The 111,349-nt window shown below is 63.3% G+C and carries 109 protein-coding genes and 5 pseudogenes (1 of these 114 cut by a window edge); 51 read left to right on the top strand and 63 right to left on the bottom strand.

Annotated features, from left to right (window positions below):
* The 7 genes and pseudogenes from copD to WBR68_RS14565 all read left to right on the top strand — a co-directional run.
* On the top strand, nt 1–834 hold the 3' portion of the coding sequence (copD, locus tag WBR68_RS14595) for a copper homeostasis membrane protein CopD (protein ID WP_050450193.1). It extends 87 nt beyond the left edge of the window; the window shows 834 of its 921 coding nt (coding positions 88–921); its start codon lies off the left edge, out of view; the stop codon is at nt 832–834.
* A gap of 51 nt (nt 835–885) precedes the next feature.
* Nucleotides 886–1,359 (top strand): DUF411 domain-containing protein, encoded by a 474-nt coding sequence (locus WBR68_RS14590; RefSeq protein WP_175236335.1) that lies wholly within the window; start codon nt 886–888, stop codon nt 1,357–1,359.
* A 139-nt stretch (nt 1,360–1,498) separates the two neighbouring features.
* The gene (locus tag WBR68_RS14585; RefSeq protein ID WP_083447581.1) at nt 1,499–3,832 is read left to right on the top strand and encodes a copper-transporting P-type ATPase; all 2,334 of its coding nucleotides are present in this window, start codon (nt 1,499–1,501) and stop codon (nt 3,830–3,832) included.
* 279 nt (nt 3,833–4,111) lie between these two features.
* Complete coding sequence (locus WBR68_RS14580; protein WP_083447582.1) at nt 4,112–4,438, top strand: four-helix bundle copper-binding protein; 327 nt, start codon at nt 4,112–4,114, stop codon at nt 4,436–4,438.
* Between the two features lie 266 nt (nt 4,439–4,704).
* The gene (locus tag WBR68_RS14575) at nt 4,705–4,977 is read left to right on the top strand and encodes a cation transporter (protein ID WP_050450196.1); all 273 of its coding nucleotides are present in this window, start codon (nt 4,705–4,707) and stop codon (nt 4,975–4,977) included.
* The gene (locus tag WBR68_RS14570) at nt 4,919–5,494 is read left to right on the top strand and encodes a cation diffusion facilitator family transporter (protein ID WP_342490504.1); all 576 of its coding nucleotides are present in this window, start codon (nt 4,919–4,921) and stop codon (nt 5,492–5,494) included. The genes WBR68_RS14575 and WBR68_RS14570 overlap by 59 nt, the downstream gene beginning before the upstream one ends.
* A gap of 1,049 nt (nt 5,495–6,543) precedes the next feature.
* A pseudogene (locus WBR68_RS14565) lies at nt 6,544–6,965 on the top strand (transposase); the annotation flags it as partial.
* Between the two features lie 136 nt (nt 6,966–7,101).
* On the opposite strand, the gene WBR68_RS14560 reads toward WBR68_RS14565, so the two are convergent.
* Nucleotides 7,102–9,582, bottom strand: a complete 2,481-nt coding sequence (locus tag WBR68_RS14560; RefSeq protein WP_175179080.1) for a heavy metal translocating P-type ATPase — start codon at nt 9,580–9,582, stop codon at nt 7,102–7,104.
* A gap of 86 nt (nt 9,583–9,668) precedes the next feature.
* Nucleotides 9,669–10,103, bottom strand: a complete 435-nt coding sequence (locus WBR68_RS14555; RefSeq protein ID WP_000414383.1) for a mercury resistance transcriptional regulator MerR — start codon at nt 10,101–10,103, stop codon at nt 9,669–9,671.
* 71 nt (nt 10,104–10,174) lie between these two features.
* Between WBR68_RS14555 and WBR68_RS14550 the strand changes: the two genes are divergently transcribed.
* The 8 genes from WBR68_RS14550 to WBR68_RS14510 all read left to right on the top strand — a co-directional run bounded on the left by WBR68_RS14550 (nt 10,175) and on the right by WBR68_RS14510 (nt 17,837).
* Nucleotides 10,175–10,525: a mercuric transport protein MerT gene (locus tag WBR68_RS14550; protein WP_001294666.1), complete on the top strand. Its 351-nt coding sequence runs from the start codon at nt 10,175–10,177 to the stop codon at nt 10,523–10,525.
* A gap of 15 nt (nt 10,526–10,540) precedes the next feature.
* Nucleotides 10,541–10,816 carry a mercury resistance system periplasmic binding protein MerP gene (gene merP, locus WBR68_RS14545; protein ID WP_000732290.1) on the top strand — a complete coding sequence of 92 codons (276 nt, stop codon included), beginning with the start codon at nt 10,541–10,543 and terminating at the stop codon, nt 10,814–10,816.
* 71 nt (nt 10,817–10,887) lie between these two features.
* Nucleotides 10,888–12,573: a mercury(II) reductase gene (merA, locus tag WBR68_RS14540; protein WP_003090700.1), complete on the top strand. Its 1,686-nt coding sequence runs from the start codon at nt 10,888–10,890 to the stop codon at nt 12,571–12,573.
* Nucleotides 12,574–12,590: 17 nt separating this feature from the next.
* Nucleotides 12,591–12,956: a mercury resistance co-regulator MerD gene (gene merD / locus WBR68_RS14535; RefSeq protein ID WP_003090698.1), complete on the top strand. Its 366-nt coding sequence runs from the start codon at nt 12,591–12,593 to the stop codon at nt 12,954–12,956.
* On the top strand, nt 12,953–13,189 hold the full coding sequence (gene merE, locus WBR68_RS14530; protein ID WP_003090697.1) for a broad-spectrum mercury transporter MerE: 237 nt from the start codon (nt 12,953–12,955) through the stop codon (nt 13,187–13,189). Before merD ends, merE begins: the two co-directional genes overlap by 4 nt.
* Nucleotides 13,186–14,175, top strand: coding sequence for a DUF3330 domain-containing protein (locus WBR68_RS14525; protein ID WP_001276635.1), 990 nt, complete (start codon nt 13,186–13,188; stop codon nt 14,173–14,175). The genes merE and WBR68_RS14525 overlap by 4 nt, the downstream gene beginning before the upstream one ends.
* A 129-nt stretch (nt 14,176–14,304) precedes the next feature.
* Nucleotides 14,305–14,865, top strand: a complete 561-nt coding sequence (locus tag WBR68_RS14515; RefSeq protein WP_003055107.1) for a recombinase family protein — start codon at nt 14,305–14,307, stop codon at nt 14,863–14,865.
* Nucleotides 14,866–14,867: 2 nt separating this feature from the next.
* Nucleotides 14,868–17,837, top strand: coding sequence for a Tn3 family transposase (locus WBR68_RS14510; protein ID WP_230694597.1), 2,970 nt, complete (start codon nt 14,868–14,870; stop codon nt 17,835–17,837).
* 107 nt (nt 17,838–17,944) lie between these two features.
* Here the strand turns inward: WBR68_RS14510 and WBR68_RS14505 are convergent, their stop codons facing one another.
* The 15 genes and pseudogenes from WBR68_RS14505 to WBR68_RS14435 form a co-directional block, all read right to left on the bottom strand.
* The gene (locus WBR68_RS14505; protein ID WP_230694596.1) at nt 17,945–18,679 is read right to left on the bottom strand and encodes a cytochrome c biogenesis CcdA family protein; all 735 of its coding nucleotides are present in this window, start codon (nt 18,677–18,679) and stop codon (nt 17,945–17,947) included.
* Nucleotides 18,680–18,694: 15 nt separating this feature from the next.
* Nucleotides 18,695–19,549 (bottom strand): c-type cytochrome biogenesis protein CcmI, encoded by an 855-nt coding sequence (ccmI, locus tag WBR68_RS14500; RefSeq protein WP_033470870.1) that lies wholly within the window; start codon nt 19,547–19,549, stop codon nt 18,695–18,697.
* Nucleotides 19,550–19,560: 11 nt separating this feature from the next.
* Complete coding sequence (locus WBR68_RS14495; protein WP_033470873.1) at nt 19,561–20,004, bottom strand: cytochrome c-type biogenesis protein; 444 nt, start codon at nt 20,002–20,004, stop codon at nt 19,561–19,563.
* Nucleotides 20,001–20,522: a DsbE family thiol:disulfide interchange protein gene (locus tag WBR68_RS14490; protein WP_033470876.1), complete on the bottom strand. Its 522-nt coding sequence runs from the start codon at nt 20,520–20,522 to the stop codon at nt 20,001–20,003. The genes WBR68_RS14495 and WBR68_RS14490 overlap by 4 nt, the downstream gene beginning before the upstream one ends.
* Entirely contained in the window at nt 20,519–22,492 is a 1,974-nt protein-coding gene (locus WBR68_RS14485) for a heme lyase CcmF/NrfE family subunit (RefSeq protein WP_230694595.1), read from the bottom strand. Before WBR68_RS14485 ends, WBR68_RS14490 begins: the two co-directional genes overlap by 4 nt.
* Nucleotides 22,489–22,944: a cytochrome c maturation protein CcmE gene (gene ccmE / locus WBR68_RS14480; RefSeq protein WP_033470882.1), complete on the bottom strand. Its 456-nt coding sequence runs from the start codon at nt 22,942–22,944 to the stop codon at nt 22,489–22,491. The genes WBR68_RS14485 and ccmE overlap by 4 nt, the downstream gene beginning before the upstream one ends.
* Complete coding sequence (gene ccmD, locus WBR68_RS14475) at nt 22,937–23,122, bottom strand: heme exporter protein CcmD (RefSeq protein WP_033470884.1); 186 nt, start codon at nt 23,120–23,122, stop codon at nt 22,937–22,939. The genes ccmE and ccmD overlap by 8 nt, the downstream gene beginning before the upstream one ends.
* Nucleotides 23,119–23,853, bottom strand: a complete 735-nt coding sequence (gene ccmC, locus WBR68_RS14470) for a heme ABC transporter permease CcmC (protein ID WP_033470886.1) — start codon at nt 23,851–23,853, stop codon at nt 23,119–23,121. Before ccmC ends, ccmD begins: the two co-directional genes overlap by 4 nt.
* Before the next feature lie 7 nt (nt 23,854–23,860).
* Nucleotides 23,861–24,530: pseudogene (gene ccmB, locus WBR68_RS14465) on the bottom strand (heme exporter protein CcmB).
* Between the two features lie 12 nt (nt 24,531–24,542).
* On the bottom strand, nt 24,543–25,157 hold the full coding sequence (ccmA, locus tag WBR68_RS14460) for a cytochrome c biogenesis heme-transporting ATPase CcmA (RefSeq protein WP_230694594.1): 615 nt from the start codon (nt 25,155–25,157) through the stop codon (nt 24,543–24,545).
* A gap of 188 nt (nt 25,158–25,345) precedes the next feature.
* Nucleotides 25,346–26,188 carry a copper resistance protein B gene (locus WBR68_RS14455; RefSeq protein WP_033470892.1) on the bottom strand — a complete coding sequence of 281 codons (843 nt, stop codon included), beginning with the start codon at nt 26,186–26,188 and terminating at the stop codon, nt 25,346–25,348.
* 209 nt (nt 26,189–26,397) lie between these two features.
* Entirely contained in the window at nt 26,398–28,272 is a 1,875-nt protein-coding gene (locus WBR68_RS14450; protein ID WP_033470895.1) for a copper resistance system multicopper oxidase, read from the bottom strand.
* A 42-nt stretch (nt 28,273–28,314) separates the two neighbouring features.
* Nucleotides 28,315–28,794: a cupredoxin domain-containing protein gene (locus WBR68_RS14445; RefSeq protein WP_033470898.1), complete on the bottom strand. Its 480-nt coding sequence runs from the start codon at nt 28,792–28,794 to the stop codon at nt 28,315–28,317.
* A gap of 78 nt (nt 28,795–28,872) precedes the next feature.
* On the bottom strand, nt 28,873–30,255 hold the full coding sequence (locus tag WBR68_RS14440; protein WP_230694593.1) for a heavy metal sensor histidine kinase: 1,383 nt from the start codon (nt 30,253–30,255) through the stop codon (nt 28,873–28,875).
* Nucleotides 30,252–30,926: a heavy metal response regulator transcription factor gene (locus WBR68_RS14435; protein ID WP_050450379.1), complete on the bottom strand. Its 675-nt coding sequence runs from the start codon at nt 30,924–30,926 to the stop codon at nt 30,252–30,254. Before WBR68_RS14435 ends, WBR68_RS14440 begins: the two co-directional genes overlap by 4 nt.
* Nucleotides 30,927–31,212: 286 nt before the next feature.
* Here WBR68_RS14435 and WBR68_RS14430 point away from each other — a divergent pair, with 286 nt between their 5' ends.
* Both WBR68_RS14430 and WBR68_RS31490 read left to right on the top strand, forming a co-directional pair.
* The gene (locus WBR68_RS14430) at nt 31,213–32,355 is read left to right on the top strand and encodes a glycosyltransferase (protein WP_033470904.1); all 1,143 of its coding nucleotides are present in this window, start codon (nt 31,213–31,215) and stop codon (nt 32,353–32,355) included.
* A gap of 154 nt (nt 32,356–32,509) precedes the next feature.
* Nucleotides 32,510–32,803, top strand: a pseudogene (locus tag WBR68_RS31490) (transposase); the annotation flags it as partial.
* 313 nt (nt 32,804–33,116) lie between these two features.
* On the opposite strand, the gene WBR68_RS14420 reads toward WBR68_RS31490, so the two are convergent.
* Complete coding sequence (locus tag WBR68_RS14420; protein ID WP_033470908.1) at nt 33,117–33,719, bottom strand: tyrosine-type recombinase/integrase; 603 nt, start codon at nt 33,717–33,719, stop codon at nt 33,117–33,119.
* Nucleotides 33,720–34,298: 579 nt separating this feature from the next.
* Here WBR68_RS14420 and WBR68_RS14415 point away from each other — a divergent pair.
* Both WBR68_RS14415 and WBR68_RS14410 read left to right on the top strand, forming a co-directional pair.
* Nucleotides 34,299–36,629 (top strand): AAA family ATPase, encoded by a 2,331-nt coding sequence (locus WBR68_RS14415; RefSeq protein WP_370641233.1) that lies wholly within the window; start codon nt 34,299–34,301, stop codon nt 36,627–36,629.
* On the top strand, nt 36,626–38,581 hold the full coding sequence (locus WBR68_RS14410) for a UvrD-helicase domain-containing protein (protein ID WP_033470911.1): 1,956 nt from the start codon (nt 36,626–36,628) through the stop codon (nt 38,579–38,581). The genes WBR68_RS14415 and WBR68_RS14410 overlap by 4 nt, the downstream gene beginning before the upstream one ends.
* Nucleotides 38,582–38,768: 187 nt before the next feature.
* On the opposite strand, the gene WBR68_RS14405 is transcribed toward WBR68_RS14410, so the two are convergent.
* The 3 genes and pseudogenes from WBR68_RS14405 to WBR68_RS14395 form a co-directional block, all read right to left on the bottom strand.
* Nucleotides 38,769–38,990 carry a hypothetical protein gene (locus WBR68_RS14405; RefSeq protein WP_230694592.1) on the bottom strand — a complete coding sequence of 74 codons (222 nt, stop codon included), beginning with the start codon at nt 38,988–38,990 and terminating at the stop codon, nt 38,769–38,771.
* A gap of 203 nt (nt 38,991–39,193) precedes the next feature.
* A pseudogene (ligD, locus tag WBR68_RS14400) lies at nt 39,194–39,412 on the bottom strand (non-homologous end-joining DNA ligase LigD); the annotation flags it as partial.
* Between the two features lie 33 nt (nt 39,413–39,445).
* Nucleotides 39,446–39,631, bottom strand: a complete 186-nt coding sequence (locus tag WBR68_RS14395; protein WP_033470914.1) for a DUF3606 domain-containing protein — start codon at nt 39,629–39,631, stop codon at nt 39,446–39,448.
* 208 nt (nt 39,632–39,839) lie between these two features.
* Between WBR68_RS14395 and WBR68_RS14390 the strand changes: the two genes are divergently transcribed.
* Nucleotides 39,840–40,379 carry a JAB domain-containing protein gene (locus tag WBR68_RS14390; protein ID WP_050448423.1) on the top strand — a complete coding sequence of 180 codons (540 nt, stop codon included), beginning with the start codon at nt 39,840–39,842 and terminating at the stop codon, nt 40,377–40,379.
* A 51-nt stretch (nt 40,380–40,430) separates the two neighbouring features.
* Here WBR68_RS14390 and WBR68_RS14385 read toward each other — a convergent pair whose 3' ends face one another.
* The 7 genes from WBR68_RS14385 to WBR68_RS14355 all read right to left on the bottom strand — a co-directional run bounded on the left by WBR68_RS14385 (nt 40,431) and on the right by WBR68_RS14355 (nt 47,404).
* On the bottom strand, nt 40,431–41,921 hold the full coding sequence (locus WBR68_RS14385; protein ID WP_050485093.1) for a tyrosine-type recombinase/integrase: 1,491 nt from the start codon (nt 41,919–41,921) through the stop codon (nt 40,431–40,433).
* 290 nt (nt 41,922–42,211) lie between these two features.
* The gene (locus tag WBR68_RS14380) at nt 42,212–43,198 is read right to left on the bottom strand and encodes a Bug family tripartite tricarboxylate transporter substrate binding protein (RefSeq protein WP_230694591.1); all 987 of its coding nucleotides are present in this window, start codon (nt 43,196–43,198) and stop codon (nt 42,212–42,214) included.
* An 84-nt stretch (nt 43,199–43,282) separates the two neighbouring features.
* Nucleotides 43,283–44,230: a hydroxymethylglutaryl-CoA lyase gene (locus WBR68_RS14375; protein ID WP_230694590.1), complete on the bottom strand. Its 948-nt coding sequence runs from the start codon at nt 44,228–44,230 to the stop codon at nt 43,283–43,285.
* A complete protein-coding gene (locus WBR68_RS14370; RefSeq protein WP_050448419.1) occupies nt 44,227–45,420 on the bottom strand; it encodes a CaiB/BaiF CoA transferase family protein in 1,194 nt (397 codons plus the stop codon). Before WBR68_RS14370 ends, WBR68_RS14375 begins: the two co-directional genes overlap by 4 nt.
* A 132-nt stretch (nt 45,421–45,552) precedes the next feature.
* A complete protein-coding gene (locus WBR68_RS14365; protein ID WP_050448418.1) occupies nt 45,553–46,449 on the bottom strand; it encodes a LysR family transcriptional regulator in 897 nt (298 codons plus the stop codon).
* 220 nt (nt 46,450–46,669) lie between these two features.
* Nucleotides 46,670–46,891: a hypothetical protein gene (locus tag WBR68_RS14360; RefSeq protein ID WP_230694589.1), complete on the bottom strand. Its 222-nt coding sequence runs from the start codon at nt 46,889–46,891 to the stop codon at nt 46,670–46,672.
* A 21-nt stretch (nt 46,892–46,912) separates the two neighbouring features.
* Entirely contained in the window at nt 46,913–47,404 is a 492-nt protein-coding gene (locus tag WBR68_RS14355; protein WP_157055452.1) for a DUF305 domain-containing protein, read from the bottom strand.
* A 216-nt stretch (nt 47,405–47,620) separates the two neighbouring features.
* On the opposite strand from WBR68_RS14355, the gene WBR68_RS14350 reads away from it, so the two are divergent.
* The 5 genes from WBR68_RS14350 to WBR68_RS14330 all read left to right on the top strand — a co-directional run bounded on the left by WBR68_RS14350 (nt 47,621) and on the right by WBR68_RS14330 (nt 51,799).
* Nucleotides 47,621–48,550, top strand: coding sequence for a LysR family transcriptional regulator (locus tag WBR68_RS14350; RefSeq protein WP_050448410.1), 930 nt, complete (start codon nt 47,621–47,623; stop codon nt 48,548–48,550).
* 122 nt (nt 48,551–48,672) lie between these two features.
* Nucleotides 48,673–49,026 carry a RidA family protein gene (locus WBR68_RS14345; protein ID WP_230694588.1) on the top strand — a complete coding sequence of 118 codons (354 nt, stop codon included), beginning with the start codon at nt 48,673–48,675 and terminating at the stop codon, nt 49,024–49,026.
* Nucleotides 49,027–49,076: 50 nt separating this feature from the next.
* Entirely contained in the window at nt 49,077–49,913 is an 837-nt protein-coding gene (locus WBR68_RS14340; RefSeq protein ID WP_050448408.1) for a PhzF family phenazine biosynthesis protein, read from the top strand.
* Nucleotides 49,914–49,972: 59 nt separating this feature from the next.
* Entirely contained in the window at nt 49,973–50,992 is a 1,020-nt protein-coding gene (locus WBR68_RS14335; protein ID WP_230694587.1) for a zinc-binding alcohol dehydrogenase family protein, read from the top strand.
* 12 nt (nt 50,993–51,004) lie between these two features.
* Complete coding sequence (locus WBR68_RS14330) at nt 51,005–51,799, top strand: 2-keto-4-pentenoate hydratase (protein WP_230694586.1); 795 nt, start codon at nt 51,005–51,007, stop codon at nt 51,797–51,799.
* A gap of 19 nt (nt 51,800–51,818) precedes the next feature.
* Here the strand turns inward: WBR68_RS14330 and WBR68_RS14325 are convergent, their stop codons facing one another.
* Together WBR68_RS14325 and WBR68_RS14320 are read right to left on the bottom strand one after the other, a co-directional pair.
* Nucleotides 51,819–52,868 carry a Bug family tripartite tricarboxylate transporter substrate binding protein gene (locus WBR68_RS14325; protein ID WP_230694585.1) on the bottom strand — a complete coding sequence of 350 codons (1,050 nt, stop codon included), beginning with the start codon at nt 52,866–52,868 and terminating at the stop codon, nt 51,819–51,821.
* Between the two features lie 96 nt (nt 52,869–52,964).
* Nucleotides 52,965–53,858, bottom strand: a complete 894-nt coding sequence (locus tag WBR68_RS14320) for an MBL fold metallo-hydrolase (RefSeq protein ID WP_127185437.1) — start codon at nt 53,856–53,858, stop codon at nt 52,965–52,967.
* Nucleotides 53,859–53,969: 111 nt separating this feature from the next.
* Here WBR68_RS14320 and WBR68_RS14315 point away from each other — a divergent pair, with 111 nt between their 5' ends.
* Nucleotides 53,970–54,941, top strand: a complete 972-nt coding sequence (locus tag WBR68_RS14315; protein WP_127185436.1) for a LysR substrate-binding domain-containing protein — start codon at nt 53,970–53,972, stop codon at nt 54,939–54,941.
* A gap of 53 nt (nt 54,942–54,994) precedes the next feature.
* Here WBR68_RS14315 and WBR68_RS14310 read toward each other — a convergent pair whose 3' ends face one another.
* The 4 genes from WBR68_RS14310 to WBR68_RS14295 form a co-directional block, all read right to left on the bottom strand.
* Nucleotides 54,995–55,564 (bottom strand): DUF4142 domain-containing protein, encoded by a 570-nt coding sequence (locus tag WBR68_RS14310; RefSeq protein WP_230694584.1) that lies wholly within the window; start codon nt 55,562–55,564, stop codon nt 54,995–54,997.
* Nucleotides 55,565–55,701: 137 nt separating this feature from the next.
* A complete protein-coding gene (locus WBR68_RS14305; protein WP_230694583.1) occupies nt 55,702–56,610 on the bottom strand; it encodes a DNA/RNA non-specific endonuclease in 909 nt (302 codons plus the stop codon).
* Nucleotides 56,611–56,714: 104 nt separating this feature from the next.
* Nucleotides 56,715–57,317 carry a LysE/ArgO family amino acid transporter gene (locus tag WBR68_RS14300; RefSeq protein ID WP_230694582.1) on the bottom strand — a complete coding sequence of 201 codons (603 nt, stop codon included), beginning with the start codon at nt 57,315–57,317 and terminating at the stop codon, nt 56,715–56,717.
* A gap of 118 nt (nt 57,318–57,435) precedes the next feature.
* A complete protein-coding gene (locus WBR68_RS14295; protein WP_050448401.1) occupies nt 57,436–58,344 on the bottom strand; it encodes a LysR family transcriptional regulator in 909 nt (302 codons plus the stop codon).
* 130 nt (nt 58,345–58,474) lie between these two features.
* On the opposite strand from WBR68_RS14295, the gene WBR68_RS14290 reads away from it, so the two are divergent.
* The 3 genes from WBR68_RS14290 to WBR68_RS14280 are packed head-to-tail and all read left to right on the top strand — an operon-like array spanning nt 58,475 to nt 61,706.
* Nucleotides 58,475–59,431 (top strand): hydroxymethylglutaryl-CoA lyase, encoded by a 957-nt coding sequence (locus WBR68_RS14290; protein WP_230694581.1) that lies wholly within the window; start codon nt 58,475–58,477, stop codon nt 59,429–59,431.
* Nucleotides 59,432–59,462: 31 nt separating this feature from the next.
* Nucleotides 59,463–60,689 carry a CaiB/BaiF CoA transferase family protein gene (locus tag WBR68_RS14285; protein ID WP_100854979.1) on the top strand — a complete coding sequence of 409 codons (1,227 nt, stop codon included), beginning with the start codon at nt 59,463–59,465 and terminating at the stop codon, nt 60,687–60,689.
* Nucleotides 60,690–60,719: 30 nt separating this feature from the next.
* Nucleotides 60,720–61,706: a Bug family tripartite tricarboxylate transporter substrate binding protein gene (locus WBR68_RS14280; RefSeq protein WP_164741287.1), complete on the top strand. Its 987-nt coding sequence runs from the start codon at nt 60,720–60,722 to the stop codon at nt 61,704–61,706.
* A gap of 27 nt (nt 61,707–61,733) precedes the next feature.
* On the opposite strand, the gene WBR68_RS14275 is transcribed toward WBR68_RS14280, so the two are convergent.
* Nucleotides 61,734–61,958: a YdcH family protein gene (locus WBR68_RS14275; protein WP_230694580.1), complete on the bottom strand. Its 225-nt coding sequence runs from the start codon at nt 61,956–61,958 to the stop codon at nt 61,734–61,736.
* Between the two features lie 252 nt (nt 61,959–62,210).
* Between WBR68_RS14275 and WBR68_RS14270 the strand changes: the two genes are divergently transcribed.
* Complete coding sequence (locus tag WBR68_RS14270; RefSeq protein WP_050448433.1) at nt 62,211–63,359, top strand: sterol desaturase family protein; 1,149 nt, start codon at nt 62,211–62,213, stop codon at nt 63,357–63,359.
* A gap of 13 nt (nt 63,360–63,372) precedes the next feature.
* Here WBR68_RS14270 and WBR68_RS14265 read toward each other — a convergent pair whose 3' ends face one another.
* From WBR68_RS14265 to WBR68_RS14240, 6 genes are all read right to left on the bottom strand, one after another.
* The gene (locus tag WBR68_RS14265) at nt 63,373–64,110 is read right to left on the bottom strand and encodes an anti-sigma factor (RefSeq protein ID WP_230694579.1); all 738 of its coding nucleotides are present in this window, start codon (nt 64,108–64,110) and stop codon (nt 63,373–63,375) included.
* Entirely contained in the window at nt 64,107–64,676 is a 570-nt protein-coding gene (locus WBR68_RS14260; RefSeq protein ID WP_127185430.1) for a sigma-70 family RNA polymerase sigma factor, read from the bottom strand. The genes WBR68_RS14265 and WBR68_RS14260 overlap by 4 nt, the downstream gene beginning before the upstream one ends.
* 119 nt (nt 64,677–64,795) lie before the next feature.
* A complete protein-coding gene (locus tag WBR68_RS14255) occupies nt 64,796–65,359 on the bottom strand; it encodes a DUF3455 domain-containing protein (protein WP_050448394.1) in 564 nt (187 codons plus the stop codon).
* A 140-nt stretch (nt 65,360–65,499) separates the two neighbouring features.
* A complete protein-coding gene (ycaC, locus tag WBR68_RS14250) occupies nt 65,500–66,126 on the bottom strand; it encodes an isochorismate family cysteine hydrolase YcaC (protein ID WP_050448393.1) in 627 nt (208 codons plus the stop codon).
* 117 nt (nt 66,127–66,243) lie between these two features.
* The gene (locus tag WBR68_RS14245; protein WP_230694578.1) at nt 66,244–67,233 is read right to left on the bottom strand and encodes a LysR substrate-binding domain-containing protein; all 990 of its coding nucleotides are present in this window, start codon (nt 67,231–67,233) and stop codon (nt 66,244–66,246) included.
* A 104-nt stretch (nt 67,234–67,337) separates the two neighbouring features.
* Entirely contained in the window at nt 67,338–68,303 is a 966-nt protein-coding gene (locus tag WBR68_RS14240) for an AraC family transcriptional regulator (RefSeq protein ID WP_050448432.1), read from the bottom strand.
* Nucleotides 68,304–68,631: 328 nt separating this feature from the next.
* Here WBR68_RS14240 and WBR68_RS14235 point away from each other — a divergent pair, with 328 nt between their 5' ends.
* From WBR68_RS14235 to WBR68_RS14225, 3 genes and pseudogenes are all read left to right on the top strand, one after another.
* Nucleotides 68,632–69,678, top strand: coding sequence for an aldo/keto reductase (locus tag WBR68_RS14235; RefSeq protein ID WP_127185428.1), 1,047 nt, complete (start codon nt 68,632–68,634; stop codon nt 69,676–69,678).
* Nucleotides 69,679–69,751: 73 nt separating this feature from the next.
* Nucleotides 69,752–70,981, top strand: a complete 1,230-nt coding sequence (locus tag WBR68_RS14230; protein WP_230694577.1) for an SMI1/KNR4 family protein — start codon at nt 69,752–69,754, stop codon at nt 70,979–70,981.
* A gap of 120 nt (nt 70,982–71,101) precedes the next feature.
* Nucleotides 71,102–71,839 (top strand): annotated as a pseudogene (locus WBR68_RS14225) (YoaK family protein); the annotation flags it as partial.
* Between the two features lie 31 nt (nt 71,840–71,870).
* Here WBR68_RS14225 and WBR68_RS14220 read toward each other — a convergent pair.
* The 5 genes from WBR68_RS14220 to WBR68_RS14200 form a co-directional block, all read right to left on the bottom strand.
* Nucleotides 71,871–72,647 (bottom strand): hypothetical protein, encoded by a 777-nt coding sequence (locus WBR68_RS14220; protein WP_230694576.1) that lies wholly within the window; start codon nt 72,645–72,647, stop codon nt 71,871–71,873.
* Between the two features lie 11 nt (nt 72,648–72,658).
* Complete coding sequence (locus WBR68_RS14215; RefSeq protein WP_050448387.1) at nt 72,659–73,393, bottom strand: tetratricopeptide repeat protein; 735 nt, start codon at nt 73,391–73,393, stop codon at nt 72,659–72,661.
* 171 nt (nt 73,394–73,564) lie between these two features.
* A complete protein-coding gene (locus WBR68_RS14210) occupies nt 73,565–74,113 on the bottom strand; it encodes a fasciclin domain-containing protein (protein WP_050448386.1) in 549 nt (182 codons plus the stop codon).
* A gap of 87 nt (nt 74,114–74,200) precedes the next feature.
* Nucleotides 74,201–74,881: an anti-sigma factor gene (locus WBR68_RS14205; protein ID WP_230694575.1), complete on the bottom strand. Its 681-nt coding sequence runs from the start codon at nt 74,879–74,881 to the stop codon at nt 74,201–74,203.
* Complete coding sequence (locus WBR68_RS14200) at nt 74,878–75,423, bottom strand: sigma-70 family RNA polymerase sigma factor (RefSeq protein ID WP_050448384.1); 546 nt, start codon at nt 75,421–75,423, stop codon at nt 74,878–74,880. Before WBR68_RS14200 ends, WBR68_RS14205 begins: the two co-directional genes overlap by 4 nt.
* 200 nt (nt 75,424–75,623) lie before the next feature.
* Between WBR68_RS14200 and WBR68_RS14195 the strand changes: the two genes are divergently transcribed.
* Complete coding sequence (locus tag WBR68_RS14195) at nt 75,624–76,286, top strand: thiopurine S-methyltransferase (protein ID WP_127185423.1); 663 nt, start codon at nt 75,624–75,626, stop codon at nt 76,284–76,286.
* A gap of 39 nt (nt 76,287–76,325) precedes the next feature.
* On the opposite strand, the gene WBR68_RS14190 is transcribed toward WBR68_RS14195, so the two are convergent.
* From WBR68_RS14190 to WBR68_RS14165, 6 genes are all read right to left on the bottom strand, one after another.
* Complete coding sequence (locus WBR68_RS14190; RefSeq protein ID WP_050448382.1) at nt 76,326–77,093, bottom strand: SDR family oxidoreductase; 768 nt, start codon at nt 77,091–77,093, stop codon at nt 76,326–76,328.
* A gap of 8 nt (nt 77,094–77,101) precedes the next feature.
* A complete protein-coding gene (locus tag WBR68_RS14185) occupies nt 77,102–78,097 on the bottom strand; it encodes an NAD(P)H-quinone oxidoreductase (RefSeq protein WP_230694574.1) in 996 nt (331 codons plus the stop codon).
* A gap of 16 nt (nt 78,098–78,113) precedes the next feature.
* On the bottom strand, nt 78,114–78,818 hold the full coding sequence (locus tag WBR68_RS14180) for an ABC transporter ATP-binding protein (RefSeq protein ID WP_230694573.1): 705 nt from the start codon (nt 78,816–78,818) through the stop codon (nt 78,114–78,116).
* On the bottom strand, nt 78,811–80,592 hold the full coding sequence (locus WBR68_RS14175; protein ID WP_127185422.1) for a branched-chain amino acid ABC transporter ATP-binding protein/permease: 1,782 nt from the start codon (nt 80,590–80,592) through the stop codon (nt 78,811–78,813). Before WBR68_RS14175 ends, WBR68_RS14180 begins: the two co-directional genes overlap by 8 nt.
* Before the next feature lie 22 nt (nt 80,593–80,614).
* The gene (locus tag WBR68_RS14170) at nt 80,615–81,481 is read right to left on the bottom strand and encodes a branched-chain amino acid ABC transporter permease (protein ID WP_050448378.1); all 867 of its coding nucleotides are present in this window, start codon (nt 81,479–81,481) and stop codon (nt 80,615–80,617) included.
* Between the two features lie 121 nt (nt 81,482–81,602).
* Entirely contained in the window at nt 81,603–82,802 is a 1,200-nt protein-coding gene (locus WBR68_RS14165) for an ABC transporter substrate-binding protein (RefSeq protein ID WP_050448377.1), read from the bottom strand.
* 331 nt (nt 82,803–83,133) lie between these two features.
* Between WBR68_RS14165 and WBR68_RS14160 the strand changes: the two genes are divergently transcribed.
* From WBR68_RS14160 to WBR68_RS14150, 3 genes are read left to right on the top strand one after another with little or no spacing between them, the layout of a single operon-like run.
* The gene (locus tag WBR68_RS14160; RefSeq protein WP_127185420.1) at nt 83,134–83,916 is read left to right on the top strand and encodes an SDR family oxidoreductase; all 783 of its coding nucleotides are present in this window, start codon (nt 83,134–83,136) and stop codon (nt 83,914–83,916) included.
* Nucleotides 83,916–84,884 (top strand): 3-hydroxyacyl-CoA dehydrogenase, encoded by a 969-nt coding sequence (locus WBR68_RS14155; RefSeq protein WP_230694572.1) that lies wholly within the window; start codon nt 83,916–83,918, stop codon nt 84,882–84,884. The genes WBR68_RS14160 and WBR68_RS14155 overlap by 1 nt, the downstream gene beginning before the upstream one ends.
* Nucleotides 84,877–85,812: a 3-keto-5-aminohexanoate cleavage protein gene (locus tag WBR68_RS14150; protein ID WP_050448374.1), complete on the top strand. Its 936-nt coding sequence runs from the start codon at nt 84,877–84,879 to the stop codon at nt 85,810–85,812. The genes WBR68_RS14155 and WBR68_RS14150 overlap by 8 nt, the downstream gene beginning before the upstream one ends.
* A 38-nt stretch (nt 85,813–85,850) precedes the next feature.
* Here WBR68_RS14150 and WBR68_RS14145 read toward each other — a convergent pair whose 3' ends face one another.
* Together WBR68_RS14145 and WBR68_RS14140 are read right to left on the bottom strand one after the other, a co-directional pair.
* The gene (locus tag WBR68_RS14145; RefSeq protein ID WP_230694571.1) at nt 85,851–86,921 is read right to left on the bottom strand and encodes a glycerol dehydrogenase; all 1,071 of its coding nucleotides are present in this window, start codon (nt 86,919–86,921) and stop codon (nt 85,851–85,853) included.
* 9 nt (nt 86,922–86,930) lie between these two features.
* Entirely contained in the window at nt 86,931–87,635 is a 705-nt protein-coding gene (locus WBR68_RS14140; RefSeq protein ID WP_050448372.1) for a GntR family transcriptional regulator, read from the bottom strand.
* Between the two features lie 125 nt (nt 87,636–87,760).
* On the opposite strand from WBR68_RS14140, the gene WBR68_RS14135 reads away from it, so the two are divergent.
* From WBR68_RS14135 to WBR68_RS14120, 4 genes are all read left to right on the top strand, one after another.
* Nucleotides 87,761–88,618 carry a transketolase gene (locus WBR68_RS14135; protein ID WP_230694570.1) on the top strand — a complete coding sequence of 286 codons (858 nt, stop codon included), beginning with the start codon at nt 87,761–87,763 and terminating at the stop codon, nt 88,616–88,618.
* A complete protein-coding gene (locus WBR68_RS14130; RefSeq protein WP_230694569.1) occupies nt 88,619–89,605 on the top strand; it encodes a transketolase family protein in 987 nt (328 codons plus the stop codon).
* A gap of 28 nt (nt 89,606–89,633) precedes the next feature.
* Entirely contained in the window at nt 89,634–90,437 is an 804-nt protein-coding gene (locus WBR68_RS14125; protein ID WP_230694568.1) for a shikimate dehydrogenase family protein, read from the top strand.
* Nucleotides 90,438–90,527: 90 nt separating this feature from the next.
* Nucleotides 90,528–92,126 (top strand): GMC family oxidoreductase, encoded by a 1,599-nt coding sequence (locus tag WBR68_RS14120; protein ID WP_230694567.1) that lies wholly within the window; start codon nt 90,528–90,530, stop codon nt 92,124–92,126.
* Nucleotides 92,127–92,209: 83 nt separating this feature from the next.
* Here WBR68_RS14120 and WBR68_RS14115 read toward each other — a convergent pair whose 3' ends face one another.
* The 5 genes from WBR68_RS14115 to WBR68_RS14095 form a co-directional block, all read right to left on the bottom strand.
* Nucleotides 92,210–93,223 (bottom strand): proline racemase family protein, encoded by a 1,014-nt coding sequence (locus WBR68_RS14115; protein WP_050448367.1) that lies wholly within the window; start codon nt 93,221–93,223, stop codon nt 92,210–92,212.
* A 65-nt stretch (nt 93,224–93,288) separates the two neighbouring features.
* Complete coding sequence (locus WBR68_RS14110) at nt 93,289–94,080, bottom strand: ABC transporter permease (protein WP_230694566.1); 792 nt, start codon at nt 94,078–94,080, stop codon at nt 93,289–93,291.
* Nucleotides 94,077–94,925 carry an ABC transporter permease gene (locus WBR68_RS14105; RefSeq protein ID WP_050448365.1) on the bottom strand — a complete coding sequence of 283 codons (849 nt, stop codon included), beginning with the start codon at nt 94,923–94,925 and terminating at the stop codon, nt 94,077–94,079. Before WBR68_RS14105 ends, WBR68_RS14110 begins: the two co-directional genes overlap by 4 nt.
* Nucleotides 94,922–96,007, bottom strand: coding sequence for an ABC transporter ATP-binding protein (locus WBR68_RS14100; protein WP_230694565.1), 1,086 nt, complete (start codon nt 96,005–96,007; stop codon nt 94,922–94,924). The genes WBR68_RS14105 and WBR68_RS14100 overlap by 4 nt, the downstream gene beginning before the upstream one ends.
* Nucleotides 96,008–96,020: 13 nt before the next feature.
* Nucleotides 96,021–97,073, bottom strand: a complete 1,053-nt coding sequence (locus tag WBR68_RS14095; RefSeq protein WP_230694564.1) for an ABC transporter substrate-binding protein — start codon at nt 97,071–97,073, stop codon at nt 96,021–96,023.
* A gap of 144 nt (nt 97,074–97,217) precedes the next feature.
* Between WBR68_RS14095 and WBR68_RS14090 the strand changes: the two genes are divergently transcribed.
* From WBR68_RS14090 to WBR68_RS14070, 5 genes are all read left to right on the top strand, one after another.
* A complete protein-coding gene (locus WBR68_RS14090; RefSeq protein WP_127185410.1) occupies nt 97,218–98,300 on the top strand; it encodes a GlxA family transcriptional regulator in 1,083 nt (360 codons plus the stop codon).
* Between the two features lie 26 nt (nt 98,301–98,326).
* Complete coding sequence (locus tag WBR68_RS14085; RefSeq protein WP_050448362.1) at nt 98,327–99,037, top strand: glutathione S-transferase; 711 nt, start codon at nt 98,327–98,329, stop codon at nt 99,035–99,037.
* Nucleotides 99,038–99,475: 438 nt separating this feature from the next.
* Nucleotides 99,476–100,960, top strand: a complete 1,485-nt coding sequence (locus WBR68_RS14080) for a methyl-accepting chemotaxis protein (RefSeq protein WP_230694563.1) — start codon at nt 99,476–99,478, stop codon at nt 100,958–100,960.
* A 110-nt stretch (nt 100,961–101,070) separates the two neighbouring features.
* The gene (locus WBR68_RS14075; RefSeq protein ID WP_050448360.1) at nt 101,071–101,295 is read left to right on the top strand and encodes a DUF1653 domain-containing protein; all 225 of its coding nucleotides are present in this window, start codon (nt 101,071–101,073) and stop codon (nt 101,293–101,295) included.
* A 4-nt stretch (nt 101,296–101,299) separates the two neighbouring features.
* Nucleotides 101,300–101,932 carry a 3'-5' exonuclease gene (locus WBR68_RS14070; RefSeq protein ID WP_127185406.1) on the top strand — a complete coding sequence of 211 codons (633 nt, stop codon included), beginning with the start codon at nt 101,300–101,302 and terminating at the stop codon, nt 101,930–101,932.
* A 3-nt stretch (nt 101,933–101,935) separates the two neighbouring features.
* Here WBR68_RS14070 and WBR68_RS14065 read toward each other — a convergent pair whose 3' ends face one another.
* Nucleotides 101,936–102,226, bottom strand: coding sequence for an antibiotic biosynthesis monooxygenase family protein (locus WBR68_RS14065; RefSeq protein WP_050448359.1), 291 nt, complete (start codon nt 102,224–102,226; stop codon nt 101,936–101,938).
* A gap of 85 nt (nt 102,227–102,311) precedes the next feature.
* Here WBR68_RS14065 and WBR68_RS14060 point away from each other — a divergent pair, with 85 nt between their 5' ends.
* From WBR68_RS14060 to WBR68_RS14050, 3 genes are all read left to right on the top strand, one after another.
* Nucleotides 102,312–102,725, top strand: a complete 414-nt coding sequence (locus WBR68_RS14060) for a hypothetical protein (protein ID WP_050448358.1) — start codon at nt 102,312–102,314, stop codon at nt 102,723–102,725.
* Between the two features lie 383 nt (nt 102,726–103,108).
* Nucleotides 103,109–103,585, top strand: coding sequence for a hypothetical protein (locus tag WBR68_RS14055; protein WP_050448357.1), 477 nt, complete (start codon nt 103,109–103,111; stop codon nt 103,583–103,585).
* A gap of 44 nt (nt 103,586–103,629) precedes the next feature.
* On the top strand, nt 103,630–104,337 hold the full coding sequence (locus WBR68_RS14050) for a hypothetical protein (RefSeq protein WP_050448356.1): 708 nt from the start codon (nt 103,630–103,632) through the stop codon (nt 104,335–104,337).
* A 17-nt stretch (nt 104,338–104,354) separates the two neighbouring features.
* On the opposite strand, the gene WBR68_RS14045 is transcribed toward WBR68_RS14050, so the two are convergent.
* Entirely contained in the window at nt 104,355–106,772 is a 2,418-nt protein-coding gene (locus WBR68_RS14045; protein WP_370641226.1) for a DUF3772 domain-containing protein, read from the bottom strand.
* A 225-nt stretch (nt 106,773–106,997) separates the two neighbouring features.
* Nucleotides 106,998–107,924, bottom strand: coding sequence for a LysR family transcriptional regulator (locus WBR68_RS14040; protein WP_230694562.1), 927 nt, complete (start codon nt 107,922–107,924; stop codon nt 106,998–107,000).
* Between the two features lie 250 nt (nt 107,925–108,174).
* On the opposite strand from WBR68_RS14040, the gene WBR68_RS14035 reads away from it, so the two are divergent.
* Entirely contained in the window at nt 108,175–109,692 is a 1,518-nt protein-coding gene (locus WBR68_RS14035) for an acetyl-CoA hydrolase/transferase family protein (RefSeq protein ID WP_050448353.1), read from the top strand.
* Between the two features lie 15 nt (nt 109,693–109,707).
* On the opposite strand, the gene WBR68_RS14030 is transcribed toward WBR68_RS14035, so the two are convergent.
* Nucleotides 109,708–110,634, bottom strand: a complete 927-nt coding sequence (locus WBR68_RS14030) for a LysR substrate-binding domain-containing protein (RefSeq protein ID WP_050448352.1) — start codon at nt 110,632–110,634, stop codon at nt 109,708–109,710.
* 128 nt (nt 110,635–110,762) lie between these two features.
* On the opposite strand from WBR68_RS14030, the gene WBR68_RS14025 reads away from it, so the two are divergent.
* Complete coding sequence (locus WBR68_RS14025; RefSeq protein WP_230694561.1) at nt 110,763–111,032, top strand: isoleucyl-tRNA synthetase; 270 nt, start codon at nt 110,763–110,765, stop codon at nt 111,030–111,032.
* Nucleotides 111,033–111,349: the final 317 nt, after the last annotated feature.

The following is a 111,349-nucleotide window of genomic DNA, read 5'->3' as shown; positions in this document are numbered from 1 at the left end:
CTACGTCAACGGGAAATCGCCTCGTCGACGGGTGCGCGATTCTTAGCGGTTAGCACGGCGCTCGCTGCTCTGGGCATCATCCTGTCGCTGGCCAATATTGCCATAATGGCCAAAAGCATGACCGGCGCCACATCCTACGCAGAGCTTCAAAGCCACGTCTTCGAAATGATCGTGACAGGCACTGACTTTGGCGCGGCATGGGTGGCTCGACTGGGTGCGTTGATGCTTTGCGTGCTAGTGGGAGTACTTGCTCGCACGCATCAGAGGGTCGGACTAGGCATTTTCTCGATAGCCGGTGGCATCGCGCTGTCCACACTCGCTTGGGGCGGGCATGGTGCCATGGACGAAGGCTTTAGGCGCTACGTTCACCTCACATCGGACATCGTGCATTTGATCGCTGCCGGCGCTTGGGCGGGCGCGCTCCTCGCGTTCCTCCTGTTATCTCAGCCGACAGCCACCTCCGGCAACGTTGCCTTATTGAACCGCACTTCAAACGGCTTTGCCCAAGTGGGCACAGCCATCGTGCTGACGCTTGCCATTACGGGCGTGGTCAACTATTTGTTGATCGTCGGTGCTTCGCTACCCGATATGTCGTTGACATCCTACGGTGGTCTGCTTGTCGCAAAGCTTGGCTTATTTGGCACGATGCTTGCACTGGCTGCCGCTAATCGCTTCTATCTAAGTCCGCGTCTGGAGCACGCCGTCCGAACGGGCGATCATGCGATAGCTGTTCTTACGCTACGTCGTAGCCTCATGTTCGAGAGTAGTGCTGCCACTCTTATCCTGCTTCTTGTTGCAGCGCTGGGGATCCTGTCACCATCGCCCATGTCGTGATGACTTCCAGGACTCTAGTGCATTTTCTATACCGCCAACCCGAGAAATTTGATGCGAACAGAAAGCCACAGCGCCAATCTTCTGCGTAGAGCCCTATTGGTGACGATCGTCTTGTCTCCCATCCCCTTGATGGCCCAACCGAAGACGCTCATCGAAGTCTGGAAGACGCCCACTTGCGGCTGCTGCAAAGACTGGGTGAGCCATCTCGAAGCCAATGGCTTTGAAGTGACCACTCATGACGTCAGCGATACCTCGTCTGTACGACAACGTAACCGCATCCCGGACGCGTTCGGCTCCTGCCATTCCGCAGTCGTTGGAGAATATGTACTGGAGGGGCACGTCCCGGCCAGGGAGATCACCCGACTGCTGAAGGAGAAGCCAAACGCAGTCGGACTGGCGGTTCCGAGCATGCCTCTGGGCTCGCCAGGAATGGATGGCCCGGACTACGGAGGAAGGCACATGGCCTATGACGTGCTTCTCGTCCTGCCCTCAGGGAAGGCAGAAGTCTATCAGTCCTATACATAGCGTAAGGCTGCCGGCATCTCAAGACTGATTCGATTCCTCAGATCGTGGGCCTTTCAGAACAAGCCTCTAGTAAGGGATTGACCTTCCGGCGATGGAAAGGCCTATGCTGTAGATCTACGCCATCCTAGCGAGGAGTGTCATGGCAAAGCCTACCAAGCCGCCAGCTGGTGTCGGTGACCATTCCGGGCATTCGTCCATGGGCGAGCCTAGCCACCACGCATGTCACCGAGACCGCGCCGACCAGCCTATTGATGGGGCAGGTCGAGGGGGGCATGCAACGGGTGGGCGACATGTACCCCATGCCCAGCCCACAGAGTATGACGCGACGCATGGTGCCCTGCCGGCACCTGGGAAAATTGCCGCGCAGTACACATGCCCCATGCATCCACAAGTCCGACGAGCCGGCCCGGGCAGCTGCCCCATCTGCGGCATGGCACTCGAACCCGTAACGGTCTCTTTGGATGATGAGCAGGACGGCCATGAGCTGCGTGACTTCAATCGTCGGTTTTGGATAGGCCTTCTGCTCACCTTGCCGGTATTTGTTCTGGAAATGGGTGGACACCTCTTCAACCTGCACCGATTCATCAGCCCGCAAACGTCCAACTGGATACAACTTATCTTCGCGACCCCCGTCGTGTTGTGGGCAGGCTGGCCGTTCTTTTCGAAGGCATGGCAATCGATCACGAATCGCAGTCTGAACATGTTCACACTGATCGCACTGGGAACAGGCGTAGCTTGGGTGTACAGCATCGTTGCCACTTTCATACCGCAACGGTTCCCGGAGGCCTTCCGTCCACAAGGTGCGGTGGCCGTCTACTTTGAGGCCGCGGCAGTGATTACGGTTTTGGTTTTGCTCGGCCAAGTCCTCGAGCTTCGTGCTCGCGAAAGAACTTCGGGTGCGATTAAGGCGTTGCTGAGCCTTGCGCCGAAAACGGCAGTAAGAGTCAGTCCGAATGGTCAAGATGAGACTGTAGATCTGCAGTCCGTGCAGGTGGGGGATAACCTGCGCGTACGCCCGGGAGAGAAGGTGCCTGTGGATGGCCAGGTCGTCGAAGGGCGATGCACGGTTGACGAGTCGATGGTGACAGGTGAGCCTATTCCGGTGGCGAAAACACCGGGCTCCCGTGTGACAGGGGGGACAATGAATCAGTCCGGCAGTTTTGTCATGCGTGCCGACCGTGTGGGTGCGGACACTTTGCTAGCTCGGATCGTTCAAATGGTAGGCGCGGCGCAGCGAAGTCGCGCTCCGGTCCAGCGATTGGTCGATCAAGTGGCCGGCTGGTTTGTGCCTGCCGTCATCCTCGCGGCTGTACTGGCATTCGGAGCATGGATGCTGTGGGGGCCGACGCCCGCCTTCACCTATGCGCTGATCGCAATGGTCTCCGTTCTGATCATCGCGTGTCCGTGCGCGCTCGGGTTGGCAACTCCTATGTCCATCATGGTCGGTGTCGGCCGCGCCGCCCAAAGCGGGGTACTCATCAGAGACGCGGAGGTACTGGAGCATATGCAGAAAGTGGACCTCGTGATCGTCGACAAGACAGGTACTCTAACGGAAGGCAAGCCCACAGTTACAGAGGTTGTGCCGGTCGAGGCGATAGACCGGGCCGACCTACTTCAGGCACTCGCCAGTGTGGAGCGCGCAAGCGAGCACCCCCTTGCTGCAGCCATCGTCGGCGCTGCGGAGAACGAGGGAATCCAGCTGTTGCCGGTGGCCGATTTCGACTCTCCTGTGGGGAAAGGAGTGATTGGGCTGGTGGCTGGGCGCCGAGTAGTGTGCGGTAGTGCCCGCTTCTTAGAGGAGCAAGGGGTGGACGTGCCCGCCGAGCGCCACGGAGAGGCTATTCGCGAAAAAGGAGCCACCGTTATCTACGTAGGCTGGGATGGCCAATACGCAGGATTAGTCGGCATCGCAGACCCCATCAAGTCGACCACGCCGCAGGCGATCAAGGCCCTTCATCAGGCAGGAATCAAGGTGGTAATGCTGACGGGAGACAACAAGACGACGGCCCAAGCCGTTGCGAGGCATTTGGGAATTGACGAAGCAGTAGGGGAGGTGCTGCCAGAGGACAAAGGGGCGGCTGTACGGCGGTATCAGGGAAAAGGCCACACCGTCGCGATGGCAGGTGACGGCGTGAATGATGCGCCTGCACTTGCCGCGGCGAACGTCGGCATTGCCATGGGGACCGGCACGGATGTCGCCATGGAAAGTTCCGGCGTCACGCTGCTTCACGGCGATCTCATGGGCATCGTCCGAGCACGCCATGCTTCCAAAGCGACGATGCGGAATATCAAACAAAACCTCTTTTTCGCATTCGTCTATAACGCTGCAGGAATTCCCGTTGCAGCTGGCGTTCTTTATCCGGTCTTCGGAATATTGCTCTCGCCCATTATTGCTGCAGCGGCCATGGCCTTGTCTTCGGTGAGTGTAATTGGAAACTCGCTGCGACTTAGGTCTGTAGACCTGGATGCATAGCTGTCATGGGCTCAAGCTCTAGCCAGGTGCGGCATCGCTTGCGGGCGGGGACCGCGAGGCGCGTGCGGTAACTGGTCCTCAGTGAGCCTAGGTAGCTAGCCTCGCTGCGCGGGGCGACATTACTCAAATGTAATGAAACAGAATACAGCGTTGGGCTCTGCAGCTGGGTTGAGTTCGCCCGGTCCATCTCTGCGCTTAAGCAGCGACGTTACGGGGATGCGGCATGAAACGTGCTGCCAGATATGTGGGCGCTAACGCCCCATTCCATAGGAGCTCTCCATGAACTCGACTCAATATGAAACCTGTATCCGCGAATGCTATACCTGCGCCCAGGCGTGCGACCAGTGCTTCGCCGCTTGCCTAACAGAAGAAGACGCAACGAAGATGGCAAGATGCGTAAAGCTTGACGCTGATTGCTCGGCAGTATGCAGGCTAGCGGCGGCATATATGGCCCGAAGTAGCGAATTCGCTCGCCAAATATGTGACCTTTGCGCGGAAGTATGTGAGGAGTGTGGCCAGGAATGCGCAAAATTCCAGAGTAGCCACTGTCAACATTGCGCGAGCATATGCAATGATTGCGCGCAGGCCTGCCGTGCCATGGCGTAGTCGGCGTGCTGCAATCCGCTGAGGCGAGGGCGAGAGCCAGCCCCAGGCCCTCGCTCGATCTGTGTAAAACCGCAAAAATTTGCAGGCATCTCGCCCTTCCCACGAGCCAATAGACACCGGGCATCTGTGCCCCTAAGCCCACCACTCGATGGCGCTGCCTGGAGGGCTGCTTAATCCCTTCGCCGGCATTCGACAAGGAGTGTTGTATTTAATCTACTATAGCCCCCCTATACTATTTGAAATGACCGACATGGCACTACGGCTCGATGGCACTTGTCGCCGACGGCTGGCACATGTCCACACACGCTGGTGCCATGCTTATCATCATGCTGGCATATGGCTACGCGCGACGCTATGCAACAGACCGTCGGTTTACCTTCGGCACCGGTAAGCTAGGCGACCTGGCCGGCTTTGCCATCGCCGTAGCGCTTGCGTTGATCGCCATGCTCTTTGGCTGGGAAGGCGTCGTGCGTCTAGCCAATCCCGTTCCCATTAGCTATAACCAGGCCATCGGGTGGCTATCGTGGGTTTGGTGGTGAATCTAGTGTCGGCTGTCTCCTCAAAGACGCTCCTTCCCATCATCATGACCACGGTCACCACCATGATCACCATTTTGAACACGGCTTCCATGCCAAGGACAACAATCTTCGCGCTGTCTATATTCATGTCTTGGCGGACGCTCTAACTTCGGTACTTGCCACTGTTGCGTTGATTCTAGGCCGCAGCTACGGATGGTTATGGGCTGATCCAGTCATGGGTGTGATCGGTGCGTTGGTTATCTTGCGCTGGTCGTGGCGACTGATCCGTGAATCCGGCAACGTGCTTCTGGATGCCACCACTGAAGGGACCAAGGTGCGAGAGGAGATCGCTGAGGCGCTAGCGGGGAGCGAAGATTCGATTGCGGATCTGCATGTTTGGCAGATCGGTCCTAGTCACTTTTCCGCTATCGTCTCGCTTGCGACTCAGAGTCCCAAGGACAGTTCGTTCTATAAGGCCAAATTGTCGCACATTCACGAACTTTCACATTTGACTGTCGAAACACAAGCTCTCAAGTAGCTAAGGACGGAGAGGCGGCGCGACCCGTGCACTCCGTCTAGCCCCTTGGGCGACGCGCAACGAGTCTCTATCGTACGACGACGGGTCCAATCTTTTAGTTTGTGTGTTGGTCAGTGCTCCGAAATGGATTACGACAACCGGGCGAGGAGTCTGGTCGCCGGCGCGCTGACATCCACCGATTACTTGCTTGACCTCGAGATTGCTCTTCAATCGCCGCCTTGGAGCGCGGTCCGCTTACCGGCCCAAAAAAACATTCCCTCCGCCGCAATTCTGATGACCAAAGTTCCTACAGGCATCCACGGCCGCGGAGCATGCCCGAGCGGACCTACGCCGCTGCGGCGAGCTGTCCGCATGACTGCAGCTTTGTTGCTGCAAACGATTGCTTCTTGCCGAAGTTCGACATTTTCAGCTGTCCGCTTCTGGCCGATGGCAGACACTCATCATCCACGTGTAGCTCACAGCCGTTGGAGGGTACCTCAGTGCACTGGCGTGGGGGACCTCGCGATGTGATGGTCCCATTCAGCGCCCAAGTTCAATGAACTTTCTGGGGAAGAATGCCATGTTCAATTAACCAGTGCGGCCAAAGTGAATGAACCAAATTTCACTAAGTCCATGATTCAAAAAATGTCGAGTGTCCACCTTCGATGAACTTCGACATTTGGGCTATGAGGTTCAAAATTCGGCGAGCAGGTCAAGAGACCTTAGATCGGCGCTTAGCCAAAGGCGGATATTTGGTTCATTCAAGTTGGTATTTTGTCCAAAAAGTTCATTCAACTTGGATTTCTCACCGAAAAGTTCGTTCAAGTTGGGCAGTGGAATCAGGCCGCTGTCGAAGTTCACTCAACTTGAGATTTGATTCACTGAAGTTGGAGTGTAATAAGTGAGTAGATCGAGGCAGCGCGCGGCTTGCGACAGAGAGCCGCTACTTCAAAGGCCAAAAGGTAGCTTGACGAGCACTTCGCGCCGCATGGCCTTTCGGATGAGCATTTGGTTCATTAAAGTTGGGATAATTCCGATACCGGTTCGAATGCGCGTTCGCCGCGCCGTCCTTGACGTTGATGAGCGAGCGCGCGCCGCAGCGCAAGCACCAGCTCAGGGCGATGTTCAACGCCCTGCGTTGGAAGGCTCGTGCGGGAGCGTCGTGGCGTTCGCCACCCAATGACTTTCCGCCGTGGGATGAGGTGTATCAGCAGACACGGCGTGGCTTGCAGGCGGATTGTCTCGAGGCATGGTGTATGACTTGCGTTCGGTGTTGCGCGTGGCCCAGCAGCGCCAGGGTCAACCCAGTGCAGTGATCCTTGATGGTCGCACGCTGCAATCGACGTGCGAGAGCGGTCCGCGTGCTGCGGGCTATGAAGGCCACAAGTGCAAGAAGGGGAGCAAGGTGCGCATGGCCGTCGATACCTTGGGGCATCTGCTGGCGGCGCGCGTAACACCGGCCAACGAGCGAGAACGGGCACAGGTCAAGAACCGCGCCACCTCGGGCGGCCCGCAACCGGCGGAAATGGAACGCTTGCTGAAGGAGGTGCGCGCGCTGGTGGCCATCGCGCCGAAAGAGAAGAGCCAGTAGGGATCGCGCTTGCCGGCCCGGACCGGGAAGGCGGAGTTTAGCCCCGGGCCGGGAAGGGCGCCGTGAAGCGGCGCAGCCGCAGCGCGTTGCTCAGCACGAACACACTGGACAGAGCCATCGCGCCCGCCGCGAACACCGGCGACAGCAGGCTGCCGTTCACCGGGTACAGCAGGCCCGCCGCCACCGGGATCAAGGCCACGTTGTAGGCAAAGGCCCAGAACAGGTTCTGCTTGATGTTGCGGATGGTGGCCTTGGACAGGGCGATGGCGTTGGGCACGCCGCCCAGGTCGCCCGACATAAGCACCACGTCGGCGGCCTCGATGGCGATGTCCGTGCCGGTGCCGATGGCCAGGCCCACGTCCGCTTCGGCCAGCGCCGGCGCGTCGTTGATGCCGTCGCCCACGTAGGCGATGGGTCCGTACTGCTGCTTCAGGCGCTGTACGGCTGCGACCTTGCCGTCGGGCAGCACTTCGGCGACGACTTCGTCGATGCCGAGCTGGCGGGCGATGGCTTCGCCGGTACGGCGGTTGTCGCCGGTGATCATGGCGACCTTCAGGCCCAGTTCATGCAGGGCGCGGATAGCGGCGGCCGTGGTTTCCTTGATGGGGTCGGCGACGGCGATCATGGCGGCCAGCTTGCCGTTGATGGCGGCGTACAGCGGAGTCTTGCCTTCGTCGCCCAGGCGCGCGGCGTCCGAGCCGAAGGACTCGACGCTCAGGCCCAGCTCGCGCATGAAACGGTCGGCGCCGATTTCGACTAGGTCGCCGTCCACGCGGGCGCTCACGCCGAAGCCGGTGATCGATTCGAACTGCGAGATCGTGCCCAGCGCGATGTTCTCGGCGCGCGCCGCGTCCACGATGGCTTGGGCGATCGGATGTTCGGACTTGGCTTCGACGGTGGCGACCTTGCCCAGCACGGCGGACCGTTCGAAGCCCGGCGCGACGATCAGGTCGGTCAGTTCGGGGCGGCCCTTGGTCAGGGTGCCGGTCTTGTCCACCGCCACCACCTTGGCATCCTTCAGGGACTGCAAGGCTTCGCCCTTGCGGAACAGCACGCCCATCTGCGCCGCGCGCCCCGTGCCCACCATGATGGAGGTCGGTGTGGCCAGGCCCATGGCGCAGGGGCAGGCGATGATCAGCACGGCCACCGCGTTGACCAATGCGAACGTCAGGGCAGGCTCGGGCCCGAACGTGAGCCAGATGATGAAGGTCACCACCGCCGCGGCCATGACGGCTGGCACGAACCACATCGTGATGCGGTCCACCATGGCTTGGATTGGCAGTTTCGAGCCCTGCGCCTGTTCGACCATACGGATGATCTGCGCCAGCAGCGTGTCGCCACCGACCTTGGTGGCCCGGAACGTCAGCGCGCCGTTCTGGTTGACGGTGCCGCCCACTACTTCGGCGCCGGGCGTCTTCTCCACCGGCACGGGTTCGCCGCTGATCATGGATTCGTCGATGTAGCTGTTGCCTTCCACGACTTCGCCGTCCACGGGGATGCGCTCGCCGGGACGGACTTCGATCAGGTCGCCCGTGACCACGTCTTCGATGGCGAGTTCAAGCGTGGCGCCGTCGCGGACAACACGCGCGGTCTTGGCCTGCAGGCCCAGCAAGCGCTTGATGGCCTCGGACGTGTTGCCCTTGGCCCGGGCCTCAAGGTAGCGTCCAAGCAGGATCAGCGCCACGATCACCGCGGCGGCTTCGAAATAGACATTGACCGTGCCGGCAGGCAGGAGGCCTGCCGCGAAGGTGGCGACCACCGAATAGGCGTAGGCGGCGGACGTGCCCACCGCCACCAGCGAATTCATGTCAGGCGCGCCGCGCAGCAGCGCGGGGATGCCCTTCTGGAAGAAGCGCAGGCCGGGGCCGAACAGCACGATGCTGGCCAGCACGAATTGCAGGTACCAGCTGTTCTGCGTGCCGATGGTCTCGGCGATGACATGGTGGAACGCCGGCACGATGTGGGCGCCCATTTCCAGGATGAACACGGGCAGCGCGAAGACCGTGGCGACGGTCAGCGCGCGCTTGAGCGATTTCAGCTCGGCGGCCTGGCGTTCGGCCACGGCGTCGGTGTGGCTGGATTCCGCCGAGAGGGGCCGCGCCTCGTAGCCGGCCTTGGCCACGGCCTGGATCAGGGCGTTGGCGGGGACGCCGCCGGCCGCGGTGATGCTGGCGCGCTCGGTGGCGAGATTGACGCTGGCGTTGCTGACGCCGGGCACGGCCTTCAAAGCCTTTTCGACGCGGCCCACGCAGGAGGCGCAGGTCATGCCGGTGACCGACAGTTCGATCGTGGTTTCGGTGACGGTGTAACCCGCTTTCTGCACCGCCTGCACGGCGGCAGCGACGTCCGGCGCGCTCTCGAAAGTGATGTCGGCGCGTTCTGTCGCCAGGTTGACGCTGGCCTTGTTGACGCCCGGCACGGCCTTCAAGGCCTTTTCGACTCGGCCCACGCACGAGGCGCAGGTCATGCCTTCGATGGGAAGGCTGACCGCGACGCTGTCTGCTGCGGCGGCACTCATATCCGCTCCTTGAAAACTTGGAATTTCCTGTTGGGGTCGTCTCAGAAAACGGAAAATAAAGCACGCTAAGGCGTAACTACCCTCGGCTACACCGCGTCGGCACCACGCGGCTCTTTCTCCCCTTGCAGCGAAGCAATCAGCGGGCAAGAAACGTTCCCTTGCCGCGCATGGCAGGCGAACACAAGTTCGGATAGCACGGTTTCCATGCGCGCCAGGTCGGTCATTTTTTCGCGCACGTCCTGAAGCTTGTGCTCGGCCAGGCTGCTGGCTTCCTCGCAGTGGGTGCCGTCATCCAGCCTCAGCAGCTCTGCGATCTCGTCGAGGCTGAATCCGAGCCGCTGGGCTGATTTCACGAAGCGCACCCGCGTCACATCCGCCTCGCCATAGCGGCGGATGCTGCCATAGGGCTTGTCCGGCTCCGGCAACAAGCCCTTGCGCTGATAGAACCGGATTGTTTCCACGTTGACCCCGGCCGCCTTGGCGAAAACGCCAATAGTCAGATTCTCCAAATTTTTTTCCATATCGCTTTACTCCGTACATTGGTACGGAAGTAAGCTTAAGCTATCCAATCCAGATTTGAAAGGACAAGCGTATGTCTGAACCTCAAAACGGGCGCGGGGCGCTCTTCACTGGCGGGCTAGCCGCCATCCTCGCCTCGGCTTGCTGCCTGGGGCCGCTGGTTCTGATCGCCCTGGGGTTCAGCGGCGCTTGGATCGGCAACTTGACGGTGTTGGAACCTTATCGCCCGATCTTCATCGGCGCGGCGTTGGTGGCGCTGTTTTTCGCCTGGCGGCGCATCTACCGACCGGCGCAAGCCTGCAAACCAGGGGATGTGTGTGCGATTCCCCAAGTGCGCGCTACTTACAAGCTCATTTTCTGGGTCGTGGCCGCGCTGGTTCTGGTCGCGCTCGGATTTCCCTACGTCATGCCATTTTTCTATTAATCACAGGAGTTCATCATGAAAAAACTGTTTGCCTCTCTCGCCATCGCTGCCGTTGTTGCCCCCGTGTGGGCCGCCACCCAGACCGTCACGCTGTCCGTACCGGGCATGACCTGCTCCGCTTGTCCGATCACCGTCAAGAAGGCGATTTCCAAGGTCGAAGGCGTCAGCAAAGTTAACGTGACCTTCGAGACACGCGAAGCGGTTGTCACCTTCGATGATGCCAAGACCAGCGTGCAGAAGCTGACCAAGGCCACCGAAGACGCAGGCTATCCGTCCAGCGTCAAGAAGTGAGGCACTGAAAACGGCAGCGCAGCACATCTGACGCCCTTGTCTGCTACCACAAACGAAAAAGGATCTGTCGCATGACCCATCTAAAAATCACCGGCATGACCTGCGACTCGTGCGCGGCGCACGTCAAGGAAGCGCTGGAAAAAGTACCCGGCGTCCAATCTGCCATAGTGTCCTATGCCAAGGGCGCGGCCCAGCTCGCCCTTGATCCAGGCACAGCGCCGGACGCACTGACCGCCGCCGTGGCTGGCCTGGGCTACAAAGCGATGCTCGCCGATGCCCCGCCGACCGACAACCGCACTGGGCTGTTCGACAAGGTGCGCGGCTGGATGGGTGCCGCCGACAAGGGCAGCGGCGGCGAGCGCCCGTTGCAAGTCGCCGTGATCGGCAGCGGTGGAGCCGCGATGGCGGCAGCACTGAAGGCCGTCGAGCAAGGCGCGCAGGTCACGCTGATTGAGCGCGGCACCATCGGCGGCACCTGCGTCAACGTCGGTTGTGTGCCGTCCAAGATCATGATCCGCGCCGCCCACATCGCCCATCTGCGCCGGGAAAGCCCATTCGACGGCGGCATGCCACCCACACCGCCGACGATCTTGCGCGAGCGGCTGCTGGCCCAGCAGCAGGCCCGTGTCGAAGAACTCCGTCATGCCAAGTACGAAGGCATCCTGGACGGCAATTCAGCCATCACCGTTCTGCACGGTGAAGCGCGTTTCAAGGACGACCAGAGCCTTATCGTTAGTTTGAACGAGGGTGGTGAGCGCGTCGTGATGTTCGACCGCTGCCTGGTCGCCACGGGTGCCAGTCCGGCCATGCCGCCGATTCCGGGCCTGAAAGAGTCACCCTACTGGACTTCGACCGAGGCCTTGGTCAGCGACACCATTCCCGAACGCCTGGCCGTCATCGGCTCGTCGGTGGTGGCGCTGGAACTGGCGCAAGCCTTCGCCCGGCTGGGTAGCCAGGTCACGATCCTTGCGCGCAGCACGCTGTTCTTCCGCGAAGACCCTGCCATCGGCGAGGCCGTCACAGCCGCCTTCCGTGCCGAAGGAATCAAGGTACTGGAACATACGCAAGCCAGCCAAGTCGCCCATGTGGACGGCGAATTCGTGCTGACCACTGGACAGGGCGAAGTGCGCGCCGACAAGCTGCTGGTCGCCACCGGCCGGACACCGAACACGCGCAGCCTGGCATTGGAAGCGGCGGGGGTAGCCGTCAATGCGCAGGGGGCCATCGTCATCGACAAGGGCATGCGCACCAGTAGCCCGAACATCTACGCGGCCGGCGACTGCACCGACCAGCCGCAGTTCGTCTATGTGGCGGCAGCGGCCGGCACTCGTGCGGCCATTAACATGACCGGCGGCGACGCCGCCATCAATCTGACCGCGATGCCGGCCGTGGTGTTCACCGACCCGCAAGTGGCGACCGTGGGCTACAGCGAGGCGGAAGCGCACCACGATGGCATCGAAACCGACAGCCGCACGCTGACGCTCGACAACGTGCCGCGTGCGCTCGCCAACTTCGATACCCGCGGCTTCATCAAGCTGGTCATCGAGGAAGGCAGCGGACGGCTGATTGGCGTACAGGTGGTGGCCCCGGAAGCGGGCGAACTGATCCAGACGGCTGTTCTCGCCATTCGCAACCGCATGACGGTGCAGGAACTAGCCGACCAGTTGTTCCCCTACCTAACGATGGTCGAGGGCTTGAAGCTCGCGGCGCAGACCTTCAGCAAGGACGTGAAGCAACTGTCCTGCTGCGCCGGATAAGGAAAAGGAGGTGTTCGATGAACGCCTACACAGTGTCCCGACTGGCCCTTGAGGCCGGGGTGAGCGTGCATATCGTGCGCGACTACCTGCTGCGCGGATTGCTGCGGCCAGTCGCCTGCACCACGGGCGGCTACGGCTTGTTCGATGACGCCGCCTTGCAGCGGCTGTGCTTTGTGCGGGCCGCTTTTGAGGCGGGCATCGGCCTGGACGCATTGGCGCGGTTGTGCCGGGCGCTGGATGCGGCGGACTGCGATGAAACAGCCGCACAGCTTGCCGTGCTGAGTCAGTTCGTCGAACGCCGACGCGAAGCGTTGGCCGATCTGGAAGTGCAGTTGGCCGCGATGCCGACCGCGCCGGCCCAGCAAGCGGAGAGTCTGCCATGAACAGCCCCGAGCGCTTGCCGACCGAGACACACAAGCCGTTCACCGGCTACCTGTGGGGTGCGCTGGCGGTGCTCACCTGTCCCTGTCATTTGCCGATTCTCGCCATTGTGCTGGCCGGCACGACGGCCGGCGCGTTCATCGGCGAGCACTGGGGTATTGCAGCCCTCACGCTGACCGGCTTGTTTGTCCTGTCTGTGACGCGGCTGCTGCGGGCCTTCAGAGGTCGATCATGAGCGCTTCCCAGCCAATTGAATGGACAGTGGCGCAACTGGCGCAGGCGGTCGAGCGCGGGCAGCTTGAGCTGCACTACCAGCCGATTGTCGATTTGCGCAGTGAGCAGATTGTCGGCGCGGAAGCCCTGTTGCGCTGGCGTCATCCGACGCTCGGACTGTTGCCGCCGGGCCAGTTCCTGCCCGTGATCGAATCGTCCGGCCTGATGCCGGAAATCGGCGCATGGGTGCTGGGCGCAGCCTGCCGTCAAATGCGCGACTGGCGGGTGCTGGCATGGCAACCGTTCCGGCTGGCCGTCAATGTTTCGGCGAGCCAAGTGGGGCCAGATTTCGACAAGTGGGTAAAGGGCGTGCTGGCCGATGCCGGGTTGCCCGCCGCGTATCTTGAAATTGAGCTGACCGAATCGGTTGCGTTCGGTGATCCGGCGATCTTCCCCGCCCTGGAAGCTTTGCGACAGATCGGTGTGCGCTTCGCCGCCGACGACTTCGGCACCGGCTATTCCTGCCTGCAACACCTGAAATGCTGCCCCATCAGCACGCTCAAGATCGACCAATCGTTTGTCGCCGGACTCGCCAACGACCACCGCGACCAGACCATCGTGCGCACCGTGATTCAGCTTGCGCATGGGCTTGGCATGGAAGTAGTGGCCGAAGGCGTGGAAACATCGGCGAGTCTTGATTTGTTGCGACAAGCGGACTGCGACACAGGACAAGGCTTCCTGTTCGCCAAGCCGATGCCGGCGGCGGCATTCGCCGTCTTCGTCAGTCAATGGAGGGGTGCCACCATGAATGCAAATGATCCGACTGCCACCAGTTGCTGCGTGTGCTGCAAGGAAATCCCGCTCGATGCCGCCTTCACCCCGGAAGGCGCGGAATACGTCGAGCACTTCTGCGGGCTGGAGTGCTATCAGCGCTTCCAGGCGCGCGCCAAGACCGGGAGCGAAACCGATGCCGATCCGAACGCCTGCGACTCATCACTGTCAGACTGAGGCATACCCTATCCTGATGTCAGGAGAAGCCACCCAGCAACGTCAGAATAGAGTTAACTTTTGTGTTTCTTGACACCTGCGGCGAAAGGTCATAGATTTCTTCCTGACACTTTCGTATTTGGAGGTATCTTGCAGGGTCAACGCATCGGCTACGTCCGGGTCAGCAGCTTCGACCAGAACCCGGAGCGGCAACTGGAGCATGTCGAAGTCGGCAGGGTGTTCACCGACAAGGCGTCGGGCAAGGACACCCAGCGGCCCGAGCTTGATTCGCTGCTGGCCTTCGTGCGCGAAGGCGACACCGTGGTGGTTCACAGCATGGATCGCTTGGCGCGCAACCTCGATGACTTGCGCCGCCTCGTACAAAAGCTGACCAAGCGCGGCGTGCGCATCGAGTTCGTCAAGGAAAGCCTGACCTTCACCGGCGAGGATTCACCGATGGCGAACCTGATGCTGTCGGTCATGGGGGCATTCGCCGAATTCGAGCGGGCCTTGATCCGTGAGCGGCAGCGCGAAGGCATCGCGCTCGCTAAGCAACGCGGAGCCTACCGAGGCCGAAAGAAGTCTCTGAGCGGTGAACAGATTGCTGAACTGAAACGGCGCGTCACGGCGGGCGAGCAAAAAGCGAAGCTGGCCCGTGAATTTGGTGTCAGCCGGGAGACCCTGTATCAATACTTGAAATTGGATCAATAAATATGCCTCGTCGTTCCATACTGTCCGCCGCCGAGCGGGAAAGCCTGTTGGCGTTGCCGGACACCAAGGACGACCTAATTCGACATTACACGTTCAGCGATACCGATCTCTCCATCATCCGCCAGCGGCGCGGGCCTGCGAATCGCTTGGGCTTTGCCGTGCAGCTCTGCTACCTGCGCTTTCCCGGAATCTTCCTTGGTGTCGATCAGGCGCCGTCTTTGCCCCTACTGAAACTGGTCGCCGACCAGCTCAAGGTCGGCGTCGAAAGCTGGGACGACTACGGGCAGCGGGAGCAGACCCGGCGCGAGCACCTGGTCGAGCTGCAAACGGTGTTTGGCTTCCAGCCGTTCACCATGAGCCACTACCGGCAGGCCGTGCACACGCTGACCGACCTGGCCATGCAAACCGACAAAGGCATCGTGCTGGCTAGCACCTTGGTTGAGCATCTGCGGCGACAGTCGATCATCCTGCCCGCGCTCAACGCCATCGAGCGCGCTAGCGCCGAGGCCATCACTCGCGCCAACCGGCGCATCTATGACGCCTTGGCCGAACCACTGTCGGACACGCATCGCCGCCGCCTCGACGATCTGCTCAGGCGCCGGGACAACGGCAAGACGACCTGGCTGGCCTGGCTGCGCCAGTCGCCGGTTAAACCGAACTCGCGGCACATGCTGGAACACATCGAACGCCTCAAGGCGTGGCAGGCGCTCGATCTGCCTTCCGGTATCGAGCGGTCGGTGCACCAGAACCGCCTGCTCAAGATCGCCCGTGAGGGTGGCCAGATGACGCCCGCCGACTTAGCCAAGTTCGAGCCGCAACGGCGCTACGCCACCCTCGTGGCGCTGGCCATCGAGGGCATGGCCACGGTCACCGACGAAATCATCGACTTGCACGACCGCATCCTGGGCAAGCTGTTCAACGCCGCCAAGAACAAGCATCAGCAGCAGTTTCAGGCATCCGGCAAGGCGATCAACGCCAAGGTGCGGCTGTTCGGGCGCATCGGCCAGGCGCTGATCGAGGCCAAGCAAGCTGGCCGCGATCCGTTCGCCGCCATCGAGGCCGTCATGTCCTGGGATGCCTTCGCCGAAAGCGTCACCGAGGCGCAGAAGCTCGCTCAGCCCGATGACTTCGATTTCCTGCACCGCATCGGCGAAAGTTACGCCACCTTGCGCCGCTACGCGCCGGAATTCCTTGCCGTGCTCAAGCTGCGGGCCGCACCCGCCGCCAAGAACGTGCTCGATGCCATCGAGGTACTGCGTGGCATGAACACCGACAACGCCCGCAAAGTGCCTGCCGATGCCCCGACCGACTTCATCAAGCCGCGCTGGCAGAAGCTGGTGATGACTGACGCGGGTATCGACCGGCGCTACTACGAGCTGTGCGCGCTGTCCGAGCTGAAGAACTCGCTGCGCTCGGGCGACATCTGGGTGCAGGGATCGCGCCAGTTCAAGGACTTCGAGGACTACCTGGTGCCGCCCGCGAAGTTCGCCAGCCTCAAGCAGTCCAGCGCATTGCCGCTGGCCGTGGCCACCGACTGCGACCAGTACCTGCACGACCGCCTGACGCTGCTTGAAGCGCAGCTTGCCACGGTCAACCGCATGGCAGCGGCCAACGACCTGCCGAATGCGATCATCACCGAGTCGGGCCTGAAGATCACGCCGCTGGATGCGGCGGTACCCGACACCGCGCAGGCGCTGATCGACCAGACAGCCATGATCCTGCCACACGTCAAGATCACCGAACTGCTGTTCGAAGTCGATGAGTGGACGGGCTTCACCCGCCACTTCACGCACCTGAAATCGGGCGATCTGGCCAAGGACAAAAATCTGCTGTTGACCACCATCCTGGCCGACGCGATCAACCTGGGCCTGACCAAGATGGCCGAGTCCTGCCCCGGCACGACCTACGCCAAGCTCGCCTGGCTACAAGCCTGGCATACCCGCGACGAAACCTATTCGACAGCGCTGGCCGAGTTGGTGAACGCCCAATTCCGGCATCCCTTCGCCGAACACTGGGGCGACGGCACCACGTCATCGTCGGACGGCCAGAACTTCCGAACCGGGAGCAAGGCCGAGAGTACCGGTCACATCAACCCGAAATATGGCAGCAGCCCTGGGCGAACCTTCTACACCCATATATCCGACCAGTACGCGCCGTTCCACACCAAGGTGGTCAATGTCGGCGTGCGCGACTCGACCTATGTACTTGACGGCCTGCTGTACCACGAGTCCGACCTGCGCATCGAGGAACACTACACCGACACGGCAGGCTTCACCGATCACGTCTTTGCCCTGATGCATCTCCTGGGCTTCCGCTTTGCGCCGCGCATCCGTGACCTGGGCGACACCAAGCTGTTCATCCCCAAGGGGGATACCGCCTATGACGCGCTCAAACCGATGATTAGCAGCGACAGGCTGAACATCAAGGCTATTCGTGCCCACTGGGATGAAATTCTGCGGCTGGCGACCTCGATCAAGCAGGGCACGGTGACAGCCTCGCTGATGCTTCGGAAACTCGGCAGCTATCCGCGCCAGAACGGCTTAGCCATCGCCCTGCGCGAGCTGGGGCGCATCGAACGCACGCTGTTCATCCTGGACTGGTTGCAAAGCGTGGAGCTGCGCCGCCGCGTCCACGCTGGACTGAACAAGGGCGAAGCGCGCAACGCGCTGGCCCGCGCCGTATTCTTCAACCGTCTGGGCGAAATCCGCGACCGCAGCTTCGAGCAGCAGCGCTACCGGGCCAGCGGCCTCAACCTGGTGACGGCGGCCGTCGTGTTGTGGAACACGGTCTATCTGGAGCGCGCAGCACATGCGTTGCGTGGCAACGGGCATGCTGTCGATGACGCGCTATTGCAATACCTGTCGCCGCTCGGCTGGGAACACATCAACCTGACCGGCGATTACCTCTGGCGCAGCAGCGCCAAGATCGGCGCGGGCAAGTTCAGGCCGCTACGACCGTTGCAACCGGCTTAGCGTGCTTTATTTTCCGTTTTCTGAGGCGACCCCCTGTTTATGGGTGCCACTATAAAGATTCCAATGATGTCAAGGTCAAGCGTTTGATCGCACGGGGTTGATCGGGCTCAGCCCAGCCTGCCCAAGGCGGGGAAAGTCAGCAGTAGCCAGATGGCGAAACGGGCCAGTTGGCCCGTAGCGATGGCCCATCCCATCACGATCAGGATCAGGCCGGTCAGGATCCGCAAGATCCGGCCGGCGCGCTTCAGGGCCTGCATGCGGCGCAGGAAGGGGCTCATGAACCAGGCGGCCGCTAAAAAGGGGACGCCTAGCCCCAGCGCATAGACCGCCAGCAGGGCCACACCTTGCCCGACGCTGGCCGATGTCGCGCCCAGCGCCAGGATGCTGGCCAGGATGGGCCCGATGCAGGGCGTCCAGCCGAATCCGAAGGTTAGGCCCAGGACCAGGGCGTTGCCGGGGCTGCCCTGGCCCGCCGGATCGATCCGATAGTAGCGCTGGGCCCAGGCGGGCAGGCGCAGCACGCCCAGGAGCATGAAGCCGGCCAGCGCAATGATCGCGCCGGTGGCAAGGTTCAGTTCGTAGCGGTACGACAGCAGCAGGCGGCTCAAGGCCGTTATGCTGGCGCCGAATACGACGAAGACGGCCGAAAAGCCGAGCACGAAGCAGGCCGCCAGGCCCAGCATGCGCCAGCGCAGGGCGCGGGCGTCGGCTGCGGACGTTCCGGATCCGCCCGCGATATAGGACAGGTAGCCCGGCACCAGAGGCAGCACGCAAGGTGACAGGAACGACGCTGTCCCGGCGACGAAGGCGGTCGCGAATCCGATGAGGGACAGGTCAAGCATGGCGGTCCGCGGCGTTCATGGCGCGGCGCCTTCGCGCAGGCGCTGGCGGGCCAGCGCGATACCTTCGCTGACGGTGCTCGCCATGTCGCTGCCGGCGCGCAGCCTGGCCAGCAGCCGCTGCCAGAAATCGATGGCCGCCGCGAAGTCGCGCTGGTCGAATCGGCTTGCGCCCGCCAGCATCAGGGCCAGCGGCTCTTCGGGATTGAGGTCCAGGGCGCGCCGCAGCAGTTGGTCCGGCAGGCCGCCGAAGCCCCGGGTTGCGCTGATCACCAGGGATTCGGCGTACTCGGCCAGCGCCGCCGGGTTGCCGTCCACTGCCGGCGCGGCCTTGGCAAAGGCCTGGGCGGCGTCGGCATGCCTGCCGAAGTAGCGGTGGGACCGGGCCAGCATCAGCCATCCCTGATAGTCGTCGGGGTTGTCGGCCAGCCTGGCTTCCAATTTGGCCACCATGGCCTGGATGTCGGCGGCGCTCTCCTCGGACCGCGCGGCTGGCGCCGGGGGCGGCGCGATGGCGGTGGGGTTGCCGAGCGCCACGTAGGCAAGGATGGAGGCCAGCGGCAGCGCGATGGCGAGGCCCACGGGCAGCAGGCGGCCGCGGCGCGGCGCGGCGCCATGCCGTTGCGCCTCTGCGGCTCCTTCCAGCGCCAGCCGCTGCAGTTCGCCGCGCGCTTCCACGAAAGCCTCCTGCGACAAGATGCCGTTCGCGCGGTCTCGCTCAAGTTCCTGCAATTGGTCGCGCAGCACCGCCACGTTCGCCGCCTGGCGTTTGTCCGCGGCGCTGGCGGCGGGCGTGCGCCGCAGCGCGGCGATCAGCCATGCCGTGACCGCGGCGGCCATCAGAGCGGCCGACAGATAGAAGAGTTGCATCATGTTCCGGGTCCTTATTCAGCTTTGACGCCCAGCAGGGCGTCGGCGGCCTGGCGCTCCTGGGGCGTCAGGGCAGGGCGCTCGTGGCGGCTTTTGCGCCGTCGCAGCGTCAGCGCCAGGACGGCAAGCCCGCCCGCCAACAGCGCGGCCGGACCGAACCAGAGCAGCAGCGTGGCCGCTTTCAGGCGCGGCCGGTACAGGATGAAGTCGCCGTATCGGGCCTCCATGTAGGCCAGGATCTCGGCTTCCGTCTTGCCGGCATCCAGCTGCTGGCGGATCTGGCGGCGCAGGTCGACCGCCAGGTCGGCGCGCGACGCGGCGATGGATTCGTTCTGGCAGACCAGGCAGCGCAGTTCCGCGGCGATCTCGATCACGCGGCGGTCCTCGGGCGAGCCGTGGGCGCCGTGGGCGTAGCTCAGCGTCAGTGATAGCGCCAATGCGCGCAGGGCGGTCCTCATTGCAGCTTCCGGATCAGCGGCAGCAGGGTGTCGCGCAGGGACTCCCGCGTCACCGGGCCGATGTGCTTGTAGCGGATGATCCCGGCCTTGTCGATGACGAAGGTTTCCGGCACGCCATAGACCCCGTAGTCGATGCCGACCTTGCCGTCGGTATCGGACACGGATTTTTCGTAGGAATCGCCGTTGCGCGCCAGCCAAGCGATGGCCTCGGCCCGGATGTCCTTGTAATTGAGGCCGATGACCGGCACGCCGTGCTGCGACGACAACTCCTGGATGTAGGCATGTTCCGTCAGGCAGGCATAGCACCAGGACGCCCAGACGTTCAGCACCCATACCCGGTCTTTCATGCTTTCGGGCGTGAAGGTCTTTTGCGGCTCATGCAGTTCGGGCAGGGCAAAGGCCGGCGCGGGCTTGTCGATCAGCGGCGACGGCACTTCGGCGGGATTGAGCGTCAGGCCTATTCCCAGAAAGAACACCAGCACCACGAAGCCCGCCAGGGGCCAGATGAAACGGCTCATGGCCTGGCCTCCGCCCGCAGGTCCGGTCGCGCGCGATGCGCCTGTTTCTCTCGCCGCTTCAGGCGGTAGCGCGGATCGCACACGGCCAGCAGTCCGCCCAGGGCCATGAGGATGCAGCCGCCCCAGATCCAGTCCACGAAGGGCTTGTAGTACAGGCGCACGCTCCAGGCGCCGTGCTCCATGGGTTCGCCCAGGGCGGCATAGACGTGGCGCAGACCGTTGGCGGCGATGGCTGCTTCCGTCATCGGCAGCGCCGAGGACGCGTAGGTGCGCTTCTCGGGATGCAGGTCGCGCAGGTGCCGTTCGCCGCGGTAGAGCGCGAAGGTGCCTATCTCGGATTCGTAGTTCGGGCCCTGCAGGCGGTCCACGCCCTTGAACTCGACGCGGTACGAGGACACCGGCGCGCTTTCTCCGGGCCGCATCAACAGGTCCTGCTCGGTCTCATAGCTGCCCACCAGCGCGACCCCGGCGACGAACGTGGCCACGCCGAGGTGGGCCAGGTGCATGCCCAGCCAGCTGCGGGGCTGGCGCCACCAGCGGTCCCGGGTCGCGCGCAGGCGCTTGACGACGTCCACGCCGATGGCGCTCGCCAGCCAGACGGCCAGTCCTATCCCCAGCGCCGCGCCTGCGGACCAGCGGCCGAACAACAAAGGCGCGCCCGCGCCGGCCAACACTGCCAGCGCCGCGGGAATCGCCAGGCGCTTGAGCAGGCCGACGGCATCGGCCGACTTCCAGTTGGCGATGGGGCCGACGGCCATGAGCAGCAGCGCGGGCACCATCAGGGGCACGAATACCGCATTGAAATAGGGCGGTCCCACCGACAGCTTGCCCAGGCCCAGTGCGTCGATGAAGAGGGGATACAGCGTACCCAGCAGCACGGTCGCGGCGGCGACCGCGAGCAGCACGTTGTTGACCAGCAATAGCGATTCCCGCGACACGAACGCGAACTGGCCGCCGTGGCCGATCCTGGGCGCGCGCAAGGCGTACAGGAACAGCGAGCTACCCACGACAGCGGTGAACAGCGCCAGAATGAATACGCCGCGCGTCGGGTCCGTCGCGAACGCATGCACCGAGGTCAGCACGCCCGAACGCACCAGGAACGCGCCCAGCAGGGACAGCGCAAAGGTGCCGATCGCCAGCAGCACGGTCCAGCTCTTGAAGCCGCCGCGCTTTTCGGTCACGGCCAGCGAATGGATCAACGCCGTGCCGGCCAGCCAGGGGATGAAGGAGGAATTCTCCACCGGATCCCAGAACCACCAGCCGCCCCAGCCCAGCTCGTAATAGGCCCACCAGCTACCGATAGCGATCCCCAGGGTCAGGAACAGCCAGGCCGCGGTGGTCCACGGGCGCGACCAGCGGGCCCAGACCGCGTCGAGATTGCCGGACAGCAGCGCGGCGATGGCGAACGCGAACGCAACCGAGAACCCCACGTAGCCCATGTACAGCAGCGGTGGGTGGAAGATCAGGCCGATGTCCTGCAGCAGCGTGTTCAGGTCCAACCCGTCGGCCGGGGCCGGGACCAGGCGCTCGAACGGATTCGAGGTCAGCAGCACGAACAGCAGGAAGCCCGCGCTGATCAACCCCAGCACGCCCAGCACCCGGGCGACCATGGCGTCGGGCAATTGCCGCGAAAACAGGCTGACCGCGCAGGCCCAGCCCGTCTGCATGAACATCCACAGCAGCAGCGAGCCTTCATGTCCGCCCCAGGTCGCCGCGATGCGGTAGAAAAAGGGCAATTGCGAATTCGAGTTCTGGGCCACATAGGCTACCGAATAGTCCTTGGCCGCGAAGGACCAGGCCAGGGCCGCCAGGCTGAAGGACACCAGCAGGAACTGGATCTGCGCGGCGGGCCGCGCCATGGCGATCCAGTAGGGTCGGTCCAGCGCCGCGCCGCGCAGCGCGACATAGCCTTGCGCCAGCGCGACGAACAGCGTCAGGATCAGGGCGAAATGAGCGAGTTCGGGAATCATCGGGGGCGGGCCTCCTGGGGCGGGGACTTGGGCGCGGCCTGATCGATCGCGTGCTGCGCTTCGGGCGGCAGGTAGTTCTCGTCATGCTTGGCCAGCACCTCCTCGGCCTGGAACCAGCCGTTGCCGTCCAGCCGTCCCTGCGCCACAACGCCCTTTCCTTCGCTGAACAGGTCCGGCAGGATGCCGTCGTAGGCCACGGGCACCCTGTGGGCGGTGTCGGTCACGACGAAGCGGACGGTCAACGCGCCGGGCGTGCGTTGCACGCTGCCGCCCTCCACCATGCCGCCCACGCGGAACGTGCGTCCCGCCGGAACCTCGTTGTTGCTGACCTGGGTGGGCGTGAAGAAGAAAACGAGATTGCTCTGAAAGGCGTTCAACACCAGGGCGCTTGCGGCGCCCAGGGACGCTAGTCCGCCCAGGACCAGCCCCAAGCGCCGTGTCCGCTTAGTCATTGCAGGCCTCCTCGAATTCCGCGGCGGGGCGCGGACCCGCCAGCATCGCGCGGCGGCGGCGCGCGAGCAGCAGTTGCTCGCCGCTCAGCAAGATCGCCGTCATCAGCAGCGATCCCCAGACATAGACCGCATACCCACCCATGGAGAGGAACTCGCCGAGACTAGACCAATGCATCATTCGCCACTCCATTGTTCGTGGATCCAGGCCGCGTGCCGCTCGCGCTCGAGCACGATGCAGCGCAGGCGCGCCAGCGCCGTCGCGATGCTGTATATCCATGCGGCCAGGGACATCAGCAGCATGCCGGCCAGCATGATTCCGGCCATGCTGGGCGCCGCGGTCAGGGAGACCGACGCGCCCTGGTGCAAGGTGCTCCACCATTGCACCGAGAAATAGATGACGGGGACATTGACCACGCCGGCCAGCACCAGCACCGATCCCGCGCGGTCGCCGCGCTGCGGATCGTCGATGGCGGCTTTCAACGCGATGTAGCCCGCGTACAGGAAAAGCAGGATCAATTCCGATGTCAGCCTCGCGTCCCAGACCCACCAAGCGCCCCACATGGGCTTGCCCCATAGCGCACCGGTCCACAGGGAAAGAAACGTGAACAGCGCGCCGGTCGGCGCCAGCGCGGCAACCATCATGGCCGAGAGCCTGCTGTTGAAAACCAGATGGATCAGCGCCCAAAACGCCATCGCCAGATACACGAACATCGACATCCAGGAGACCGGGACGTGGAGGAAAATGATGCGGTAGCCCTGGCCCTGCTGGGCGTCCGCGGGCGCGGCAAGAAAGCCGACATAGAGGCCCGCCGCCGCCAACAGGGCGGCAGCCGTCGCGAACCAGGGAATCGCCTTTCCGGCCAGCGGATAGAAAGCCTTGGGCGAGGCATAGTGAAACCAGCGGATCATGGGTTCCTCATTCCAGTGAGAGGCGTATCGCGGCGGCCGTGGCCAGCGGCGCGAAGAACAGGGACCTTGCCAGCACGGCGCCCAGCAGCGACAGGTGCGCATTCGCGCCGAGGCCGCTTTGGGCCGCCTGCACCGCGCCGGCGCCGAATACGAGGATGGGAATGAAGAGGGGCAGGACCAGCAGGGCCAGCAAGGCCCCGCCGCCGCGCGCGGTCAAGGTGAGCGCGGCGCCGATGGCGCCGATCAGGCCGAGCGCGGGCGTGCCGATGGCCAGGCCCAAAGTCAGTATCAGAAGGGCAGAGGCGTCCAGTCCGAATTGCAATCCCAGCGCCGGCGCCAGCAAGGTCAGCGGCAGCCCGGATACCAGCCAGTGCGCCGCGACCTTGCCCAGCACGACCAGCTGCAAGGGCGCGGCGGACAGCATCAGTTGTTCTAGCGAACCGTCGCGATTGTCCTGTTCGAACAGGCGACCCAGCGACAGCAGACAGGACAGCAAGGCCATCACCCAGAGCACGCCCCGGCGCGATGGCGCGCAGCGTTTCCCGCTCGGGACCGACGGCCAGCGGGAACAGGCTTGTGGCAACCAGGAAGAAGCCCAGCGGGGTCAAGGCATCGCTTGCGCGCCGTTGCGCGATGCGCAGGTCGCGCAGCGCAACGCCTGCCAGCAATTTCGGCATGGAATGCATGCGCTAGGGTTCAAGCCGGATCTGCTTGTGCGCATGGTCCAGCGCGATCTCCTGGTGGCTCGTCGCCACGATCGCGCCGCCTTCGCGCAGATGGCGATCCATGGCGCGCGCAAGCCAGGCATGGGCCGTGGCGTCCAGGGCGGTCACGGGTTCGTCTAGGATCCAGAGCGGCCGGAACGTCGCAAGGAGGCGGGCGAGGGCGGCGCGCCTTTTCTGGCCGGCCGACAAGGCACGAACCGGAAGATGTTCCTTGCCTTCGAGGCCAGTGTCGCGCAGCGCGCAGGCAATGGCTGCAGGACGGTGCGCGTCTCCGCTTGCGCTTTGCAGTGCCCGCAGATTCTCGGCAGCGCTGAGTTCGCCATTGAGGCCATCGGCATGGCCCACATAGAAGAACTGGCCGCGATAGCCGCTGCCCGACTGCGAGATGCCGAGTCCCTGCCAGAGCACCTTGCCGCGGGCGGGCCGCGTCAAGCCTGCCAGGATGCGCAGCAGGCTGGTCTTGCCGCTGCCATTGCGTCCGCGGACGAACAGGCATTCGCCGGGCGCCACATGCAGCGCCAGCGCCTTGAACAGCGGACGTTCCGCGCGCATGCAACCCAGATCCATCGCTTCAAGCATTGTCGCCTCGCCGCCGTGTGGAAAAAGGGGCCACTATAGAGAGGCGCGTGTGACCGTCACTTGCTGGAGGTTTACATTCCTGTAATGTTCAGGCGAAAACGGCCGTGGATCAGTACAGATCGCGCGAAAGCGGGCAGAGCAGGAGAAAAAGTTCTGATCGGCGCCGCGTGTCGCGGCGCCGGCGCTGTTTAGAACCAGATGCGCACGCCCGCCAGGATCGCGCGTTCGGAACGGCTTTCTCCCGCTTCGCTCGCGTAGCTCGCGGTCTTGCCGAACTTGCGGCCGAACGAGACCCCGACATAAGGGGCGAACTCGCGCGTCACTTCGTAGCGCAGCCGCAAGGAGAACGACGCGTCGGACAGGCCGGAACCCACGCCGCGCGCCTCGTCGTTCTTGCCATACAGGCTGGCTTCGATCTCGGGTGTGAGGATCAGGCGCTGCGTGAGCAGCAAGTCGTACTCAGCCTTCAACGCCAGCGCGGTCCTGCCGGAGCCGCCGACATAGCCGGTGATCTCGGTCTCGATGCCGTAGGGCGCCACGCCCTGCACACCGAACGCGGCCCAGTTGCGCTTCGGACCCGTGCCGAAATCGCGCCGTGCACCCAGCTGCAAATCCCAGAACGGCGAGATTGTGGGGCTCCAGAAGGCTTCAATCTTGGCGTCCGTGCTGCCGTTGAGACGGTCGCCTTCGCTCTTGATCCACAGCTTGTTTAGATCGCGGCCGATCCAGAACTGGCCGTCCCATTGCAGGCTGGTCTGCTCGTTGCGGTCGTAGGCCATACCGAGCTTGTCGAATAGCAGATGGCTGGTGACCACGTTGTCCATCATGTGTGGATGGATGCGGTAGGCGGCGTAGCGCTGTTCAATGCTGCCGTCGCTGGAGGGCAGGGATCCCACCGGCGGGCCGTTGCGCGAGGGTTCACCCATGCCGGGCATCGGACTGTGGTCCATGCCGGGCATCGAACTGTGATCCATGCCTTGCATCGAGCCGTGGTCCATGCGCTTCTTCGAAGCCGGAGTCTTGTCCTGCATGGAGCCGTGATTCATGCCCTTCTTTGACGCCGGAGCCGAGCCTTGCATCGAACTGTGATCCATGCCGTGCATCGAGCTATGGTCCATGCCATTAATCGTTCCGGCCGGCGTCTGCGCCAGGGCCAGTCCGGACGCGGCGGAAAGGAGGGCGGTGCCCGCGACGAGGCCGGGCCAGTTCTTTCTGGAAGTCGTTGTTCTCATTATTCCCCCTATTCCACGACGACCGCGCGGAACATGCCGGCCTCCATGTGGAACAGCAAGTGGCAGTGATAGGCCCAGTTTCCGCGCGCGTCCGCGCTGACGCGGTAGCTCAGGCGCTGCGCCGGGTTCAGGCTGATCGTGTGCTTGCGCACCTGGAAATTGCCGTCGGCGGACTCGAGGTCGCTCCACAATCCATGCAGGTGGATGGGGTGGGTCATCATGGTGTCGTTGACCAGCACAAAGCGCACGCGCTCGCCGTAATTGAGCACGATGGGCTTGGCCTCGGTGAACTTCAGTCCGTTGAACGACCACATGTAGCGGTCCATGTTGCCGGTCAGGTGCAGCTCGATCTCGCGGGTCGGCGGGCGGTTGTCCGCTGGCTCGACCATGGAGTGGAGGTCGGCGTAGGTAAGTACCCGGCGGCCGTTGTTGCGCAAGCCCACGCCGGGGTCGTCCAGCCGGGTCGAGACGACATCGGGCACCATGGAGTTGGCCGGGCTGTGCTCGGCCGGGTAGGGATGCTTGACCTCGACCATGCCGCCTTCGTTGGCGCCCGCACCGCCAGACATTGCGCCATGGTTCATGCCGGCATGATTCATGCCCGCCATGCCTGCCATTCCAGCCATGCCGGCGTGGTTCATGCCTCCCGCGGCCCCATGGTTCATGCCGCCCTGGGCTCCAGGGCTCATCGCGCCCTGGGCGCCGTGGTCCATCCCGCCGGCCGACGCTCCGCCCATGTCCATGCCGGGCATGTCGTGCGCCATGCCCATGTCCATCATGGTCAGCACCTGCACCGCGTCCAGGGCCGGGATCTCGGCCTGCATGCCCTCGCGCGGCGCCAGCGTGGCGCGGGCGTAGCCTGAACGGTCCATGGCCTGCGAGAAGATCGTGTAGGCGCGCTCGTCCTGCGGCTCGACGATGACGTCATAGGTTTCGGCAACGGCGATGCGGAACTCTTCCACCTCCACGGGCCGGATGGCCAGGCCGTCAGCCGCCACCACCGTCATCTTCAGGCCGGGGATGCGCACGTCGAAGTAGGTCATGGCCGACCCGTTGATGAAGCGCAGGCGGATCTGCTCGCCCGGTCGGAACAGGCCGGTCCAGTTGCCCGCCGGGGATTTGCCGTTGGTGAGGAAGGTGTAGGTGGCGCCCGAGACGTCGGCCAGATCGGTCTGGTTCATGCGCATCTTCTGCCACATCAGGCGTTCGTTCAGCGCATTCTTCCAGCCGGACTTCTCCGCGTCGTCCATCAGGCTGCCGACGGTGGGCTGGATGTAGTTGTAGTAGTCGGGCATCACCTTGAGCTTGCGGAATACGCTCATGGGATCTTCATCGGTCCAGTCCGACAGCAGCACGACATAGTCGCGGTCGGCCCGCACTGGGTCCGGGCGCTTGGGGTCGATGACGATGGCGCCGTACAGCCCCGTCTGCTCCTGGAAGCCGGAATGGCTGTGATACCAGTACGTGCCGCTCTGGCCCACGTCGAACTGGTAGGTAAAGGTCTCGCCGGGGGCGATGCCGGGAAAGCTCAGGCCGGGGACGCCGTCCATGCCGGTGGGCAGGATGATGCCGTGCCAGTGGATCGAGGTGTCCTCGCTTAGGCGGTTGGTGACGCGCAAGGTGACGCGGTCGCCTTCGCGCCAGCGCAAGGTGGGCGCCGGCAGCATGCCGTTGACCGTGGTCGCGATGCGGGGAGCACCGGTGAAATTGGCGGGGCTCTCGCCGATCTCCAGATTGAACTCGGTGCCCGACAGCACGCTCTGCCGGCCCGCGCCGGCCTGCGCCCACGCGGACGGACCCCACAGGCCCATACCGGCCAGCGCGCCGCCCGTGGCCAGGCCTTGCACGAACCGGCGGCGCGGATTCGAAACTGCTCTACTCATGCTCTATCTCCCCGGTAGCCGGACCGGCGTCCCGGCAGTGGATTATTTGACGGAAACCGCGCCCTTCATGCCGGCGGGATAGTGTCCGGGCTCGAGGCAGGCGAAGGCGACCGTTCCCGCCTTGTCGAACGTCCAGACGATGTCGCCGGCCTTGCCCGCTTCCAGGGAAACGGAGTTCGGCTCTTCATGGCGCATACCCGGATCCTTGAGCATCATCTGGTAGTGGCCGTCCAGGTCCGCGGGGGTGCCCAGCACCATTTCGTGGCGGATCTTGCCCGAGTTGCTGACCTTGAAGCGGATGGTCTCGCCCGCCTTGACGTCGATCTTGTCCGGTGTGAAGCGCATCGCGTCCGTCATGTCGACGGCGACCGTGCGCGAGACCTTGGCAGGGTTGCCGGGCTTGCCGATGCTGGCGACGGCATCATGGCCGCCGCCGTGGCCGGGGGCGGCCATGGCTCCGAAGGAAAGCAAAAAGGCGCCCGCAGCGATGGCGCCTTGCGCCAGGTTCACCAGTTTTTTCATGCGTATCCTCTAGACTCGAATTGGGGGTAGGAGGCGCCACTTTAGTGACGCGCCCCGCACCGCAACCTGTCGGGAGGATTACTTTCCTGTAATGTTCGGCGCCCGGGATAGTGTGAAGCCGACCTCGGTGCCCTGTCCGCCGCAGCGGGCGAACGCCTTGCCGCGGTGCATCTGGGCAATGGCTCGGACGATGGCCAGACCCAGGCCATGTCCGTCGGTGCGCCCGCTGCGGGCATCGTCGCCGCGGTAGAAGCGGTCGAAGATGCGCGGCAGCGCCTGGGCGGCTATCGGCGCGCCGGGGTTCCTGACCCTGATTTCGATCTCGTCCTGCCGGGCGACGCAATAGAGGTCGATGCCGCGTCCCCTGGGCGTGGCCCGGATGGCGTTGCTGAGCAGGTTGGCGATGGCGCGCCGTAACAGCCGTGGGTTGGCCATCAGGGTGGCGCTGCCGTGCGCCGCCAGGGAAACGCCGGCTTCGTCCAGTGAGGCCTCGTAGTATTCGGCCACGCGGGCGACCTCCCGGCGCACGTCCACTTCCCGCAGGTCTCCCGCCGGTTCGCCGCCGTCGGCGCGGGCCAGGAATAGCATGTCGTTGACCAGCGCCTTCAAGCCCTCCAGCTCTTCCAGGTTCGATTCCAGCACTTCGCGCAGCTCCTGCTCCGAACGGGGGGAGGACAGCATGACCTCGGTGCCGCTGATCAGCGTGGCAAGGGGCGTGCGCAGTTCATGGGCCACGTCGGCGTTGAACCCTTCCATCTGCTGATAGGCCGTTTGCACCCGACCCAGCATGCCGTTGAAGGTGTGGGTGAACTCGCGCAATTCGAGGTCGATGCCCTGTTCCGGCAGGCGCACGGCGAGGTTGTCCGGCTGAATGCGGGACGCCCGCTGGGACAGGCGGCGGATGGGTGACAAGGAGCGCCGCACCGCCCAGGCCGAGAGCACCAGCGTGGCGCCGACCCAGACGGCGCAGATCAGGATCAGCGCGGTGGCGAAGGCATACAGGAACTGCGTGCCGGGACGCAGATTCACGGCCACGGTGAGTTCGGCGCCGGGAAGCAGCGTGCCTTCGAGCGGCACGCGCAAGCCGCGCATGTTCCAGCCGTCCTGCGAGTGCAGCTTGATCTCGCGCCCGGAAACGGTGCGCACGGCCACGGGCGGCGCCTCGCCGTAGAACACGCTGCCGTCCGCAAGCGTGATCCAGGTCTTGAGGTTGCCGTGGCCCACCATGATGTTGTCCAGGGATCCGCGCAAATCCTGCATCTGCGCAAGCGTGGCCTGCATGCCGATGAGGTGGTTGATGAGCTCCAGCTTACCCGCCACCTCGGTCATTTCCTGGCGCTGCACCTCGCGCTTCAAGGCCCAGAACAAGGTGTATCCGGCAATGCTGGACACCACCAGGGCAATGATGCCGAGCAGCAGCGTAAGCCGGATTTCGATGGACGCGACGCGGGGCAGTTTCATTTGTCGCGCAGCTCCAGCACATAGCCCATGCCGCGCACAGTATGCAACAGCTTCGTTTCGTAGGGGTCGTCCAGCTTCGCCCGCAGGCGCCGTACCGCGACTTCGATGACGTTAGTGTCGCTGTCGAAGTTCATGTCCCAGACCTGCTCGGCGAGCACCGTCCTCGACAGCACCTGGCCATGGCGCCGCAGCATCAACGTCAGCACGGTGAACTCCTTGGCGGTCAAGTCCAGGCGCACGCCGGCCCTGTGCGCCTTGCGCCGCACCAGGTCCATTTCCAGGTCGGCCAGCTTGAGCAGCGTCGATTCCTGGCCTCTGCCGCGGCGCAGCAAGGCCTGGATCCGCGCCAGCAGCTCGGAGAAGGCGAATGGCTTGACGAGGTAGTCGTCCGCGCCGCCCTCCAGGCCGCGCACTCGGTCTTCCACCTTGTCGCGGGCGGTCAGCATCAGAACCGGCGTTTCCTTGTGCTTGCGCAGGTCAGACAGCACGCCAAAGCCGTCGACGCCGGGCAGCATCACGTCCAGTACCACCACGTCGTAATCGCCTTCGATGGCGGCGTGCCGCCCATCGATGCCGTCGCGGGCGATGTCGACCACGAAGTTGTGCTCGGTCAGTCCTTTGCGGACGTAGTCCGCGAGCTTTCTTTCATCTTCAATCAACAGGATACGCATGGGGCGCCTCGCTTTCCTTGCAAAAAAGTAATGAGTCGGTCCGGTTTCTGTAATTGCCGACTACGTAGAGTTCAGCGTGTTAGCCAAGTTCCCGCTTGGCGGTGCTGAAACACAAGGAGCGATCCATGCGTGCTCGAGTATCCCTCTTGAAGAACTTTGAAACGACCAACGATGAAATCGGCGTTGCGACGCATTATGCATCCGGCGCGCCGAAACGTGCACGGCAATTCGAGCGGGAGATAGTCATCCGGAAGCACCCGCTTGGGGTCTGAGAAGGCGCACTGCCATGAGAATCCTGTATACCAACTTTCATCGCGGCGATGGAGGCGGGCACACAACCTACGTGCTGTCGCTGGCGGGGGCGCTGTGCACCGCGCACGATGTCGTCGTGGCCGCGCCGCCGGAAAGCCGGCTGTTCAAAGCGGCCTCGGCGATGCCGGGCGTGCGAACCGAGGCGCTGGATTTCCGTGGAGGCATGTTGGGCGCGCTTCGCAATGCCCGTCGCGTGCGTCGGTTGCTGGTGCAGGAACGCTTCGATATCGTGCACGTCAATGGCTCTGCCGACCATCGAGTTTGCATGCTGGCGGGCCTGTGGCTCGGGGCAGACAGCCCCGCAGTGGTGTACACGCAGCACAATGACCGGCCTGCCAATAGCTTCGGAGCGATGCTGCGCGCCCGTCTGGCGACAGACCGCGTCATCTGCGTGTGCGAGCACACGCGCCGCAAGCTGCTGGGCAGCGCGTTCGGGCGTTGCGGCTTGCGCACCGTGCGCAACGGAGTGGACGTGGAAAGGTTCAGGCCGCAGGCAGAGGAGGCGGTGGCGGAAGCCCGGCGCCGCTGGCTGCCCGCAACGCACGCGGACCGTCTGATAGTCGGCAGCAACGCCGGCACCGCGGACTATAAGCGCTGGCCGGACATGGTCGAGGCCGTGTCCCAGCTGCCTGCCGCGCTGCGCGACCGCATCGTCGTCATGGTCGCGGGCAAGCCTCCCGGGGAAAACCAGCGAAGGCGCGTGCGCGAACTGGGCATGGAGGATCAGGTGATCTTTCCCGGCTTGCTGGACGACGTCCGATCCTTCGTGGCGGCGTTGGACGTGGGCTTCGTGTTGTCCTCGGAGTTGGAGACCATCTCGTTCGCGTGCCGCGAGATGATGGCCATGGGCGTGCCCGTCATCGTCAGCAATGCCGGCGGGCTGGCCGAGAATGTGCATGCCGGGTTGGACGGTTGGGTGGTGCCGGCGCGCGCGCCGCAAGCCGTGGCCGGCGTGCTGTGCGAGATCCTGGCCCAGCCGTACCTGTTGGGGGCCATGGGACGCGCGGCCCGGGAAAAGGCCTTGCGGGAATTCGCGCTGTCGCACTTCGTGGCGGACACGCATGGGGTCTACCTGGAAGCGCTGACGCACGCCCAGCGTCCGTTGCGGCTGGCGTGACTGGCGCTTCCGCTTCGCCAGCTCGCGCAGGCCTCTGCCGGGTATCGAGATTCGCATTCGCGGGCATCGCAACACTAAATTGGCCGACGGGCGTGGTCCGATAAGTTAAGGGGCTCGGATCGGCCATGCTGGTGGCGGCGCAAGCGGCAGCGGTATGGCCGTGCGCAAGACCAAGGCGAAAATTGACAGACCGCGTATACCGCAATGCCGTGCAGGTCTAATTTCCACGAACACCTCGATAGGTGAAATTCACCTGGGCAGGGAACATGACCAAGAAAAGAGACGGGCATTCAACGCCGAGTTCAAGCTGCACGTCGTGCAGATTATTCGCGAACAAGGCTTGAGCGTGGGGGACGTTTGCCGCGACTTGAAGCACGGCGAGACGGCCGTGCGGCGATGGCTGGCTCAGGCCGATGAAGAGGCAGCAGGCCGCCCCGGTATCGGCTTGCCGCTCAACGCCGAGCAGCAACGCACCCGCCATCTTGAAGCCGAGAACAAACAACTGCGCGGCGACGTCGATGTCGGCGCGGTGTGGTGCAAGAGCTGGATGGTGACAATACCAAGACCAAGCTCATGGTTGGTCTTCAGCAACGCCCGTCAGCCGCCGCTGAAGAAGAGAACTCCGCAGTTGGTGCTGACGAAGATGGCGAATGATCGCGCTCCATGGCGCCGGCGCACGCCGGCGGCATCCCGACAATCGACGGTGCCAGCATCGACCACTCGCCGGCCAGAACGCGCCAAACCTCAGTTTGCTCTGTTATCTAAAGAGCATCGTCGACTTCGATGCCAAGATAGCGAACTGTGCTTTCCAGCTTTGTATGCCCTAGGAGCAGCTGTACCGCCCGAAGATTCTTCGTCCGGCGGTAGATCAGCGAGGCTTTTGTACGGTGCATAGTGTGGGTGGCATATGCGGTATCGTCGAGGCCAATCGATGCGACCCAGCGATGGACAATCCGGGCATACTGCCGCGTCGACAGATGCGGCGACGTATGCAACCTGCTCGGAAATAGAAAGTTCGCCGCCTTTAGTCCTCGCGCCTCGATCAATGCTTCAAGGCTCTCACGGATTTGCTCCGTGATCTCGAATTGGACCGAACGCCGAGTCTTCTGTTGCATGACGGTGGCTCTCGCAGCCACGTGGCTTCCGTGACGGATGTCCTGTCCTTGCAATCGCGTGAGATCGCACGCCCGAAGCTTGCTATCGATTGCGAGATTGATCATCGCGAGTTCCCGGATGTTCGACGCCATCTGAAGTCTCGTTCGGATTGCCCAAATTTCTCGAAGCTTCAGCGGCGGCTTTTTCCCGGTGAGTTTGCCCTTGTTCCATGGCACACGACGGTCAACGGTGACACTCTCGGATTCCATGACAATCTCCTTTCGAGTAAAGGAAGATTTAGTGTGCCCTACGGAGGGTCGCTATCCGACCCGAAGCGGAAGTACGACAGTTCCCCAAGCGGACACAGGCGAACCTCGTCGGAGGACGATTGCTTAATGCAATTTCGTCAGGATTCCAACGAGGCCCGCTACAACGATGCAAGGAAGCCCATGGACTTTAAACCGATTGGCCGAGCAGAGGTTGAGGCGATTGTTCTTAAGCTTCTTCCGCCGAGACACGCTACAGACGCGCTGCGGTTGGCCACTTGAAGCCGATTGGTTGGCGTGCCAAGGCTACTCTTCACGGCTCTTCTGTTTCTGAGGTGCTTTAACCGACGGCGATACGGCAGATGTATGCCGATATTGACGGAACATTAGGCGCCATATCGGTTTTGTATCAAAATGCCGGTTAGAAGACGAAGGGGGAGGACGTCAGAATGAAGTTTGGGGAGAGTTCGCTTGAGCTCGGTTTCCTGTACCTCTACACATAACAACCGCCGTAGCATCGACGATAACAAATCTAGTGACATGAAGACACATGAAATCCCGGCTGCGGCGGAATCCGCTCGTATAGCAGTCCCTGTAGCTTTCCCAGAAGCGCCTGGAACAGCCACAGCGGCTACAAGCGCAGCAGGGTTCGCCTCTTCGCCCGTCCGCTTAGCTTGCATAGAAGTCTGTAACTTTCGGCGGCTGTCGCGCACTCGTCTTGACCTCGATGAAGAGACCACCATATTGGTGGGGGCCAACAATAGCGGGAAGACCTCGCTGCTTACGGTCCTTCGGAACTTTCTGAGCGAGACATCGGCTTTCCGCGCCTACGACTTGAGCCTGTCGAACTGGGCCAAGCTGCGCGACCTCAGCAAGGCCTGGGAGGTGCTTGCTGATGACCCGACAACCGAGACCAAAGATGAGGAGGCTTGGGCGGCGCAGCTTCAGAAACTTCTCGCATGCATGCCGTTCGTGGACCTTTGGTTCGACGTGAAGGAGGGCGCCTACAACTACGTAGCGCCGTTCATCACATCGCTGAAGTGGGCAGGCGGGGCTGTAGGCGTCCGAGTTCGTCTGGAGCCGGTGTCGACTACCAAGGACCTACGAAAGCTGGCCGGCGCGTATCGCGCTGCCCGGGCGCCCGTGAAGGCTCTGCCGAAGAACGGCCATGCTTGGCCCGTTGACATCATCGACTACTGGCTCGGTAATCCCGCCGACCTTCGCCGTGTTTCTGCATATCGCCTTGACCCGGCAAAGGGGCCGCTTGCGGTCAAGAAGGACGTGACCCTTCAGGACTTGGCGGCAGGCGCGACGCAAGTCGAAATCAGCCACCTTCGCAAGCTCATTCGTGTTGACTTCGTTGCGGCGCAGCGAGGCCTCGGTGCCGAGGAGGACGAAGCAAAGTCGGAGACGGCGAACTCTCGCCCAGGCTTGTTCTCAAGCCAGCTTTTGAAGTTTGCGCGGCAACATCTGAACGTCTCGACCAGCAGCTATGGGAACGGCGAGGAGCTGATTGCTGCGATTGCGAAAGCGCAGGCAGAGTTGGACAAGTCCGTCTACAACGCACTGCAGCCAGCGATGGAAGACGTCGAGGTGCTCGGATACCCGGGCCTACACGACCCACAGCAGTTCCACTTCCGCACCCGAATCAAGACGACCGACCTACTTGCCCACAGTACTGCTGTGCAGTACAGCGCCGACAAAACGGTCCTAGATGAGGCCCTTCCAGAGCACTCCATCGGTCTCGGATATCAGAACCTGCAGTCGCTCAGCTTCATGCTGGTTTCCTTCCGGACGGCTCGATTGAATCCACCCGAGGGAGCGCCGGCTGCGGTTCACATTGTGATGGTGGAGGAGCCTGAAGCTCACCTTCACGTGCAGGTCCAGCGCAACTTCTCATCCAACGCGTTGGGTCTCATTAAACCAAAGGGCGAGCCGCATTCGAGCCTCAAGAGCCAACTGCTCATCAGCACTCACTCAAGCCATCTGGCCCATGGCGACAGCTTCACCCGACTTCGATATGTCAAGCGGATTCCAGGTACAGCTACTGGAGCAAAGCCGAGCACGGAGGTGGTGAACCTTGGCGATGCGTTCGGCGACGACATCGAAACCCGGACATTTGCGGAGCGCTATTTCCAGGTACAGCACACCGATCTGCTGTTCGCTGATGCCGCCATCTTTGTGGAAGGAACAGCAGAGCGAATGCTTGTGCCGCTGTTTATCGAACGGGACTTCCCTAGGCTTGCCAAGAAGTACCTGTCGTTCCTGGACATCGGAGGGAGCCATGCGCACAGGCTTAAACCACTTGTGGAACGTCTAGGCATCCCGACGGCCGTCGTCACCGACCTCGACCCGGTCATCCCCAAGATCAACAAGAAGGGTCGCTTGGTCCGGGCTGCAGTCCACATCGCGGGCCAAGCGGAGCTCGAGTGCGGGAACGACACGCTGACGAAGTGGCATCCGAACCTGCCGAGCTTCAACGACTACGGCAAGCCGACTGCGGCACATCTTGAGTGGGTGTCTCCCACGGGCCTGAAGGTGCGCTTTGCCTGGCAGGCTCCGGTGACTGCAGCGAGTAACCAGTGGCCGAGTTCGTTCGAAGACTCTCTCATCCTTACGAACATCGACTGGTTCAAGAAACTGGACAACGAGAAGGATGTCGATGGGAAGAAGGTGAAGCACGTCGGGACGCTGGGCAAGGTCTTGGGGCTCGTTCTCGACCACCCTGACCACGCGGAGCTTCTCGAGGAACTGCACGACATGCTTCATGGCTCATTCAGCAAGGGGGACTTTGCCGCGACGCTGTTTGAGCGGCTAAACGCTGGCACGAATCTGAAGTGCCCGGACTATATCGCTGACGCACTGACTTGGTTGAGTGCTCAGCTGAAGGTCACTGAGGGGGAGACTCCATGAGCGCGGACGTGGAGCCTAGAGGCAATGAGCGCGATGCTTATGTGGTTGAGGACATCTGCGGCTATGTCACCGCCGCGGCACCGCGCAGCTTTTTCCTGTTCGCTGGAGCTGGCTCAGGAAAGACTCGCACCCTGGTGGAAGTACTCCGCCGAATCACGGGAGTGGTTGAGCATCAAGCCGGCAGCGAGTTTGCTAAGCGCCTGCGTAGCCGAGGTCAAACGGTCCGAGTTATCACGTACACGAAGAACGCCACGGCAGTGGTTGGCGGCCGGTTGGGGGAGAATCGCCTGACCGTAGTCTCCACCATCCACTCGTTCTGCTGGGAACTCATCCAAGGCTTCGATGGGGACATCCAAGATGCTCTGCTCGCGTTGAACGCTAACGCCCTTGCGGAAGCCAAGGCGGCAGCAGCGGCGAAGAAGCGTGGAGAGACCGAGACGGACCGCAGAAAGTATGCCGAGATTGAAGAGAAGGCCGATGAGATCCGCGGCATCACCAAGTTCCTCTATCACCCTGACAAGACAACCCATGGTATGGGAGCGTTGTCGCACACGAGCGTGCTGAGCGTTGCGGCGTGGCTCATCAGCAACCGACCTACGCTGCGTCGAATCCTTGAGGACCGCCATCCCCTCGTTCTCATCGACGAGTCGCAGGACACCATGAAGGGCATACTAGATGCGTTGCTCGGCGTGGCTAAGGAGCGACCGGGGAGATTCCATCTCGGTCTACTGGGAGACCATCGACAGCGCATTTATCCCGATGGCCATAGGGACCTGCCATCGCATGTGCCGGACACGTGGGCTGTGCCAGCGCTGAAGATGAACCATCGGAGCCAGAAGCGAATCGTCGACCTCATCAACGCAATCTGGGATGCCGACGTGGTTGGGCGGACCCAGCCGAAGACAGGCTTCGCTCAGCACCCGCGGACGGAGAAGACCGGTGGCATCGTTCGAATCTTCATTGGCAATGCGAACGAGGTCACGGAGTCGAAGATGGAGAAGGAGGCGGGCTGTGCTCGTGTCATGGCTCAAGTTACAGGACAAAACGCCTGGAGTGATGCTGAGAAGGGATACAAGACGCTGGCGCTGGAACACAAGCTTGCGGCCAAGCGAGGACGGTTCCTCGACGCGTACAGCGCGATGCAGCTCCTGGACAAGGATGCTGCGAACCCCAAGAGCAATGGTGAGCGCTCGGGTCCGAACATGGTGCGACCGCTACTTGGCTCGGTCCTTGACTTGGCGGAATGCGTCGACATAGCCGGTCAGCTCGACGAGTTCTCCTCGATGGAGGTACTTAGACAGGCCGCAGCATTAGCAAACCTTCCCGATGATGTGGTCGAAAAGCGAGCGGCCTTGGACAAACTCAGTTCAGCGATAGCAGAGTTCGCGACGCTCACTCGTAAGCCAGGGAGTACCGTTCGCGACGTTATGCGTCCGTTGCTTGAAGCGGGTGTCTTTGAAGTTGATGCCCGCTTTGTGACGGCGTTCAATGATGAGTCTGAGCCTCCGCCGGCTCCAGTTGGCCGAGGCAAGGAGGACAAGGAAGTCAGACGGCGCAGGGGTTGGTGTGCACTCTTCGACACTGAATGGGAGGAGATTGGGCGCTATCGGCAGTACTTGCGTGGTGAAACCGAGTTGGCCACCCACCAGGTGGTCAAAGGTTCAGAGTTTCCGCACGTCATGGTCGTTATGGATGACCTTGAAGCGAAGGGCAGCGGCTTCTCTTACGAAAGGGTGTTCGGAGTCGAGGCGCTGAACGATTCCGACTTGGAGAGCATCGAAGAGGGCGATGAGACATCAGTCGACCGGACCCTTCGATTGCTCTACGTCACCTGCAGTCGAGCGGAGGAGAGCCTGGCTCTAGTCCTCTGGTCGAAGAACCCTCAAGCGGCGCGCGAGGCCGTTTTGAAAACTGGCTGGTTTGAGGGCGAAGAGATAGGGATTTTGGCCTGATGGGCTGAGTTCACCGGAGATTGGGTTGCCGGGAAGCAAAAGTACTGGAGATTTCCCTTGTTGCCCCGTGAATACTCACAGATACCCCATGATTCATCTCATGGGAATCCTCGGTTGAGATTTTTGGGGGACCATCAAATGTCACTCGTGGCCATTCGTCGCATCTGCAATGTGGGTTACTACAAAGTTAATCTTCGAGCCAGGGGAGTTCTTCGTTGGGGCCGTAAATGTAGTCGTCAGAAATGTAGAACTTTCCGCTCTTCTTCGGACCGTAGATGTAGCCATCTGAGATGTAGTATTTGCCGCTATTTTTTGGCCCATAAATGTAGCCATTCTGAATATAGAAACGACCTGACTCTTTGGGGCCGTAGATGTAACCGTTGGAAATGTAGTAGTTGCCAGAACTCATACGCCTCTCCTCTTGAGTTTTTCTTAGCTCGTAAATTTACAGGACTAATTTCCGTTTTTGGCCGGATTTCGGTGCGTGGGCTAGTGACCGGTCTTGGCCGGGATCCGTCCTTGGTGACAGACCACACCCGATCCATGTCAGTCGATTGATCAAGCAAGCCACCCTCGTCAAATTTTCAGGCACAACGGACGTTTGTCAGCGACTACGTTGGTGATGGTCCATTGGGCCCCGCTGGACAGCTGTGGCAGCTCTTCCCAAGAGATCGGCACGGAGACACCGAGTCCCGGCCGCGCCCTTGCTGACCACGCCGAAGCGGTCGTGGCGCTAAATCCGATGCGAAGGTAATCGACAAAGATTATGCCTATTCGGATCTTGGGCCCGCTCTTAGCAACGAACAGTTGTAGCAGCGTCTGCGACAAATGGCGGTTGCCAGCCAAGGGTGGGAATGCGTCGCCTCAGCGTGGGGGCGACGAGAAGTGCTTCCGGAGCGCGTCGACGGAAACGCCAACTTCCTTTACGGCCTGCCGAAGCTTGTCTTCGGTGACGCCGAATTCACGCGTCCAATATTTGAGCTCGTGAGCCTCATTGACGTTCACCCGGGCGCGGTCTTGCGGGCCGCGGTTACTTAGATCGTCAGACATTGCCGCTCCTTTGAGAAAGTGGAACCGAGTCAAGTTAGCAAATGGCGTGCCCGGGAAAGCCGGCTTCTTAGGTGTGAGCTCTAGGTATAGCCCAATGTCCATTGGTAAGAGCTGACTGCGCATGGCGAGTCCCCAATTCTGACACCCTCCATTGTTGACGACCGATCATTAATGGGTTGGTAGGCAACCCTTGCTATTGGAGAGAGCAATGCAACTAAGTTTCAGTCGCGCCTGGGCAGGAGAAAGGCAGGTGCCGCAGGATGTCCAGGGCGCCCCGCTTGTATGCGAGGCGGGCGGCCTCTATCGAGCCGCAACCCCGGAAGAGCTGCTACGTGCGGCTGCACGGCAATTGGAGGGGGCGCTGGGTAGTCGCTTGCCAGTGGACAAGCCGTCCGCCGCCATCGACTATATCGTGACGCGCCTGGCGCTGTCGGACGTGGAGGTGTTCGGCGTAATGTTCCTTGATGCGCAATTGAGAATGATCGCTTTCGAGGAAATGTTCAGAGGCACGCTGTCTGAGACGAGCGTGTATCCACGCGAGGTCGTCAAGGCGGCTATTCGGCACAACGCGCATTCCATCTTGATTGCCCACAACCATCCCTCGGGTTCGTCGCAGCCAAGCAGGGCGGACGTTGAGGTTACGCGGCGCTTGAAGGACGCCGTGGCTCTGGTCAATGTGACATTGGTCGACCACGTGATCGTGGCGGCAGGTAGCGGCCATTCTATGGCCAAGATGGGCTTGATCTAGGCTTGCCCGATTGCGTCCAACAGCCGAAGACCGAACGGTCTTCGGCTTTTTTTACGCCGCGAGTAGTTGCTTGGCGGTCAGCCGCTTTTGAAGCTCGGCTGGCGCCACGGCTCCCGACAGCAGTCTTTCCAAATAGTCGCCGAGCTTCGCCCATGCTGCTTGCTTCTCGTCGGCGTAGTCGTAGAGCTGGTAGTGCCGCCTGACACGGTTCTTGCCCGTGTGAATGACGTGATTTTGGCAGCGGTCGATGATGTTTGGATCGATTCCCAGTGATTCCATGATGGTCGACCCCGTTCGCCGTAAATCATGAGGCGTCCAATTGCCGTTTTGGCCTTTGCCGAGCACCAGGGAGTTGTCCGAAGCGCGGCGTGCTTTGGGCTTTCCGTTGAACATGGCTTGCCGATCTTTGATTTGCTTAGTAAAGGCCTGCTTGCACATCGGTTGGTCTACCCCCGCGTCATCATTGTCGCGCGAAGGTAGGAGCCAGCGGGATGATCCTGCCAAGCTGACAAGGGTCTCGAAATGCTTGACTGCGAAGGGTGACAGAAAGACCAGGTGGTCGCGCTTCTGTGATTTTCTGCCCTTGACGTTCGCCTTGGGAATGAACCACGTACCTTCTCGGAGATTGAGATGCGTAATTTCGGTTAGGTGCAGTTCCCCTATCCGGCATAGCGTGCTCAAACAGATCCAGGAAACCGCCTGCAACGCCTTGGATGGAGGCTTCCTCTTTCGCTTGTCATCCGAAGCGAGATACTGCTCCTCCAACTCGCGGTATCGAGTCTGGAGCTCGACAATCTCAATAGGCGGGAGAACGCGTTCGCGCGCGTTATCCGGGTCGTAATCGTCCGCCAGGAGCACCCCGAGCTCAACCAACTCGACCGGATTTCCTTCCGAAAGCAGCTTTCGCCATGGTTGGCGCTTTTCTGCCCAATGGAACATCTGGCCCAGTATTTGGTAAGTCACCTCGGCAAGCCGATTGCAACCGCGGCCGACAATCGAGCGGATCACTCGCTCAATATCCTTCTCGCGAATTGATCGCACGGGAGTCTCACCGATCAAGGGAAGCACGTCCTTTTCAACGATGCGCTTCACCTCGGTGTTGCCATCTGCTCGCTTCACTCCCGATTCCAGCCAGCTTTTATACATCTCTTGGAACGACAGGGCGTCGGTCGTGGCCTCTTCTTCAGCGGCGGTTACAGCGGCAGACTCAGCTGCCATAGCTTCCCGCACCTGGGCTTTTTCCAAGTCGCGGACGGCTGACGGATTGCGGCCCGCCTTAATGTCCGCCCGCGCTTTGTTCCTGGCGGAGCGGATCTCGTCGAGTGTGCGCTCCGGCCATGAGCCGCAGTAGAATCTCTTTACCTTATCGCCCATGCGATAGGCGTATCGCCACACCACGGCCATCGTGCCGCGCTGAATGCGGATTTCCCCAGTCAGGCCGTCCCCATCGGCCAGGTGATCACCGACCCATTCCGCCGGTACCGCTTCCAGTTCTTTGACGGTCCACCGCGCACCTTTTCCGCGTTTTGGGTATCTCGTCATATTTCCTCGAATCTCTCCATTCTTCTGCCTCATGCGCCATATGGGACAACATATGGGACAACATTTTTGCGGCTGTCAGCGTACATTAGCGAACGTCGACGAACAAGGAAATTTGTATAAAGCCTTATGAATCAGTTGGTTATTCGTTCGCTGGCGTTCGCCGACGTTCGCGCGTTTCTAATTTGGGAGCAGAGGGTCGTGAGTTCGAATCCCACCGCCCCGACCAAAAAATGAAAGGCCGTTAGTGAGCATTCTCACTAACGGCCTTTTTCATTTCAGAAAGCCTTTACTCAGTTAGCCGTGATCTTCGCGGCCTTGACCACCTTGCCCCAGCGGTCCAGTTCCGACTGCGTATACGCACCCAGTTCCTTCGGCCCCATGAAGGTGGCTTCGGCGCCTTGTTCGGCGGCCTTTTGGCGGAAGGCGTCGGTCTTCATGATTTTCTGGATTTCGCCGGCGATCTTGTCCACGACCGGGGCGGGCGTGTCCTTGGGGGCGTACATGGCGAACCAGGACGACACGATCAGGTCGGGATAGCCGGCCTCGGCGGCGGTGGGCACGTTGGGCAAGGACGGCAGGCGGGTGTTGCCGGTGACGGCCAGTGCGCGCAGCTTGCCGGCGGCGATCTGGCCCAGCAGCGGCGGGGGCGTGGTGATGGTCATGTCCACCGCGCCGCCCAGCAGGTCGTTCAGCGCGGGGCCGGTGCCCTTGTAGGGGATGTGCGTGATCTGCGTGCCGGCCATCTGATTCAGCAATTCGGTGGCCACCTGTTGCAGCGAGCCGTTGCCGGACGACGCGTAGTTCAGCTTGCCCGGGTTGGCCTTGGCGTAGGCCACCAGTTCTTTCAGCGAATTGATGGGTAGGTCCGGGCGCACCACCACGACTTGCGGCGCCGACAGCACGTTGGCGACGGGGGCGAAGTCCTTGATTGGGTCCCAGCCGGCGGTGGGCGTGACGTGGGGCGTGATGACCTGGAAGCCGGAGTATTGCAGCAGCAGCGTGTAGCCGTCGGCCTTGGCGCGGGCGACCGTCTGCGCGGCGATGCCGCCGGAGGCACCTGGCTTGTTCTCAACGACGACGCTCTGACCAAGCGCCACGCCCAAAGGCTGGGCGATCAGACGGGCGGCGATGTCGGTGGTGCCGCCGGGCGCGGCGGACACGATCAGCGTGAGAGGGCGGTTGGGAAAGTCGGCTTGGGCGCTGGCGGCGCTGGCGCCGAGGGTCAGGGCGGCGGCGATACCGGCACGCAGGATGGTGGGCAGGCAGGGAAATGCCATGGGATGTCTCCTTGGTTTTTTATAGGTGTGGTCAAAACGGACGGATAAAGCGAAGCACGACATCGGTCGTGCACTACATCGGTACTACTGCGGAAATCTCTCGGCCAGCCAGGCGGGCGCGGCGTGGGTCGCCAGGCGGGGGCCTGCTTGCAGCAAGGCGTTGCTCAGATCGCGCTGCACCAGCGTGGGCAAGCCGCGCACGATGGCCAGCAACGGTTCCAGTGACACGCCGGTGTCCACGCCCATGCAGGCAAACATGTGCACCAGTTCTTCGGTGTTGACGTTGCCGCTGGCGCCGGGCGCATACGGGCATCCGCCCAGGCCGCCAGCCGCCGCGTCAAAGCGGGTGATGCCGGTTTGCCAGGCGGCCATCGCGTTGGCCAGCGCCATGCCGCGCGTATTGTGCAGGTGTACGGTCAGCGCCACGCCAGGCAGGCGCGTGGATGCCTGTTCACACAGGGCGGCCACTTGCGTCGGGTACGCCATGCCGGTGGTGTCGCACAGCGTGATGCCGGTGGCGCCCGCATCCGCCAGCCGTGCGGCCAGGTCCAGCACCTGATCCGTCGCCACGTCGCCGTCAAACGGGCAACCAAAGGCGGTGGACAGGGACACATTGCACGGCGTGTCGCTGCGGGCGGCGGCGGCCAGCACCTGCGACAGTTCCGCATACGACTGCTCGCGCGTCATGCGCAGGTTGGCGCGGTTATGCGTCTCGCTGCACGACATGACCAGGTTCATTTCGTCGGTGCCGGCTTCCAGCGCGCGTTCCAGCCCGCGGATGTTGGGTACCAGCGCGGTATAGATCACGCCCGGATGGCGGCGGATGCGGCGCATTACGTCGGCCGCGTCGGCTAGCGCGGGGATGGCCTTGGGTGACGTGAAACTGGTGACTTCGATGCGCGCAAAGCCGCAATCGGACAAGGCGTCCACGAAGGCGACCTTGTCGTCGGTGGCGACCAGGGCTTTTTCAATCTGCAGGCCGTCGCGGGGGCCGACTTCGTTGATTTCGATTTTGGCGGGGCCGGCGTTCATGCAATCACTCCCTTGGCGCGCAGCGCGTTGCGTTGTTCGTCCGACAAACCCGCCTGCGCCAGTACGGCATCGGTGTGTTCGCCCAAGGTGGGCGCGCGTTCGCGCACCGCGCCGGGATTGGTCGACAGATATGGAAAGACGGCCGGCATTTCCACTGGTACGCCGGCAGCGGATTCCACGGTGGTGATGGCGTTGCGGGCACGGTAATGCGGATCGGCGGCGATGTCCGCCACTGAATAGATGCGGCCTGCTGGCACGTCGGCTTCACGCATCGCGGCCAGCACATCGTCGATCAGCCGGGTTTGCGTCCAGGCGCCGATGGCGGCGTCGATCTCGGCAACGCGGCGCGCGCGGCCGTCGTTGTGCGCCAAGGCCGGGTCCTGGCCCAGGTCGTCGCGGCCGATGCGCGCCATCAATCGGGTGTAGATGGCGTCGCCGTTGCCGGCGATGAGCACGTAGCCGTCCTGGCACGGATAAGCGTTGGACGGCGCGATGCCCGGCAATGCAGCGCCGGCCGGCTCGCGCACGGCGCCGAACACGGAGTATTCCGGCAACAGGCTTTCGCTAAGGTTGAACAGGCTTTCGTAGAGCGCCGCGTCGATCACTTGCCCCACGCCGCCACGCGCATCGCGTTGGTACAGCGCCATCATCACGCCCAGCGCGCCATGCAGGCCGGCGATGGTGTCGCCCAGCGACAAGCCGGCGCGCACCGGCGCGCGGCCCGGTTCGCCGTTCAGGTAGCGCAGCCCGGCCATGGCCTCGCCGATGGCGGCAAAGCCCGGTTCGCGCGCCTTGGGGCCGGTCTGGCCGTAGCCCGAGATGCGCAGCATGATCAGGCGCGGGTTCAGGGCATGCAGGGCTTCCCACGACAAGCCCCATTTTTCCAGGGTGCCGGGGCGGAAGTTCTCGATCAGCACGTCGGCCTGCTGCGCCAACAGGCGCACGATGTCCTGGCCTTCCTGCTGGCGCAGGTCCACACACACCGACTGCTTGTTGCGCGACTGCGCTTCCCACCACACGGACGTGCCTTCGTGCAGCAAACGCCATTTGCGTAGCGGGTCGCCCTGCCCAGGGGGTTCAATCTTGATGACCTGCGCGCCAAAATCCGCCAGGGTCTTGGCGGCGAACGGCCCTGCTATCAGTTGACCCAGCTCCAGCACGCGGATGCCAGCAAGAATCTGCCCAGCCATTTCGCCTCCCTGGCGACACTTGAATTGATAGGCGGCAGTGTGCCCGCAAAGCGGCGCCGGGCGGAATGGACAATCGGGGAAAGGGGGGTTCCCAGAACGAGAAACCCCGGGCAAACCCGCAGCGGCTTCGCCTTAGTTATCGCCGCGCAGATGCGCCAGCAACAGGCGGGCGCCCACGGTCAGCGTGTCGGCATCGCGCACGCCCAGCAGCAGCCAGCGGCGCGCCCATTCGTCGGTCAGGGGGATGAGTTTGATCGGCATCGACCGCGCATGCGGCTCGGCCGCGATGCGCGGCAGAATGCCCACGCCACGGGTCGCCGCCACCATGCGGCAAATCGCGTCAAAGCTGCGCACCTGGATGCGCAAGCGCATGGCCCGGCCCAGGCGACCGCTCTCGTCGGACAAACGGGTCGCCAGCGACGTGGCCGGCGGCAAGCCCACATAGTCATAGGCCAGGGTGTCCGCGAACGCCACATGCGCCTCGGCGGCCAGGGGGTGGCGCTGCGGCACGATCACCACCAGTTCATCCAAGCGGTAGGGGAAGGTCGACAAGCCGTCAGCGAGAGTCCGATCGGCGAATACGCCAATATCGGCGCGGTTTTCAAGCACGGCGGTGACAATGTCACTGCTGTTCTGCTCTTCCAGGTCGATGCGCACGGCCGGGTGGCCATCCATGAAGGCGGCCAGGTCTTCGGGTAGAAACTGCGTCAGCGACGAGGTATTGGCGGCGATGCGTACCTGCCCGCGCACGCCTTGCGCGAAATCCGACAGCGCACCCGTCATCTGCTCCACTTCCTGCAATACGCGCAGTGCGTGGACCAGGCAGGCCTGGCCGGCGTCGGTCAGTTCCACCCCGGCGGCGTTGCGGTACAGCAGCGCGGTGCCCAAGGCGGTCTCTAAGTCAGAAATCCGCTTGCTGGCAGCCCCCACGGCCAGATGCGACTGGCGCGCGCCAGCCGAGATGCTGCCCTGGCGCGCAACGGCAACAAACAGGGCGAGGGTGACGAGGTCGATACGGGCAAGGTTCATGGAAAAATCCGGCGCGGGGTATGCCAAGGCGGGCGGCGGGCCGAGTGTTATCGCCGAGGCGCCAGGGCAATAATTATGTCCGAATTCCTTTGGTCGTCGCTGGGCGAACTTCCTGATGAACCTGCCTATGTCCAAACTGAGCGCACGGGCGGCGACGCCAAGGTACCTTGTCCTAAACCTGTATTTGCGGTTCGCCGGCATGCGCCATCCGAAGCGGAGGCTACTCGCTGATATGGTTGAACTGCACCGAATCAGGTGCGATACCCCGCTGGTGCAGACGCGCGTCCACGTCCTCTTGCCCACCATCGGGAACGCCTGCTTCAGGCAATTCCAGCCAGTTCGCCAGTTCGCGCTTTGCCTGGCTCATTTCCGAAATGCCGCCATTGACCAAGGCGACACCGACGCCGCCGTCAAGTTTGCGATAGCTGATCTGCGTTTTCATTTTTCTCTCCTGGTGCGTGGGTTATTCCGGCTTGGGCGCCGGCAGGCCTAGTTCTCGGTAGTCGCGAAGTTCCGGGCTGCCTTCGGGTGGTGGGTTCTTTTCCAGGTCGGCGATAAGCTGTTCCATTTCGCCTATTTCCTTGACCTGTGCCCGGATGATTCCATCCGCCAGTTTGCGAACGCGCGGGTCGCGAATGTGCGCGCGTTCACTGGTCAGAATCGCAATGGAGTGGTGGGGGATCATGGCCCGCATGTACGAAATATCGTCCACAGTGGCTTGGCTGCGCACCAGCCACAATGCGGTGGCGAAGGCCGCCACGCTGCCGATGACAATGCCCAGGTTGATGCGCCGGTTGCGATACATTGACAGCATGAACCCCAGCATGACCACCGCCATGACGGCGCCCATGATCACGGCCATCCACAGCCGCGTTTGGCTGAAATAGATATGCGACAGGGCGTAGACGTTCAAGTACATCAAGCCGTACATGATGGCGGTTGCGACGGCGATCATCAGCGCGAAGCGTGCGTAGCCCCTCTTCTGACTTTTGTTTGACGGTTTTTCCATCGGCGATCTCCCGTGATACGCGCATAGTGCTGCGCCGGCCCCTGCGCAATATGGGCAAAGGCGATCTGGCTACCGTGCAGCAAGTTTTGTTCCGTTGGGGGCGAATCGCCAGATAATCACCTACCGGGCACGCCACATCCTTCCTCGTTACAAGCCTTCAGAATGACTGATATTGAAAGTCGCCACATCGACGAAATCGCTGCCTTGCTGGCGGTGGCCGCCGAGCGTTCGTTCGCCTCGGCGGGCCGGTCGCTGGGCCGCCATCCAACCATCATCTCCAAACGAATCGCGTCGCTGGAAGTTCGCCTTGGCGTCAGGTTGGTGGAACGAACGACCCGGCAGGTGCAACTGACCGAGGCCGGGAAAAGGCTGGCCGACAAGCTCAAGGTTGCCATGGACCTGCTGGACGAGGCGCAGTTGGAAGCGGCCGAGCAGGCTCGTGAATTGCACGGCACGCTAAGAATCGCGTTGCCGGCGACGATGGGACGCCAATGGCTGGCGCCGCGCCTGCCAACCTTCATGAACCTGCACCCGAAGCTGGTGCTGGACGCGCAATACAGCGACGCCGTCATCGATTTAATCGAGGGCGGATTCGATGCGGCAATCCGGATCGGGCATCTGCCCGACAGCCAGCTCGTTGCCCGAAAGCTGGCAAGCCATGAGCGCATTCTTGCCGCCTCGCCTGAATTCATCCAGCGCCATGGGATGCCTCGGCAACCGGCGGATCTTCAGAAGCAAAACTGCCTGGGTAACCCCAGCCTGAATTCGTTTCCGATGTGGCGGCTTTCCGATGGCCGGCGAGTGGAAACCATCCGTGCAAACGGTACGCTGCGCACCAACGACCCCGTCGCGCTGCTTGAAGCCGCCCGGGCGGGCATCGGGGTGATCGGCGCCGGAGAGTGGTTGGTCGCCCGCGACCTGGCGGCGGGCACCTTGGTGCGGGTGCTTCCGGCATGGACGTTCGACCGGGAAGGGGGCATTTATCTGGTCCGCCCCACGCGGCGCTATGCACCGGCAAGGACGGAGGCGTTTGCCGATTGGATTGCAGAAGTGTTTCGCCACGTTCCCTGGTCCGGCAATGCGCAATCCTAGCGTCGCAATGCGTCATTGCTGCATCTGGTGCAGCAATGACCTGCAGCCAGGAGCTATGGCGGCGAACAGGCCATTCGCGTGAAAATTCCTTTATTCACCACACCACGATAAAGGAAACATTCATGCCTCACCTCTCAACCGCGCTGCGCACCGGGTCCCTGCTGTTTCTGTCGGGCCAGTTGGCATTCGACGGCAAGGGCGAGATTCACGGAGACGTCAGCGAGCAAACGGCGTTGATATTGGCGCGCCATGCCGACGTGCTTGCGCAGCATGGGCTGGGGCTGGAAAACGTGGTCAAGGCAAGCGCCTGGGTGACGGAGCAAGCGGACTTCGCTTCCTTCGATCAGGCCTTTGCGAAGGCATTCGGCCAACACCGGCCGACCCGTTCGACGGTTGTCTCCCAGCTCGCGATCAACGGCGCAAAGGTCGAAATCGACTTGATCGCTTCCTTCGAACCCATCCACGCGCAAGCCTGAAGCGGCATGTGTCTGACGGGGCTCGTGGTTGCATGACGCAAAGGAAAGACATGGACGTTGAGCACATTGCGGCATTCTCGGCCGAGTCGTCCGGCGGCAATCCCGCTGGGGTTGTTATTTGCGAAGCGCTGCCCCCGGCGGATGACATGCAGCGCGTCGCCCAACAGGTCGGCTATTCGGAAACCGTCTTTGCGGCGCCGCTGAAAGACGGGTGGCGGGTGCGCTACTTCTCGCCGCTGGTCGAGGTGGACTTTTGTGGGCACGCCACCATCGCGCTGGGCGCGGCGTTGGCGAAACGACAGGGTTCGGGCACCTTCGCACTTCAACTCAACCAGGCGGAAATCACCGTTGACGGACAGCACTCGCAGACGGGGTGGAGCGCATCGTTTCGGTCGCCTCCCACGCGAAGCGGCGGCGCACCGCAACCCTTGCTTGATGAGGCTTTGGCGCTCTTCAAGCTGCATCAAGCCGACCTTGACCTACGGATACCGCCCGCGCTGGCCCATGCCGGCGCCAACCATCTTGTTCTGGCTTTGCGGTCGCGCGACGCGCTACGCCGAATGAACTACGACATCGCGCAAGGCCAAGCCTTGGCCAGCCGTGAAAACCTGACCACGTTTTGCCTGGTCTACGCCGAACAAGATCAACACTTTCATGTGCGCAATCCGTTTCCGCTGGGCGGCGTGTTTGAAGACCCCGCCACTGGCGCCGCCGCCGCCGCGCTGGGCGGCTATTTGCGTGATATCGGCTGGCCTCATGGGGCAAGCATCCGTATTGATCAAGGCGACGACATGGGCGTGCCCTGCCGTATTCGTGCCGACATCGGCGCGGCAAGTGGCGAAGGCATCCGCGTTTCTGGCAATGCCCGGCTGATGACACAGCCTTGAATGGCATTGCGGCCATCAACTTAACGTAGCGCCCGCGTGGCGTACAAAAAGGAATGCAGATGAAAGCAGTGGGTTTTTGGACGAAAGGCTTGCCTAGCAGCGATGAGCGCTCGCTTGAAGATTTGCAATTGGCCGACCCTGCGCATCCGCAAGGCCGCGATCTGCTGGTGCGGGTGCATGCCGTAAGCGTTAATCCGCGCGACGTCAAAAGCCGCATGAGCATGGCCCCGTCAAACGACGCCCCCGTGGTGCTGGGCTACGATGCCTCCGGCGTCGTGGAAGCCGTGGGCTCAGAGGCTAGCCTCTTCAAACCGGGCGACGAGGTCTATTACGCGGGTGTCCTGAATCGCCAAGGCGCCAATGCTGAACTGCAATGGGTGGATGAGCGCATCGTCGGCAGAAAGCCCGCCACGCTTGACCACGCCACCGCCGCCGCGCTGCCCCTGACCTCGCTGACCGCCTGGGAAATGTTGTTCGATCGCTTGGCCTTGCCGCCCGACGGCGGCGCCGGCGAAAGCCTGCTCGTGATTGGCGGGGCGGGCGGCGTGCCGACGATGGCCATTCAGATCGCGCGCCAGCTTACGCAGGTCACGGTGATTGCCACGGCGTCCCGGCCCGAGAGCGAAGCCTGGGTGCGCACGATGGGCGCCCACCATGTCATCAACCACTTTCACCCCTTGCCCGCGCAGCTTGAGGCTATCGAAGGGCTTGCGCCGGTCACACGAATTTTCTCTACCCACACTACGCCGAAGAATTGGGCTGAGATGGCGCAGGTCATCGCGCCACAGGGCCGTATCGGGCTGATCGACGACCCCGAGCCTTTGGACCTGCGTCTGATGAAGTTCAAGAGCGTGTCGATGCACTGGGAGGCGATGTTCACACGCCCCATGCACGCCACGGCCGACATGCAGCGGCAGCACGACATCCTGAACACCGTGGCGGACTTGATCGACAACAAAACCTTGGTTGCGCCGCGTGTCGCCTCCTACGGAACCATCAACGCCGCAAACCTGCGCAGGGCGCACGCGGCGCTTGAAGACGGCCACACGGTCGGGAAGATCACGCTCGCGGGCTTTTGACAGGACGTCGCCATGGACACTGATATCGCCAAAGCCGCTTCCGCGATGCTTGTGCAGCACTGGCAAGCGGGCACGGTATTGGATTGCCTGCCGACGTCGCTGCGGCCCGCGTGCCCCGAAGACGGCTACCTGATTCAGGCGCAAATTGAAGCCATCAGCGCAAAGCCCTTGTTCGGTTGGAAAATTGCGGGCACCAGCGTGGCGGGACAACGCCACATTGGTATTGACGGCCCGATAGCGGGGCGCTTGCTCAGCGAGATGGTCTACGGCGATGGGGACGCCGTGCCCATCGGCGCCGATCGCATGCGCGTCGCGGAAGCCGAGTTCGCGTTTCGCATGGGGCGCAGTCTTGCTCCGCGAGCCCGTCCGTACGATGTCCTGGAAGTGATGGACGCGGTATCGGCGCTGCATCTGGCCATCGAAATCCCGGATTCCCGCTACCAGGACTTTGTCACCATCGGCGGGCCGCAGCTGATTGCCGACAATGCCTGCGCGCACCGCTTCGTGCTTGGCCCCGAGGCACCCGCGATGTGGCGTGAAATTGACCTGCCCAGCCATCGCGTGTTGGGGCGCGTGGGCAAGACTTTCAAGCGGGAAGGTATCGGCGAAAACGTGCTGGGCGACCCCCGCATTGCGCTGACCTGGCTGGCGAACGAACTGTCTCGGCTTGGCGTAACGCTCGGCGCGGATCAGGTGGTGACAACGGGGACGTGCCTTGCCCCCATGGACATCAGCGCGGGCGATGTCGTGGCGGTGGATTACGGATCGCTCGGCAGTCTGTCATGCCGGATCCAGGGCCCCGGCTGACCCGCGCGAGCGATCCGGCTCAGTTGTCCAACGTAACCCCGGTCTCTTGCACAATGGTTTTCCACTTCAAGCTTTCCTGCCGCAGTTCGTGTTCGAACGCAGCGGGATCGCCGGTGCGTGCCACGAAGCCGTTTTGCAGGAATGCCTTCTGGATCGCCGGGTCGGCCAGCACCGTGTTCAAAGCTCGCGACCAACGGTCCACGACCTCGGGCGGAACGCCTCGCGGCGCCGCCAAGCCCCACCAGTTGCTCAACACCACGTCGGGCGCACCGGCTTCGCGCAGGGTCGGCACATCGGGCATGGATGCAAAGCGTTCGGGCGCGGCCACGGCCAGCGCGCGGATTCGGTTCTGCGGGGCATAGGCCGCGCCCACGCTATAGCCGCCCAGGTACATTTGCACCTCGTTAGCCAACAGCGCCTGTACACCCGGCGCCGATCCCCGGTACGGAATGTGTGTCATGCGCGCCTGCATGGCTTGCGACAACATGAAGGCCGACAGGTGTGGTGACGTGCCCGAGCCGGGTGACCCATAGTTCAACTTGCCGGCATTGGCCTGTGCATACTGTTTGAATTGCGCAAAGGTGGTGGCGGGCACGGCGGCGCTGATATAGATGAACGAGGGCACGTCGGCCAGCTTCGCGATGGGTTGCAGGTCAGCGAGCGGGTCGAAGCCTAGCTTGCGATACAGGAATTGGTTGATCACGAAGTTGTTTGCCGCGCCCAGCACCAGCGTGTAGCCATCGGGCTTGGCCCGCACCACTTCCTGCACGCCGATGTTGCCGCCCGCGCCGCTGCGGTAATCGACGATCAGGTGCTGTCCCAGTTCTTTTTCCAGCCGGGGTTGCAGTTGGCGCAGCGCGATGTCGCCCGCCGCGCCGGGCGCATAGGGCAGAATGATGCGCACGGGGCGGTCGGGGTATTGCGCGGTGGCAGGGGAGGCAAGGCCGACACTCAAGCCCAGCGCCAGGGCCGTGGCCAGTGTGATGGATAGCGCAGTGGACAACGCAGTGCCCACTCCAGGTAGCGTGCGGTTCATCATTGTTCCCTTGAGTTCGCCCGTGCGCAGCATGCTGTCGGCCTTATGCCGCGCCGGGACGTTGTGAGGTAAGACAAGCCGCGTTCTGCGCGCGGTCAGAATAGCCCCCTTCCAGCGGAACGCCCCCTACTACAGATCGATGCGCATCAGGTCGTGTGCCAGGCGTAGCGGACCCGAGTAGTGCTTGCGTATGTCGGCGGCGATGTCGTCCATCAGGTGCGGCCCCATCAGTTCCACCGGCAGATGCTTGGCGGCCGCGCGTTTCAACACGGGGCTGCAGGAATCAAAGTGACCGAAGTGGGTGGCGACCAGGCTTTTTACGCCGGCCTCGCTTGCAATCTTGCCCAGGTCGGTGGGGCTGGTGTGGGCGTAGGTGCCCACGCCCGTCTTGGCGCGATGGGCGATGAAGGATTCGGGGAATGTGCATTCGTGGATCAACAGGTCGGCATCCCGCGCCAGCTTGACCATGGCGGGGCAGGGCGCCGTGTCGCCGCTGAACGATACAACTTTGCCTTCGGCCTCGATGCGCACGCCAAAGCACTCGCAGATGTCACGCGGGATGTGTTCGACCCAATCCACGCTGATGCGCACGTCGTCGTCCTCGAACACCACGCCCGGCGCTACCTCGCGCACGATGGGGCGCACCGCTTCAATATTTGCCTGGCGCACGGGATACGAGCTGCGTGCCTGGAAATCCGCATGAAAGGCGCCGTTCTCAAATAAGTGATCGACGAATTTCTGGGTGCCGCGCGGACCCAGCAGCAGGGGGCTGCCCGTTTTGTTCAACATCCAGCTGGAGATCACGAAGTACGGGTAGTCGCAGATGTGGTCGTGGTGCAAATGGGTCAGGAACACGAACCCGACATCGGCCGGATTCACATTGGCGCGCACCATTTGGCGGGTGGCGCCTTCGCCACAGTCGAACAAGTAATGCTTGCCGTTGTTCAGCGTCAGCAAGATGGCCGATTGGCCGCGGTCCGGATCGGGCAACGCCGCCCCCGTCCCCAACATCGTGATCTTCATGGGATTGCCCTCTGCGCCAGGCGCTGGTGATGGAATAGTCAGTGTAGGCAGCGGGTAATTCGGGAATAATCAAAATTCATGATCTAGTGAAAACCAATTGGAATCACTGAAATGGCTACCGAACCCCGCATTCCGACCATCCGCCAAATCCGTTCGCGCTTGCGCGTTCGCCATCTGGATCTGTTGCTGGCCCTGGACGTCACACGCAGTGTTCATAAGGCCGCCACGCAGTTGGGCATGACCCAGCCGGCAGCCAGCAAGCTGCTGGTAGAACTTGAGACGACGTTTGGCGTGCCCTTGTTCATCCGATCTCGCCGTGGCATCTCGCCCACGGTCTATGGCCAGGCGCTGGTTCACAAGGCAGCCGTCCTGCTGGCCGACCTGGACGGCGCGCGCAGCGAACTTGATGCGATGACGCGCGGCGCCTCGGGGCGCGTGCGGGTCGGTGTATTGCAGGCGGTGCTGCCGGTGCTTATTCCACGCGCGCTGACGCAACTGCGCGAGCAGTCCGCGGGCGTAACGGTCATGCTGCAGGAAGGGTCATACGACGCCTTGCTCAACAGCTTGGCGCGGGGCGAGCTGGATTGCGTGATTGGACGGCTGATGGTGGGCAAGGGCCAGGCCACGTTCCAAACCGAAGTTTTGTACGACGAACCCATCCATATCGTGGCGCGGGTCGGGCATCCGCTGGTGCGCTCGTCGCGTGTGAACGCGGCGACCTTGGCGCGCCAGTCCTGGATTCTGCCGCCACCGCAGGCGCCACTACGTGAACGCATCGACGCCTACTTCGCCGAGCAGAATCTGTCGTTGATGGATCCGGTGGTGGAATCCGTCAGCCTGCTTGCCAACGAGGTACTGCTGCGACATTCCGACGTGCTGGCGGCCATGCCGCGCGGGGTCGCGCTGCATTACGCCCGGCTGGGCGTGCTGGCGATCTTGAAGTTCCAGCCCGGATGGACGCTGCCGCCGGTGGGGGTAGTGACGCGCAGTGACGCCGAAATCTCGCCCTCGCTGCACGTATTCCTGCAGGCGGTCCGGGCTGAGGCGGCGGCGCTGGATCAAAGCGACGGCAGGGGAAAATGAGTGAGCTCCCAGACGCTTGCCGGGTGGCCGGGATCGCGCATGGCGGCCCGTGCTTACTTCGCGGTGTTTTTATCGGCTTTGCGCAGCGCGTGGCCCATGTCCAGGTGGCGCTTCAACATAGGCAGCGTGTCGGCGGCGAAGCGCTTCAGGTCATCGTCCGTGGCCCGCTTGGCCGCTTCCTCAAACAGTTCAATGGCGTCCTCGTGCGCCGCTACGGCGATCTCGTCGACATAGGCCTCGTCAAAGCCGTCGCCGCGTAGTTCCAGCGCTTTCAACCGGGCGCTTTGCACCAGCGATGGCTGCGTGGGCGTTTCGTATCCCTTTTGTTTGGCCAGGTGCTGTAGTTGCCGTCCCAGTGCGGTGTGGTCGTCGATCACCTTCTGGGCGAATTGCTTGACTTGCGTGTCGCGGGACTTTTCCAGGGCAAGCTTGCCTGCGGCGATTTCCAGGTAGCCGGATTCCGCGGCTTTGGTCAGAAAGCCGCGGTCTTCGCTGTTCAACTTGGTGATCGCGGCGGAAGAGTCCGCAGCGCCAGGAGCGGAGGTGGGCTGGGCAAACGCGTTGCCTGGCGCGCCCAGCGCAAAGGCAATGCAAAGGGTGGCGTTCAATAAGGGCTGGTTCATGCTGATCTCCTGGATGACACCCACAGGCAGACGGCGGCCGGTCATTCCGGGCAAGCCTTGCAGGCGTCGCCAGTTTGCGGAGCAAGCCGCATGCCCACCGCACCGGGCGTGCGCAAACCTTTTTGTTTGGCAAGCCGCTAGGGCGCGGACGGCAGCAACTGCATCCCCGTGCGGCGGACGAATTCCTCGTAGCTGATCGGGGCGCTTTCTTTCGCGCTGGCATTGTTGGCCTGCCAATGCACCCAAGAGCGCCGCGTGGTGGCGTCGTACACCACCTTGTAGACGTGGCTGGGCACCGCAACGCCAAAGCCGATGGATGCCGGCTTGCTGGCGTAGTAGGGGCCGGTGTAGACGTACACATCGCCTGACGCGCGCATGACGTACTTGCGCGTGTCCTGCTCGATGCGGCTCCAGGGGCCAGCGTTCTGCGTCTGATTTTGCGGCACCATGTTGGCAAGCGAAAAGCTCTGCGCCATGGCGTCTCGCGAATACATATCGCCCGCGGGCGCCATGTGGCCGCGTGAATAGCCGGAACCCTTGTAGTCGTCCAGGGTGGCGCGTTCGGCACTGGGCAGGCGCGCTTCGGCGTAGAACTTGTCGGTGCGCTCCAGGCCCTGCGCCTGCGTGAGCAGCTTGCGGTTCAGACGCTCGGCGACAAATACCGGTGTTTTGGTCTGGCCGTTGTGCAGGACGGCAAAAGCGGAAAAGCAGAGTTCGCGCAGCGCGGGGGCCGTGGGCACGACGGGCAGCTTGCCCGATGGGAAAAACTGCGGGCAATCGGCGAAGCGGGTGTGGGTCAACGCCCCTGAAGGGATGGCCGCAGGGGCAAACTTTTCCTGGGCCGGCCACCCCAGGCGCGCCAGGATGGCGTCCGGCGAGAACTGCACGGGCCATTGCGGCTTCAAGACGTAGGTGGTGGCGCCGAAGCTGGCCAGCGACGAAACCAGAAGCGCCCTGAAGAACCGATAGGCGCGGCCGGCCGATTTTGTATTGCCCCGAGCTACCGGGCGTTTTCTTTTTGAAGCTGTTTTCTTCGCGCGCGTCATGCTACCTGTGTGTTGCGGGCTGGGCCATCGTAGGGCCAGCGTCGCCGAATTGTAGATGACTGACTGCGGGCGACCGCAAGCCCAGCCGTCTCAACTACAGTTCGTCACAACACCAGTTTCAAGCCGATCGCAAACATCACCACGCCCACGCAGCCATCCAGCAGCCGCCAGGCGTTGGGGTTTGCAAACAGCGGGCGGAGCAGGCGGGCGCCATAGCCCAGCGTGAAGAAAAACGTGAACGACGCGCACATGGCCCCTAGCGCGAAGGCGGTTTTGGCGCCGTCGTACTGGCTGGAGATCGACCCCAGCAGCACCACGGTGTCCAGGTACACGTGCGGGTTAAGCCAGGTGAAGGCCAGGCAGGCGGCCAGCGTGGCGGCAAGCCCGGTCGTTTGCCGGGTGGAGGGCGCCAGGCTGTCGTGCTGTGCGCGCAGGGCTGCGCGCACGCTGCGTGCGGCGTAGACGAAGAGGAACAACGCGCCGCCGTATCGCATGGCGGGTTCCAGCCAGGGTAGGGTGTCTGCCGCCAGCCCAAAGCCCGCCACGCCCACCCCGATCAGGATCGCGTCGGAGACGGCGCAGGTCAGGCAGACCGCGAACACGTATTCCTGGCGCAATCCCTGTCGCAGGACGAATGCGTTTTGCGCGCCGATGGCGACGATCAGGCCAAGACCGAGCAGGAACCCGGGAATGAATGCGGTCGTCATGGCAACTCTCGTGGCAACCCTTATGGAAAGGCCGACAGACTAGCCGCTGGCAGAGGATTAGAAAAACTAAATAAGCTAAATCAACGTTAGTTCGTCTAAACAACGTGGTGGCCAGGTGTCACGCCGACGCCCGGCCCGCCGCGACCAGATGATCCAGCAACAGGCTGGCCGCCGCCGACAGCGCGTGCACGTCGCGCATGCAGATGGCGAAGCGGCGGTGGCTCCAGGGGTCATGCAGTGGCAGTACGCGCAGGCCATGGGCCAGGGCATAGGGCGTGGCTACCTCGATGGGCGCCACGCTGATTGCCAAGCCCGCCAGCACCACGCGAAAAGCAGAGTCGAAATTGCTGACGGTGACGCGGTGGCGTAGAGACTTGCCGCTTTGGTTGGCCGCGGTTTGCAACATGCGCAGGACCGCGCCCGCCGCGGGCATGTTCACATGCTCGTAGTCCAAGGCCTCGTCGAACCAGACCGCGTCGCGCTCGGCCAGCGGATGATCGGGCGCGGTGACGACAGCCAGGCGGTCGCCTCGGTACGGCCGGGTGTCCAGCCCGTGAAAGTCGGCCGCGTCCCAGCAGATACCCAGGCTGGCGATGCCGCCCTTGACCTCGCGCACCACGTCCTGGCTGACGCGCTCTTCCATGTCCACGCGGATGTTGCGGTGGGGGGCGGCTTGCAGAAATGCCGCGATGTCTTCGGCCAGGGATTCCGCCAAAACGGACGCGGTGGCCAGGATGCGCACCTGCCCCTTCACGCCGCTGGCGTAGGCCGACATGTCGCGTTCGATGCGTTGCGAACTGGCCAATATCGCGCGTGCGTGTTCCAACAGGGTTTCGCCGGCCTCGGTGGGTTCGACGCCCCGGCGCTTGCGCGTCAACAGCTTGGCGCCCACGGTGTCTTCCAACTGCGCCAGCCGTTTGCTGATGGCCGAGCCGACGATGTTGGCGCGTTGACCGGCGCGGGCGATGTTGCCGGTTTCACAAACGGAGATGAACAGGCGCAGGGTGGTGATGTCCAGGTCACGCATGGCGGTGCCGCCTTTTCAAGAAGTTCCGGAATGGAATATTAGTCGTTCCAGAATACCGCTTGTGCGTGAATCGAGAATATCTAAACTGGCTTGGTTGCTTGATGAAGCCTTACTGGATAACGCCGCTGCCATGCCGATCGCCCCGTCCTCCTGTTTTCCGAACCGCGCCACGGTGCGCGAAGTGGGGCTGCGCGACGGCTTGCAAAGCTTGTCCGTCGTCATGCCCACGCAAACCAAGCTTGAATGGATCGACGCCGCCTACGCCGCCGGCCAGCGCGAGATTGAAGTGGGGTCGTTCGTGCCCGCCCGCCTGCTGCCGCAGTTGGCGGATACCGAGACCTTGGTGGCCCACGCCAAACGCCTGGACGGATTAACGGTGTCGGTCTTGGTGCCCAACTTGAAAGGCGCCGAACGCGCGCTGGCCAGCGGCGCGGACCTGATGCTGGTGCCCTTGTCGGCCAGCCATGCCCATAGCCTGGCCAACCTGCGCAAGACCCCGGATGAGGTGGTGGCGATGGTCGGCCAGATGCGCGCCGCGCGCGATGCGGCCGGGTCGTCGATGCTGATTGAAGGCGGGGTGGGCACGGCATTCGGCTGCACCTTGCAGGGCCATGTCCCGCCGCAGGAGGTACTGCGGCTGATGCAGGCCTTGCTGGATGCGGGCGCCGACCGCGTCAGCCTGGCCGATACGGTGGGCTATGCCGACCCCGTGGCGGTGCGGCGGCTTTTTGACGAGGCGCGCCGCCTGGCGGGCGACCGCCTGTGCTGTGCGCACTTTCATGACACGCGGGGCTTGGGGCTGGCCAATGTGCTGGCCGCATTGGAAACGGGCGTGTCGCGTTTTGACGCTTGCCTGGCGGGCATCGGCGGCTGCCCGCATGCCCCCGGCGCCAGCGGCAATGTCAGCACGGAAGACCTGGTGTTCATGCTGGAGAGCATGGGCATCGCCACCGGCGTGGACATCAGCCGATTGCTGGCGCTGCGCCAGAAGGTTGGCGTCTGGCTGCCGGACCAGCCCTTGCACGGCGCGCTGTGGCAGGCCGGCCTGCCCAAGACGTTCCATTCCCTATCCGGCGCGGCTGCCTGATTGCGTCCGCCAACTTCTTTCGAGCTTCCTCATGCCACAACCGATTCAAGATACTGCTACGCCCCCGTCTCCCCGTGCATTGCCGCTGGCCGGCTTGCGCGTGGTCGAGTTCACGCACATGGTGATGGGCCCGACCTGCGGCATGGTGCTGGCGGACCTGGGTGCCGAAGTCATCAAGGTGGAACCGGTGCGGGGGGATCGCACCCGGCATCTGCTGGGCGTGGGCGCGGGCTTCTTCCCGATGTTCAACCGCAACAAGAAGAGCATTGCGCTGGATATCCAAAGCCCCGAAGGCGCCGCCGCCGCGCGCAAGCTGGCGGCCAGCGCCGACGTGGTGGCCGAGAACTTTCGCCCCGGCACGATGGCGAAGTACGGGCTGGACTACGCCTCGCTGTCGCAAGACAACCCCCGGCTGATCTACGTCAGCCACAAGGGCTTTCTGCCCGGCCCCTACGAGATGCGCACCGCCCTGGATGAAGTCGTGCAAATGATGGGCGGGCTGGCCTACATGACCGGCCGGCCTGGCGACCCGGTGCGAGCGGGCACCAGCGTCAACGACATCATGGGCGGCATGTTCGGCGCCATCGGCGCCATGGCCGCGCTGATCCAGCGGGGTATTACGGGCAGGGGGCAGGAAGTGCAGTCGGCCCTGTTCGAGAACAACGTCTTCCTGGTGGGGCAGCACATGCTGCAGTACGCCATCACCGGCCAGCCGTCCGCGCCGATGCCGGATCGTGTTTCCGCCTGGGCGCTGTACGACGTGTTCACCGTGAAGGATGGTGAGCAGATCTTCCTGGCGGCCGTCAGCGATGCGCAATGGGTCACCTTCTGCGACGCCTTCGGATTCGATGACTTGAAGCGCGATCCGGCCATGGCCACCAATAATGACCGGGTGCGTCTGCGCCCCACCTTGTTGGCCGACCTGCGCGAGCGTCTGGCCGGCTATAGCGCGGCGGAGCTATCAAGCGTATTCGAGCGCATCGGTTTGCCGTTCGCGCCTATCGTGAAGCCCGAAGCGCTTTACGACGACCCGCATCTGCGCGCCACGGGCGGGCTGGCCGACATCCGGCTGCCCGACGGCGAACGTGCCGGCCAGACCGCGGGCGCGGCGTTGTTCCCATTGATGATGGACGGACACCGGTTGGGGGTGCGGCTGCACCCGCCGACCTTGGGCGTGGACACGGACGCCGTGCTGGCGGACCTGGGTTATGACGCAACGCAGATTGCGGCGCTGCGGGAGCAGGGCGCGGTAGCGTGATGGGAAACAAAAAACCAATAGGAGACAAACATGAGCAATCAACGCGCGGGGTGGAGCCGCCGACAAGTACTGGGAGCGCTGGGCGTGGCGATGTTGGGCGCGCCAGCCCTGGGCAGGGCGCAGTCGGACCGGCCCATCAAATTCATCCTGCCCGTGGGGGTGGGGTCGGGCGTGGACACGATCACGCGGTCGGCCGGTCCGGCGCTGTCCGCCGCGCTGGGCCATACGGTCGTGGTCGAAAACCAGCCGGGCGCGGGCGGCATCGTGGGCACGTCCGCGTTGGTGCGGTCAGCGCCGGACGGCTACACGCTAAGCATGCTGTCGAACAATCATGTGATTTTTCCCAGCGTCTATAAGTCTTTGCCATTCGACCCGCTGGCTGACATCACGCCGATCAGCATGGTGGGCATGACGCCGTTCCTGATCGTGGCCAACCCGAAGCAGATCGCGGCGGGCAACCTCAAGGAGCTGACCGCATTGCTGTCGCGCGAACCCGGCCGCTATAACTACGCCTCGTCGGGCAACGGCACTATCCTGCATCTGGCCGCCGAGATGTTTGTGCAGCAGGCGGGGGTCAAAGCGCGACACATTCCCTATAAAGGCGTGGGCCCCATGATGACGGACCTGATAAGCGGGCAGGTGGATTTCGGCGTCTTGTCGCTGCCTTCGGTGCTGCCGCAGATCAAGAGCGGTGGGCTCAAGGCGCTGGCGGCCTGCGGCGCCGAGCGGATGGCAGCCTTGCCTGATTTGCCCACGGCGCGTGAGCAGGGGCTGACGAATTACGAGATCGGTGGTTGGTTCGCCGCGGCAGGGCCGGCAAACTTGCCGGCGGCCGATGTGCGCCGCATCTACGATGCGTTGGGTCGGGCGTTCAACTCACCCGAGGTCAAGCAGGCCATGGCGGCGCAGAATAACCGCATTCTGCTGATGCCCCCCGAACAGACGGCGGCGCACTTTCGTTCTGAAATGGCGAGGTACGCGGTCGTGGTGCGGGGGGCGGGTCTGGAGCTGATGTAGGGCGGGCTGCCGCTGTCGGGCAGGCGCTCAGCCAGTGTTCTGGTCGGCTGCGCGTAGCAGGCTGTACAGCTTGTCCTTGAGCAGCAGTTTTTCTTTTTTCAGCACCTCGATGTGGGCGCTTGAGGACGGCACCTTGCCGTCCTCCATATTTTGGATTTCCTGGTCCAGGTCGTTGTGACGCTGGAACAGGGCCGAGAAATGCGCGTTCTCGGATTTCAGCTGCGTAATGAGTTGGCGATATTCAGGGAACATTAGGGCCTCTCTCTTGGTAACCCGTTGACGGGGACCGGCACGCGCCAAGCGCGGCGAGCGTCGGCGTCCTCATGACACGCCAACGACTGTTCATTGTCAACCCGCCCCCTGCCAGGGCGGGGCAAGCGGGTTGCGCGCGAACAAGGGCGATACGAATGGGCGCTGAATTTGTCGTTGATATTCACGTTTGATTACATGGCGAGGTCAAGGCGGGGATACACTCTGGCCCCCGTGGTCAGTCATATCGCAGACATGAAACAGCGCGCGTCCGGTGTTCGGCAAGTTTTTGAGCTTTTCCGCAAGGACGGGCGCATCCACCCGGGTACTGGCATGATCAGCGGCGTGATTGCCCTGTTCCTGGCCATTCTGGCCGTGCTGGGCGTGCTGGCTTTTCACTTCCCCGCCTATCTCACCACCCCCGAACTGCGCGCCTTCTACTCCGTGGAAGCGATGCGCACGCTGCTGTTTTCCGCGTTGCTGGTGTCGGGTTCCATTGCGCTTGCCAATACCGTGCTGGGGCGTCAGCGCTGGCTGAACATCTCGGCCTTCGCGCTGGTGTGCTGCGCGGTGGCGGCAGGCGGCAGCCAGGTGGTGGTGACCGCGTCCAACACCGGCAACCACCCGTACCTGGGCCTGGACTGGTTCATTCTGGATCTGCTGGCGTCCAGCATGGTCTTCATCATTTTCGAGAAGTTGACACCGCTGTATCCCGGGCAGCCCGTGTTTCGCGGCGAATGGCAGGTGGACATGAAGCACTTCCTGTTCAACCACCTGTCGGTGGGCGCGGTGCTGCTGTGCATCAATTTCTTCATCCACCGGCTGTTTTCGTGGGCGGCGTATGAACCCTTGCAGGCCGCCATTCAGTCGATGCCGTATTTGCTGGAACTGTTCGTGGCGGTGCTGGTGGCGGACCTGGCGCAATACGCGGCGCATCGCGTCTATCACGAGGTGCCGTTCATGTGGCGCTTTCACGCGGTGCACCACAGCACGCGCACGCTGGACTGGCTGGCCGGTTCGCGCCTGCACATCGTTGAACTGCTGATCACCCGCGTGGCCGTGTTGGGTGTGCTGTTCGTGCTGGGGTTTTCAAAGGCGGTGCTGGACGCCTACATCATCATCGTCGGGTTCCAGGCCGTGTTGATCCATTCCAACGTGAAGCTGCCGTGGGGCTGGCTGCGCTACATCATCGTGACGCCGGATTTCCATCACTGGCACCACTCGTCAGACACCGAAGCCATCGACAAGAACTACGCCGCGCACTTCTCGTTCATCGATTACGCCTTTGGCACCGCCGTGCGCGGCGTGGGCAAGCGCTTGCCCGAGAACTACGGGATTCTTGATAACGACATGCCGGGCACCTTCCTGGCGCAGCAGGCATACCCCTTCGCGCGCAAGCGCTAGAGGGTGATGCCCGCTACAGCATCTTGACCGCGCGCCCGATGAATTGAATCGGGCCGGTGGGCTTGCCGATGGGCGAGCCGGTCTTGGGTTCCAGCGTCAGCTCGAAAAGCTGGTTGGGTTCCAACGGCGGCAGTTTGTCCAGCGGGATCCGGACCGGCTCGCCGGGTTTGACCAGGCCCAGCGATACGGGGCCGGCCCAGCCATCGGCCTTGGTCCAGAATTCCAGCGCACGATCCGGCGGCACTTCGGTTGCGGTGATGGGCACCAGTTGCACGGCGCTTTGGCCGGCCTGCGCCTGCACCACCCAGCCGGGCGCTTGTGATTGCGGCGCCACCAACACCACCACATACTGCGGCGTATCGGGCGTGGCCACCGGGCGCAGCGCCAGCGTGCTGCCCAGGATCAGCACCGCCGCCATGCCGCCCATGGCCAGGCTGCGCCAGAATGCCAGGCTGTCCCAGAGGCCGGGCTTGGGGGGGGACTTGGCGCTGGCAGCGGGCCGCGCCTGCGCCTGTGCCGAATCCAGCGTGCGGGTAATGCGAGGCCAAAGGCTGGTCGACGGTTCAACCGGCTCGGACAGGTTGGTCAAGGGCAAGAGCCTGGCTTCCCAGCGCGCGACCGCCGCGCGCAGGTCGGCGTCGTGCGTCATGCGCGCCTGCGCGTCGCGGCGTTGCGTGGCCGACAAGGTGCCCAGCACATATTCGCCAGCGAGCTCGTCGATGTCGTCGTGGGACGGTTGCGGAGCGCTCATGCCAGGCACTCCTTAAGCGCTTGCAGGCTGCGCTTGATCCAGGCCTTGACGGTGCCCAGCGGGGCACCCAGGCGCTTGGCGATTTCGCTGTGCGTCAGCCCCTCTACGTAGGCATGCAGCACGCAGTTGCGGCGTACGGGTTCCAGTTCTTCCAGGCAGGGGCCAATGCGTCCGGCGCTGGCGCGCCAGTCGAAGGCGTCGCGGGTGTCGTGCCAGGCTTCAATGGCGTCGCGCGCGTCCAGGGCGGCGGCCGCGTCATCGTCAACGTCGGTTTCGCGAGCGGTGTCGCGCAGCGCATTCAACGCCAGATTGCGGGTGATGCTGTACACCCAGCCGCGTCCCGATCCGCGCGATGCGTCGAAGGTGTCGGCCTGGTTCCAGATCTTGACGAATGCGTCATGCACGATGTCCTCTGCCCAAGCGCGATCGCGCAGGAGTCGTTGGGCCACGCCCAGCAGGCGCGGGCCTTCTTGCCGATACAGGGCTTCCAGCGCGGGCCGGCGACCGGCCGCGCAGGCCTGCAAGGCAGCTTCGTAATCGAAATCCGGGGTCAGGCGGTTCGGCATGCGAGAGCAGTGACGGTAAGGGAGCGGCCGCGCGAACCCGTCATGCGCGGTTGAAGGTTGCGCCATCTTACCGGACTCTCCAGCCGCTGGCCCGCCGATGGGGCGGCGGGCCGGCGTGCTTAGTTCGCCTTCCAGAAAATGTAGTCAGCCTGGTACTTCACCACGCTTTTCTGGCCCAGCATCGCCGTGGTGCACGGCGTCTTCGGCGCCACGCCGCCCTTGAGCGCGACGCGCTGGATGTAGGTCACACCGGTCATCGCGCCCGCGCCCATGGCCGGATTCGCCTGCACCAGTTGGTAGGGGATGTTGCCGTCGCCGGCGGGCGCCACGGCCAGTTGCTTGCCGGTGACTTTCGAGCCGTCCATGGCTTCCCAGGTGGCGGGCGGGCCGTAGTACTTGCCCACCTGCTTGCCCATGCGGTCATTCAGCGCGGCGTTGGGGCCGGCGAACACCCATTCGGCCTGGCCCTTCATGTCGGCCTTGGCGCGGCATTCGTAGGTGATTTCGCCCACGCCCACGGTTTCCCAGGCCACCTTGTTGCCAGCCGGCACCTGGATGCTGGCAGGCAGGTTGGCTTGGGAATAAGCCATGGATTTGGAACTCATCGAGCCGCAGGCGGCCAGGAGCGACACGGCGAACAGGCCGGTAACGACGGGGATGCGGTGCGAACGTTGGGTCTTCATGAGCGGTCTCCAGCGACGTGAAAGGTCTGTAGACGACGCGCACCATGCGCGCCGGTACAGGTACTACACGCGGGAGACCGAATTGGATGCAGGCCGGATGCAAATATTTCTGCATCCGGCCCGCGGGGGAAGATCGCGGCTTAGTTCGCCTTGCGGTTGGCCGAGTACGAGGCCATCAGATTGCGGTAATCAGGAATGTGGTTGGCGAAGAGGGTGCCCAGGCCTTCCACGTCGTTGCGCCAGTCGCGATGCAATTCGCAGGCCACGCCGAACCACGACATCAGTTGCGCGCCGGCTTGTTCCATGCGGCTCCAGGCGGCGTTGCGGGTGACTTCGTTGAACGTGCCCGACGCATCGGTCACGACGAACACGTCAAAGCCTTCTTCCAGCGCCGACAGGGCAGGGAAGGCGACGCACACTTCGGTGACCACGCCGGCAATGATCAGTTGCTTCTTGCCGGTGGCCTTGACGGCCCGGACGAAGTCTTCGTTGTCCCAGGCGTTGATGTTGCCGGGGCGGGCAATGTAGGGGGCGGTGGGGAATTTGTCTTTCAGTTCCTGCACCAGCGGGCCGTTGGGGCCGTCTTCGAAGCTGGTGGTCAGGATGGTGGGCAGCTTGAAATATTCGGCCAGGTCGGCCAGGGCCAGCACGTTGTTCTTGAATTGGTCCGGTTGGAAATCACGCACCAGGGAAAGCAGGCCAGCCTGGTGATCAACCAGCAGGACGGCGGCTTCGTTCTTGTCCAGTTTCACGTAGGGCTTGGTCATGGTTTTTGCTCCGTTATGTCTTCAAGGTGGTGCGCGGTGTTGCGCGTTGAGTGCATGAACAGAATTCTAAATACCAGCCTATAACCCCGGTAGTCGGCCAAATTGCGCTTCAGCGTTCTATTTATCGGACGATAAGCGGGGTTCGATGAGGGGAGTAAGGGATTTTGGGCTAGTAATGCCGTGGCGCTGCTGCGTATCGCATTCACGCCGGGCGGTTTCACCATACTCCGCCGCCATGAAATCCAGTAACTCCCGTACCGCCGGCAGCAGGCCGCGCCGCGACGGAAAGACGGCATGGACGGCGCCGGGTTCGGGCACCCAGGGTGCACCCACCGGCACCAATGTGCCGGCGTCCAGTTCGTCGCGGATCATCATCAGGGGCAAGGCGGCCACGCCCACGCCGCGCAGGGTGGCTTGCTTGAGCGCCAGCATGTCGTCGGTGACCAGGCGCGGCGTGAAGGGCACGCTCAGGCGGGCGCCGTCGGGCCCGTCCAGCCGCCACTGGCATTCCCGCTGCTCGGTGCCCAGCGCCAAGGTGGGTAATTGCGCGAACTGGGCGACATCGGCGTTTGGGGGCAGCGAGCGCGCCAGCGCGGGGCTGGCAACCAGGCTCTGGCAGCTCATACCCAGGTGTTTCATGACCAGGTCGCTGCTTTCCATGGGGCCGAAGCGCACGCGCACCGCCAGGTCGAACCCTTCGCGCAGCACGTCGACCGACCGCGAAAAGCTCTTCAGGTAGACGTGTACCCTGGGGCAGCGTTCCATGAAGCGCGCCACCACATCGCCCAGAAAATAGTAGATCAGCGCGGGTGGCGCGCTCATGCGGATGGTGCCTTGTGGCTCGGCGTGCGTGCGGTCGATGACGTCCTGCGCCGCTTCGGCCCCGGCCAGCATCGACAGGCACTGGTCGAAATATTCCTGGCCCAGTTCGGTCACGGCAAAGCTGCGGGTGGAACGCTGGATCAGGCGCACGCCCAGCCGCTCCTCAAGCAAGGCGATGCGGCGGCTCAGGCGGGATTTGGGGATGTCCAGCGCGCGGCCGGCGGGCGCGAAGCCGCCGTTCTTGACCACCTGGACAAAATAATAGAGATCATTCAAGTCATGCATGATCGTTTCCGCGTTTCTCGATTTCTGAACGTAGCGGCGAGCATATAACGGCGCCGGTGGTTGCCAGAAGACGGAAGCGGAACGGACCCGCGCGGAAAATCCGGTCAGGCCGCCGCGCCCAGCGATTCCTCTTTCCAACGCTGCTTGTCGCGCAGCGGCGGGGTGCCGAACAGGCGGCTGTATTCACGGCTGAACTGCGACGAACTCTCGTAGCCCACGGCATGCGCGGCCAGCGCCACGCCCGCGTCATCGCTCAGCATCAAACGGCGCGCTTCCTGCAAGCGCAGGTGCTTCTGGTATTGCAGCGGGCTCATGGCGGTGGCCTGCTTGAAATGGTGGTGCAAGGAGGACACGCTCATGTGTACGTCGCGGGCGATTTCCTCCACGCGCAGCGGCTGGGCGTAGTTGTCGCGCAGGATGCGGATGGCCTTGGCCACGCGGTTCAACTGGCTGTCTTGCAGCACGGTCTGGCGCAGCACCACCCCTTGGCCGTTCATCAGCAGCCGGTACAGCAGTTCGCGCTTGACCATGGGCGCCAGGATGGGGATGTCGCGCGGGCTGTCCAAGAGGCGCAGCAAGCGCAGCACCACGTCCAGCAACGAGCCGCCCAGCGGATTCACGCACAGCGCGCGAGACGCTTCCGCGGGCACCAGCGGAGGCAGGTTTTCGTCGCTGATCAGCTCGGCGATTTCTTCGGGGTTCAGATCCAGCCGCAGGCCCAGGTAGGGCAGCGTCGGGCTGGCCACCGACACCTTGGCCACGACAGGCAGGTCCACCGAGGAGATCAGGTAATGGAAGGGGTCGTACTCGAAACTCTCATCGCCGATCAGCAGGCGCTTGGAACCCTGGGCAATCACCGCCAGCGCGGCTTTCTGCAACCCCGGCTTGGCGCCGGTGGGCTGTGACAGCCGGTGCAGGTAGAGGCCTTCGATGGGCGTGTCCAGCGACCCTTCCAGATCGCCCGTCATCCGGTCCAGCGTGCAAAGCAGCTCTCGGCGGGCCGGTTCGTAGGCGATGTCCAAGGGGGCGGTAGTGACGGAACCCTCGGGTGGGTCGGTAGTAATAGGCATGGAAGGCATGGGGGCTCCGGAACGCGCGCCGTCCGCGAGGCAAGCCGGCGGCGCCGCAGAGGATAGGGCGAGCCTCAGTGTATGCGCGGTCCTGCCGTGATGAACAGGCACTGTTTTCGGTGTGGAGAAATGGGCAGAAAGTTTGGAGGATCGGGCGCATGCCTGATTCTCCAAGAGGCGTGCCAGAGAATCAGGCAAAAAAAGGGCAGGATCAAGCAGTGCATGCGGCCGTTGGTCGACGCATACTGTTTGCACCCCCGGCAAGCTGGCGTCCGGCGTTCCATTCCGGGGCGCACGGACCCGCGACGCCGCTGACAGGAGCTCAACCATGCGATACAAAAAATTCGGCAGCACCGGCCTATTCGTTTCGGAACTCTGCCTGGGCACCATGACCTTTGGCGGCGAGGGCGAACTGTGGAGCAAGATCGGCAACCTGCAACAGGAAGACGCCAACCGGCTGGTCGGCCGCGCGTTGGACGCGGGCGTCAACTTCATCGACACGGCGGATGTTTATTCGGAAGGCCGCTCCGAAGTCATCACGGGCCAGGCCCTGCGCGATTTGAAGGTGGCGCGCGACGACGTGGTGATCGCCACGAAGGTGTTCGGCCAGACCGGCGCGGGCGTGAATGCGCGCGGCAATTCGCGCGTGCACATCCTGGATGGCGTGAAGAAGAGCCTGGCGCGCTTGCAGTTGGACCACATCGACCTCTATCAGATCCACGGCTTCGACCCCGCCACGCCTATTGAGGAAACCGTGCGCGCGCTGGATACCCTGGTGCAACACGGCCACGTGCGTTACGTGGGGGTGTCCAACTGGGCGGCCTGGCAAATCATGAAGGCGCTGGGCATTGCCGAACGCCTGGGGCTGGCGCGCTTTGAATCGCTACAGGCCTACTACACGATCGCGGGCCGCGACCTGGAACGCGAACTCGTGCCCATGCTGCAAAGCGAAGGCGTCGGGCTGATGGTGTGGAGCCCGCTGGCCGGTGGCCTGCTCAGCGGCAAGTACAGCCGTGATGGCTCGGTTGAAGCCGGCAGCCGCCGCGCCGCCTTCGACTTCCCGCCCGTGGACCGCGACCGCGCCTACGACAGCATCGACGCGCTCAAGTCGGTGGCCGACGCGCGCGGGGTGTCGGTGGCGCAAGTGGCGCTGGCGTGGCTGCTGCATCAGCAAGTGGTCACCAGCGTCATCATCGGCGCCAAGCGGGTGGATCAGTTGGACGACAACCTGGCCGCCACCGCCATCAAGCTGACACAAGACGAGCTGGCCGCGCTGGACAAGGTCAGCGCGCTGCCGCCCGAGTATCCCGGCTGGATGCACGTGCGCCAAGGCGAATTCCGCCGCCAGCAGTTGCTTGAGTCGGGCGCGGTGTAAGCCCGACGGGGGTGGGGTTGGACGGGTGACCAGCTAGTAGAATCCTGGCAGCTTTAACGAATGAAGACGCCAGATGACCCACCCGTTTTCCCCCGACGATGTGCGCGTCTTGCGCGAACACGGCATTGCGCTGTTCGCCGACCGCGTGCTGATCGCGGTGCAGCCGCCCTTGTCCGACGCGCGCATCGCGGAGATTGAATCCGCCTGCGCCGGCCCCTTGCCACTAGCCTTGCGCGACCTATGGCGCCTGACCGCCGGCGGCGAGCTGGCCTACGACCTGCACGCGCGGATGAACGGCAATGAAGAGGCCCTGAGCTGGTCCGAACTGTTCTACGACGGCAGCGACCACTATCGCGATCTGCAAGGCTGGATCGAACACGAACAAGAGTGCGCCGAAGCCGCCGCCGCCGAAGACGGCGAGACTTGGAACGGCACGCTGCGCTATCTGCCGATAGGCGGTTTTGAATACTGCGACCGCATCTATGTGGTGACGGAGCCCGGCCCCCGCGCTGGCAGCATCGTGGCCTGGAAGCAGGGTCTGCCCGGCTGGACACACGCCCTGCAACAGGATGGCATTGCAACGATTGCGCCGGATCTGCACGCCGCCTTCGCCGCGCTGTCCCTGGAGACAGACCCGGAAGACGACCTGGATAGCCCCGGCGTGCGCGTGCTGGAATATCTGGACGAACGGGTGTCGGACCATGGCATGCCGCAAGTGCTGGCGGACGCGCTCGTCGCGTACTACCGGCGCGCGCTGGTGGACTGGCGTGGCCCGCTGGCGGCCGGCACGCTGATGCAGTCGCCGCGCTTGGCCGGCCTGGCTTTGCAACACGCCATCAGAAAGGATGACGCGGCGCTGGTGCGGCAATTGGCAGAGCAGGGCATGCATTTCGATCAGCCCTTGCGCGGTAGCGCCACGCCGGTGGACGTAGCCTTGATGCAGCACGCTTACGCCGCCGCCGACGCCTTGTTGCAAGCGGGCGCGGCGGTCAGCCCAACGGCCATTCATCGCTTTGACCGCAAGCCCTCGGTTGAACTCGTCCTGCGGCTGCTGGCGCAAGGCGCTCAAGCCGATGCGCTGGGCGTGGCCCGATGCGTGGCCTGCGGATCGCCCGAGGCCGCGCGCCGCGTCGCGGCCGCCTGCGGTGACGGTATCGCCGCCGCGTTTGCAGAGGTGCGCGATGCCATGGCCAACCGCTACCAGGAGGACCTGCGCAAGGTGCGCGCGGGCGAGCTGGGCCATTACCTGGGCGCGGACGGCTTGGCCGAACGCGTTGCCAACCTGCGGCAGTTTTCGCTATGACCTTGCGGGTGTCTTGCCTGGAAGGGCGAGGCCCGCTGTGCTGGCGCCCACCGTGCGCCGTCCCCGACTAGAATGTGCTTCGCGTTTGCGTGAGCGCGTTCTTGCTTTGAAGGGACTAGCGTGGCCATTCCGTATCTGCGCAGACTGACATCCGTCAGCCGTAGCCCACAAGCCAACAGGCATCTTGCCTATTTCCTGACCTTTACTGCCGGCGCGGTCAACGCGGGCGGCTTTCTGGCCGTCCAGCAATACACCTCGCACATGTCGGGCATCGTTTCCATGATGGCCGACCACATGGCGCTGGGCGGCCTGGTGGTGGTGTTGCAGGGGGTGGCGGCCTTGCTGTCGTTTCTGGCGGGCGCCGCCAGCTCGGCGTTCCTGATCAACTTCGGGCGGCGTTCCCACCTGGCCAGCGAATATGCCTTGCCGCTGCTGCTGGAAGCCGTGCTGCTGCTGGTGTTTGGCCTCTTGGGCGCCAACCTGGAAACGCTGCGCTGGTTCTACGTGCCCGGCACCGTGATGCTGCTGTGCTACATCATGGGCCTGCAGAACGCGATGATCACCAAGGTGTCACGCTCCGAGATCCGCACCACGCACGTCACCGGCATGGTGACCGACATCGGCATTGAACTGGGCAAGCTGTTTTATTGGAACGTGGCCAAGAGCGACACGCAACACAAGCCGCCCGTGTTCGCCGACCGAGGCAAGCTGATCGTGCTGAGCCTGATGGTGTCGCTGTTTTTTGTGGGGGGCGTGACGGGGGCGTATTCGTTCTTCCACTTCGGCTTCGGGTCGACCTGGCCGCTGGCGCTGCTGCTGACCCTGTTGGCCGCCGTGCCGGTCATGGACGATATCCGCGGCTTCATTCGCCGCGTTTAACGCGACGGCGTCACCGTTTCGCTTTACGCGCTACGGCGTGGCCCAGGAAGACCTGCAGCGCGGCCAAGGTTTCGTAGTGCAGCTTTTCCAGCCGCGCGTCCTTGGCCGGCTCCGTGATGGCGTAGCCCCTGGCGTCCAGGGGGTAGGGCTCACCCAGCAGGCGCGCCATGTCGATCTGGTAATAGCTGGCGTCGCCATACGGCCGCTTGCCGTCGATCATCGGCATGGGCCAGAATCGATCTCCTTCACGCAGTACGGCTTCCAGTTGCCGCGGGTTTGCCTCACGCCAGACGGCGGCGCGCAACAAGGCCAGGTGTTCGGCGCGCAGCGTGAACCCGCCTAGTGTGTCCATGCCGCTTTGCGGGAAGTCGAAGGCGTCTTTCATCTCGGTCGGCAGCGGGTAATGACCCGGAGCAAGTTTGCCCACGGACGCCACAAAGCCGGGCAGCACGCGGCACACTTCGGCCAGGCGCCGGATGACCAGCACGTCGTCCGACGTCTTCAATGCGCGGCGCGCGATGGACAGTGTGTCGGGGCCTCCCAGCAGCGGTTGTTCGAAATCAATGCCCGGCGCGCCGGATTCGATCGGCATCCATTGCACCCGCAGCAAGCGTATCAGCGTCGCGTGCTGGGAAGAGATCGGGATGGCGTCGGGCGGCTGGGCGAATACCTGCCGGATGATGGGTTTGCGGTCGGTGGCGGCCAGGGCGCGCAATGGCGCCATCGTCAACCAGCCCAAACTCACACCTATACCCAGGCTCTTGAACAGCGCACGGCGTTTCATCATGGTTGCCCGGATTACTTGCGCAGGTCGGCCAGCGCCGACTCGGCCAGCGTATAGCCCGGTTGAATCCGCAGTGCGTCTTCATAGGACAGGCGCGCATCGGCCATACGCCCCATGCGGCGTTGCAGGTTGCCTTGATTGGTCAGAATCAACGCACTGGCGGGTTTGGCGCGCACGGCCTGCTGATAAGCCTTCAGCGCATCATCCGGGCGGTCCATGGCATCCAATAGCGACGCCTGCAGGTTGTAGCCGATGCTCCAGTCCGGAAAGCGGTTCGTCAGCGCCTGCGTCGTGGCCAAGGCATTGGGAAAATCCCCGCGCTGCGCCTGCGCGCCGGCCTTGTTGACGTATGCCCACTTATGGTCCGGATTCAGCTTGATGGCCTCGTCGAACAGGTCTTGGGCGGCGGGCAGCTTGCCTTGCTGCGCTTGCAGCTTCCCCAGAAACACCCTGACGTCGGCGTTGCGAGGGTCCTGGCGGGCCATCTCTTCGGCCACGCGCTGCGCCTCCTGCGGATCGTTCGCCCGCAAGGCAGCCGAGATCCGCGTGTTCAGCGTTTGCATGGCGGGCGGCAGTTGTTTGATGCGGGCTTGCAGCGCTTCGTTTTCCGCGCGCAGTTCGGATTGGTACGCGTGGTCCAGTTGCGCGGCGGGTTGCGCATGGGCGGCCGGCACGGCAAGGCCGATGAAGCAGGCTAGGGCCGGCCCGAGCAGGCAGGCAAACACACGGCGGCTCAGGGTTGCAGGCATGGTGGTCGGCAGTCCTTGAAAGAGGGATGTGCGGGCGGCAGGGGGGAGCGGATGCCTACGATACCGGAAGCGGGGCGCGCGGTAAAAAAACAAAGACGCCCAACGCAAAAAGCCCGGCGCGCGGGCCGGGCTGGAACGATGGCCCCGCAGGGCCGGCTGTCAATCACCTCATCAGTTTGGCATCAACACGGTGTCAATTACGTGGATCACGCCATTGGACTGATAGACGTCATAGGTGCTGATGGTGGACACGCCGCCCTTTTCGTCCTTCAGGGTCAGGTTGTGCTTGCCGTTCATCATCACCCACAGCTTGCCGCCGCTTGCAGTCGTCAATTCAGTCTTGCCGCCGCCCTTTTTGATCCGGGCGGCCAGCGCGTCGAAATCCATCTTGCCGGGCACTACGTGGTAGGTCAGGATCTTGGTCAGCGTGGCCTTGTTTTCAGGCTTGACCAGCGTGTCCACCGTGCCCGCGGGCAACTTGCCAAAGGCTGCGTTGGTCGGCGCGAACACCGTGAAAGGGCCCTTGCCCTGCAGCGTATCCACCAGGCCCGCCGCCTTTACCGCCGCCACCAGCGTGGTGTGGTCCGCGGAATTCACCGCGTTGGCGACGATGTTCTTGGCGGGCATCATCGGCTGGCCGCCCACCATGACGTCGGCCGCGAAAGTGGGCGACAGGGTCAGGGCCGAGCAAGCGATGGCAATCGAGGCTAGCAATTTCATGACGATCTCCTTTTGTGTGGCCGTCATGAGGAGATACGGGGCCAGCCTGCGATTGGATGCGCGATTCGGTCTACGGACAAACCCTGATCAGATGACCTTGCCGCTCAAGACGACCGGGCCGGTGGGGATGCCGCCGGGGGCGCCGCCCGCCGGTTCCAAAGTAATGGCGACGGTGTCGCCCTGCTGTGGCAGCAGGCTTGGGGCCAGCACCGTGGTCTGGCCGGGCAGCACCAAGCCGAGCGAGCGCGGCGCCTGTCCGGGCGTGATCGACCACAATTCCAGTGCGCGGCCATCGGCCAGCGCCACCAGGTCTTGCATGGGCTGCACGGCCAGGCGGTTGTCCGGCAGCGTATTCACCACCATGGCGCCGGGCGCCTTGTCACCGGACAGCACGGCAACCGTGCGTACCTCTACAGGCGTGGGGGCTGGCTTGAGCATCAGGAACGCCAGCACCACTACGGCCGTCGCCAAGCCGGCGGACACCGCGCGCCACCAGGACAGGCCGCGCGAAGACGAGGGCGCGCGCGCGGCCGGGGCGGCGGGCGCGATGCGCGCGGCGATTGCCTTCCACACATGCGCGGGTGGCGTTTCGGGGGGCAGGGCCAGCGCCAGCGGCAACAGCCGGTCTTCCCATTCCGTGACCGCGCGCCGCAAGCCGGCGTCATCGCGCATCAGGGTGATGAAACGCTGCCGCGCACCCGCGCGCAAGCCGCCCAGCACGTACTCGGCGGCCAGGCGGTCCTGCAGTTCGGGGTGGCGGTAATTCATTCCAGGCACCTTTTCAGCCGTTGCAAGCCACGGCGTATCCAGCTCTTGATCGTTCCCAGCGGCGTGTCCAGGCGCGTGGCGATGTCGGGGTGCGCCAGATCATCAAAAAAAGCCATGGCGATGGCAACCCGCTGCGGCCCTTCCAACTGCCCCATGCAATCGGCCAGGCGACGGCCGTCCTGGCTGGCCTGCAAACGGGCAAGCGGGCCGGGGCTGTCGTCGGCCATGGCCAGTGTCAGTGTGTCGTCCGGGTCCGGCACCACGACGTCGGGCCGCCTCAGGCGGTCGATGCAGCGGTTCCGGACGATGCGGGTCATCCACGTCATGGGTTGGCTCTGCTCGGCCTGGTATTGGCCGGCCTGGCGCCAGATCGATACGAAACACTCTTGCAGCACGTCTTCCGCGGCGGCCTGGTCTCTCAACATACGTCTGGCCAGTGCAAACAGATGCGGGGACGCAAGGCGATAGATCTCCGCCAGTGCGGATTCGCGTTTTTCCGCGCACTGGACAAGCAGGGCCTGCAGGTGTTGAGCGTCGGGCATCGGTTCCTATGTGGGAAGGGGCGCGCTGGTGCAGAGCATACCGGGCCAAGGCGCCGGCGTCACTATTGAACTGGGTGCCGAGCAGGGCACTACAATGCCCGGCACACCCGACATGCGGGGTGCGTCACAGCCCCGGGCCCCGGCCGGCCCGGACAAAAGCGTAGAGCTTGCAATCGACACACAGGGGGAGCAGACAGGACATGGACGCAGAATTCTGGTTGGAACGCTGGCGCGAAGGGCGCACGCACTTCCATCAGACCCGGATTACACCGCTCTTGCAGAAGTATTGGCCCACGTTGGCCGTACCGCAGGGTGGACGGGTGCTGGTGCCGTTGTGCGGAAAATCGCTGGACATGGTGTGGCTGGCGGCGCAGGGGCACTCGGTGCTGGGCGTCGAGCTTTCCCAGCTTGCGGTGGAACAGTTCTTCACCGAAAACGAGCTGCGCCCCGTGACGCATGAATCCGTCTACGGCACGCACTACGTGGCGGGCAATATTGAAATCATTCTTGGCGACATCTTCAAGCTGGATTCGCAACTGTTGTCGCACTGCGTGGGCGCCTACGATCGCGCCGCGCTGGTCGCGCTGCCCGAAGCCATGCGGGCCGACTACGTGCGCCACGTCTATGGTCAGTTATCGCCCGCCAGTCGGGGCTTGCTGATCACGCTGGACTATCCGCAGGAAGAGATGGCGGGGCCGCCATTCTCGGTGGTGGACAGCGAAGTGCAGGCGATCTTCACCGGCGTGGCGCCGGCGGTCATCATCGACCGCCGCGATATCCTCGACAAGGAACCCAAGTTCCAGGGCGCGGGCGTCAGCCGGCTGGACACCGTGGTGTACCGGCTGGGCGTGCAAGACGCCTGAGCGCTGACGTGACGGCGCGGCGGGCGATGGCAAGGCCGTTCAGGTCATCAGCCAGCCGCCCGCCACATCCAATACCTGGCCGGTCACAAACCGGGCCTGGTCGGAGGCAAAGAACAGGCAGGCGTCGGCCACCTCTTCCGGGGTGCCCAGGCGACGCAGCGCCGTTACCCGCGCCACGGCGTCGTTGATCTCCTGGGGCACGCTTTTCAGCAGCGGCGTGCTGATGCGCCCAGGCGCCAGCCCATTGACGGTGACATCGAATTCGCCCAGCTCAGCGGCCCAGTGTCGGGTCAAGCCGATCAGCCCGGCCTTGGTGGCCGCGTAATGCGCCGCCACGATGTCGCAGTACGCCTTGCCCGCCACCGACGACATATTGATCACGCGCCCCTGGCGCTGCTTGACCATGTGCGGCGTGGCCAGGTGCGTCATGTAGAACACGCTGTTCAGGTTCACCGACATCACCTTGTCCCATTCCGCGGGCGGCATCTCCCAGACTTTCAGTGCGCGGCCGTCGGTCTTGGGGGAAATGCCGACGTTGTTGACCAGGATCGTGGCAGCCCCCAGGTCGGCCGTGATGCGGTCGTAGGCAGCCTGGCACTGGTCGAAGTGGGCCACGTCGGCGGGCACGAACGTCACATCGTGTCCGCGTTCCTTAAGCGCCTGTTCGTAGGCCGCGCCCGCCTGCGCATTGAAGTCGACCAGGCCCACGCGCCCGCCTTCGGCCAGAAAGCCCTCGACGATGGCCGACCCGATGCCGCCGACGGCGCCCGTCACGATGGCGACCTGGCCGTCAAAGCGAGCCTTCATGTCTGCACTCATGCACCCACCTTCAACATGATCTTGCCGATGTGCTGGCTGCTTTCCATCAAGGCATGCGCGCGGGGCGCATCCGTCAGCGGAAAGACCTCGTGGATCAGCGGCAGGCATTGGCCCTGTTCCATCAGCGGCACCACCTTCGCGGCCAACGCCTGGGCGATGGCGCCCTTGTCATCGTCCGAGCGCGGGCGCAGTGTGGACCCCGTGAATTGCAGTCGCTTGGTCATGATGGGCAGGGCGTCGATCTCGGCCTTGCTGCCTTCCAGGAAAGCGATCTGCACCAGCCGCCCGTTCACGGCCAGGAGCCTGATGTTCTTGTTGATGTAAGACCCGCCCACCATGTCCAGAATGACGTCCACGCCCACGCCCTGGGTCGCCTGGCGCACCTCGGCTTCGAAGTCGGTGTCGCGATACTGCACGGCGTGATGCGCGCCGGCCTTCAGGCAGGCCTCGGCCTTGGCGGCGTTGCCCACGGTGGTCCAGACCTCGGCGCCAAACGCCCGCGCCAATTGAATGGCCGTCAGCCCGATGCCGCTGGAGCCGCCATGCACCAGGAATTTCTCGCCGGACGCCAGACGGGCGCGGTCAAACACATTGGTCCAGACCGTGAAGTAGTTCTCGGGAATGGCGGCGGCCGTCAGCAGGTCCATCCCGCGCGGCACGGGCAGACAGTGGCGTTCGTCCGCCAGGCAGTACTGGGCGTAGCCGCCGCCCGGCGTCAGCGCGCAGACGGTATCGCCTTTTTTCCAGGCGGTCACGTCGGGGCCCACGTCGATGATGGTGCCGGACACTTCCAGCCCCAGGTAGGGCGACGCGCCCGGGGGCGGGGGGTAAGAGCCCGAACGTTGCAGCACGTCGGGGCGGTTGACCCCGGCATAGGCCACTTCAATCAGCACCTGCCGGCCGGCGGGCGCGTCCATGTCGCGTTGGGCGATGTGCATGCAATCGGGCGCGCCGCCCTTGCCATGGTCGATGAATGTGCAGCGTAGGGTCATAAGAGGAATCCTGGTTTTAATGGCCCAGATAGGCCTTCTTTACATGCGGGTCGCTAAGCAGTTCAGCGCCCGTGCCGGTGCGCACGATGGCGCCGTTTTCCAGCACATAGCCGCGGTCGGCCAGGCGCAGGGTGCGGAACACGTTCTGCTCCACCAGCAGCACCGTCACGCCATGCGAGGTGACGTCGCGGATGATGTCGAACATCTGCTGCACCAGCAGCGGCGACAAGCCCAGCGAGGGCTCGTCGAATACCAGCAGCTTGGGGTCTGCCATCATGCCGCGCGCGATGGCCACCATCTGCTGTTCCCCGCCCGACAAAGACCCGGCGTACTGCGACAAGCGTTCTTTCACGCGCGGGAAAATCCGCAGCACCTCGTCCAGCTTCTGCTGCACGATGGGGCGCGCGGCGCGCTTGTACGAACCCATCAGCAGGTTGTCTTTCACCGTGAAGTGCGGGAACAGCTGGCGGCCTTCCGGAATCATCGTGATGCCGGCGTCCACGATGTCGTAGGAGTTGTGGTTGGTGAGGTCGCGGCCTTCGAATTCCACCTTGCCTTGCAGCGTGGGAATGACGCCGCACAGCGTTTTCAGGGTGGTGGTCTTGCCCGCCCCGTTCGCGCCGATCAGGGTCACGATTTCGCCCGCGTTGACCTCGAAGTTCAAGCCGTTCAGCACTTGGCTCTTGCCATAGCCCGACGTCAGATTCGACACCTTAAGCATCCTGGTACTCCTTGCCCAAATACGCCTCGATGACGGCGGGGTTCTCGACCACGTCCTTCGGCGCGCCGCTGACCAGCACGCCGCCTTCGTTCAGGACGATAATGCGGTCGGACAGCGCCATCGTGGCCTGCATCATGTGTTCGATCAGCAGCACCGACACGCCGGAATCGCGGATGCGCCGGATCATCTGGATGGACTTCTCGATGTCGGTCGGGTTCAGCCCCGCCATCACCTCGTCCAGCAGCAGGATGCGCGGCTTGATGGCCAGCGCGCGGGCGATCTCCAGCCGCTTCATGCCACCCACCGTCAGGCTGCGCGCCTCGGTGTTCAGGGACTTGGTCAAGTCCGTCTGCTCGGCCACCTTCAGCGCAATCTGCTCGGCCTCGTCACGGTTCGACGTGCGGATGAACGCGCCCAGCATGATGTTTTCCAGCACCGTCAGGCCGGTGAACGGCTTGGCGATCTGGAAGGTGCGGCCCAGCCCCTTGTGCGCGAACTCGTCCGGCGTCTTGCACGTGACCCAGTTGCCGTCCGCGTCCAGCATCGAAATATCGCCCTTGTCCGGCGACAAGAAGCCGGACAGCAGGTTGAACACCGTGGTCTTGCCCGCGCCGTTCGGCCCGATCATGCCCAGGATTTCGTTCTGGTTCAGCGTCAGCGATACGTCGTTGGTGGCGCGCAGGCCGCCGAAGCTCTTGAACAGCTTTTCAGCCTTCAGCACCGGCTGATCAGAACGGGTGGCGCTGTGCAGGCGCAGTTCGTCAGCCAATTGCCGCTTCTTGCGCGGCGTGCCCAGATAAGGCAGGCGCGCCAATGCGCGTTCGATGGCGGGGCCAAATGCACCGGCCAGGCCGCGCGGAATGGTCAGCACCACGGCCACCAGAATCACACCGTAGATCAGCCCGTGCATGCCGTTGCCCACGCTGGACAGCCAGCCACGCGCCAGTTCCGCGATGGGCAGCACCAGGAAGGTGCCCGCGATGGGGCCGGCCACGGTGCCCAGGCCGCCGATCAGGGCGAACATGGCCACCTGGATCGACAGCTCCAGCGAGAACGCCGAACTGGGATCCACGAAGGTCAGGTAGGTAATGTGGAAGGTGCCGATGATGCTGGTCAGCATGGCGGATACCACCGCCGCGATGATCTTCACCCGCACGGTATGGATACCCACGGCCAGCGCCGCATCCTCGCGCTCTCGGATGGCGATCAGGTAATGGCCGATGCGCGACTTGCGGATCGCCCACGACACCCACGTCACGAACAGGAACAGGCCGAACGCGATGATTACGTAGTTCATCTTTTCGCGGAACACGATCCACGCCCAGCCTATGTTCAGCGGCAGGCTGATGCCGCTTGAGCCGCCCGTCCAGCTTTCTTCGTGGATGACCAGCAGGCGCACCACTTCAAGAATGGCGATGGTGGCCAGCGCGAAGAACGGGCCGCGCAGCCGCAAGGTGGGATAGCTGATCAGGATGGCCACGGCCGCCGAGATCGCCGCGCCCGCCAGCATGCCGATCCACGGCGATATGCCGAAGTTCTGCGTCAGCAGCGTGGCCGTATAGCCGCCGATGCCGTAGAACACCGCATGGCCCAGCGAAAGCTGGCCCGCGTAGCCGCCCACGATATTCCACGCCACGGACAGCGACGCAAAGACGAACAGCAGTACAAACAGGTTGGTCCAGAAAGGCGTACCCATGACGACGGGCACGAGGAACATCACAATCAGCAGAATCAGGCTGACGTAGGCTTTGGGGCTTCGAAAGTCGGGAAACACGTCTCGCTCCTTGTGGCTCTGATCACTCTGTACCGACGCCGAACAGGCCGTTCGGTCGCAGGACAAGGATCAAGAGGAAGATCCCGAAATACACGACCTCTTTCAGGTCGGGGGCGATGTAATAACCGGCCAGCGTATCCACGATGCCGATGATCATGGAGCCGGCCACGGCGCCATACAGGCTGCCCAGTCCGCCCAGCACCACGATCACGAAGGCGGTCAGCACGAAGTACGTGCCCACCGTTGGAAACACCGGATACTGCGGCGCCAGCAAGCCGGCCGCGATGCCGACGAAGGCCGTGCCCAGGCCGAAGGCGATGGCGTACACGTTGTTCACGTTCACGCCCATCAACGTGGCGGCATAGCGGTGCTGCGCCACCGCGCGCAGCGCGCGACCCAGGTACGTGCGATGCATGAAAAAATGCAGCAATATCGCCAGGCTGATGCCGATCACGAAGGTGATCACCTGCCCCGTCACCATCGAGTAATTGCCGACGGCAATGGCGTTCGTGCCCAGCTCCACCGGCGCGCGATACACATTGGCGCCGAAGATCACCAGCGCAAGATTCAGCAGGATGGTGGACACGCCCACCGTGGCGAAAATCTGGATGTGCTGGTCTGCATGCAACAGCGGCTGGATGATGCCCTTTTGCGTCAGCGCGCCCAGCGCGAACAGAATCACCGCCACCGGCACCAGGCCCACATAAGGGTGGACGCCGAATTGCGCGGCGATCAGGTAAACCAGGTACATGCCAACCATCAGGAACTCGCCGTGCGCGAAGTTCACGACGCGCACGACGCCGAAGATCAACGTCAGCCCCAGGCTGATGATGGTGTACGCGCCGCCCAGCAACAGGCCATTGATGACCAGTTGAATGAAAATATCCATGGTGCAACCTCTTAGAGCGGGACGCGGCGCCGGCGTGGCCGCTGCGATGGCGGCCGCGCCGGGGCGCGATATTCCCGGGAAACATCAGGCGCCCCCGAGCGCCTGATCACTGGCGTCGCGCTTACTTGTTGAAGATGGGCTTGCCAAGTGCGAGGTTGCTGGGCGCGATGGTGACGAGCTTGCCGTCCTGCCATTGCATGACGTAGAACGTCGAAGCGTTGTTCTGGCCGTCTTCACCGAAGTCGAATCCCCAGCCGTTGGCCGTCTGGCCAGCCGGCTTCTTGTAGGCCAGGACCGCGGCGCGGATCTTGTCCTTATCGGTGGACTTGGCGTTGCCAATGGCTTCAAAGAAGGCCTTGGCGCCGACGTAGTTGGTCAGGCTGTGGCCGGACTGCGGGTCGCTCTTGTAGGTGGCTTTGTAGGCGGCCAGGAATTTGTCCAGGCCCGGCGCGCCAGCCGGATTGATGGACGCTTGGGGGAAGTCCAGGTCGAACACGCCATTCATGTCGGCGCCCACCGCCTTGGCGGTATCGGCCAGCGAATAACCGCCGCCCGCGCCGATCACGACCTTGGGCTTGAAGCCCGCCGCGCGTGCCTGGCTGAAGTAAAGGATGGCGTCGTTCTGGTAGGCCGTTTGCAGCACGACGTCGACCTTGGCGCCTTTCAAGCGCAGGATCAACGACGACAAGTCCACGGTCTTGGCCGAATAGGGCAGCACTTCGGCCACGGTGTAACCCAGCTCTTGCGCGCGCTTTTTCTCGGTGGCCGCCACGTCGGTGCCATACGGCCCGTCTTCATGGATGATGCCGATCTTGATGTCCTTGGGGTTCAGGCCCATGCCCGGGGCGATGGTGTCATGCAGCGCGTTGACCACCGACACGCCGTACAACGCCGTATTGGGATTGCTGCGGAACAGGTACTTGTAGCCGCGCGTAGTGATCTTGTGGGCGGTGGCGCCCAGTTCGAAATAGGGCACGCCAGCCAGTTCGGTCACGGGCGTGGCCGCATACGAAATGCCCGAGGCGTAGCTGCCGAACACGCCCACCACGTTGGACGAGATCAGGCGCTTGGTTTCCGACACGGCTTGCGTCGGGTCCACGGCGTCCGCCTTGATAAGTTCGATCTTCTCTCCGTTGACGCCGCCCGCGGCGTTGATTTCGTTGACGGCAAGCTCCAGCCCGCGATAGCTCTCTTGTCCCAGAAGCGCAAGCGCGCCGCTGAACGGGAAGAGGGCGCCCACTTTCATGTCGGCCGCCGCGGTGCCGCTTGCCAGTGCGCCGCACACGCCCAGCGCCAAAATAATCTTGTTGAACTTGAACACTGTCTACGCTCCTTTGTTGGTATGGGATGCGGACTGTCTTGAGTGTTGTCCGTCTTTTTTAAATATATGATATATGTGCCGGCCAGGTACAAAAACCCCGAATTGGATTCTAGTGGTGGCTGCGGCGGGCCGAATCGGGGAATTCCCTAAAGCCGCATGAATAAAGACTTAGCGGCCGATGGCCTAGGAAAATAAGCGCAAAATTCCGTCAGGCGAGCCCTGTCTTTCCGTCATGCTAAAGCGTGCTGTATGTGCTGGAAAATACTGCGCCACGTCATATATCGTATATCATCAAGCGCGTGCTTTCCCATAAAAACCAGGAGACAACAGCATGTTCGAGGAAGTCGATTTCGCCGGAAAACGGGTCTTGATCACCGCTGGCGCTGACGGCCTTGGCTTGGAAATGGCCAAGGTATTCCGCCACGCCGGCGCAACGGTTTTCGTGTGCGATGTCAACGAAGCACGTGTGGCAGCCATTCCGTCCGAACTGCCCGGCGTGCAGGCCATGGTGGCGGACGTGTCTGACGAAGACAGCGTGGGCGCGCTCTTTGCCGCCGTCAAGCAGAAACTGGGCGGGCTGGACATTCTGATCAACAACGCTGGCGTGGCAGGCCCCACCGGTTACGTTGAAACGCTGTCGAAGGCCGATTGGGACCGCACGCTTGCCGTCAACATCACCGGCCAATTCCTGTGCGCCCGCCAGGCCATCCCCCTGCTGAAGGAATCAAAGGCGGGTGTGATGATCAACCTGTCGTCCGCCGCCGGCCACCTGGGCTTTGCCGGGCGCTCGGTGTATTCCGCGTCCAAGTGGGCGGTGATCGGCTTCACCAAATCGTTGGCGATTGAGCTTGGGCCGCACGGGATCCGGGTCAACGCCATCTTGCCGGGGGCCGTTGAAGGTCCGCGCATCCGCGCCGTCATCGCCGCCAAGGCCGATACGCTGGGGCGTCCGGTTGAAGAAATTGCCGCGCAGTACGAAGGCCAGGCCGTGCTGGGCCGCATGGTCACTGCGCGCGACATTGCCAACACCGTGTTGTTCAACGCCAGCGAAGCGGCCCGCAGCGTGACGGGTCAGGCGCTAGTGATTGACGGCTTTACGCAGAAGCTCTACTGATGGGCGCCGATTCCGCTGTGAATTCCTCGCCCCGTATCGCCGCCATTATCGGTACGGGCCTGATCGGCCAAGGTTGGGCCATCGTGTTTGCGCGCCAGGGCTGGCAGGTGCGCCTTCATGACGTCAACGCCGCCATGCTGGCCGAAGCTCGCATGCTGATCTTGCAGCAATTGCGCGAACTGCAATCGCAGGGGCTGTTGACGGATGCAGACGCCATCATCGGCCGCGTCCATATTGCCGACAGCCTGGCCGACGCGCTCAAGGGCGCCTGCTACATCCAGGAAAACTCGCCCGAAAAGCTTGAGATCAAGCGCGCCTTGTTCTCGGCGCTGGATGCGGCCGCCGAGCCCGAGGCCGTCATTGGCAGTTCCACCTCCAGCATTCCCGCCAGCCAGTTCACCGAGCATCTGCCAGGACGCCACCGCTGCCTGGTCGCGCATCCCGTCAACCCGCCGTATCTGATTCCCGTGGTGGAGCTTTGCCCCGCGCCATGGACCAGCACGGACGCGCTGCAACGCGCCAGCGACATCATGACGGCCATCGGGCAAAAGCCCGTGCGGCTGCGCCGTGAAATCGAAGGTTTCATCCTGAACCGCCTGCAAGGCGCCTTGCTGCACGAGGCCTTCCGGCTGGCCAAGGAAGGCATCGCCAGCGCCGAAGACATCGACACGACGGTCAAGGACGGGCTGGGCCTGCGCTGGTCGTTCATGGGGCCGTTCGAAACCATCGACCTGAACGCGCCCGGCGGCATCGCGGACTACTGCGCGCGCTACGGCGGGCTGTACCAGTCCATCGGCGCCGACCAAACCGAATGCGTGGCCTGGGACGAGCCGCTGGTGGAGGCGCTGGCGGACGAACGCCGCCGCCTGCTGCCGCAAGAAGACCTTGCAAAGCGCCGCTTCTGGCGCGACGAAAAACTGATGCGCTTGATGCGCCACAAACAACAGGACGGAGACAAACATGGCTAAGCCGAAACAGAAAGTCGTCATTACCTGCGCCGTGACGGGCGCGATCCACACGCCCAGCATGTCGCCGCACCTGCCGGTCACGGCTGACGAGATCGCTGAAGCCGCCATCGGCGCGGCGCAGGCCGGCGCGGCCGTATTGCACCTGCATGCGCGCGATCCCGAAACGGGCAAGCCGTCGCAAGACCCGGCATTGTTCAAGCCGTTTCTTGAGCGCATCAAGAACGAGACGGACGCCATCATCAACATCACCACTGGCGGCAGCCCCCACATGACGGTGGAAGAGCGCATGCGCCCGGCCACGACGTTCAAGCCGGAGCTGGCGTCGCTGAACATGGGGTCGATGAACTTTGGCTTGTTCCCAATGCTGGATCGCTTCAAAGAACTTAAGCACGACTGGGAAAGGGAGCATCTTGAGAACAGCCGTTCACTGATTTTCCGCAACACCTACCAGGACATCGAATCCATTCTGACGCTGGGCAACGCCAACGGCACGCGCTTCGAGTTCGAGTGCTACGACATCAGTCACCTATACAACCTGGCGCATTTTGTTGACCGCGGGCTGGTCAAGTCGCCGCCTTTCATCCAGTCGGTGTTTGGCATCCTGGGCGGCATCGGCCCGCACCCGGAAGACCTGATGCACATGAAGCGCACGGCTGACCGGCTGTTCGGCGACGACTATGAATGGTCCATCCTGGGCGCGGGCCGCAATCAGATGCCGCTGGCCACTATCGGCGCGGCGATGGGCTCGAACGTGCGGGTGGGATTGGAAGATTCGCTGTGGATCGGGCCGGGCCAATTGGCGGAGTCGAATCGCTTGCAGGTTGAACGCATCCGCACCATTGTCGAAGCGCTGAACCTGGAAGTGGCCACGCCTGACGAAGCGCGCGCCAAGCTCGGCTTGAAGGGGCGGGACAACGTGGCGTTCTGAGTTGGCGTTCTGATCAGGCGGGGGCGGTGCCCCTGCGTTCAGGCGTGGCGGCGCAGCGCGTCGGCAAGCGTGGCGACATCCAAGGGGCGATCGAAGTTGGCGGCATGGCGGGCTTTCAACGTCAGTTCGGCCGCCAGCGTCAAGTCTGCGTCGCTGGGCATGTCGGCCGCGCCGAGTTCGCGCAGCGTGGTGGGCAGGCCGACCTGGGCGTACCACTGGGTCAAGTCCGCCAGCATGCCGTCGTTGCGCTGTTCCAGATCCAGTTGCACGAGCAGGCCGACCGCAACCTGCAAGCCATGCAGCGCGGTGGCCACGCCGCCGATCTTGGGCAGCCCGCGCGTGAGCGCATGCGCGATGGACAGGCCGCCGCTTTCAAAACCGAGACCGCTCATGAGGATCATCGCTTCCACCACGCGCTCGAACGCGGGCGTGGGCTGGCCCGTGCCGGCAGCCGCCACGGCGTCCACGCCGTCGGCCAGCAGCGTGCGCAAGCAGCCGTCGGCAATCAGTTGCGCCGTCAGCAGCGGCGCGCCGTCGTACATGTTCTTGCCGCCATTGCGCTGGCATTGCTCGGCCTCGAATTTCTTCGATACCGCATCGCCCAAACCCGCGCGGAAAAAATGCACGGGCGCGGTGGCGATGATGGCCGTATCCACCAGCACGATCGTGGGGTTGAACAGCATGTGTTCCACCGCCAGGAGGTTGTGATGCGCGTCGTACAGCACGTAGTTCTTGCTGGTGGGCGCGTCGTTGGACGCCACTGTCGGCACCGTGATCAGGTGGCAATGCGACGACTTAGCCACCGCCTTGCCCGCGTCCAGCGACTTGCCGCCGCCCACCGCGATCACGAAGTCGATGCCCGCGGTGGCCGCCTGCGCGCGCAAGCTGGCGATCAGGTCGGGCGTCAGGTCACCTTCCACGATCAGCGGCGCCAACGCCACGTGGTGTTCAGCGCACAGCGCTTCGATTCTTGGCCCCAGCACGCCATGGACATAGCCGTCGATGACCAACGCCGCGCGGCGCCCGAACAGGGCGGCATATTGGCCCAGGCTGTCCAGGGCGCCCGCGCCTTGTATGTAGCGGCTGGGCGCGCCAAAAATCTTCAGCATGACGTCTTCCTATTTGCGGGGCACGGGAGGGCGGTAGTCGAGTTCTTTCTCGCGTTCGACCAGCCAGTCGATCATGATCTTGCCGCCCCAGACCAGGTCGGCCTGGATGGCGCTGCGCGCGGCCTCGGAGTCACGCGCTTCCAGTGCTTGCAGCACGGCTTCGTGGCGGTGTTCGTTTTCGGAATAGTCCAGCCCGGCGGTCTTGACGTGGAACACCTTCAGGATGGGGCCGGTGATGACCCAGAACGATTCCACGGTGGCGCGCAAGATGGGCTTGTTGCTGGCTTCCAGGATGGCGAAGTGGAACTTGCGGTTCAGGTAGCTGGCGCGCTTGGGATCGGTCGACGTGCAGGAAATGAAGTCTTTTTGCAGGGCGATCAGGTTGTCCAGCTGTTTGCGCGTGATGTGCTGCGCGGCCTCGGCCGCGCCCATGCCTTCCAGATGGAAACGAATCTGCTGAATTTCACGCAGCTTTTCCGAATTCACGTAAGGCACGTAGACGGCCGTGGCCGCCTGCATTTCCAGGCCCTGTTCGCTGATAAGCCGGAAGATGGCTTCGCGCACGGGCGTGATGGACACGCCCATCTCTTGGGCCAGTTCGCCAATGATCAGGCGTTCGCCGGGTTCGTACTGCCCATTGATCAGGGCATTGCGGATTTCGTTGTAGACCCTGACGGAGAGGTTCTCTTTCTTTACCGGTTTAAGGCTGGGCATGACGTTTCGGGCTTGCTGAAATGAAGGGAACGGGTTGAATCCGGGTGAATTCTAGCCCGCGATAGCCAATCCGAGCGCAATGGGTATATTATATATCATATATCCTAACGAAGAAAGGACGCGCCATGCGCCATCACCAGGAGGCCCCCACCCAGGGGGAGGTCGCGATGCTGCGGGAAAAGGCCCGCCACATCCGGCTGGAGACGATCAGGTTGATTGAAATTGCCAAGGTCGGGCATTACAGCTCGGTCTTTTCTTGCGCGGAAATATTTGCGTCGCTGTACTACGACGTGATGCGGTTGCGCCCGGGCGAGCCGCATTGGCCGGACCGCGACCGCTTCCTGATGGGCAAGGGCCACGCGGCGGTCGGCCTGTTTCCCGTGCTGGCCGACCACGGCTTCATTGACCACGCGCTGTTGGATGACTACACCCGGCTGGGCAGCCCGCTGGGCGACCATCCCGACATGAGCAAGGTGCCAGGCGTGGACTTCAGCTCGGGTTCGATCGGGCACGCGCTGTCCAACGGCGTCGGCATGGCGATGGGCGGCCGCATGGGCCAGCGCGATTTCAATGTCTTCGTGATGCTGGGCGATGGCGAAATGCAGGAAGGCCAGGTGTGGGAAGCCGCGCTGTTTGCCGCGCACAACCGGCTGTCGCGACTGGTGGCCATCATCGACCGCAACGGCTATCAGTTGGACGGCAAGGTGGATGACGTGATGGGCGTCGAATCGCTCAAGGAAAAGTGGCAGGCGTTCGGTTGGGAGGTGCATGAGGTCGACGGCCACAACCTGCACGACCTGACCGCGCTGCTGCGCCGCCTGCGCGCGGACGACACGCGCGACAAGCCGGCTTGCGTGATCGCCAAGACCATCAAGGGCAAAGGCGTGTCCTACATGGAAACCGAGCCCGGCTGGCACCTGGGCTACCTGGCGCCGCAAGACGCGCAAAGCGCCGTCGACGAAATTCTTTCCCGCGAGATCTGAATGGCACAGGCACAAGTTCTTTCTCCCGATTCCTGGCAGTACCGCGCGCTGAACGCGGTCAACCCCGGGCTGTCTTATCTTTCCGACGCGCTGATCGAATTGGCCCAGGCCGGGCACCCGGTTGTGGCGGGCTCGGCCGACCTGCAATATTCCAACGGCCTGAACCGCTTTGCGCAGGCCTACCCCGACCGCTACATTCAGTTCGGCATTTCCGAGCAGAACATGGTGTCGGCGGCAGCGGGCCTGGCCACCACCGGCATGATGCCGTTCGTGGCAACGTTCGCGTCCTTTTTAGGCTTGTTGTGCTGCGAGCAGATCCGCATGGACGTGGCCTACACCAAGCTGCCCGTGCGCCTGATTGGCCACCACACCGGCATCAGCCTGGGGTTTTACGGCACCTCGCACCACGCCACCGAAGACATCTCCACGATGCGCGCGCTGGCGGGCCTGACGGTGGTATCGCCCGCCGACGGCCCGCAATTGGCCTCGGCCATCAAGGCGTCGGTGAACTGGCCGGAACCGATCTACTTCCGCATCGGCCGTGGCCGCGATCCGCAGGTCTATGAAGATGGCGCGCCGTTCGAATTCGGCCGCGCCATCGTTCATTCCGAAGGCAGCGACCTGAACATCATCGCCTGCGGCATAACGCTGCACGCCGCGCTGGCTGCCGCCGAGCAATTGCGTGAAGACGGCCTATCGGTAGGCGTAATCGACATGCCCACCATCAAGCCCCTGGACCGCGAGGCCGTGTTGGCGGCCGCCGGGCAGGCGCGCTTGATGATGACGGTGGAAGAGCACAATGTGCTGGGCGGGCTGGGGTCGGCCGTGGCTGAAGTGTTGACGGACGCCGGCACGGGCACGCGCTTGCGCCGCCACGGCATCTACGACGAATACAGCCTGATTGCACCGCCCACGACCCTTTACGCGCATTACAAGCTGGACGCGGCCGGCATCGGCGCCGTGGCCCGCGAACTGATCGCATCCTGACAATATCGCTTGAGAATTCGGAGACCCCATGAAGGAAATCACCGGCAACACCCGCCTGTTCGGCATCCTGGCCGACCCCATCCATCACGTAAAGACGCCGCAGCGCATGAACGAGCTGTTCGCGCAATTGGGCTATGACGGCGTCTGCGTGCCGTTTCACGCGCGCCCCGACAACCTGCCCGCCGTCGTCGAAGGCCTGCGCCGCCTGGAGAACCTTGGCGGCGTCATCGTCACCATGCCGCACAAGACCGCCATACTGGATCTGGTGGACGAGGTGACGCCGGTGGCGCGGAAAATTGGCGCGGCCAACGTGGTGCGGCGCGATGCCGATGGCAAGCTCACCGCCCATATGCTGGATGGCGAAGGCTTCGTGCGCGGCTTGCAGACCGCGGGCGTGGATCTGAAGGGCAAAAGCGCCTATCTGGCCGGTGCCGGCGGCGCGGCCAACGCGATCGGCTTTGCGCTGGTGCAGGCCGGCGTGTCGCGGCTGACCATCGCCAACCGCACGCCCGCCAAGGCCGAAGACCTGAAGGCACGCATTCTGTCGTTGCATCCGAACGCCAGCATCGCCGTCGGTACGCCAGACCCGTCTGGGCACGATCTTGTCGTCAACGGCACGTCGCTGGGCATGAAGGAAGGCGACGCGCTGCCGCTGGATACCGAACGCCTGACGCCGGACCAGCTCGTCTGCGAAGTCATCATGCAGCCCAAGGACACCGCGTTGTTACTGGTCGCGCAGGCTCGTGGCTGCAAGGTGCATTACGGTGCGCCGATGCTGGTCTGCCAGATCGCGCTGATGGCGGAGATGCTGGGCGTGGCGCCTGCGAAATAAGCGCAGGCGATCAAGACAGCCAAGCATGACAGCCAACCAAGGCCCGGCGATCAAGGCCGGGCAAGCAACATCAGGACGTGGCGAATAACGATGGGTGATTTCGATTTCATTATTGCGGGCGGCGGCACGGCGGGCTGCATCCTGGCCAACCGGCTCAGCGCCGACGGCAAGCATCGCGTCTTGATGCTGGAGGCCGGCCAGGAAGCCCGCAGCATGTGGATTTCCATCCCGGCGGGCTTTTCCAAGCTGCTGGTGAACCCCGACTACAACTGGCGCTTTGCCACCGAGCCGGAAGATAACGTCTATGGCCGTACCATCGCGGTGCCGCGCGGCAAGGGCGTGGGCGGCTCCACCTTGATCAACGGCATGATCTACGTGCGCGGCCAGCCGCAGGATTACGACGGCTGGGAGGCGGCGGGGGCAACGGGTTGGGGCCATGCGCAGGCCGAGCGCGTCTTCCGTAAGATCGAGAATTATGAAGCCGGGGACGACACGCGCGGCAAGAACGGCCCGATGCATCTGGAAGAAGTGGCCGAACGATTTCCCGTGTCCGACGCCTTTCTGCGTGCGGCGCAGGAAGACGGCCAGCCACTGAACGCCGACTACAACGGCGGCAAGCAGGATGGCGTGGGCTATTACCAGGTGCTGCAGCGCCGGGGCCGGCGCTGGAGCGTGGTGGACGGCTATCTGAAGCCGGCAGCGGCGCGCAAGAACCTGCGCGTGGAATGCGGCGCGCATGTGACGCGGCTGGTGTTCGAAGGCAAGCGCTGCGTGGGTGTCACCTACCGCAAGAACGGGCAGGAACACACGGTGCGTGCCGCCCGCGAAACGATTCTATGCATGGGCGCGGTGCAGTCGCCGCAGATGCTGGAATTGTCGGGCATCGGCGACCCTGGCTTGCTGCAATCGTTCAACATCCCGCTGGTGCATGCGCAGCCGCAAGTCGGTGAAAACTACATCGACCACTTCGCCACGCGCATGAACTGGCGAGTGAAAGGCACGGTGACCTTGAACGAGATGTCGCGTGGCTGGCGGCTGGCGCAGCAGGTGGCGCGGTACTACACGCACCACACGGGCATCTTGACCTTGGGCACGGGCCTGGTGCATGGATTTGTGAAAAGCGCGCCTGATCTCCCTGCGCCCGACGTGCAGTTTTTCTTCGTGCATGCCAGCTATGCCAATGCCGCCGAACGCATCCTGGACCGGCAGCCGGGCATGACGATCGGCGTGGCGCAATTGCGTCCGGAATCGGTGGGTACGATCCACATCAAGTCGGCGGACCCGTTGGCCGGTCCGTCCATCCGCCCCAATTTTCTTTCGGCACAAATTGACCGTGACAGTCTGGTGGGCGGCATGAAGGTTGCGCGCCGCATTGTGGGGCAGCCGGCCATGCAACGCTACATCGAATCCGAAATCAGCCCCGGCGCCGCCGTCGAAAGCGATGAGCAATGGCTGGATTTCGCGCGGCGCAACGGGCAGACCATCTATCACCCCATCGGCACCTGCCGCATGGGTTCGGACGCCGCCGCCGTGACGGATGTCAGGCTGCGCGTGAACGGCGTGACGGGCTTGCGCGTGGTGGATGCGTCGGTGATGCCGAAGATGGTGTCCGGCAACACGCAGGCCGCCGTGATGATGGTGGCTGAGCGCGGCGCGGAACTGATCCTGGAAGACGCGTCCGCGGCGTGATCGCGCACAAGACCAGGCGCGCCGGGCGTTGAAGCCCCGCGCGTCTTGCCGCTTGAGCGTCCGCGCATCCGCCCATCAACGCATCAACGGATCAAGAACCCCGCACCCACCGGATCATTACGATCAATCACCCAGCGGGCGGTGCCCAGAATGCTGGCCGTGCCCTTCACCGTGGGGCGCACGGCACGCGTGCCGTTCAAATCCACTTCGCCCAACAGGCAGCCTTCGAACGTGCCGCTACCCAGCAACCCTTCCGACTTGATCGGCTGGTTCAAGCCCATCTTTCCACGCGCCTCGAACATGGCCATCATCGCGCTGGTGCCGGTGCCGCCGGGCGAACGGTCCAACTGCCCCGCGCTGAACACGTGCACGTTCTTGTAGAACGCGCCTTCGATCGTGGGCTGGTGCCAGAACGTGATGAAGTTCAGGTTGTTGATGTGCGCTTCGGTGGGGTGTTGGATGCGATGGCGCGCGTTCAACTGGTCGCGCACGATCAAGCCCATGCGCGACAGCTCGGTGCCGTTGTCCGGCGAGATCCGCAGATCGCAACCCGACAGGTCGACGATGCCGAAGTAATTGCCGCCCCACACGATGTCGGCGTGCAGCTTGCCGTAGCCCGGCAGCTCCACCGGGATGTCCTGCGCCGCCACGTAGGCGGGCACGTTTTCAAAGCGGGTCCACAGTACCTCGTCGCCTTCGGACGCCACTTCCGACACGACCAGTCCCGCCGTGGTTTCAAAGCGGATCTTGGTGATGCCGTCCTTGCCGCGCGCGACCAGGCCGTTGGCCACCATCGCCATGCTGACCGCGATGGTGCCGTGGCCGCACATGTGCGAATACTCGGTGCCGTCGATGTAGATCAGGCCCGCATCGAATTCGGGGCTGGACGGCGGCGTGAGGAACACGCCGAACATGTCTTTGTGGCCGCGCGGTTCGCGCATCAGCGCTTGCCGCAGCCAGTCGTAGTTCTGCTCCAGAAAAGCCCGCTTTTCCAGGATGGTGGATCCGGCGGGGTAGGGGATGCCGCTATGCACGATGCACAGGGGCTCGCCTTCGGTATGGGTATAGATGACATCGAACGCGTCTTGCTTGCGCATGACTGTGGCTCCAGACTAAGTAGGATGAAGGAAAACCGCGAAGGGAAAAGCGGAAGAGGGGGAAACTATTTGCCGCGTTCGGACAGCATGTCCAGGCCGACGGTCAAATCAAGAATTACGATAGCGATCACCGCAACCACAATCGTGGCGCCCGATACGGCTGCGATGGTCGGATCGATCGTGTACTGCACATAGTTGAAAAGCTTGACGGGAATGGTGTTCAGGTCTGCCGTGGTGTTGAAGATGGAAAGCTCCACGTTGATCCATGACGAGATGAACGCAAAGATCGAACCGGTGACGATGCCGGGGCGGATCTGCGGCAACACCACCAGGAAAAACGTGGTCCAGGGGTTGGCGCCCAGGTCCGCCGAGGCCTTCTCCAACGCGCGCTGCTCAGGCGTCAGCAGAGTCAGCATGGACCGCAACACGAACGGCGCAATGATGACGATGTGCCCGATCAACAAAGACAGGAAACTGCGCGTCAAACCGAAGTACGCCCCGTACTGCAGCAGCGCCGCGCCCAGCACGATGTGCGGCAGCACCAGCGGCGACATCAGCACCGACGTCAGCGCCGCCTTGCCCGGAAATTCGTATCGGGCCAGGGCCAGCGCGGCCGGCACCGTCAGCAGCACCGCCGCAACGGTTGCCGCCAGCGCCAGCACCGTGCTGGTGGTGAACGCGGCCATGTAGCCGGCTTCCACCAGCAGCGTGCGATACCACTCCAGCGTCCAGCCTTGCGGCGGAAACGCCAGGTAAGGCGTGGCCGTGAACGACGCGCCCATGATCACGATCAGGGGCAGCGCCAGGTACGCCAGCACGGCCAGCGCGATCAGGCGGATCAGATGGCGGGCGATCATCGCGCGGCTCCGGGCAAGGTGGCGGCGCGGTTGGCCAGCGCCACCAGGATCAGGGTGAAGACCAGCAGCACCATGCTCAACGCGCCGCCGTAATGGAAGTCGAACACCGAGCTGTATTGCTGGAAGATCAGCATCGACAGCACCGATATCCGCCCGCCGGACAGCAGCGCCGGTGTGACGTAGGCGCTGACCGCCAGGGTGAAGACGATGATGGCGCCCGACATCACGCCGGGTAGCGTCAGCGGCCAGGTAATGTGAAAGAACGTGGCGGCGGGGCTGGCGCCCAGGTCGGCGGAGGCGTGCTCGCAAGCCGGATCCACCCGCGCCAGCGCATTGCCCACCGCCAGCACCACGAAGGGCAGCAGTACATAGACCATGCCGATCAGGATGCCCAGTTCGGTGCCGATAAAGCGCACCGGCCGGTCAGCGGCGCCCACGCCCACCAGGGCCTGGTTGACGAGCCCATTGCGGCCCAGCAGCACCATCCAGCCGAAGGCGCGCACGATATTGCTGGTGAACAGCGGCACCACCAGCAAGATCACGCAAAAGCGTCGCCACGCCTGCCAACGCACGACGCGCACCAGATACCAGGCCAGCGGATACCCCAGGATGACGCAGACCAGGGTGGTGAAAAACGCCAGGCGGAAGGTCGTCAGGATCACGTCCCAGTGGTACTGGTCTGCCAGCACGCGCAGATACTGCTGGGTGCTAAAGGACAGACCTGGTTCGCCGCTGGTGACGCTGGCCAGCGCCACCACCGCCAGCGGCGCCAGGAAGAATGCCGCGAAGAACAGCACGGGTGCGGCCAGCAACAGGCCGGGTGAGAGCCAGGCGCGCCGGTTCATGGCAGTTCACCGATCAGGTGCAGGTGTTCGGGCGCGAACGTCAGGCTGACGGGCGCGCCGGGCCGCAAGCCGGATGGCGCGATGCCGCCATGGCGCGACACGACGGTCTGCCCGTCGACGTCCACATGAATCATGCTGTGGCTGCCCACGTTGATGACGTCGGCGACGGTTCCGGTCAGCATGCCTGCGGCTTGGCCTTCGGCAAGACGCAGGTCTTCCGGGCGCAGCACCGCCACGCCGCGCGGGGGAAGGGTCTTGGCCGTGCTGTTGACGGTGTTGTTGCCCGCCAGCGGCACACGCAAGTTTTGCAGGTTCAATTGCAGCGCGTCGCCCGTGGCCGCTGACTCGATCGTGAACGTCATGAAGTTCGCGTCGCCAATGAATTCCGCCACGAAGCGGGTGGCGGGCTGGCGGTAGATGTCCGTGCCCGCGCCCACTTGCTCGATCCGCCCGGCGTGCATGACGACCACGCGGTCGGCCATGGTCATGGCTTCTTCCTGGTCATGCGTGACGAAGATGAAGGCGATGCCGAGCTTGGCTTGCAGGTGCTTCAGTTCCAGTTGCATGCGCTTGCGCAGCTTCAGGTCGAGCGCGGACAAGGGTTCGTCCAGCAGCAGCAGCTTGGGCTGGTTCACGATGGCGCGCGCCAGCGCCACGCGCTGCTGCTGGCCGCCGGACATCTCGCGCGGGTAACGCGGGCCGAAGTCCGCCAGCCCCACCATGTCGAGCGCGGCGCGGGCGCGGCCGGCGGCGTCCGCCTTCGACGCGCCCTGGCGTCGCGGGCCGTACGCCACGTTTTCCAGCACGGTCATGTGCGGAAACAACGCGTAGTTCTGAAACACCGTGTTCAAGGGACGATGGTGCGCGGGCAGGCGGCTGATGTCCTGACCGTCGATCAGAATGCGGCCGGATTCCGGCGTCAGAAAACCGGCTATCGCGCGCAGCAACGTGGTCTTGCCGCAGCCGCTGGGGCCCAGCAGGGCCACGAATTCCCCCTGCTGGATGTCCAGGTCGATGTGGTCCAGCGCCTGGTAGGCGCCAAAGCGCATCGACACGCCTTCGATGGTGAGCAAAGCGGACATGTTCAACTCCGGCCTAGCGCTTGCGGGCGACTTGGCGGTTCCAGGCGTCGGTGACTTCGGCGCGGCGGCTGTTGATGAGGTTCCAGTCGAACAGGCTCAGGTTCTCCACCGAGCCTTCGGCGCCCCACGGCAGCTTGCGCGCCACATCCTTCGGCACCTGCACGCCCTTGACGGCCGGGCCCAGGTACAAGCGCGTGGCCAGGCAGGCGGCGGCGTCCGGCGTCAGGGCGGTGTCGATGAACTTCTTGGCGGCGGCCGCGTTGGGCGCGCCCTTGACCAGATGCAGGCGGGCGTCGGTGGCCCAGGCGCCTTCCTTGGGCACGGCGAAGCCAATGGGCAGGCCCTTGTCGATCAAGTCCCACGCACCCACGTTGAAGTGCGCGCCGATGATGGCCTCGCCGCTTTGGTAGGCGTTGCTGGCCGCGCCCGAGCTATCGAAATAAAGCGCCGTGTCCAGCGAGGACAGCTTGGTGTATAGCGGCGCCAGATTCGACGGGTCTACCCCCCACACGCGCGCCAGGAAGAACACGAAGGGCACGCCGGATGAATTCGCGGGCGAGGGCACGGCCACCGCGCCGGCGTATTCGGGCTTCCACAAGTCTTTCCAACTGGTGGGCGCCTGCGGCACTTCCTTGGTGTTGTAGGTGATGCCCAGCGAGTAGTAACCCGTGCTGACGGCGTAGGCCGCTTTGCCATCGCGGTACACGCTCTGGTCGATCACGTTATTCAGGTTCGGGATGGTGGTGGGGTCCAGCGTGTCCAGCACGCCGGCCTGCTGGGCCAGTTCGCTGATGCCGCCGTCCATCCAGGCCACATCGATGGTGGGCGCGTTCTTCTGCTGTTGCAGCTTGGCCAGCGTGGTGGTGGATGTGCCCACTTCCGGCACCACGGTCACGCCCGTGGCTTTGGTGTAGGGGTCGGCCACGCAGGTGCGGAAGGCGTCGCCCCAGTTGCCGCCGTACCAGGCGACCGTGATCTTCTTGTCCTGCGCGGTTGCAGTGCCGGCCATCAATAGGCCGGCGCCCAGCAAGGCGGCGCCGAGTGCACTGCGGTTAAGTGTTGCCATGTTGGATTCCCCTGTCGATTTTTCGGCTTGTCCAGCAAGTCTGACGCAATGGAAGCGGCACAGGACATCGCCATGGATGCATCTTGGTGGATCCACGGGAAAACGAGCTTGAAGGCGCGGGACAAAAACTTGAATAATTGCGTCATGAACACCGTCGTCTTCCCGCCCGCTGCGTCGTCCCCCTATGACGAGGATGCCGACGCCTTGCCTCGGGAAAAACCCGCATTGAACGTCGGCATTGTGCTGATGGACCAGTTCACCCTGGCCGCCTTCGCCGGCTTGGTGGACGTATTGCGCCTGGCGGCCGACCACGGCGGGCGCAGCCGGCAGATCCATACGTCGTGGCGTGTCATGAGCTGGGACGGCAAACCGCGCTGCGCAAGCGCCGGGCTGACCATAGACGTGGCCGACGGCCTGCCGGCGGACCCCGCCGAGTTCGACTACGTGGCGGTGTGCGGCGGCAACGACTACCAAAACGGCCGCATGCCGGAGCCCCTGCGCGATTGGCTTCGGCTGGCGGCGGCGCGGCGCGTGCGCTTGCTGGGCATCTGCACGGGCACCTTCGCCTTGGCGCAGGCTGGCGTGGTCGGGCCTCGCACCGTCTGCGTGCATTGGAATGTGCTGGACGCCTTCCGCGAACGCTTTCCGCAGACGCGCGCGGTGGTGGACCGCCTGTTCGTGGATGAAGGCGACCTGATTTCCTGCGCGGGTTCCACGGCCGCCATCGATCTGGCCTTGTACCTGGTCGCCAGGCATTGCGGACGCGACAAGGCGCAGCAGGCCATGCGCCACATGATGCTGCAAGGCGTGCGCCCCGGGCGCGTGCCGCAAGCGCATTTCCGCACCGATCTGTCCGGCATCCAGGACCTGCGGGTGCGGCAGGCCGCGCACTTTATCGAACAGCGCATCGACAACCCGCCCCCGCTGGACGCGATTGCGCGCTACGTCGGGGTGGGGCGCCGCCAGTTGGAACGGGCCTTCCGGCTGGCCACCGGCAAGTCGCCCATGGCGTTTCAGCGGCAACTGCGCCTGGAATATGGAAGCTGGCTGTTGCTGAATAACGCTTGCAGCATTACGCAGATTGCGCTGGACTGCGGTTTTGCGGACGGCGCGCATTTCTCGCGCGACTTTCGCGCGCATTTTGGTGTGTCCCCCCGGCAGTATCAACAGGCGCGCGGCTTGCTGGCCGGGGGCCGAGAGGGCGGCGTCGAGGATTCTCCCGCCTGACCCTCGCCCCGACGCAAGGAGACGGCATGACCTATGACCTTTGGTATTGGGAAACAATTCCCGGACGTGGCGAGTTCGTACGCCTGGCGCTTGAAGCAGGCGGCATTCCGTACCGGGAAAGGGTGCGCGAGCCGGGCGCGTCGGATGATGCGCTGATTGCAGACATGCGCGCCCCACGTGCGCAGCCCCCGTTCGCACCGCCGTATCTGGTGGCCGGCAGCATCACGCTGGGCCAAACCGCCAATATCCTGCTTTACCTGGGGGAAAAGCATGGCCTGGCGCCAGATTCCCTGGAAGGCCGCTTGTGGGTGAACCAATTGCAATTGACCATCGCAGATATGGTGACTGAGGCGCACGACACCCACCATCCGATTTCGGCAAACGATTACTACGAAGACCAGAAAGAGGAAGCGGCTCGCCGCGCCCGGGGATTCCGGGAAGAGCGCATTCCAAAGTTCCTGGCGTATTTCGAGCGTGTGTTGGCCGGGCCGTCGGCGTGGCTGGCTGGCGGCGAGCGCTGGACCTACGTGGACCTCTCGCTGTTCCATTTGGTGGACGGGTTGCTGTACGCATTTCCGAAGCGCATGGGCACGGTGGCTTCGCATTATCCGAACGTCATGGCGTTGCACGCCCGCGTGGCGGTGCTGCCCGCGTTGCAACCCTATTTTTCCAGCGGCAGGCGTCTGCCCTTCGGTGAGTGCATATTCCGCCAATATCGGGAACTGGATGCCCCCTGAATCAACGCATTCTTATTTGCATTAATAATTAGGGCCAGTTCCATGTGCGGATCTGGCCTTTTTATTAATTCCGGGCAGCCGCATGGTGACTTGCTGGTAACCCTTTTACGCCCTAGGTGACACCGGGTTTATACCGAGAGTGTTTCACCTGGAAATTACTAATAAGTCATGAGATTTGATTTTTTTTTCACGACAGTCACGCCAATAGGTTGAGGAACGTACATTTATAGGATTAATATTTTCGACTGGATACATTCTGCAGGGTTTATCTTCTTATTCAGCTTTCGTCGCCGTTGGGGCGACGAGCAAACGGGGTAGTGCATGCGGCGCGGTGTGCATTGCTTGGGCTTGGGTTGGGACGCGCCATTCAGTTCTGCTTTGAAATACCTTCTGGTCATTGTCAGCAACTTCGTCCCATCCTTGGCAGGAGAAGCCACTATGCAATGGATCACTCTAAGCCGGCTGTTCCGTCGAAATCGCGGTATGCAGAAGGCGGACCTACACGGTCAGATATCCGCCATACACAAGGCGCAGGCCGTGATCGAATTCGATCTCCAGGGCCATGTGCTGAGGGCAAATCAGAATTTCCTGGACACCATGGGGTATTCCCTGGACGAAGTGCTGGGCCAGCATCATGCGATGTTCATCGATCCGTCTGAACGCGAATCCGCGGAATACGCCGAGTTCTGGCACAAGCTGGGGCAGGGGGCTTACGACGCGGGGCGCTATCGCCGCGTCCGTAAAGATGGCCGCGATGTCTGGCTGCAAGCGTCCTACAACCCTATCTTCGACAAGCACGGGCGGCCGTTGAAGGTAGTGAAGTACGCGACAGACATTACCGATCAGCAACAACGCCAGGCGGACACCGAAGGGCAGTTGGCGGCTATATCCAAAGTGCAGGCGATTATCGAGTTTGAACTCGACGGCACCATCATCCGCGCCAATGAGCTGTTTCTGAAAACGGTAGGCTATCAAGCTTGCGAGGTGGAAGGGCGCCACCACAGCATGTTTGTACGTCCGGAAGAGGCACGCGGCGAGGCCTATAAGGAATTCTGGCGCAAGCTGCGCGCGGGCGAATACGATACCGGGCAGTATCTGCGCATCGGCAAGAACGGCCGCCAGGTGTGGATCGAAGCCAGCTATAACCCGATCTTCGATGCCGAGGGCCGGCCATTCAAAGTGGTGAAATTCGCCACCGACATCACCACGCGCTTTACCGCCGCGCAAACATTAAGGGTGGCGGTACAGGGTTTGACGGAAAATGCGGAGCGCGCAAGTCAGGCCAATGCGCTGGCGCTGGACGCCAGCCAGATTGCCGAGCAGGGCGGTAAAACGGTGCAGGGCGTGGTGCACACCATGAGCGCCATTACGGAAAGCTCGCGGCGTATTTCAGAGATTATCGGCGTGATGGACGGCGTGGCGTTTCAAACCAATATCCTGGCGCTGAATGCCGCCGTGGAGGCCGCGCGGGCCGGTGCGCACGGCAAAGGGTTTGCCGTGGTCGCGGCCGAGGTACGCAGCCTGGCGCAAAGCAGCGCGGCGGCGGCCAAGGAAATCAAAGGCCTGATCACCACGTCGGTCGAGCAGATTGAAAGCGGGGCGGGCCAGGTCCAATCGGCGGGCGCCACGATGGAAGACATAGTGGCTTCGTCGCGCCGGGTCACCGAGATCATGGCCGAGGTGGTGAATGTGTCGCTGGCGCAGTCGGCCAAGCTGGGGGGCGTGACGGAAGACATCACCAAGATGACGGCCGAAGCCGAGCAGACCCTGCGCGCCACTCAGGAAGCCGCTGATGCGCAGGCGGCGCGCCAGAGCCGCCAGCCGCCGCCCTTGGTCAAACCGGTTGCGGCCTCGGTGCGCGCCACGCAGGCGGCCAATACGCCAATGCCTCCCGCGCCGGTGCTGGAGTATGTGCGGTACTGAGCGTCCCGCACCGAGTCGCGCGCGAGTGCGCTATAAAGACGCTTCTGTCTGAATCCCAGGCCTGGGCCGGAACCTTACCGCCCAGGTCGTTTTTTTTGTGGCCACCGTCCATGACTGAATCCGAAGCCCTGGCTCTTGCCTCGCACCGCCACTACAAGGGCGGCCTTTACTTGTATGTGGGCACGGCCCGCCATTCCGAAACCGAAGAGTCGATGGTGGTCTACGAACATCTGTGGCCGCACGAGCGTGGCCTGTGGGTGCGGCCGGCGTCGCTGTTTTTCGGCCAGTTGGCCGATGGCTCGCCGCGTTTTGCGCCCTTGGGCGCGGGGCAGTGACGCCGTGACGTTCTATAACCGGCGCCCGCGCACGGGCACCGCGGCGTCACGCCAACCGGGCAGCCGCAGCCAGGCTTCTGTGGCCTTGACCTCGGCCTTGCAGGCCCTGCGCGGCCCGTTCATCGTGGCCGACCTGGAAACGACCGGGCTGTCCACTGCCACCTGCGAGATCCTGGAATTTGCGGCGGTGCGGGTGGAGACATGCGGCACCTTGGCGCGCGAATACACCCAGGTCGTGCGCACGGCGTCGCCCGTGCCGTCCTTCATTTCCCGGCTTACCGGCATCACGCAGGCGGAAGTGGACCGGCATGGGGTGCCGGTGATGCAGGCGTTTTCGGCCTTCCTGGATTTTGTCGAAGACCTGCCGGTGTTTTTTCACAATGCCTCGTTCGACCGGCGTTTCTTGGGTGCGGCGGCGGATCGGACGGGTTTGCCGTTTCTGAATCCCACCCATTGCACCTTGGCATTGGCGCGGCGCGCCTGGCCGGAATTGCCGTCGCACAAGTTGGACATCCTGGCCCGCCATGTGGGCGCATCAACCCCCACGCACCGGGCGCTGGCTGACGTGCGCACCACGGTCGCCGTGGCGTTGGCGGCCAACGCGCGCCTGGCCTTGGGGCAAGCCGCGCCGGCGTAAGCGTCAGATCACTTTTTGTTCGTGATGCACCAGGGGCGGCTCTACGAAGAATCCGCCGACGAGCTTGCGCCATTCCTGGAAGTCGGGCGATTCGCGGAAGTCCACCATGTGGTTTTCCACCGTTTCCCAGTCAACCACCAGGGTGTAGCGCTGGGGCTGTTCAATACTGCGGTGCAGTGCCATGCCGTGGCATCCGCGGGCGCGCAGGAACAAGGGCTTGGCTTGCGCGACGCCTGCTTCGAACAGCGCTTCCTGACCTTCGCGCACATGGATGCTGGCAATTTCCTGGATCATGTCGGTGTCTCCAATTAATTGGGGCCAGGTGGGTCCTGGCCGGCCGGAGTAGTATGGCTGAAATTTCTGATATCAGCCTGACCCGATGAATACCCGAGCCGCCGTTCTGACTCGCCTGATTGCCGTTCGCCTGCTGTGGTACGTGGGTATCGGCGCCATTGCACTCATGGCCCTGACGCTGCACACGCAGTTCAGCGTGGCCGTGGTGTTGTCCGCGATTGCGATTTACATCCCGTTGTCGATGCTGTGCCTGCCGCTCATGGCGTGGCTCAGCATTGGCCGTGTCGCCCCGGCCCGGCCAGGGCTGCCCTCGGCCTGGCCTGCATGGCTGGCCGGCGCGGTCGGGATTGCGCTGCTGGCCGGTTACCACCTGCTGGCGCATCCCGCCTTGGCGGAGTGCGGTTTTCTGCTGCTGTTGGTAGGCGGCGACCTGGCGCTGGCACGCCGCGAGTCCGCGCAACTGATCCACATCGTGCGGCTTTCGCAAACGCAACAGTAATCCTATAGGCCAGCACCGCCAGCTGCCCCCGGCGTGCGCGCTAGGCGCCTTGCCTGAGCCGTGCGCGCCGCTTGCCATCCTTAAAGTTGACCTGGCGTGTGCGCGCGGCGGCATCGTCTGCGACTTTCATCGGCCATATGCATGGCTTGGCGCAAGGTGGCTCGCCATTTTCGTCATGCGCGTCATGCGTTGCGCTCGTCCACAAAGATGCGGTCCCCCGTTTAGCCGATATCGACCTGCCTAGGACGGAGCAATCATTCCGTACCAATACGAAAGTCTCTCGCCCAACCTGGTTGCCACGGCGCGAGGCAGGACGTAGCGGTCCGCGCCGGTCGGCCTCCGGTGCCTGTGCATCCGCATCAAGCGGATCAGGAGGAGCTCAAATGAAAAAGCTCGCAGCAGTCGCAGCCCTGTCATTGTTTGCCGCATCGGCTTATGCCGGTGGGCCAAACATATCTTCCGTGTCGATCACCGGCCACGCCGGCACGATCAATGGCACGGCGTCATCCATCTCGAACGGCAGTTCGGTGGTGGCCACCCAAGTCAACGGCTACGGCTCTTCCAGCCAGACGTCGTTCGGCGAAACGGGCGGCGTCGCGCAAGTCGGCGGATCGTTCAACCATGAAGGCACGACGGTGGTGACCAGCACCCGCCAGTACGCCACCAGCGAAACCTACGGCAGTGTGTCGGGCAACGCGCCGATCATGGTCGGCGAAAGCATCGCCAACGGCGGCGCCACGTTCGGACAGACGGAAACCGTGGCCTCGGCCGCGGGGACCTTCAAGGCCGCCAATATCGGCGCATTCGGGGCGATTGGCGGGGTGGGATCGGTGGGCCACGTTGGCGGCTTCAATCGCTGACCCAATTATCCGGACGGCTTCGGCCGTCCGGGCGAGGGGACATCATGAAGAAAATCGTGTTTGCAATCACGCTGTCGCTGGTGGCCGGCTCGGCCTTCGCGCAGACCAGCAATTCAAGTTCCACTACCTCTGCAACGTCGGGGTCGACCAACGCCGGCAACAACCAGGGCATTACGTTCAACTCAAGCAACAACGGCTCCAGCTCGGTGAAGACCGTGCCCCCGGTGGGCGGCCAGAGTTTCTACGGTTCGTTTTCGTCGGATAGCTGCATGGTGTCCGCCGGTGGCGGCGGCTCGGTCATCGGCTTCGGCATGAACGTGGCGGTGCCGATCGAAGACCAGAAGTGCAGCTTGCGACGCAATTTCGAACGCACGATGCAGGCGGCGGCCTCGACCAAGGATGCCGACCGTTCGCGACGCCTGGAAACGGCGGCCATCGACATCCTGTGCCAGACGGACGACCGCACCAAGGCCGCGCTGGTGGCGCAGGGCCTGTGCACCAACCCCGCCTTGACGACGGCGGACCATCGCTTCGATACCACGGCCGTGGCGCAGGCCGCGCCGGCCTCTACGGCGGCCACCGTGCCAGTTGCGCCGATGCAGAGCCAGGTCCTGGCGCCACCGGCCGCAGCCGTGGCCACGGTGCAACCGTATCCGGTGCAAACCGCGCAGGCCACCGCGCTGGCGTCGCCGCCCTTGCGTAACCCACGGCTTGAACGCCAGCAGTTCGCCGACTTGTATTCGCCCGGTTGAAGGCAGCGGAGCGGCGCCTACGCCGAGGGCGGCGGCGCCACTCCCTTGGTCTCCTGCCCGCCGCTCAACGGCGACGGCGACGGCGACGACAGCACCATCGTGGGCGGCGACGACACTTCCAGCCCGGCGTCATGCAAGCGCTTGAGAACAGTGAACAGCAGGGCGCTGCGTACTCCGTAGGCGGCGCGCGGCGACGACACATAGCCCCTGGCGTTGAAGATCAGATGCCCGTTCTCAATGCCGTCCAGAAACACGTTGGGGGCGGGGGTGTCCAGCACATCCTCATGGTCATTGAAGGCTTGCAGGATCAGTTCGCGCACCGCCTCGGCGTCTGTCGACAGCGGCATTGGCAACTTGATCTGCACCAGCCCAAGCGGATTCGAATGGGTCACGTTGCGCACGGTTTTCGTCACGAATTCAGAGTTCGGCACGATCACGGTGGAGCGGTCGCCCATCTGGATTTCGGTGGCGCGCACGTTGATGCGCAGGATGTCGCCTTCGACGCCGCCCAAGGATACCCAGTCGCCCACTTTCACCGGCCGTTCGGCCAGCAGGATCAGGCCCGACACGAAGTTCTGCACCACGGCTTGCAAGCCGAAACCGATACCCACCGATAGGGCGCTGGCGATCCAAGCCACGCGCTCCAGGCCGATGCCGGCGGCCGACAACGACAGCGCAAAAGCAATCACAAAGCCCGCATAGCCGAACAAGGTGGCGGCGGATAGCTGCATGCCCGGATCCAGTTCCGTGGTGGGCAGATAGCGGTTCGACAGCCAGCGCTTGAGCAATTTGACGCTGAGCAGCGACAAGGCCAACACCAACAGCGCTTGCAGCACGGCGCCGGGGCGGATCTGCGCTTCCCCGATCTCCAGGCCCTTGTGCAGTTGGTCAAAGCGTTGCACCAGGTCCATCGGACCCTCGCCAAACGGGGCCACCAGCAAGATGATGGCCAGCAAAGCGACCATCACGCGCCCAATGCCGGAAAGTAAAACGGCCGCTTGGTCGCGCAGGCTGGCGCCTTCTCTTTCGCCTTCGCGGTGCGTTGTGCCCAGCAGCGTGCTGAACCCGTCCTCGATCAGTATCGACATCAGGTAGGCGGAGGCCAGCACGATCAGCACCCACAACGCCTGCTTGACCAGGAAGGCGCCGAACGCGACATAGCCCGCCAGCAAGCAGGCCAGGCTCAGGACCAGCACCGTCCAGAGGATGCCCAGCAGCAACGAAATCCAGAAGGGCGCGGGCGCCTCGGTTTCCTGGATCAGCTTTTGCCGCAAGCGCCGGCCGATCACCAGCACGGCGCTCATCGTCGCCATGATCAGGGCGGCGACGATGCCGGTCAGCGTGATCGTCGTGGTCAGGCTGGCGTTGAGCAATACCGGCAGGCGTTCCGCCAGCCAGATCATCACCACCAGCGTGCCCAGCAGATTCGGCAACCATTGCAGCCGCGTGGCGGCGGCATTGCTGATGGGCGGCAAGCGCCAGGAAGGGCGGCTTCTGGACAGCAGTGCATTGCCCAGGCCCGAGACGAACCCACCGAAACAGACGGTGGCCACCAAGGTGGCCAGCAGCGAGACGGTGTTGTCGGACAGTTGCGAATCCCAATCCAGGCCGGTGTGGATCAGCAAGGCGATGATGCCGGGCGTGGCCACCGACAGCATCACTTGCGCCACGGCCAGGAACGAGCGGCGCAGGCGGCCGGGCGGCACGCGGGTCGCGGTCAGCCGAAGGATCAACCGGCCGATCCAGATGCGCAGCGCAATGGTCAGCGCGGCGGCGCCGCCCAGCAGCAGCCAGCCCCACTTCGGCGTTTGGCCGACGGCGGTCGTCAGGTCATCGCCCAAGGCTTCCAGGCGCTGAAGGTCGCGCGGAAACTCTTCCTGGAATTCGGTCCAGAACTGGCCCGACAGGAATGAATCGCGGCGTTCGCCCAGGCGCGCCTGGAATTGTGTGCGCCGCTGTGCCGAAATCTGTTCAGCAGTCTGGCCCGCGTCCACCGACAACAGCCGGGCCAGCTTGATCTGCGCATCCAGCGCACGGCTGTTCTTCTCCAACTGCGCGCGCTGGGCCGCCACGTCGGGCGCTTCCTTGGCGCCATCCGGCGCCGTACCCAGTTCGCTCAACCGGGCGGTCACACTGGCCAATTGGGGGGTCAACGCCTCGCTGACCGCGTCGGCCTTGGACTGGATGTCGAGTGCGTCGCCACGTTGTTTGACCAGCGTGGCGTCATCGGTTTCGTCCGCGACACGCTTGCGCATGTCGTCGATCTGCTTGCGGGCGGCGGCCAACTGCGTTTCGAATTCCGCCGGGTTCTGAGGTGGCGCCGCAAGGGCGGGCATCAGGCAGAACGTCAGCAGCATTGCCGCGATCAGCGCCGCGAAGGCGGGCATGCGCGAACGGCGCTTGCAAAAGAGCAGGAGGGGGGCGGTGTAGTTCATTTTCCGGGGGCGAGATACTCGCGTCGAGGCGGCAGCATACCAAGGCCTTGCTTTGCCCGTTGCAACAAAAATAGTGCTGTGTCCCCGGTATATCGACCGCTCTTGATAGCCGCCCAGCAGACCGCCGTCAGGGTTATAAACAGGGGCGGATCAGTTTCAGCGGTTCGGTGGTGCTTTGCCTGGCGTGCGGCGCGCAATCCCTCTTTACGAGCCCAACGTTTGGAATCAACTCGGCCGCGCCGGCATACCCCGTGGCACGGCTTTTTTCGGTTTGCCCAGCACCGCATCGCAGACGTCCAGCCATGCCCGCGCGGCGTACGACAGGTAGCCCGATTGCAGCCAGATATGCCCCACCTCCCATTGCATGCCCGACTTCGCCAGCTTGGCGGTGCTTAGGCCGCGCGTCTTCATGCGCTGCATCAGGGGTTCGGGCAGCAGCGCCACGCCCAACCCAGCGGACGCCATCGCGACCAGAAAGTCCCAGTGCGCGCTTTGGGCGGCGATGCCAGGTTGAAAGCCCGCGTCGGCGAAGGCCTGGCGCAAGCGGCGAGTGATGGCGAAGTCGTCGGTCGGAATCAGCAGGCGCGCGTCGCGCAAGGAGCTTAAGGGCAGAGACGTCTTGCCGGCCCACGGCGCGTCAGGCGGCCCGATCACCCAGATGGGGTAGTTGCCGAACGGCTGCGCGGCCAACCCGCCATCGGGCGCAATGGGCAGGATGGTGGCGCCGACTTCCAGTTCACCGCTGGCGACCAGACCTTCAACCGCTTGGCCGGTGCCCTCGCGCAGCGTCAGATGAATACCGGGATGCAGTTCGCGAAAGCGCTTCACCACCGGCGTGAACAGCAGGTTGATCATGGGCGGAATGCCCACCTCCAGCGCCCCGCGCCGCAAGTCGGCCGTCTGGCGCATTTCTTCGCTGAGTTGGCGCATGGTCTCCAGCACCTGGAGACCGCGCTGGTACATGACGCGGCCGGTGTCGGTGGGCCGGGCGGTATGGCCGTCGCGAATCAACAGCGGCGTTCCGGCCTCATCTTCCAATTGGCGAATCATCTTGCTGACCGTGGACTGCGTCACGAACAGCGTCTTGGCCGCCTGCGTGAAGCTGGCATGTCTGACGGTTTCAACGAAATACCGCAATGCGCGCACGTCCATGGCGGCGGGTTCCCTGTGGCGCGATGCGCATGAAGGCGATTCAAACTATGAAAAAAACGACTGAATTGGATGATTTTAAGTCATTACGAGATTCAAGCGCGCGTTTCTATACTGCGGAAAATTCTTCCGGCGCGGGCTTGATACGTCTGCGGCGGGATATCGGGAAACGCCGCGTCAGACGGTGTCCGGGTGCTTGCGCGGTATCGCCACGCCCGGCCGCGAGCCGTTGGCCTTTAAATCTGGAGACTCCATGCATCTCGACCGTATCCGCCATCCTGGCCTGCTCACCAAGATCACGTCCGCCGACCAGGCGGCATTGTTGATCCAGGATGGGATGACCGTTGGCATGAGCGGGTTCACCCGCGCGGGCGACTGTAAGTCCGTGCCGGCGGCGCTGGCCAGCCGCGCCGAGCGCGAGCCGCTGTCGATCACGCTGATCACGGGCGCGTCCTTGGGCCACGACACCGACAAGATGCTGGCCCAGGCGAACGCGTTGGCGCGCCGCATGCCGTTTCAGGTCGACACCACGCTGCGACGCAAGATCAACCAGGGCGACATCGCTTTCATCGATCAGCATCTGTCTGAAACGGTGGAGCAATTGCGGGCCGGCCATATCGGACCGATCAATGTGGCCATCATCGAAGCCGCCGCCATCACCGAAACCGGCGCGATTGTGCCCACCATGTCGGTGGGCAATTCGGCATCGTTCGCGCAGCAGGCCGACAAGATCATCATCGAGCTGAACGTGGGTGTGCCCGCCGCCATCGAAGGGCTGCACGACATCTACGTGCCGGCCGAGCGCCCCGCGCGCCAGCCCATCGGCCTGATGTCAGTGGACCAGCGTATCGGCCAGCCTTTCATTCAGGTCGACCCGGGCAAGATTGCCGCGATCGTCATCACGGACAAGCCGGATAGTCCGTCCAACGCCTTGCCGCCGGACGACGAGACCAACGCCATCGCCGGTCATATCAATACGTTCCTGCGGGGTGAAGTGGATGCTGGCCGCCTGAGCAATTCGCTGCTGCCGCTGCAGGCGGGTATTGGAACCATCGCCAACGCCGTACTGCACGGCTTCGAATCGTCGGACTTCGATGCGCTGACCATGTATTCCGAAGTGCTGCAAGACAGCGCCATTGAATTGCTGGACCAGGGCAAGCTTGCGTTCGCCTCGGCCTCGTCCATCACCGTGTCCAAACCGGTGTACGACAAAATTCTGGCGAACATGGAGCATTACCGCGAACGCATCGTGCTGCGGCCGCAGGAAATCAGCAATGCGCCTGAGGTCGTCCGCCGCCTGGGTGTTATCGCAATCAATACGGCTTTGGAATTCGACATTTACGGTAACGTGAATTCCACGCACGTTGGCGGCACGCACATGATGAACGGCATCGGCGGCTCGGGCGATTTTGCGCGCAACGCCCATCTGGCTATCTTCGTTTCCAAGTCGATGGCCAAGAACGGTGACATTTCAAGCGTTGTGCCAATGGTGTCCCATGTGGACCATACCGAGCACGACGTGGATGTGCTGGTCACCGAATGCGGTTTGGCTGATCTGCGCGGGCTGGCTCCCCGCGAACGTGCGCGCGCCATCATCCAGCATTGCGTGCATCCGTCCTACCGCGCGGCCCTGCAAGATTATTTCGACCGCGCCTGCGAACGTGGCGGGCAAACGCCGCATCTTCTGGAAGAGGCGTTTTCGTGGCATCAACGTTTCAACGAAACGGATTCCATGCTGCCGGCCAAGCCTTCGGCCCGCAAGGCGGCCTGAGCGATCTTTAGCTCTTTAGTTTGTGGGCTGTTGCTGCTGCGGCGTGACAAGCGCGCAGCGCGACAACTCCAACTCGTCATGCAACCACTGCTTCAGCGCAACCAGCGGCGCCCAGTCCCGCAGGCTCGGCGGATAAACCAGGTGGTAAGTCTGCGCTTGCTCGTAGTGCACGCTCATGGGCGACACGCGCACCAGGCGCCCGGCACACAGTGCGTCGGCGGCAAGTAGCTCGCGCCCCAGCGTAATGCCCAGTCCTTGCTCGGCGGCCTGCAGCATCATGCCGGCGTCGTTGAACGTCGCGACCGGTGTAACGGGCGTGCGCAACCCCGCCGCGTTGAACCAGTGCTGCCACATTTCCCGCTCGCCCAGGAGCGGCTGGCGAGCCAACGTTTCAGCACTATCGTCTTCAAGTTGGGCCGCGGTCTCCGGCGAGGCTAAAGCGATCAATGGCAAGGGCATGTCGAACAGCGGCTCAGACTCCACCCCCGCCCAGGGGCCGCGCCCAAATCGCAAGGCCGCATGAAAGCCGTCGCGTACCAAATCGACAACTTGCTGAGACGTTTCAATCTCTAGCGAAAGCCCCGGATTTCGCGCGCGCCAGCGTGCCATGCGAGGCAACAGCCAACGCTGCGCGAACGAGGGCAACACCGACACCCGCAGCCGCTGCTCACTGCCCGTGGCTGACGCCGCCGCAGCCATAACGCCCTCATCCAGCAGCGCCAGTGCGCTCTGCACGCTGCACAGCAGCGCCGCGCCCGCGCTGTTCAAGACGATGCCACGTCCACTGCGCTCAAACAGCGGAAAGCCCAGTTGCTCTTCCAGCCCTTTGATCTGCTGGCTGACCGCGCTGTGCGTCAAGTGCAGCCTTTCGGCAGCCGCGCGCAAGTTCTGCAGTTCGGCCACCGCGCGAAAGGCGGGCAAGGTATTCAGGGGCAGGCGCATGGTGAGCTATCCTGGGCGAAAAACGTTCGGTTAGCGTAACTGACCAATAAGCGGAAAACAATTGGATTTTCATGCTTGCTTTGGGCGATTACGCTTACCAAAAGGTCGAACGTCACAAGGAGGCGCTCATGTCTGCCCAAATTTCTACTCCGTATTCCTTCCCCGCCGCCGCATCAACCCAGCAGCACCACATGCCCGCGCCGGGCCAGGCTGGACTGTTTAGCCTGTTGTGGGCGGCGTACTGCCAATGGCGGCTTCAGTCTCGTCTGCGCAATCTCGCCGCTGATATGGATCCGCACATCATGAAAGACATGGGCGTTCCAGAGTGGCTGATCCACGAAAGCACGGTTCAACGCCAACTGGAGCGCATGCGCAATGCCGACTACCTGCGCTGGTAGAGGTGTAGCGGTTCCTCAATGGTCATCGGCTCCTCTGGCTCTCTCTATATATATAGAAGGCGTTTTGATGATGCACGGCCCTCTATATATAGAGGGAAGGAGTGAATGAGGGCGTTAGGCGCAGGCTTAGCTCAGAATTTTGCTTCCCCGCGATGACAGGTAGAAAACTTGTGCTATAGTCTCGCTCCTTCGCAGTTCAGGCAGTTTTTGAACCGCGAAGCCAGGAGTAGCGCAACAGGCCAACCAGCAGGCGATCCGCAAGGAAACCTACCCGGCCTGCCGCAAAGCCACCAGTAGATAGATGTCTGGCAGCCAAG

Origin of the sequence: Achromobacter sp. JD-1 (assembly GCF_038594925.1) — a bacterium.
In the GTDB taxonomy this organism is placed as follows: Bacteria; Pseudomonadota; Gammaproteobacteria; order Burkholderiales; family Burkholderiaceae_B; genus Achromobacter; species Achromobacter spanius_C.
Note: the sequence above shows the minus strand (reverse complement) of the source record. Positions and strands in the feature narration are given on the sequence as shown.

Bases quoted from the DNA above. Each gene is read 5' to 3' on its own strand.
- WBR68_RS14190 (WP_050448382.1), bottom strand. From the start codon at position 77,093: ATGAAGGCTCGCTTTGACGGCCAGGTCGCCATCGTGACGGGCGCCGTC.
- WBR68_RS14435 (WP_050450379.1), bottom strand. From the start codon at position 30,926: ATGCGTATCCTGTTGATTGAAGATGAAAGAAAGCTCGCGGACTACGTC.
- WBR68_RS14200 (WP_050448384.1), bottom strand. From the start codon at position 75,423: ATGCCCGACGCTCAACACCTGCAGGCCCTGCTTGTCCAGTGCGCGGAA.
- WBR68_RS14205 (WP_230694575.1), bottom strand. From the start codon at position 74,881: ATGAATTACCGCCACCCCGAACTGCAGGACCGCCTGGCCGCCGAGTAC.
- WBR68_RS14365 (WP_050448418.1), bottom strand. From the start codon at position 46,449: ATGAACCTTGCCCGTATCGACCTCGTCACCCTCGCCCTGTTTGTTGCC.
- WBR68_RS14130 (WP_230694569.1), top strand. From the start codon at position 88,619: ATGGCACAGGCACAAGTTCTTTCTCCCGATTCCTGGCAGTACCGCGCG.
- merE (WP_003090697.1), top strand. From the start codon at position 12,953: ATGAACAGCCCCGAGCGCTTGCCGACCGAGACACACAAGCCGTTCACC.
- WBR68_RS14065 (WP_050448359.1), bottom strand. From the start codon at position 102,226: ATGATCCAGGAAATTGCCAGCATCCATGTGCGCGAAGGTCAGGAAGCG.
- WBR68_RS14590 (WP_175236335.1), top strand. From the start codon at position 886: ATGCGAACAGAAAGCCACAGCGCCAATCTTCTGCGTAGAGCCCTATTG.
- WBR68_RS14270 (WP_050448433.1), top strand. From the start codon at position 62,211: ATGAAACAGCGCGCGTCCGGTGTTCGGCAAGTTTTTGAGCTTTTCCGC.
- WBR68_RS14305 (WP_230694583.1), bottom strand. From the start codon at position 56,610: ATGACGCGCGCGAAGAAAACAGCTTCAAAAAGAAAACGCCCGGTAGCT.
- WBR68_RS14380 (WP_230694591.1), bottom strand. From the start codon at position 43,198: ATGGCATTTCCCTGCCTGCCCACCATCCTGCGTGCCGGTATCGCCGCC.
- ccmI (WP_033470870.1), bottom strand. From the start codon at position 19,549: ATGATGCAACTCTTCTATCTGTCGGCCGCTCTGATGGCCGCCGCGGTC.
- merD (WP_003090698.1), top strand. From the start codon at position 12,591: ATGAACGCCTACACAGTGTCCCGACTGGCCCTTGAGGCCGGGGTGAGC.
- WBR68_RS14110 (WP_230694566.1), bottom strand. From the start codon at position 94,080: ATGATCGCCCGCCATCTGATCCGCCTGATCGCGCTGGCCGTGCTGGCG.
- WBR68_RS14150 (WP_050448374.1), top strand. From the start codon at position 84,877: ATGGCTAAGCCGAAACAGAAAGTCGTCATTACCTGCGCCGTGACGGGC.
- WBR68_RS14290 (WP_230694581.1), top strand. From the start codon at position 58,475: ATGCCGATCGCCCCGTCCTCCTGTTTTCCGAACCGCGCCACGGTGCGC.
- WBR68_RS14345 (WP_230694588.1), top strand. From the start codon at position 48,673: ATGCCTCACCTCTCAACCGCGCTGCGCACCGGGTCCCTGCTGTTTCTG.
- WBR68_RS14560 (WP_175179080.1), bottom strand. From the start codon at position 9,582: ATGAGTGCCGCCGCAGCAGACAGCGTCGCGGTCAGCCTTCCCATCGAA.
- WBR68_RS14060 (WP_050448358.1), top strand. From the start codon at position 102,312: ATGAATACCCGAGCCGCCGTTCTGACTCGCCTGATTGCCGTTCGCCTG.
- WBR68_RS14420 (WP_033470908.1), bottom strand. From the start codon at position 33,719: ATGGAATCCGAGAGTGTCACCGTTGACCGTCGTGTGCCATGGAACAAG.
- WBR68_RS14260 (WP_127185430.1), bottom strand. From the start codon at position 64,676: ATGCCGAACCGCCTGACCCCGGATTTCGATTACGAAGCTGCCTTGCAG.
- WBR68_RS14245 (WP_230694578.1), bottom strand. From the start codon at position 67,233: ATGCATGACTTGAATGATCTCTATTATTTTGTCCAGGTGGTCAAGAAC.
- WBR68_RS14180 (WP_230694573.1), bottom strand. From the start codon at position 78,818: ATGCTTAAGGTGTCGAATCTGACGTCGGGCTATGGCAAGAGCCAAGTG.
- WBR68_RS14160 (WP_127185420.1), top strand. From the start codon at position 83,134: ATGTTCGAGGAAGTCGATTTCGCCGGAAAACGGGTCTTGATCACCGCT.
- WBR68_RS14340 (WP_050448408.1), top strand. From the start codon at position 49,077: ATGGACGTTGAGCACATTGCGGCATTCTCGGCCGAGTCGTCCGGCGGC.
- WBR68_RS14330 (WP_230694586.1), top strand. From the start codon at position 51,005: ATGGACACTGATATCGCCAAAGCCGCTTCCGCGATGCTTGTGCAGCAC.
- WBR68_RS14335 (WP_230694587.1), top strand. From the start codon at position 49,973: ATGAAAGCAGTGGGTTTTTGGACGAAAGGCTTGCCTAGCAGCGATGAG.
- ccmC (WP_033470886.1), bottom strand. From the start codon at position 23,853: ATGATCCGCTGGTTTCACTATGCCTCGCCCAAGGCTTTCTATCCGCTG.
- WBR68_RS14360 (WP_230694589.1), bottom strand. From the start codon at position 46,891: ATGAAAACGCAGATCAGCTATCGCAAACTTGACGGCGGCGTCGGTGTC.
- WBR68_RS14045 (WP_370641226.1), bottom strand. From the start codon at position 106,772: ATGAACTACACCGCCCCCCTCCTGCTCTTTTGCAAGCGCCGTTCGCGC.
- WBR68_RS14090 (WP_127185410.1), top strand. From the start codon at position 97,218: ATGAACACCGTCGTCTTCCCGCCCGCTGCGTCGTCCCCCTATGACGAG.
- ycaC (WP_050448393.1), bottom strand. From the start codon at position 66,126: ATGACCAAGCCCTACGTGAAACTGGACAAGAACGAAGCCGCCGTCCTG.
- WBR68_RS14450 (WP_033470895.1), bottom strand. From the start codon at position 28,272: ATGAGTAGAGCAGTTTCGAATCCGCGCCGCCGGTTCGTGCAAGGCCTG.
- WBR68_RS14265 (WP_230694579.1), bottom strand. From the start codon at position 64,110: ATGAGCGCTCCGCAACCGTCCCACGACGACATCGACGAGCTCGCTGGC.
- WBR68_RS14375 (WP_230694590.1), bottom strand. From the start codon at position 44,230: ATGAACGCCGGCCCCGCCAAAATCGAAATCAACGAAGTCGGCCCCCGC.
- WBR68_RS14095 (WP_230694564.1), bottom strand. From the start codon at position 97,073: ATGGCAACACTTAACCGCAGTGCACTCGGCGCCGCCTTGCTGGGCGCC.
- merP (WP_000732290.1), top strand. From the start codon at position 10,541: ATGAAAAAACTGTTTGCCTCTCTCGCCATCGCTGCCGTTGTTGCCCCC.
- WBR68_RS14140 (WP_050448372.1), bottom strand. From the start codon at position 87,635: ATGCCCAGCCTTAAACCGGTAAAGAAAGAGAACCTCTCCGTCAGGGTC.
- WBR68_RS14055 (WP_050448357.1), top strand. From the start codon at position 103,109: ATGAAAAAGCTCGCAGCAGTCGCAGCCCTGTCATTGTTTGCCGCATCG.
- WBR68_RS14585 (WP_083447581.1), top strand. From the start codon at position 1,499: ATGGCAAAGCCTACCAAGCCGCCAGCTGGTGTCGGTGACCATTCCGGG.
- WBR68_RS14320 (WP_127185437.1), bottom strand. From the start codon at position 53,858: ATGAAGATCACGATGTTGGGGACGGGGGCGGCGTTGCCCGATCCGGAC.
- WBR68_RS14155 (WP_230694572.1), top strand. From the start codon at position 83,916: ATGGGCGCCGATTCCGCTGTGAATTCCTCGCCCCGTATCGCCGCCATT.
- WBR68_RS14550 (WP_001294666.1), top strand. From the start codon at position 10,175: ATGTCTGAACCTCAAAACGGGCGCGGGGCGCTCTTCACTGGCGGGCTA.
- WBR68_RS14075 (WP_050448360.1), top strand. From the start codon at position 101,071: ATGACTGAATCCGAAGCCCTGGCTCTTGCCTCGCACCGCCACTACAAG.
- WBR68_RS14120 (WP_230694567.1), top strand. From the start codon at position 90,528: ATGGGTGATTTCGATTTCATTATTGCGGGCGGCGGCACGGCGGGCTGC.
- WBR68_RS14405 (WP_230694592.1), bottom strand. From the start codon at position 38,990: ATGAGTTCTGGCAACTACTACATTTCCAACGGTTACATCTACGGCCCC.
- WBR68_RS14355 (WP_157055452.1), bottom strand. From the start codon at position 47,404: ATGATCGCCGTCGCAACCGCCATCATGTACGGCTTGATGTACTTGAAC.
- WBR68_RS14235 (WP_127185428.1), top strand. From the start codon at position 68,632: ATGCGATACAAAAAATTCGGCAGCACCGGCCTATTCGTTTCGGAACTC.
- WBR68_RS14525 (WP_001276635.1), top strand. From the start codon at position 13,186: ATGAGCGCTTCCCAGCCAATTGAATGGACAGTGGCGCAACTGGCGCAG.
- WBR68_RS14135 (WP_230694570.1), top strand. From the start codon at position 87,761: ATGCGCCATCACCAGGAGGCCCCCACCCAGGGGGAGGTCGCGATGCTG.
- WBR68_RS14390 (WP_050448423.1), top strand. From the start codon at position 39,840: ATGCAACTAAGTTTCAGTCGCGCCTGGGCAGGAGAAAGGCAGGTGCCG.
- WBR68_RS14430 (WP_033470904.1), top strand. From the start codon at position 31,213: ATGAGAATCCTGTATACCAACTTTCATCGCGGCGATGGAGGCGGGCAC.
- WBR68_RS14080 (WP_230694563.1), top strand. From the start codon at position 99,476: ATGCAATGGATCACTCTAAGCCGGCTGTTCCGTCGAAATCGCGGTATG.
- merA (WP_003090700.1), top strand. From the start codon at position 10,888: ATGACCCATCTAAAAATCACCGGCATGACCTGCGACTCGTGCGCGGCG.
- WBR68_RS14575 (WP_050450196.1), top strand. From the start codon at position 4,705: ATGGCACTTGTCGCCGACGGCTGGCACATGTCCACACACGCTGGTGCC.
- ccmE (WP_033470882.1), bottom strand. From the start codon at position 22,944: ATGACTAAGCGGACACGGCGCTTGGGGCTGGTCCTGGGCGGACTAGCG.
- WBR68_RS14455 (WP_033470892.1), bottom strand. From the start codon at position 26,188: ATGCAGGACAAGACTCCGGCTTCGAAGAAGCGCATGGACCACGGCTCG.
- WBR68_RS14195 (WP_127185423.1), top strand. From the start codon at position 75,624: ATGGACGCAGAATTCTGGTTGGAACGCTGGCGCGAAGGGCGCACGCAC.
- WBR68_RS14215 (WP_050448387.1), bottom strand. From the start codon at position 73,393: ATGCCTGCAACCCTGAGCCGCCGTGTGTTTGCCTGCCTGCTCGGGCCG.
- WBR68_RS14170 (WP_050448378.1), bottom strand. From the start codon at position 81,481: ATGGATATTTTCATTCAACTGGTCATCAATGGCCTGTTGCTGGGCGGC.
- WBR68_RS14315 (WP_127185436.1), top strand. From the start codon at position 53,970: ATGGCTACCGAACCCCGCATTCCGACCATCCGCCAAATCCGTTCGCGC.
- WBR68_RS14025 (WP_230694561.1), top strand. From the start codon at position 110,763: ATGTCTGCCCAAATTTCTACTCCGTATTCCTTCCCCGCCGCCGCATCA.
- ccmA (WP_230694594.1), bottom strand. From the start codon at position 25,157: ATGCTTGAAGCGATGGATCTGGGTTGCATGCGCGCGGAACGTCCGCTG.
- WBR68_RS14115 (WP_050448367.1), bottom strand. From the start codon at position 93,223: ATGCGCAAGCAAGACGCGTTCGATGTCATCTATACCCATACCGAAGGC.
- ccmD (WP_033470884.1), bottom strand. From the start codon at position 23,122: ATGATGCATTGGTCTAGTCTCGGCGAGTTCCTCTCCATGGGTGGGTAT.
- WBR68_RS14300 (WP_230694582.1), bottom strand. From the start codon at position 57,317: ATGACGACCGCATTCATTCCCGGGTTCCTGCTCGGTCTTGGCCTGATC.
- WBR68_RS14440 (WP_230694593.1), bottom strand. From the start codon at position 30,255: ATGAAACTGCCCCGCGTCGCGTCCATCGAAATCCGGCTTACGCTGCTG.
- WBR68_RS14295 (WP_050448401.1), bottom strand. From the start codon at position 58,344: ATGCGTGACCTGGACATCACCACCCTGCGCCTGTTCATCTCCGTTTGT.
- WBR68_RS14085 (WP_050448362.1), top strand. From the start codon at position 98,327: ATGACCTATGACCTTTGGTATTGGGAAACAATTCCCGGACGTGGCGAG.
- WBR68_RS14220 (WP_230694576.1), bottom strand. From the start codon at position 72,647: ATGATGAAACGCCGTGCGCTGTTCAAGAGCCTGGGTATAGGTGTGAGT.
- WBR68_RS14100 (WP_230694565.1), bottom strand. From the start codon at position 96,007: ATGTCCGCTTTGCTCACCATCGAAGGCGTGTCGATGCGCTTTGGCGCC.
- WBR68_RS14395 (WP_033470914.1), bottom strand. From the start codon at position 39,631: ATGTCTGACGATCTAAGTAACCGCGGCCCGCAAGACCGCGCCCGGGTG.
- WBR68_RS14255 (WP_050448394.1), bottom strand. From the start codon at position 65,359: ATGAAGACCCAACGTTCGCACCGCATCCCCGTCGTTACCGGCCTGTTC.
- WBR68_RS14185 (WP_230694574.1), bottom strand. From the start codon at position 78,097: ATGACCCTACGCTGCACATTCATCGACCATGGCAAGGGCGGCGCGCCC.
- WBR68_RS14505 (WP_230694596.1), bottom strand. From the start codon at position 18,679: ATGCTTGACCTGTCCCTCATCGGATTCGCGACCGCCTTCGTCGCCGGG.
- WBR68_RS14410 (WP_033470911.1), top strand. From the start codon at position 36,626: ATGAGCGCGGACGTGGAGCCTAGAGGCAATGAGCGCGATGCTTATGTG.
- WBR68_RS14280 (WP_164741287.1), top strand. From the start codon at position 60,720: ATGAGCAATCAACGCGCGGGGTGGAGCCGCCGACAAGTACTGGGAGCG.
- WBR68_RS14035 (WP_050448353.1), top strand. From the start codon at position 108,175: ATGCATCTCGACCGTATCCGCCATCCTGGCCTGCTCACCAAGATCACG.
- WBR68_RS14510 (WP_230694597.1), top strand. From the start codon at position 14,868: ATGCCTCGTCGTTCCATACTGTCCGCCGCCGAGCGGGAAAGCCTGTTG.
- WBR68_RS14040 (WP_230694562.1), bottom strand. From the start codon at position 107,924: ATGGACGTGCGCGCATTGCGGTATTTCGTTGAAACCGTCAGACATGCC.
- WBR68_RS14285 (WP_100854979.1), top strand. From the start codon at position 59,463: ATGCCACAACCGATTCAAGATACTGCTACGCCCCCGTCTCCCCGTGCA.
- WBR68_RS14030 (WP_050448352.1), bottom strand. From the start codon at position 110,634: ATGCGCCTGCCCCTGAATACCTTGCCCGCCTTTCGCGCGGTGGCCGAA.
- WBR68_RS14240 (WP_050448432.1), bottom strand. From the start codon at position 68,303: ATGCCTATTACTACCGACCCACCCGAGGGTTCCGTCACTACCGCCCCC.
- WBR68_RS14145 (WP_230694571.1), bottom strand. From the start codon at position 86,921: ATGCTGAAGATTTTTGGCGCGCCCAGCCGCTACATACAAGGCGCGGGC.
- WBR68_RS14495 (WP_033470873.1), bottom strand. From the start codon at position 20,004: ATGAGGACCGCCCTGCGCGCATTGGCGCTATCACTGACGCTGAGCTAC.
- WBR68_RS14555 (WP_000414383.1), bottom strand. From the start codon at position 10,103: ATGGAAAAAAATTTGGAGAATCTGACTATTGGCGTTTTCGCCAAGGCG.
- WBR68_RS14275 (WP_230694580.1), bottom strand. From the start codon at position 61,958: ATGTTCCCTGAATATCGCCAACTCATTACGCAGCTGAAATCCGAGAAC.
- WBR68_RS14350 (WP_050448410.1), top strand. From the start codon at position 47,621: ATGACTGATATTGAAAGTCGCCACATCGACGAAATCGCTGCCTTGCTG.
- WBR68_RS14230 (WP_230694577.1), top strand. From the start codon at position 69,752: ATGACCCACCCGTTTTCCCCCGACGATGTGCGCGTCTTGCGCGAACAC.
- WBR68_RS14370 (WP_050448419.1), bottom strand. From the start codon at position 45,420: ATGGCTGGGCAGATTCTTGCTGGCATCCGCGTGCTGGAGCTGGGTCAA.
- WBR68_RS14210 (WP_050448386.1), bottom strand. From the start codon at position 74,113: ATGAAATTGCTAGCCTCGATTGCCATCGCTTGCTCGGCCCTGACCCTG.
- WBR68_RS14445 (WP_033470898.1), bottom strand. From the start codon at position 28,794: ATGAAAAAACTGGTGAACCTGGCGCAAGGCGCCATCGCTGCGGGCGCC.
- WBR68_RS14050 (WP_050448356.1), top strand. From the start codon at position 103,630: ATGAAGAAAATCGTGTTTGCAATCACGCTGTCGCTGGTGGCCGGCTCG.
- WBR68_RS14105 (WP_050448365.1), bottom strand. From the start codon at position 94,925: ATGAACCGGCGCGCCTGGCTCTCACCCGGCCTGTTGCTGGCCGCACCC.
- WBR68_RS14385 (WP_050485093.1), bottom strand. From the start codon at position 41,921: ATGACGAGATACCCAAAACGCGGAAAAGGTGCGCGGTGGACCGTCAAA.
- WBR68_RS14490 (WP_033470876.1), bottom strand. From the start codon at position 20,522: ATGAGCCGTTTCATCTGGCCCCTGGCGGGCTTCGTGGTGCTGGTGTTC.
- WBR68_RS14325 (WP_230694585.1), bottom strand. From the start codon at position 52,868: ATGCTGCGCACGGGCGAACTCAAGGGAACAATGATGAACCGCACGCTA.
- WBR68_RS14125 (WP_230694568.1), top strand. From the start codon at position 89,634: ATGAAGGAAATCACCGGCAACACCCGCCTGTTCGGCATCCTGGCCGAC.
- WBR68_RS14310 (WP_230694584.1), bottom strand. From the start codon at position 55,564: ATGAACCAGCCCTTATTGAACGCCACCCTTTGCATTGCCTTTGCGCTG.
- WBR68_RS14485 (WP_230694595.1), bottom strand. From the start codon at position 22,492: ATGATTCCCGAACTCGCTCATTTCGCCCTGATCCTGACGCTGTTCGTC.
- WBR68_RS14580 (WP_083447582.1), top strand. From the start codon at position 4,112: ATGAACTCGACTCAATATGAAACCTGTATCCGCGAATGCTATACCTGC.